This is a genomic window from Chryseobacterium vrystaatense, assembly GCF_000737765.1.
Classification (GTDB): domain Bacteria; phylum Bacteroidota; class Bacteroidia; order Flavobacteriales; family Weeksellaceae; genus Chryseobacterium; species Chryseobacterium vrystaatense.
This window is the reverse complement of record NZ_JPRI01000008.1, coordinates 115,343-230,685: the sequence shown is the minus strand read 5'-3', so window position 1 is coordinate 230,685 and position 115,343 is coordinate 115,343. Positions and strand designations below refer to the sequence as shown.

Sequence of the window (115,343 nt, the reverse complement as noted above, 5' to 3'; positions counted from 1 at the left end):
GTTCCGCCCTGCGAATATGCAAGAGAAACCATCGTAATTCCTAATATTGACAATATTTTTTTCATGGCAGTAAATTATTTGTCAGATTTAATATTTTTACGGATTTCATCACTTTTCTGCATATAGATCTGAGTTGCCCAGACAATGATTTGGCTCATATCACCTCCGGTCTTTCTTGTTATTTCAGTTTCTGTAACACCTGTAGAAAGAATCAGTTCTTTAGAAGCTGGAACCAGAAGCGCTTTTCTTCTGTCGCTCAGCTCAGATGTATTTCTTTTTCTTTCCTCTTCGGTAGGTCTGTTCTGAGGATCTCCCAGACTTTTGAAAGCTTTATCGAAATTTTCCATCTGAGGAGTTTTCATACTTTCTACAGTATTCACAGCACTGCCTTCATTGTTACATGAAGCGAGTGTTAAAGCGGCAAATACTGCCGATAAAATATATTTTTTCATAGTACAGTTAAAAATTTAGGGTGTAAATGTGTTGATTATTTGAGCAAAAATTAAAAAATTTGAAAATAGGTGATAGTCCCTGCTGGTGTTGAGATGGTAAACCAGTCTGCGCTTGAACCGGTATTAGGTCCCGATTGGCTTGCATGCAGGAAGCCTCCTGAAAGAGCAGGATCTCCCACCTCAAAGCTGTCATAGCTGTATCCTGTGCTGTCCGTCAGAACAAAAGCAAAGCCCATCCATTCGTCGACAGCAGTAACAGCTGTGATGATCGGGTGGTTGTAAGGGTAGCTTGCGGTGTTGGCACTGTTTAACGGATCAATATAATACCAACCTGGAATAGGGATAGGATTACTGCCTCCTGTATTGTCAAATTTATCGTATTTGGTATGTCCTCCCGCAGGAATAGTATATGTGGAGTACGGTGCATTCGGAAGGGCATACATATAAGGTTGGGTAGATCCCGGGCTTGCTGATCCCGTTGTCATAAATCTTCCGGCTGCATCATAGGCGCTGTGATTATTGATCACCAGGGTAGAGGATTGTGCAGAAATACCTATTCCTGCCATTAAACCTAAAATAATACTTAGTTTTTTCATAAGGTAATTTGTTTTAAGATTAGCGTTTATTTATCGGACTTAATATTCTTACGGATTTCGTCGCTTTTCTGCATATAGATCTGAGTAGCCCAAACAATGATCTGGCTCATATCATCACCTGTCTTTCTCGTCAGTGAAGCTTCTGTAACACCTGTAGAAAGGATCAGTTCTTTGGAAGCTGGAACCAGAAGAGCTTTTCTTCGGTCACTTAATTCAGAAGTATTTCTTTTTCTTTCCTCTTCAGTAGGTCTGTTCTGTGGATCTCCCAGACTTTTGAAAGCTTTATCGAAATTTTCCATCTGAGGAGTCTTCATGCTTTCCACCGTATTCAGAGTACTTGCTTCATTATTGCAGGAAAATAAAGTTAAAACGGCAAAAGCAGTTAATAGAAAATATTTTTTCATAGGTAAACAGAATATTAATAGTGCATAAAACAGACAGTGCTGATTAATACATTTGAACATAGGTGCTGATACCTCCACCCGTAGTTATCGTAAACCATTCTACAGTTCCTACAGGAGTCTGAACTACATTGGGAACCGGATCACACGTATATGAAATGTCACCTACACTACCTGAATATAAGGGCGTTCCAGACTGATAAAACTGAAATTGGGACATCACCCATTGGGTATGCAGGGAGATAGCACCTCCCAACATAAGGCTTGGATGACTTCCTGGTCTTGGATTTGCAGTCGTAGGTGATGTAGATACTTTCCACGTTGTACCCGGAATATTGTAGCTGTTATAACTTACAGAAGTTCCACTGGGAATAATAAGTTCCGGATTTTCTAATGTTACATAAAAATAGCATCCCGGTGTAAAAAGATTGGCAGCTGTAATTCTTGTATGAAAATCAGCAGAAGTATAATTGTTGATAACAAGCGGACCTCCCTGGGCATAGACAGAAGATAAGGAAAGCAGACCTAAGATAGTTAAAAGCTTTTTCATAGTTTTTATTTGTCAGATTTAATATTCTTACGGATTTCGTCGCTTTTCTGCATATAGATTTGAGTAGCCCAAACGATGATCTGGCTCATATCACCTCCTGTTTTTCTTGTCATTTCAGTTTCTGTAATGCCTGTGGAAAGAATCAGTTCTTTGGAAGCGGGAACAAGAAGGGCTTTTCTGCGGTCGCTCAGTTCCGAAGTATTTCTTTTTCTTTCCTCTTCGGTAGGTCTGTTTTGTGGATCACCAAGGCTTTTGAAAGCTTTGTCGAAGTTTTCCATTTGTGGAGTTTTCATACCTTCCACGGTATTCACAGCGGTTCCTTCATTATTACATGAAGCTAAAGTTAGAATGGCAAAGGCTGCCGATAAAAAAAGTTTTTTCATGATTAAATTATATTAGAATAAGTTTTAAAATGATATTAAATTTGGACATGCACCTTCCTCAGAGAGCAAAACAGATGCTTTCCGTATCAATGATTTTCAACAAAGTATGCAGCTGCAGCACAGCTGCGTTTTATTTAAAAAATCTGCAGGTAAGTGGTAGGGCCGCTTGGTGTTGTTATCGTAAACCAGTCAGCACTCGAATAGGTACCCGTTGCACTACTGGTAAACCAGGGGTCTACGGTAGGATCACCAATCTGATAAGTATCGGTTCCGTTTCCGGTTACAGGATCTTTAAGAAAGAAATGAAACCCTGCCCATACATTGGTAACATTCATCACACTTGAGATAAATGGATGGTTGTAAGCATAGGCTCCGTTGTTGGCCGGATTGGTAGGATCTGTCACATACCACGTTGTGATCGGAAGAAGGGCAGTACCTGATGTACTGAATGTATTGTATTGGGTACTGGCTCCTGCAGGCACAGTATAGGTGCCATAAGGAAGATTGGGTGCTGCATACATATAAGGTCCTGAAGCGCCACCCGGTAGTCCGGTACGCATTCTTCCCTCTGCATTATAAGCACTGTAATTCTGGATCACTAAAGGAGAAGTTTGAGCAAAAGAAAGAACTCCTGCCAAAGCAGATATAAGTAATGATATCTTTTTCATAGTAATATAAGGTAAATGGATTATTGAATGATGAGGTAAGTGTATACGTCTGTACCGGAAGTGACCGTAAACCATTTGGCATTACCCCAAGCGGTTGCTACATTATCTGGAGCAGTATTGCAGGGTAAAGCTGTCCCACCAATATCTCCGTTAAAATAAGTCTGTGGTACTGAAGTTCCGGCATGATACATCTGAAATTTACACATAGACCATTTTGTATTCGCAGAAATAACACCCCCTGGAATAAGACTTGCATGATTCCAAGGTCTTTGAGAAACGGAAGATCCCGGACCTAAACTAACGTTCCAGGTAGTTACAGGAGAAATGGATGAAGCGAACTGATGTCTGTAGTCTTCATATTTTGCGGTAGCACCTGCCGGTACTACAATAGCCTCAGGGTCTTTGGAGGAGATCATTGGATAACATCCTCCTGCTCCTGCTGAGTTGTTATTGGCATAAATAATTCCGTGGAAATCGTAATTGGTAGTGAAATTCTGAATAATCAGCATTCCTCCCTGAGCGTAGGCCGAAGAAACAGAACAGAGACCGAGCATGAATAAAAACTTTTTCATAATCTATTGATTTGATTTTATGTTTTTACGAATTTCGTCACTCTTCTGCATATAGATCTGCGTAGCCCATACGATGATCTGGCTCATATCATCCCCCGTCTTTCTTGTCATTTCAGCTTCTGTAATACCCGACGAAAGAATCAGTTCTTTAGAAGCGGGAACAAGAAGAGCTTTTCTTCGGTCACTCAATTCAGAAGTATTTCTTTTTCTTTCCTCCTCAGTAGGCCTGTTCTGCGGATCACCCAGACTCTTGAACGCTTTATCGAAGTTTTCCATTTGTGGAGTTTTCATACGCTCTACAGTGTTCAGAGCAGTCCCTTCATTGTTACAGGAAATAAGACTTATTACAGCGAGTGCTGATAATAATAAATGTTTTTTCATAGCTAAAGTTTAATGAATGGTGGTGAAAAATTAATTTTTGATAAATTTATAAAAAAAACTCACATGAACAATAAATTATTCACGTTTTGGTGTTTTTTCGGTTAAATTTATTTACCACTACTTAGCTATTAAGTAATAAATTACACTTGCGTATTATTCACTCTCAAGTGTTTTTTTAGCTTCATCGAGCTCTGATTTTTCCTTTTCACCCACCTGAGGGTACTCCAGATTCATTTTTTCCAGCGTATCAATAATGATCTGTACGGCAGCTACTCTTGCAAACCATTTATTGTCTGCAGGAAGTACATACCATGGAGCATAATCCTTTGACGTTTCATTGATCGCCGTTTCATAGGCATCCATATATTGTGGAAACAACGCTCTTTCAGGAAGATCAGCGGCAGAAAATTTCCAGTTTTTTTCTTGCTCTTCAATTCTGTCCAAAAGTCTTTTCTTTTGTTCATCCTTAGAGACATTCAAAAATATCTTGATAATGGTCGTCCCATTTTGAGCAAGATGTTTTTCGAAATTTCTGATGCTTTCATAACGGTTTTCCCAGAATTTGCCATCGAAATCTTTTACGGAAGACCATGTTTTCTCGCTGAGATTGTATTCAGGATGAACTTTACATACCAAAACGCTTTCATAATGCGACCTGTTGAAAATACCGATCATCCCTTTCTGCGGCAGAGCCAGATAGTGTCTCCATAGGAAATCGTGGCCGTATTCTTTTGAGCTGGGAGTTTTAAAACTGGTTACATTACACCCTTGAGGATTTACTCCGCCGAAAACATGTTCTATCAGACTGTCTTTTCCTGCAGCATCCATAGCCTGCAGGATTACAAGAAGAGATTGGCTGCCGTCTGCGTAAAGCTTTTCCTGAAGTTCACGAAGTTTTTCCTTTTCGTTGATTAATAACTGAACTCCTTCTTCTTTAGTCAGCTTGCCTTTATATGCTGTTGAAGATTTTTTGATTGAAAATTTTCCCTTTACCAGGAAGTCGTCCGAGAAATTGGTGTCCATATTTTATAATATTTAGTGATTGAAAATGTAAAGATTTAAAAATTGAGAGGTTAAGATGAAATCACACTTTTAACTAACTTCTACTCTCTAAAATCTTATTTAAATAAATGTAATAAAAAAACCGTCTCCAATGAAGACGGTTTTTTTATTTTTTAGTAGAGATTACTTTGCGGCTGCTTTTTTAGCAAGTTTAGCGGCTTTCTTTTCAGCTTTTTCGGCTGCTTTTTGCTCTTCAGCTGTTAACGGCTTTGGCTCAGGAGCATTAGCGTCTACATTACCTTTGATGTAGATAACGCTTCTGCTGTTCGCAGGGTCGTTAGAGAAAACTTCGATCATTTTGTTGAAAGGTCCGTTAAGAGTAGTATTGTATCCTACTTTGATCTTAGCAGATTTTCCAGGCATGATAGGGTCCTGGCTGAATTCAGGAGTTGTACATCCGCAAGAAGGCTTTACATTTGAAAGAATCAAAGGCTTGTCACCAGTGTTCGTTACTGTAAAGAATCTTGTTCCATCAGCACTTGGTTTGATAGTACCATAGTCAAAAGTGGTTTTATCAAATGTAATAGTCTGTGCAGATGCCAATGTAAATGTTCCAAATAATGCAATTCCTGCAATTAATTTTTTCATATTCTTGAATGTTAATATGTTTGTTAGATAAATTTTGAGAAACAAAGTTAAAAATTATTTTAATTCATACTTAAAATTTTTTTTCTTTAGACTATTTTTGCAAATTGTAAGCAAAAGAAATAGAATTTTATGCAGATTTCAGAAAAGTACAATCCACAGGAAACTGAACAGAAATGGTACAACTTCTGGATGGAAAACAAATATTTCCATTCAGAACCTAATGAGAAACCACCATATACTGTGGTAATTCCTCCGCCAAACGTAACGGGGATATTACACATGGGACATATGCTGAACAATACCATTCAAGATGTTCTCGTCCGCCGTGCAAGAATGCAGGGCTTCAATGCCTGCTGGATTCCGGGCACAGATCACGCTTCAATTGCCACTGAAGCCAAAGTTGTTGCTAAACTGAAGTCAGAAGGGGTCAGTAAATCAGATATTACCCGTGAAGAATTCTTAAAACATGCCTGGGACTGGACCGATAAATACGGCGGAACCATTCTTGAGCAGTTAAAAAAACTGGGTTGCTCTTGTGATTGGGACAGAACACGTTTCACTTTGGAAGATAAAATGTCTCAGCAGGTGATCAAAAGCTTTGTAGATCTATACAATAAAGGATTAATTTACAGAGGGTACAGAATGGTCAACTGGGATCCGGAAGCAAAAACCAATATCTCCGATGAAGAGGTAATATTTAAAGAACAAAACGGAAAATTATATTTCCTGAAATATAAAATAGAAGGGACAGAAGAATTTCTTTCTGTCGCTACTACACGTCCAGAGACCATTTTCGGGGATACTGCTGTATGTATCAATCCGAATGACGAAAGATACGCTCACCTGAAAGGTAAAAATGTAATTGTACCGATCGTAAACAGAGTGATCCCGATCATTGAGGACGAATATGTAGATATTGAATTTGGAACCGGAGCATTGAAAATTACACCTGCCCATGATATCAATGACTACGAAATCGGACAGAAACACCAATTGAAAATGATTGATGCTTTAGATGATGACGGAAATCTTAATGAGCATGGTTTACATTATGCCGGTAAAAACAGATTTGACGTAAGAAAGCAGATCGCAAAAGAATTAGAAGAAAAAGATCTTTTGTTAAAAGCAGAAGATTACGTTAATAAAGTAGGAACATCCGAAAGAACAGGAGCTGTTATCGAACCTAAAGTTTCCGTTCAGTGGTTCCTGAAAATGTCTGAAATTGCTAAGCCTGCTTTGGATGTGGTAATGGATGATGAGGTTAAATTCTATCCGGAGAAATTTAAGAATACCTACAAACACTGGATGGAAAACATCCGTGACTGGAATATTTCCCGTCAGCTTTGGTGGGGACAGCAGATTCCTGCATTCTACTATGGAGAAGGAGAAAATGATTTTGTCGTTGCAGAAAACATCGAAGATGCCATAGTCTTGGCTAAAGAAAAAACAGGAAACCCTAATCTCGAAATCTCTGACTTAAAACAGGATGAAGATGCTCTCGATACGTGGTTCTCATCATGGTTGTGGCCAATGTCGGTTTTCGACGGATTGCTTGATCCTGAAAATAAAGATATCAACTATTATTATCCGACTTCAGATCTGGTAACAGGTCCCGATATTATTTTCTTCTGGGTAGCCAGAATGATCATGGCCGGATTGGAATACAGAAAAGAAGTTCCATTCAAAAATGTTTATTTCACAGGTATTGTAAGAGATAAGCAAAGAAGAAAGATGTCCAAACAATTAGGAAATTCACCGGATCCTTTAGATCTGATTTCTAAATATGGTGCAGATGGTGTACGGGTAGGCAGCTTATTAAGTGCACCGGCAGGAAATGATTTATTGTTTGACGAAGACCTGATGGTTCAGGGAAGAAATTTCATGACCAAAATATGGAGTGCTTTCCGTTTGATCAATATGTGGAATCATGAAGACAAACCATTGAATGATTCAGATAAAAATGCAATTGAATGGTTTGAACATAAATTAAATAAAACAATCGGCGAGATCGATCAGCAATTCGAGAAATTCAGAATTTCTGATGCCCTGCATTTGATCTATAAACTGATCTGGGACGATTTCTGCGGATGGTATCTTGAAGCAATCAAGCCTAATTACGGAGAAGGAATTTCTAAAGAGGTTTATGACAGGACGATCATTTTCTTTGAAGAGTTGATGAAACTTCTGCATCCGTTTATGCCGTTCCAGTCAGAAGAGATTTGGCAGTTAATTTCTGAAAGAAATACAGACGAAGCTTTGGTTATTGCTCAGCAGAAAAAAGCAGAAGCATTTAACGAAGATATCATTAAAAACTTCGAAACTGCTGAAGACATCATTTCCGGAATCAGAAATTACCGTCAGACCAAAGGTATTTCTCCAAGAGAAGTGGCTGAAGTTTACACCAATGCTTCCCGTTTTGAAAATGAAGCTGTCATCAGAAAACTGGCTAATGTTTCTGAAATTCACTTTGGTGAAAAAACAGATAAGCCGAGCTTTACGTTCTTAGTGGGAGCGACTGAAGTATCTATTCCTTTAAGCGAAAATTTAGATTTAGGAGAAGAAAAAAAGAAAACAGAAGAAGAAGTGGCTTACTTAAAGGGATTCCTTATTTCTGTGGACAAGAAACTTTCCAATGAGAAATTTGTAGCTAATGCTAAACCTGAAATTGTTGAGGTAGAGCGTCAGAAACAAAAAGATGCACAGGACAAAATTGCTATTTTAGAAGAGAAGCTGAAGAGTTTGTAAATTTAAAAGACAGACATTAAGTTTGTCGGAATGTCGGGCTGAGTACATAGAGGAAATCTGTGCTCAGCCTGACACTTTAAATAATTAAGAATAAATGACACACCTAGAAAACATAAAAAAACTATTCTCAAAAAACTTCGTAGAGAATCCTTTATTGGAAAGTTTTGAAGTGGGGAAGATCTATCTTTCAAGTGGAAAGTTGGTGGCTTGTGATCCTGTGATCACCAATGATATGCAGCCTTTCACTACAGAATTTCCGAAAGGGAATTTTTCTGTTTTACTGCATAAAGAAAGAGAAAGCAACTGTGTCGCGTATGCAGAAATTATTTTCAGCAATACAGCGGTATCCGAATGGGAAATGGCAGTGACTGCAGGACAAAATGTGAAAGACCTTGCTGAAGAGGAAGTCTTCGGGTATCCTGTGGAAAGCGGGATGGGATGTCTGATGGATGCAGATACCCAAAACAGTCTTAATGAACTTGAAAAGAGACTGTATCACAGCAAAGGAGCCGACTTTATGGGGATTTATGAAGAATTTTTCCATGAGTATTTCTTTGATGAAAAAGGAGCAATAGATCAATATGCATTCCTGAAACCGGCAGATGAACATCCCGGAACTATTTTCGCTTTTGAAACAGGATATGGGGAAGGTTTTTATGCAAGTTATATTGCATATGATAAAGATCATCAGCCCGTTAAGATAATTACTGAATTTATTGAAATAAGTTAATTAAATTAGTTATTTTTGAAACCTAGTTTTCTAAAAATATTATATTAAGCTAACACAAAACACCAATGAATTTCTCATCAGAACAACCCAAAATTATTGTTGTAGGAAGCTCTTCAATTGATCTGGTTTTAGAAACCGAAAAAATTCCGCAAACGAATGAAACGGTTATGGCCGTAAATTCAGACAGCTATTTTGGAGGAAAAGGAGCCAATCAGGCCGTAGGAACTGCAAGACTGGGAGCCAGTGTATATTTTATCGGATGCGTAGGAATGGATCCTCTTGGTCAGCAGATCATGAGAAATCTGGTGGGTGAAAATGTCAATGTAGGCTTTGTTCATGAGACCGATACAGAATCTACAGGTACAGCCTATGTAACCACCAGCCATGGAAATGCAGCTATTGTAGTAGTCCCGGCAGCTAATAAATGTCTTAGTATACAACATATTGAAGAAGCAGACCGCTATTTTCATACAGTAGATCTGATTCTCGTTCAGCTTGAAGTCGCAATAGAAGTCGTGGAATATACCATAAGAAAAGCCAAGAAATACGGTAAAAAAGTAGGACTTTACGCTTCACCGGCTATGAAGGTAAGCGAAGGGATTATTGAAAACGTAGATTTTATTGTAGCAAAAAGCAGTGAGCTGCATACTGTTTTTGGAGAAGAGAAAAGAGAAGAAATTCTTAAAAAGTATTTTAATAAAGTTTTTGTACGGGATGATACCAATTCTACCATCTATTTTGACGGTACGGAAATGAAGTATTACAGAAATGATAGAGATGAAACCGTTTACAAAATGGGAATGGGAGATGCTTTTATGTCAGGATTTGCCGTAGCACTCTGTCATGGAAATACGATCGAGGATTGTGTGAAATTCGGAAATGAGGTCTCTTCAAGGGTTTCAGGTGGGAAGGGCTCACAGACAGGACTTCCAAGAATGTCCGACTTCCTTTCTTAAAACTATTTACCACATATCGAAAGTTAGAAACTTAACATAAAAATATAAGTAAAATCTCCACTTTTATAGTGGATTTTTTCTTTTACCCTATGGAAAAACTGGAACTCATTACAAACGACCGCATATCACTTTCTGTTCACCTTTTCAGACCTGATAAAAGCAATGGAAAACTGCTTCTGATCAATTCGGCAACAGGAGTGAAACAACAGGTCTATTTCTCATTTGCCCGTTTTTTTTCGGAACAGGGATTTACGGTGATTTCTTATGATTACAGGGGAATCGGACTTTCAAAACCTCAAAATATGAAAGGTTTTAAAGCCTCGATGAGGATCTGGGGATCGGAGGACTACAAAACGCTTACTCAGTATATTAAAAACGAATTTTCAGCGTATAAGAAGTACTGTCTGGGCCATTCGGTAGGCGCATTAATCCTCGGAATGAATGAGGATTCTACCATGTTTGATGAATTCATCTTTGTGGGGACCCAAAATGCATTCGTAGGAAACCTGAAACTCAAAACTAAGATCGAAGCCTATCTTGGGTTTGGAATTGTTCAGCCGTTAACTACCGGATTATTAGGCTATTTTCCTGCCAATTGGTTTGGACTGGGAGAAAGTCTTCCAAAAAATTGCGCATATGACTGGAGAACCTTAATTTTAAACAGGAAATCAACCAACAGACTGCTGGAGAAAATTGATGACTATTCTAAAAATTTAACACAAAAAGTATTTGTGATCCGGGCGGAAGATGATGTATGGCTTACTGAAAAAGGGGTGTTAAGCCTTTTAAATAATACCTATCCTAACCTTAAACCTTCCTACAGGCTGGTGAAAACCTCTGAATCTGATAAAAAAGAGATCGGACACATCAATTTTTTTAGAAGTTATAATAAAAAACTCTGGAATATTATTTTAAACGAATTGACAGATAAATGAAAAGTACGATCGAAAACACCGTAAAATTTGTAAAAGAAAAATTAGAAGGCGCTGAAGCAGGACATGACTGGTATCATATTGAAAGAGTATGGAAACTGTCAAAAAAAATAGCTGCTGCTGAAGACTGTAACCACGATGTTGTGGAATTATCTGCACTGCTGCATGATATCGCAGATCCAAAGTTTCACAACGGAGATGAAACCATAGCTCCCAAAGTAGCCAGAGGCTTTTTGGAAGAACAGCAGGTTTCAGAAGATGTGATAGAACAGGTTCTGTTTATTATCAAAAATATTTCGTTTAAAAACAGAGGTGAAGCTCCGGCCGAGCTGCCGGTTGAGCTTAAGATCGTACAGGATGCAGACCGTATTGATGCGATTGGTGCTATAGGAATCGGAAGAACTTTTAATTTTGGAGGTTTTAAAAATAATCCCATGTATGATCCGGAAATTCAGCCAAGTCTGAATATGTCTAAAGATCAGTATAAAAAGTCCAACGGAACTACGATTAATCATTTCTATGAAAAACTTCTGCTTCTGAAAGATCTAATGAATACCGAGAAAGGGAAGGAGATTGCTCAGGAAAGGCATGATTATATGCTGGGATTCCTTGATCAGTTTTATAAAGAGTGGAATGTGGATTAACATTCCTCTGAAAAATCTTAAATCAGTATCTTTGCAGCATGGTATTTATCATTTTTGTTATCTTTTGGGCTTGTGTACTTTCTTTGATTTTATTTAAAGTAAAATCAGGAAGGTTGGCAAAATGGGCAAAACTGTTCCGTATTCTTACTGTTGTATTTTCAATTTCAACTTTTACCTATTGGTTCATAAAAAAAAGCGCAGTAGGCTTCGTGGATAATTCGGTAGGGCTGCAGGTCGTTAATAAACTTCCGCAGACACTGGACTTTTATCTGATCAAAGTAGACAGTGCTAAAAACGGAAATCTGGAGCCTAAACACATAGGAAAAATACGTCCCGAATATTACAGGGTGGAATACCTAAAAATGGATAAATCCGATGAATATTGGATCATAGGGTATCTGGGAAAGAAAAATATGGTTTATTTTTCTCAGCATGCAGTTCCAAATAAGAATATTGACCAGATTGTAGAAGTACAAAACTATATCAATCAAAGTGTAAAACTCTCCGAAACTGCAAAAAAACAGGTGGACAGTTATAACTATGAAAATGCGAAACTTGGAATCTGGGTGTCGCTTGACTTTCTTCTGCTTTTCCTGAATCTTGTATTGTTGTTGAGAAAAAATAAGCATTAAACTATAAGCAATGGGTAATCTCAGACTAAGTCTGAAAGTTACTCATTGCTCATCTATTATGGGTAATCCAAAATATGCATGACCTGCTCCTTAAATTCTTCAGGGCAGCTTTTAACCAATTTATCCTTAATCTGTTTACTAATCTGATGGGGTTCCAGCCATTCTGTGCGGTTGGCGTTTAGGCTGTGGTTATCGTAGACTCTTTTTATTCTTCGTTCATCTTCATAAAAAGTATAGGCATCACCGAGCCAGGTGCTTGCAATGCTAATTGTGCAAATTTCTTTTTCCATGACATTTTGTATTTTAAACGTACATGTCCCTATGTGAACAGTACACTCTAAATTACTGTTTTTTTTCAATAAAAACAGCTTTTTAATCCGCTTTTTGCAATTATGCTTAAAAACAACTGTCACAGAATAACAGAATCTTGTTTTCAATTCAAAATACAAATTCAAGAGCCCGGAACGGTAGGATAAGAATTAAAAAGGAGTAATCTTTAGTAATTTTTAAAATGTAAAAACATTAAATCTGCTGGAGCTAAAAAAATTCAAAATCGTTGTGCATTAAAACATATGTAGGAAATACCTTCGTACCCCTTATATGTATCAAAAAATATCAAAGTAAGATTATGTTTAGCAAAAAACACTAACCAAAAGTAGATAGATATTGATTACCCCTAAAACAATGTTCCATTCTCTACAGCCATTTGCGGTATATGCAAGTCTGTCTTCCACTCCTCATTCATTTTTTTTATAAAATAGGAGGAAAGAAGCGGCGAAGCTTTTTCAATATTCTGATGAACAAAGAAATATACGTTTTGAAGCCCTTCTTTTTTCCATTTTGTCAGATGTTTCATCCAGTCATCCAGTCTTTCATAATCGCTTTCGGCATTGGCGCCTACATATCGGATAAATGCGTTGGGTGTAGTAAGGCGCATGTGAAGCATATCTCTTCTTCCGGCGGTATCTACGATGATATTAGTGATGTTATTCTTTTCAAAAAGCTCACAGGTTGTATTGAAAATTTCTTCATCGGTGAACCATTCTGTATTTCGGAGTTCTATAGCGAGGGGAACCTCTTTGGGCCAGTCTTTGACGAATTTTTCCAGCCTGTCATAATCTTTGGGTTTGAAATTATCATGAAGCTGGAGGAAAGCCATGCCCAGTTTTTCATCAAAATTCATGATTGCTGAGGCGAAATGGGTCACGGGTTCTGTTACGTCGATAAGTCTTCTGAAGTGAGATACGGTATTGGTGATCTTCGGAAAGAATTTAAAATCTGCCGGAGTTTTATCTTTCCATACAGATACCTGTTCAGGGGTTGGCATTCCGTAAAAGGTGGCATTCAGTTCAATAGAATTAAACTGAGTGGCATAATAGGTCAGTTCATCTTTCGTTCCTTTTGGATAGAATCCTTTAAGGTCAGTTTTATTCCATTTAGCACATCCTATGGAAATATTCTCCAGACCTTTTTTATTTTGACTTAAAATTTCTTTGGTTCTGGAATGATCTTTTGGTAACGTAAAATCTATTTTTGAAGGATCTTCTACCTGTCCGAATTTCATATGTAAGGTTTTTGTGAATTAAACTGTATAACAAATATAATACAAAACCAGATAAGTTTTGAGATTTTTACTCCGGATCGTACAGGCTGGGTGACCAGTAACCGGTCGTGAATTAGCTAACGTTGATCTTACTTATAAACACTGATTTCTTATAATGTGTATCACGTATTTTTTGTTTATCATGATTATTGTTTTTAGTTCTATAAAAAAGACTGGAAAAATATTCTTTTTAAATATCATTTTATATGCTAAAAAGGCTGTCATTATTCGCGAATAGTGACAGCCTTTTTCTTGTCTAACCCTCTGTTTCAGGATATATTTGCCGTTTGTGAAAAAACACACATACTTTTTTATGAATTCCGAAATAGCTATTTGATGCCATTTCTTTTTATCTGAAAAACATTTTAAAAAAATATTTAATGAAACGAAAAGTTATTCCAATTTTTTTCTTGTTATCTGGTCTGGCGTTTGCCCAGGTTGGTGTGAACACTACAAACCCACAGGCTACTCTGGATGTTACCCTGCCTGCGGGGTATACTTCTGGAACGAAGGCAGGGATTGCTTTCCCTCAACTGTCCGGAAATGATATAGAGTCTATAAATACTACTGGGCTGAGATCCGGAACCCTGGTCTACAGTACTTCGGCATCTACTGCTTCGGTTAAAGATATTACAGGAATAGGATACTGGTACTGGAAAGATGCCACCGATAAATGGGAACCTGTACTGGTGAATGCTCCCAAATTCTTTTATTCTCCTTCCATTCCCATCAATACAGCAGTTTCCTCAGGAACGATAGACTTGTATACGAACTACACCGGGCAGTTTTCGACACCAATGGCCAGTAGTACCGGTGCGTCAGGAAGTATTCCCATCTATGCATCTAATGCTTTGGAATATTATGTGACCTGGTATGACAGTACCATCTTTGAAAATGTAGCTATTGACGCAGGAGGAAAACTTTCCTATAGTGTTCTGAGTACAGCTGATAAGAGTAAGCCGACGTATATGAATGTTGTTTTTGTTGTGAAATAAGTATCTGTTAAATAATAGATTACATTAATTAATGGATTGAGAATTATGATAAAACAAAAACAAAATTTTAAATATTTTCTCTTCCTTTTTTTCTTTTTATGTTCGGTAAAAGGATTTGCTGCCAATTATTATTGGGTAGGAGGAAGTGGAAACTGGAGTGATATCAACCATTGGAGAACGTCTTCAGGGGGCTCCGGAATACCATTCGTAGTGCCTGGTCTTACAGATGATGTATATTTTGATGCCAATTCCGGATTTACAGCATCAAGCAAAACAGTTACGGTTAACGTTCCAGCCAATATGCGGAATATTACTTTTTCAGGAAGTGCAGTAGCCCCTGTTTTAAATAGTGCGAGTACTGCCAATCCGATTAATATTTACGGTTCATCCGAATGGCAGAGCGGAATGACGGTCAACAGTGTGTATCTGTATTATCGGAATGCCAATATTGCCAAAACTATCAAAAGTAATGGGGTTCCCATTACAGGAAATGATGACGTTTATTTTGAAGATGAAACATCGATCAGCCTGCTCGATGATTTTTCAGCTGCCGGAAGATTGAACCATATGGCGGGTACTTTCAATACAAATAATCACAAGGTATCTGTAAGAAGTTATGCCGGGAATACGGGAGGTAAACCCAGAACGGTTAAGAGCAATGGAGTTCCGGTAAATGGCAGCGTATTTTTTGAGGAAGAAACTTCGGTCAGTTTAATGGATGATCTATCTGTTTCCAGCACGATTACCCATTCAGCGGGTACTTTGGCAACCCTTAATCATAAAGTTTCTATGAAAAATTATTCGGGTGATACAGGAAGCAAACCCAGAACATTGAATCTTGGAAGTTCAGATTTCTATATTACAGGTACAATGTATGATGGAGATTTTTCCGCTGACTCTTCTTATTTAACATTGAATGCGGGGACGTCTCATATCCGCTTTACAGGTGTCCTTGGGTATCCTAAAGTCAAGCCTTATGCCGGTCAGCATTATTATAATATAAGTTTCGAAAAGGCGGAACTGGAAGGTAATCTGGGGTATGTTCAGAGTGGTAAGGTTTATTATAACCGTATAACGATGAACGGGAATGGAAAACTGATCAAGGATAATGAGATCAAAGAACTGATTCTGTCAGAAGGCAAGACGTACAGTTTAGCATCGAGTTCCACACAGACAATAACAGGTAAACTGTCAGCTCATATTCCTGACTGTGGGGAGAAGATCACGATCAGTTCTTCCACAGCAGGTACACCGGCGAATCTTGTGGCTGCATCAGGTTTTTTTGCAGGATATTAAAGCTTCGGGAGGAGCTGTATTTAAGGCCCTGGAATCTCTTGACAGTGGAAATAATGCAGGATGGGTATTTCCTGCCGTAACTGGTAAAACCTTATATTGGGTAGGTGGAAATGGAAACTGGAATGACAGGGCTCATTGGTCTTCAACGAGTGGTGGAACAGGAGGATACTGCGTCCCGGGACCTTTAGATGATGTTTATTTCAATGCGGATTCGGGTTTTACCTCATCAGGAAAAACCGTTACGGTAAATAGTTCTGCCTATATGCACAATATTACATTTTCCGGAAGTGGAACAGCTCCTTTTCTGAATAGTACAACCAATCCGATAAATATTTACGGATCTTCCGAATGGCAGACAGGAATGTCGGTTAGTGCAGTGTATATATATTATCGGAACAATAATGCTCCTAAGACAGTTAAGAGCAATGGAGTTCCGGTAAATGGCAGCGTATTTTTTGAGGAAGAAACTTCGGTCAGTTTAATGGATGATCTATCTGTTTCCAGCACGATTACCCATTCAGCGGGTACTTTGGCAACCCTTAATCATAAAGTTTCTATGAAAAATTATTCGGGTGATACAGGAAGTAAAGCAAGAGTCCTGAAATTGGGCAGTTCAGATGTTTATATTACAGGTCCTTTGAATGAAGGTGATTTTGAGGCTGCTTCTTCTAATATGACACTGGATGCAGGTACTTCGCATATTCATTTTACCGGTGTTACAGGATCTCCTAAACTGAAAGCATATTCAGGACAGCATTATTATAATATAAGTTTTGAAAAGCCTGGATTGGAAGGAACTCTTGAGGGAAGTCAGACGGGCAGCGTTTATTATAATAATGTAATATTCAAAGGAAATGGGAAACTAAACGGTGGTAATGAAATCAAGGAATTGGTTTTAACCGGTGCTAAAAAATATACTTTACAGGCTGGTAAAATTCAAAAAATAACCGATAAGCTATACGCCAACGGAAGCTCTTGCTACAAACTGGAGATGGTAAGTTCAGTACCAGGTGCTAAAGCATTGCTTAATGTGATGGCAGGAGCGACGAATTTTGATTTTGCGAATATAAAGGATATTAATTCGTCTGGAATCCCATTACATTTCGGTTCCAAATCAAGTGATCTGGGTAATAATGACAATATCAGTTTCTCAGCATATGATCCCGGAGTTTTTTCCGGTTTTGCGGGGCAGAACTGGAGTTGTACCCAATTCAATAATGCAGATCCTGCTTCATATACATTAAGTTCAGCAGGTTTTTTTGGAAATCCTACTGTAAAATATGAATGGACCAAACTGAATGATCCTGCACATACCGGTATTATTTCTACAGGAGAGTCACTGGATATGAGATCTTACGGATTGGGGACTTATCATCTTAAAGTAGTCTATTCTACAGCCGGACCGGACGAAAGTTGTACACTTGAAGAAAGTGTCATCGTCGGAAGCTGTATTCCGAGTATGATCAACCCAGGATTACCTATAAGAAATTATTAGGTAACCTCACAATAGGTATTCTGACAGAATTAGATTTTTAATAATGACTGCAAGTTTTTCTTGCAGTCATTATTGGTTTTACATTAATCTGCTACCTTCTTTCAAAGTCGTCTTAGGGATTTAAAAATGCACTTAACCCGTTCTAAGTACCTGCACCCATTTCTATAACCGCCTCGAGGGGTGTATAAGTTCCTGAAGACCGTTAACCCAGGGGTTAAAGATTCCTGAAGATGGTTAAGAGCTTGATGTATTGATTGTTAGTCTTTTTCTTCCCTATCTTTGATCTTGTCTGTTTTATCAAAAAACTATCTGTATTCCGAATAATGACAGCCTTTGCATTGGCAATTTACTCATTGTGAACTAGTTATGCCAATTGGAAAGACTTATGAAATGGTATTTAGCCAGAGAAGATGAATTTCTCTACCTGAGGCTGACTGAACGTCTGATTGATCTTGATTTTCATGATTTTCTTAGATTGATCAAGCAGCATGTTCAAATGAATGATATGTTATCTGCAGGATTCTGTTTTTTACATTACCGAAGAAATGATGCGAAAATTGAATGCTGATTCACTGATCTGGATTTTCTGAAAAGGGAAATATGTTAAGAAAACTATGAGAGAACAATATGAATAATTCTTCTTTTTTCTTTTGGAGTTATTTTATTTAATTATTTGTTTATCAATATTTTAAATGTAGCTTTAGGCTGTTAGTATTCGCGAATATTAACAGCCTTTGTCTTGTCTTATCAGTTATTTCAGAATAATTTTGTAGTCCCTTAAAAGCACGAGAGGTTATGTGAAAAATATACATCTAGATTATTGTATTTCTCTCTTTTTGTTCTATTAATACCCTATAATAATGAAAAAAATAATTACACCCCTTCTTCTTCTGATTTCCGGATTTTGTCTCGCACAAGTTGGACTCCACACCCCTGATCCGCAGGCAACATTGGATGTCGCTCTTCCTTCCGGATATGTTTCAGGATCAAAAGCAGGAATAGCTTTCCCTCAGCTTAGTGGAGATCAGATAGAAAAAATGAACACCACAGGACTCAAATCAGGAACACTGGTTTACAGTACTTCAGCTTCTACACAAGCAGTAAAAGACATTACAGGACCAGGATACTGGTATTGGAAAGATGCTGCCGACAAATGGGAACCGTTAATGATGAATGCACCAAAGTTTTTCTATTCTCCGTCGATACCTATTGATACAAGCGTTACCTCAGGAAGCATCGATTTATATACGAATTATAGCAGTCAGTTTTCAAGTCCAATGGCAAGCAGTACAGGAGCTCCCGTAAGTATTCCTGTCTATGCAGCCGGCGCACTCGAATATTATATAACCTGGTATGATCATACTGTTTTCAGTAATGTGACCATCGATGCCGATGGGAAGATGAGCTATGAAGTGCTGAGCACCGCAGATAAGGGAGCTCCTACCTACATGAATGTTGTTTTTGTAGTGAAGTAAAAACAACAGGTTTTCAATTGTATTTCACTCCATTAAAGTAAAGATAATTCTTATGACAACACAAAAACACAATTTTAAATATATTTTCTTTTTTTTAATGCTCTTTTTGTTTTCTGTAAAAGGACTCGCTGCCAATTATTACTGGGTCGGCGGAAGCGGAAACTGGAGTGATATCAACCATTGGCGGACCACATCGGGAGGAACCGGAGTTCCTTCTGTAGTGCCCGGGCCTGTGGATAATGTTTTTTTTGACGGTAATTCAGGATTTACCGGCACCAGTAAAACCATTACCATGAATGTTGATGCCAACTGCCGTAATATTACTTTTTCGGGAAGCGCAACAGCTCCTGTAATAAAAGGAAATAGCAAATCTCTTAATATTTATGGATCTTCCGAGTGGCAGAGCGGGATGATGCTCAGTATAACCTCTATATATTACCGGAATACCAATGCGCTTAAAACGATAAAAAGTAATGGAGTTTTAACAGAATCATCGGTCTATTTTGAGGAAGAAACCTCAATAGATTTGCTGGATGATTTTTCCAGTTCGAGTGTGAATCATACTGCAGGAACATTCAATACGCATAATTATACTGTCAAGATATTCGGCTATTATGGAAACTCCGGGACAAAACCAAGAGTAATCAATATGGGAAGCTCTGATTTTTATGTTCAGGGAAGTTTCAAAGCTAATTCGCTTTCATTAAGCATTAATGCAGGGACTTCACACCTGCATCTTTCAGGAAACTCACCTTCATTAAGTCCCTATACCGGACAGGTCTATTATAATGTAAGCTTTGAGGGAGATAATGCAGGAAGTTTGGGGGATCAACAGACAGGGACAGTGTATTACAATAGGGTAGAATTTAAAAATACTGGAAAGCTGGTTAAAGACAACCAGATCAAAGAACTGATTTTAGCAGCAGGTAAGGCTTATACCTTGGAATCCAGCAGAAATCAAATCATTACTTCTTCTCTGAAAGCTTCTGCGCCGGATTGTGGTGACTGGATTACCATTAATGCTTCAGGTATTGGAACCAAAGCAAAATTAGTGGCAGCACCCGGAGTAAGCATTGATGTATCAAGAGTTATTCTGAAAGATATTGAGGCATCGGGTGGTGCCGTTTTTACAGCAGTACAATCAACAGATGATGGAAATAATACAGGGTGGAACTTTCCTGCTTCTTCGAATCAGAATTTATATTGGGTCGGCGGAAGCGGAGACTGGAGCGATAAGACCCACTGGTCGCAGACCAGTGGAGGTTCAGGAGGGTATTGTATTCCCGGACCTTCAGATAATGTTTTTTTTAATGGTCATTCCGGATTTACAGCATCTGATAAAACCATTACCTTATCTTCTGTTGCGTACAGCCGTGACATTACTTTCTCGGGAAGTGTTGTTCCACCAGTTTTACAAGGGAACGGTACCGGAAAAATACTTAATATTTACGGATCTTCAGAATGGCAAGCAGGAATGATAATTTCTTTGAACTCCAGTTCTTTATATTACCGGAATACCAACACAGCCAAAACCATAAAAAGTAACGGAGTCTCCCTGCTTAAGGGTATGGAAATTATTTTAGAGGAAGAGACTTCCATAGATTTGCTGGATGATTTTTCTGGTGGTTCTATAATGCATAGTGCCGGGACCTTCACTACTCATAATTATACCGTAAAAATATCTTCTTATAGGGGGAATTTAGGATTAGAAGCAAGAGTAATCAATATGGGGAGTTCTGATTTTTATCTGACTTCAGGTTTTAGTGCTTCTTCATCTGCTTTAACTCTTAATTCAGGGACTTCGCACATTTATTTTTCGGGAACTTCCTCTCAGTTAAATTGTTATGACGGGCAGGTTTATTATAACGTAACCTTTGAGAGTACGCAGAGCAAACTGGGGAATTGGCATACGGGGACAGTGTATTATAACCAGGTAGAGTTTAAAAGTAATGGTGAGATATTAGGGCAGAACCAAATCAAAGAACTGATCTTAACAGCTGGAAAGACCTATACCCTGGAATCCGGTCAGAAACAAATTATTACTTCTTCCCTGAAAGCTTCTTCTCCTGATTGTGGAGACTGGATTACCATCAATGCTTCAGTCAGTGGAACGCAGGCGAAATTAATGGCAGCAATAGGGGTAAGTATTGACGTGTCAAGAGCTATTCTGAAAGATATTCAGGCATCGGGTGGAGCCATTTTTTCAGCTCTACAGTCTATAGATAACGGAAATAATACAGGCTGGAGTTTTCCTGCTTCTGCAGTTAGAAATCTCTATTGGGTTGGAGGAAGTGGAGACTGGAATGATAAGGTACACTGGTCCCAGACCAGCGGAGGTTCAGGAGGGTATTGCATTCCCGGTACTACAGATAATGTTTTTTTTGATGAAAATTCAGGATTTACAACATCTGACAAAACCATTATTCTGCCTGCTGTGGCTTACAGCCGTGATATTACATTTTCTGGAAGTGCTGTTCCCCCTGTTTTAAAGGGAAATGGTAATGGCAAAATACTTAATATTTACGGATCTTCAGAATGGCAGTCGGGGATGGTAATTTCTTTAAATTTCAGTTCTTTGTATTATCGCAACACCAACACCGCTAAAACCATAAAAAGTAATGGCGTTTCCTTTCTTAATAATCTGAATATCTATTTTGAAGAAGAAACTTCTGTAGATTTGCTGGATGATTTCTCCGGAGGAGGGGTATATCATACTGCAGGAACCCTTAATACTAATAATTATACTGTAAAAATATCTTCTTATAGGGGGAATTTAGGATTAGAAGCAAGAGTAATCAATATGGGGAGTTCTGATTTTTATTTGGATTACGATTTTAATGCTTCTTCCCCTTTATTAACTCTAAATTCAGAAACTTCACATATTCATTTTTCAGGAAATCAGCCTACATTAAAACCTTATGCCGGGCAGATTTACTACAATATAAGCTTTGAGGCTACTAAGGGAATTTTGGGTAATAATCAATCTGCTGCAGTATATTATAACCGGGTAGAGTTTAAGGGTAATGGAGATCTTGTTAAGGAAAATCAAATCAAAGAATTAATCTTGACTGCGGGTAAGACATATACACTGGATGCAGGAAGTACACAGACAGTTACAGACCAGTTATATGCTAGTGGAAACTCCTGCTTTATACTATTTTTGAAAAGCTCTGCAACAGGAACCAAAGCCAATCTTAATATAATGGCAGACTTCGTAAATTTTGATTTTGTAAATGCAAAAGATATCAATGCTTCCGGGAAAGTCTTGAACTTTGGAAGCAAATCTACCAACGCCGGAAACAATTCAAACATGACGTTTGAAACCTATAACCCCAGTGCCTTTTCAGGATTTGAAGGCCAGAACTGGAGTGCTGCAAAGTTTAAAGATAATGACCCCAGCTCTTATATGTTGAGTTCAGCAGGATTCTATGGAACTCCTTACACGACCTACCAATGGTCTAAAATGAATGATCCGGTTCATACCGGGACTATTGGAACAGGGCCTGCTTTAGATATGAGACCTTTCGGATATGGAACTTACCATGTCAAGGTGGAGTATTCTGCTCCGGGATCACCGGATTATTGTATGGTGGAAGAAAGTATTTTGGTGAAAAGCTTTGTTCCGAGTATGATCAATCCCGGTTTACCGGTCAGAAATTATTAGAACTTATTTTCTGGTCAAATGTGACTTTATCAAAAATAATAATAATGACTACAATGAACCGCAGGAAATCCTGCGGTTTTTTTTGGTCCAAATGGATAAGTACTGCAGTATTTATTTACCAATGGCTATCCTGTTTTTAAAGAAGTCATTTGTTGAAAGGATGTAAAAGATGGCTGGATTAATACTGAAATTATTCATTTTTATCCTTGTCAAATCAGGAAAAATCGTTCAGGTATTCACTCATTTATGATATGTTGATTAAGTTTTTTTTAAGGAAATGTTAAACATTCTGTTATATAATGTTAATTCTATGTTACCATACTTGATGTGGATGACGTCTAATTTTGCATCAGAATTGTAACAATAAAAAAATCATGAAGAATAAAATAATCTGTGCCTTTGCTTTATTATCGTTTGGTTTTGCATTTTCACAGGAAACCAGTTCAAAAATTTTTGGACGGCTAAAAGGAACTTCTTCCGAAGTTACGGTGAAGGTAGTGCACATTCCTACCAACAGTACTTTTGAAACAAAAAGCAACACCAAAGGACAGTTCAGTTTAGACAATCTTCAGCCTGGAGGACCGTATTCTATAGAAATATCAGACGGATCACGGGTTATCTATTCCAATCCCGGAATTCAGCTGTCACTCGGAAACAACGATCTTCCCGTCGTGGACGTGACAGGAAATGAAAAAACCATTGATGAAGTAAAGATTACTTCCAAAAAGACCAGTGTGAAATATGGTGTGGGCATCAGCCAGGCACAGATCTCAGGGCTGCCCAATATCAACAGAGGGATCCAGGATGTTACCAAACTGGTTCCACAAAGCGCCAATAATTCTTTTAACGGAACCAACTTCAGATACAATAACGTTACTATTGACGGATCCATCAATAACGATGCGATCGGTTTCAGTCCGTCTCTGGGAGGACAGACCGGAACATCTGGAATGCCCGGAAGCAGTACGCGTTCCAATTCCATAAGTCTGGATGCTATTCAGGATGTGCAGGTCTATATTGCCCCTTATGATGTTAAGCTTGGAAATTTCCTTGGAGGGAGTATCAATGCCGTAACCCGAAGCGGAAGTAATGATGTCACGGGATCTATCTATGCCTATGGAAGGAATGCCGCTATTACCGGAAACAACAGAATAGGAGACAACTCAAAAATGCCAAAAGCTTTTGAAGATGTTATTTACGGAGGGAGAATAGGGCTGCCTGTGGTAAAAGATAAAGTATTTCTATTTTCGAATCTGGAATACACCAAGAGAAGAGATCCCGTATTTTATAATGCCAATGATCCGAATGCTCTGGTGAATGATGCGGTAGCCGGGCAGATTTCTGATTTTGTACGGAATAAATACGGCTTCAATACAGGAAGCTTCGACGGATACAATAACTTCTCCGAAAGCGCCAAGCTCTTCAATAAACTGGACTGGAAAATCAATGACAAACACTCGCTGTCCATCAAAAACAACACCGTGTTTTCACAGGCTTCAAATCTGGAAAGGGATGGTGCCAATTTCAGGTTTGCCAGTATGGATTTCGTTCAGAAAAATACGGCGTCCACTACCACTCTGGAGCTTAAAAGCCGCTTTAATGACAGGTGGAATAACAATCTGGTGTTGGGATACTCTTCTATTCACGATTACAGAGATCCTACTTCCGGTAATGCTATGTTTCCACAGGTAGAAATAGCTTATAACGGAGGAACGATTCTTCTTGGAAATGATAGGGAAGCTACTGTTTTCAATATGAAACAGAAAACTTTTGAGATCACAGACAACCTTACCTATAAAAGAGGAAACCATACATTCCTTTTAGGAACCCACAATGAGTTGTACAATATCGATTACGGTTTTGTCAATGCTTTGAACGGAAGAATCTCTTATAAAAGTTTAAATGATTTCTATAATGGCAATCCTTCCAGAATAAGAGGGACCTATCCGTTTAAAGGAGAAGGCAGGGAAGCCCTTTTTGACAATCCGTATGCACAGTATAAAGTAAATCTTCTGTCTCTGTATTTTCAGGATGAAATCAATTGGGGAAGACTGAGACTTTCGCCTGGGGTAAGAGTAGATTATACTGATCTGCCCGACAAACCGCGTTTGAGTCCGTTGGTACAGAACTCCCCTCAGGATTCCAGCTACGGAAATACCTATACCTACACCCCTCTGAATCAGCTGACCAATAATTATCTGAATAAACCCACTATATCTCCGAGATTAGGATTTACATTCGATGTGACCGGAGACAGATCGGTAGTCCTTAGAGGAGGTTCAGGTATATTTGTAGGAAGAATTCCTTTTGCATGGTTAGGATATGCCTATTATAATGACGGAGTAGGTTTCGGAAGCTACGATTACAATGGTCCTGCGGCTGCGCAGCTGGCTGCCAACGGTGATCCTCTGGTGAGTGGTAACTTCCCGAAGTGGCAGAACTCTTCCAAAGTTCAGGTAGATCTTGTAGATAATAATTTTAAAATGCCAAGGGTATGGAGAAGTTCTCTGGCTCTGGATTATACATTTGCCGGATATAAGCTGACACTGGAAGGAATTTATACCAAAGTACTGTATGATCTTAAATTCCAGCAGGTCAATAAAACCGATAATGTGACCTATTATACTTATGATGTGAATCATGAAATGCCGGTTTACACTACCAATATCAACAGTAACTTTTCCAATGCCTATATGCTGTCCAATACCAAAGAAGGATACCGCTACAACCTGACTGCTCAGGTCTCGAAATCTTATCAGTTCGGGTTTAATTTCTTCGTGGCCTACACCTATGGAGATGCCAAAGATATTACCAACGGAATCAGAAATTCTATGGAAAGCAACTGGCAGATGAATCAGTCGCTTACCCCGAACGATCCTAAACTGACCACTTCTAATTTTGCCATCAAAAACAGGGTAGTGGCCAATCTGGGGTATGGCGTGGATATTTCCAAAACAAACAGGCTGTCTGCCAATGTATACTTTAATGCCCAGTCGGGGAATCCTTTCAGTTGGGGGTTTGTAAACAGTACCATTGCCAACACAGGACAGGCAGCAGGACTTTCTTACATCTTTAAAGATGCCGCCGAAGCGGCCAAATATATTGTTCCTATAAAAGATACTTCCGGAAATGTACTGGTTTCTGCCGAGAAGCAAATTGCAGACTATGAAAGTTTTGTAAGCGGGAATAAATATTTAAGCTCGAGAAGGGGCAGATTTACAGAAAGGAATGGTGACGTTACACCATGGAATATTCAGGCTGATTTCAAAATTATGGATGAGATCAGGCTCAGCGAAAAGTCTAAAAACAATATCCAGATTTCATTAAGCATCATCAATCTTACCAATATGCTGAATAAAAACTGGGGTAAAGTTTATTTTGTACCGAATACATTTAATTCTACAGCAAGTGTCGGACTTACAAAAGTAGGAAATGTGGCATCAAACCAAGCGGGAGCAGGAGATCCTACCTACAATTTTAAAACTCCGGGGCTTCCTTACACCATTGATCAGTTTGCATCAAGATTCCAGGCACAACTGGGTGTCCGGTATAATTTTTAATCATACGTCTTTCATTTTTTTACTTATAATTTTTTCAGCAGTCCGGATTTTTCTTCCGGGCTGTTTTTATATCATAGCCAGACATTGGTGTAATCATTTAACTTCTCAGACTACAAAACATATCAGATCAATACAACAAAAAACCATAGAAATGTCTATGGTTTTTGCTGCTTTTTTATAATAGAATTTGTGTTTTTTATTTCACCCCCTGTGTGACCATTCTGTTTGAGATTACAGAATAAATACATCCTGAAGTTTTTAAATTGACGGTTATGGTAGCCGGAACCGAGCGGTAAGCAGTATCACCATAGGGTTCAGTTATTTTTCCGCTTGAATCTTTTACCGTTTTTCCTTTTACGGTATAGGTCATCGTTGCAGTTCCTGTAAATCCACTTGAAGGAGTAAAGGTCACAATGCCTGTAGATTTGTTATAAGACCAGGTTCCCTGTGGCGTTACCTTTTTTCGGTACAGAACGAGATCCGTGTCACCACTTTTCGTAAAACTGAAGGTTTTGTAGTCAATATTCGTATTGCTTCCTACTGGTGGTGTGGTAATGCTGATAGGACCTTTATAGGCTATATCATTATTGAAAACCGGAATAGATACCGGCTGAAATTTGCAGGTAGTCGCCACGTCATCATTAGTTACAGCTGCATATGGAAGGGTCAGTTTCACATTTCGGATAATATGCTGTTGATAGGCCGCTCCTGTTGCAGCAGCAAAACCAAGTTTTAAAACAGCCGGAACGGTTGCGTCCAAAGTTTGGTTGGTAGCAGTTCCTTCCACATCTGAAGTATTGAAATCCGTTGTCTGTGGATTCGCATTTTCAGTATAAGGAACGGAAGTTTTGTAATGATAATAATTGATGATATTCACCGGTGTTCCGTTCTGTGTAGTCTGGATGTCCACTTTAATATCAAACCCATCTGTCGTAGTAAGACTTGTAAAGTGGGGAATCAGGTCCAGATATACTTTTCTGAATTCGCCTCCGCTGTTTCTCAGATCGAATACCGAAGCAAGAGAATTGGAAGTAGCCGCATAGCTTCTGTCTGTCTGCAGTACTCTGCCTACAACTCCTGTATTGCTTAAAGTAGAACGGGTAACCAAAACAGGATATCCGGAAAATCCCAATCCCAGACCTGTCGTATTAAGGGCTGCTCCTCTTGCCCCTCTTAAAGTGACATGGCTGGTCGGCTGGCCCCAGGTCACACCTGAAATACCATTGACTCTGGAATCCCCCTGAAAACGTTTAGATTTAAAATTTCCAAACTCATCCAGAGCAATACCCAGATAAGCCCCGGATAAGCCTGCCTTTCTTTGGGCCGAGTAGGTATTCTGAGTCCTGTTATAGGAATATCCAAGCCCGGCACCGGCAGCCCCGATCGTAGGGCTGGTTACCGCACCATCATAAAGGAAAAATGATAAACCGTCGCCATAGGTACCGCTTAGCGGAAGCCCGGTTTTCATGTCATATTCAAACTCAACATGAAGCCCGTTTACAGAGGTAAAAGATCTTCCGTTGATAAACAGTCCTCCAAACTGTCCTGAAGTCGCCGGAGTAAGCTGTACTCCGGTAGCTGTATGGGAGGCATTTCCCTGTATCGTAAGTTCGGATGCTGAAGAAGCATTCATCAGCGAACTTGAATAGGAATAAAACCCGTAAATACTAGCCACTTCAAGACTGTCCGTCTGCGCATACATGAAGTTTGTAAGCATCGTGAAAACAAGGCTCATCAGAGACAGCCCTTTAAAATTCTTTTTCATAGCTGCTTATTTTACAACAAATACGATGTTGATGAAAGATGCTGAAGTAGCATTAGATAAGACATCATAATTCAATACACCCGTGCTGCTGATGCTGTTTATCTTGAAAACAGAGCTATCATACCCTGTCACATAATAATACAGATCTCCTGCATTGGGAAAAAACGGAATTGATGCCGGTGCTGACGCACTTCTTGCATTCGTCGGGACATTAGAAAACTGGTTTTTGTACAGGGTATAAAGATCTTTTGTCTGTCCTGTTCCCGTAGTGGTCGTATCAAAGACTACGCTCGGCATATAGAAAAATTTTGCTACATACGGTGAAAGACATACCCAGTCCGGAGTGGCGGGAGTTCCTACATTCTGGCTGATACATTTTTTGGTAGTATCGAAAATAACCAGTCCAGTAGCGGGAGTTGTAATCGTTGAAACGTTGCTTATTCTGGGGAGAAGAACACCTTTAGAGGTACTTGTAACATCTAATACGGAGCTTTGGTCAGGTGTAGAAGTATTAATACCCACCTGCGCAGTAATGGAGCAAAAAGCCATTACCAAAATTAAAGTAATAATTTTGTTCATTTCGAAATAATTTTTTTTGTGTGTTTTGATCTATTAACAAACTTCTTGCCAATAGGAAATTAATTGTTTAATCTGATTATTTTGTTTATTTTATGTTTTAAATGATATTTGTTTATGATTATTTTTAATGTCAAAAGGAAGAGGAAATCCCGGCAGATCGCTTTGGGGTTTGTGTAAGACTGTTTGTTGGTGTATTTTTAGGTGTATGAGGGGTTTTCTATTCCTTAAGAGGATTGTGTTTTTCTAAATATTTGTATTTTTTTTAATCTTTAATCAAATGAATTATTTTAACTGAATAGGTGTTTTTGTTTGTAAATATTTAATTCAATGTTTTTTGCTGTTCATTCAATCAATTAATTTTTTGATCAGAAATTCAATTCGATTTTTAGATTGATTTAATGCTAAGGATTTTTCTAATTGTTAATTAATTTTTTTATCAAAGTGCTGTTTTGTTAGTATATTTTAAACAAATGTATATAAAATTGCTTCATAATAATAACTAAAAATGGTTACTGAAGGGACTTGATTCACTGCTTAGGGAGTGAAAGGGCTGTATGCTCAGTATTAGTGAATGATTACCGGAAAATAACTTTTTTTTAACACGGTGTTAAAATTTTGTTAAAATTATAATACAATGAAAAAGCACGCTGAAAAGCGTGCTTTTTACTATGCTGAAGTTGATTATTGACGAATACTAAGCCTCACAAGCTGAACAGCTAACAAAATTAACCATCATTTCTTTTGAGACAGAGGAACTTCTCTGATAATAAAGAGTTTTTACTCCTTTTTTCCAAGCCTCGATGTAAAGATAGTTAACATCTTTAACAGGCATGGTAGATGGGATCTGTAAGTTCAGGGACTGAGCCTGATCGATGTACTGCTGTCTTTGGGCAGCCTGAGAGATAATCTCCATCGGAGAGATTTCTTTGAATGTTTTAAATACTGCTTTCTCTTCGTCTGTAAGCTCTTTTAAATGCTGTACAGAACCGTGATTCAACATGATCGTTCTCCACGTTTCCTCATTATCAAGACCTTTTTCTTCTAATAATTTAGCTAAATATTTGTTCTTACGCATAAAGTTTCCTTTTGCAAGACCTGCTTTATAATAATTGGAAGCAAACGGCTCGATTCCCGGAGAAGTCTGTCCAAGGATCGCAGAGCTTGAAGTCGTAGGAGCAATAGCCATTGTTGTGGTATTTCTCAATCCGTAGCCTTTTAGTAATTCCGGCTCACCATAGATATTTGCCAACTCTCTTGAAGCTGTTTCCGCCTGTTCTTTGATATGTCTGAAAGCTCTTGCATTGAATTGGGTCGCCTCAAAACTTTCAAACGGAATCATATTTTTCTGTAAATAAGAGTGGTATCCTAAAACTCCCAATCCAAGCGCTCTGTGACGCAAAGCGAAGTTTCTGGCTCCCTGCAGATAATAGTTTCCTTCTGTTTTTTCGATAAATTCAGTTAAAACAGCATCCAGGAAGTATACGGCTAATTTTACAGCATCTGTATCTTTCCACTCGTCATACAATTCCAGGTTCATGGAAGATAAACAGCAGATGAAAGATTCTTCTCTCGTAGAAGGAAGCATGATCTCAGAGCAAAGGTTACTTGCATTGACAGTCATTCCCAGATCTTTATAAACCTGCGGCTTGTTTCTGTTAACGTTATCGGTAAAGAAAATATAAGGAAGACCTTTCTGCTGACGGCTTTCTAAAACTCTTGCCCATACTTTACGCTTATCCATATCTCCGTCAATCATATCCTGCATCCAGTAATCAGGAACGCAAATCCCTGTAAACAGATTTTGGATAGGACTTCCGATATCTTTGATTGATAGGAATTCTTCAATATCACCATGGTCAACATCCAGATAAGCAGCAAATGCCCCTCTTCTTACGCCTCCCTGAGAAACGACGTCCATTGCCGTATCAAATAATTTCATGAACGAAACCGCTCCAGAAGATTTTCCGTTATCTGTTACAGCAGTTCCTCTGTTTCTAAGTTCTCCGAAATATCCTGAAGTTCCACCTCCGATTTTCGTCTGCATGATCACTTCACCCATTTTGTGAGTAATGCCTTCAATGCTGTCCGGAATGTGTACGTTAAAACATGAAATTGGAAGACCTCTCTGTGTTCCCATATTGGCCCAAACCGGAGAAGAGAAGCTGATCCATCCTTTTACGATCATTTCCTTGAATGCCGCCTGAAGTTCCGGCTTGTATAATTTTTTTGCAGCTGCAGTGGTGATTCTGTCGATGGCTCCGTCCACAGTTTCCCCTTTTAGCAGATAGCCTCTGTTCAGCATCTGCTCAGACTCTTCATTGAGCCACCATATATTTGAATTTTGCTCTTCCATAGATGTTATATTTTCGAATTCCGGAGCAGTGTTTATACTCCGGAATTTTGTTGCTTTTTATATTGATTGTAATATTTCCACTTGGTGCGTGCCGTTTAGCCCGCTTTCATCTCTTAATCGTTGAAACTCCTTAAAAGAAGGTACATTTAAAACCTCATGTTGAACCGCTTCATTGATATAGTTTGAATAATGTAAAAAAGTAACGCCGTCTTCCTTTACAAAAACCTTATATTCAAATGTCTCCTGATCTAAATTGTTAAAATCATCCAAAAAATTTTGAATATGGGTTTTGTTCTCTGAAACGTATTCCGGTTTTACGGTGTAGGTTACGATTACATTGATCATTTCTTTGTGCTTTGCTTTATTGTTTACTCTGAGGGGGTAAGGAGTTTTAGTAGGACAAAATGCTTCATGACATTGTTCATACTACATGTTTTGACGCTCGCTTCGCTCGCGCTTTATCCTTAAAACAAATCGTTAGCTGTAATACTTTTATCGTGTTTCGTATAATCTACCGGTCTTTTGGCAAAGAAATCATCCATAGAATTGGCAAAAACTTCTTCTTCAAACCATTTCATTGGACGATACTGTTCAGGAGAAACATTGTAACGGGTTTCCATGTTGATTTTCTTTAAACTGTCGTCTACACGGTATTTCATAAAGTTCAGAAGATCTTCTTTTGAGAATACGCTTAATTCTCCCAGTTCAAAAATCCAGTCTAAGATTTCTCCTTCCAGCTCAATAGATTGATCCACCAATGTATAGATGTCCTCGATATCTGAATCTGTTAATAGATCTGGTTGTTCCTCACGGATTTTATTGATCAGATAGATTCCTGCATTAGCGTGGATTTGCTCATCAATGGAAGTCCATGCAATAATGTTGGAAACATTCTTCATATATCCTTTGAATCTTGTGAAAGAAAGGATGATCGCAAATTGTGAGAAAAGCGATACATTTTCAATCAGGATACTGAATAATAAGAGAGAGGATACATATTCTTTCGGTGTTGTCGAATTGGCATGTTTCAGAACATTTGAAAGGAAGTCAATTCTCTTTTTTACCGCAGGAATTTCTATAACATTTGTAAATTCTTCGTTGTACCCCAATACCTCTACCAATCGGGAATAGGCTTCGGAATGACGGAATTCACATTCTGCAAAAGTAGCTCCCAGGCCATTCAATTCAGGTTTTGGTAAGTGGTTGTATAGGTTTCCCCAGAATGTCTTTACAGACACCTCGATCTGTGCAATGGCCAAAAGCGCATTTCTCACAGCGTGTTTTTCGTGTGGCTCTAACTGCGAATGAAAATCCTGAACATCTGCAGTAAAATCCACTTCCGAATGCACCCAGAACGATTTGTTGATCGCCTCTACAAACTGAAGAACCTCAGGGTATTCAAATGGCTTGTAACTTACTCTCTTATCGAAAATTCCCATATTAAAATAGCTTTAAAATTAAATAATCAGCATTACTGTGGATAACATTGAAGTAATGCTTAACTTCTTGTATGTTTGGTATTTACATTTGAAACATATTCACATTCATAAGTGTCGGTTTCTTGTAAAGAACTAATGACAAAGTTCGAAAAAAAGAACTGATTTTGAAAGGGGTAAATACTAATTGGCTGAGTTTTAACTGTAAAAGTTTTCCACATTTACATGAAACCAGCGCGGATAATGGCTTAGACAGGGTTATGAGTAAAAAATAAATGAAAAATTAAAGTTACAGTTAAACAGTTTTGCGTAAAGTACTATAAACAAACAGTAAATTAATTAAACAATAAAATATTCGAATATATTATTGTTCTTGTAACAAATTGAAAATATCATCTACTTATATGGGTATAAAACAAGCATCACTTAATGTTAGTAATTCAGGATTTACATAAGTCATATGACACGGGGAAAAGCAAACTGCACGTTCTCAAGGGAATTAATCTAAATATTTCCGAGGGCGAGTTTGTTTCTATTATGGGAAGTTCCGGGTCCGGAAAGTCTACACTTCTTAATATCATTGGTATTCTGGATGAAAAAGATTCCGGGACTTATGAGTTGGACAACGTTCCTATTGAGCATTTATCTGAAGTAAAAGCAGCTGAATACAGAAGCAAATTCCTGGGCTTTATATTTCAGTCTTTCAACCTGATCGGCTATAAAACAGCGCTGGAAAACGTAGCGCTTCCTTTATATTACCAGAATGTTCCCAGAAAAGAGCGTAACAAGAAAGCGATGGAATATTTGGAGAAAGTAGGTCTTGCACAATGGGCAGATCATTTACCCAATGAGCTTTCCGGGGGACAGAAACAAAGGGTAGCTATTGCAAGAGCTCTGATCACTGACCCAAAAGTGGTTCTGGCAGATGAGCCAACCGGTGCATTGGATTCAAAAACAACACATGATATTATGAAGCTTCTTCAGGATATCAATAATGAAGGAAGAACCATTATCGTTGTAACTCATGAGCCTGATGTAGCCGCACAGACGAAAAGAAACGTAATACTGAAAGATGGGATCATCGAAAGTGATGAGTTTATCAAACAGATCGTTTTATAAGTGAGATGTGAATATTGTAAAAATAACTTTACCATTGACAATAGAGTTAATTGACTTCGAAGAAAATTTGCTAAGCAGTTAATTGACTTTTTACAAAGTAAAAAATAAAAAACTATGTTTGACCTAGATCGTTGGCAGGAAATATTCAGTTCTATTCGCAGTAATGTATTGCGGACGGTGCTTTCGGGGTTTACGGTAGCCTTGGGGCTGTTTATTTTTGTTGTTCTTTTCGGAATAGGAAAGGGATTGCAAAATGCTTTTACAGAAGGCTTTGCAAGAGATGCTCAGAATCTTATCACGATCTATACCGGTAAAACTACGATGGCTTATAAAGGGCTTCAGTCCGATAGGACCGTTACGATGAATAATGACGATTACGATTTTCTGATCAATACCGATAAAGAAAAAGTTGGTGATGCCAGTCCGAGATACAGTACAAGCTTAATGATAAAATACGGTAAAGAAAGCGGTACTTATCAGGTAAACGGTGCAGAACCGGGAGAACAGGTGATTGAGAACAGAAAGATGCTGGACGGACGTTATCTGACCTCTATGGACCTTGCCAGAAAACAGAACGTTGCGGTAATCGGAAGAATGGTTCAGCGTGACCTGATCAAGAACGGAAGTCCGGTGGGAAAGGATCTGAATATTAACGGGACCATGTTCAAAGTGGTAGGCGTTTTTTCTGATGACGGTGGAGACTGGGATGAAAGACATATTGTCGTTCCTATTACGACCCTTCAGCAAATGAAAAAAGGTTCAGATACTGTATCCACTGCCTATATTGCCTATAATCAGAAACTAACTCCTGAGGAAGCCATTAAATATGGGGACGAACTTAAGGACAGGCTAAAAGCCAGAAAAAATGTTGCTCCCGATGATGAAAACGGAATCCGTGTCTGGAACAATGCCAAGAACATGAATGAAACGTTCCAGTTTATGGCTGTGCTTACGATTATTGTAGGTTTTATTGGATTGGGAACTTTGCTGGCCGGAATTATAGGAATCAGTAATATCATGGTGTATATCGTAAAAGAAAGAACCAAAGAGATCGGTGTCCGTAAAGCAATCGGTGCCAAACCGAGAAGTATTGTAGCGCTGATTGTGCAGGAGAGTGTTGTGATCACGGTAGTTTCAGGTATTGTTGGAGTTGGAGTTGGAGTACTGGTGCTGAGTTTGATAGGAGACAGTCTCGAAGAATATTTCATAAAAAGTCCGAGTGTAGGCTGGGTGACTATTTTTATGGCATTTATCGCTCTGGTATTTTCAGGACTTATTGCAGGATTCGTTCCGGCATACAGAGCTTCGAGAATCAAGCCGATAGAGGCATTAAGAACCGAATAATAATATGATATCTGATGACCTGACAAAATGCTTTGAATCAAAAAAGTTAATTATTAATAGTCGTTCATCATTTAATAAATAGTATAAACTTATAACTCAAAGAAGTGAACATTTTATTTAAAAAAGATACTTGGCAGGAAATTTATTATTCTTTGAGGAATAATAAGCTTCGTACGTTCCTTACCATGATTGGTGTAGGCTGGGGAATGTTTTTGTATGTGAGTCTTCTGGGAGCGGCAAAGGGGGTGGAAAATGGATTTGATAAATTGTTTTCCGGATTTGCGACCAATTCTATTTTTCTTTGGGCTCAGAAAACCTCTATTCCATACGATGGATTTCCTAAGGGAAGGGAAGTGCATCTGAAATTATCCGATATGGATATGCTGAAAAGAAAAATAACGGCGATCGATTATATCTCACCACAAAATGCAAGAGGAAGCTTTACGGGAACACCCGGTGAATCCATGTCAAGAAATGGTAAAAACGGTACTTATTCTCTTACGGGAGATTATTCGATAGGAAATAAAATTTCTGAAAAGAAGCTTATTTTCGGACGGTATATCAATGATGCCGATGTGATGGGAAATAAGAATGTGGTAGTGATTGGAGAAGAAATTTACAAAAACTTCTTTGATGCCAAGAAAAAGGAAAACCCTGTTGGAAAACAGGTGAATATAAAAGGTATATTCTTTAATGTAATTGGTGTTTTCCGAGTTAAAAAAGGAGGCGGTTTTGAAAATGATCAGACAGCATTTATTCCGCTTTCAACATATACCAAAATGTATAATGCGGGGGAACAGATTGATATGTTTGCTATAGTAAGTAAACCCAATGCCAATGTGAATGGAGTAGAAGAAGGGGTAAAGCAGGTACTGAAAACGAAAAATAAAGTATCTCCTGAAGATACCAATGCCTTTGGAAGTTTCAATTTGGGAAAAGAATTTAAAAAACTGACAGGATTCCTTACGGGGATGCAGCTTTTAACCATTATTGTTGGAACACTGACCATTCTTGCGGGAGTGATCGCCATCTCGAATATCCTTTTGATCACTGTAAAAGAAAGAACAAAAGAAATCGGAATACGAAGGGCATTAGGAGCCAAGCCAGCCGAAGTAAGAAATCAGATTCTTCTCGAAAGTGTTGTAATTACACTGTCCTCGGGAATTCTCGGGTTTATGTGTGGGATTTTTGTGCTCATTATTTTGAATGCACTAACTCAGAATCAGGATGAATTTCCTTTCTATAATCCAACAGTTAATTATGGAAATGTATTTGGAGCCATGGCAGTAATGGTTGTTCTGGGACTGATTATAGGGATGATTCCGGCACAGCGTGCAGTAAAGATCAGACCAATTGAGGCCTTGAGATCAGAATAATGAAGTGTTAATTTGACAATAAAATAACTTGAAATTGATGACCGATTTAAAACATTTACATTCTTAGATATTTTAAATTCTTTCATTCATTTCTACCTTAACAGTAAAAAATAAACTAGATATATGAAAAAGAAATTCACTTGGAAAAAAGCCATTTATATTGTACTGGGGCTTTTATTTGCAGTGGCATTGTTCTCCGGGATCGGGTATCTCGTGAAATCAAATTCTAAAGAAAGTGAAGCTTTCCTGACCAGAAAACCAAGCTACCAGAACATGGAAGATAAGGTAATGGCCACCGGAAAAATCGTTCCGAAAGAAGAAATTGAGATCAAGCCGAACATTGCGGGAATTATTGATAAAATTTTGGTAGATGAAGGAGATAAGGTGACGGCAGGACAGTTGATCGCTACAGTAAGAATCATCCCTAATATTGCTGATGTTAACAATGCTCAGCAGGAAGTAGTGAATTCCCAACTGCAGATCAGTAATGCCAAGTTGAATGTTGATAATATGCAGAAGCAATATTCGATGCAGGAAAAACTGTACAAGCAGGGGGTTATTTCCAAGCAGGAGTATTTAAACTCACAGCAGCAGTTGTATACCCAACAGCAGACTCTTAGAAATGCCAATCAGCAGCTGGCTACGGCTCAAAAAAGATTGCAGATTGTAAAAACGGGGGCTACTCCTGAACTTCAGGGACTGGCAACGACACAGATCCGTTCCAAAGCATCAGGGACTGTTCTTGAAGTTCCTGTAAAAGTAGGAAGTCAGGTGATTGAAGCCAACTCGTTCAATGCAGGTACAACAATCTGTTCTATTGCAGATCTTAATTCTTTGATCTTCCAGGGGGAAATAGACGAAGCGCAGGCTGGAAAACTAAAACAGGGAATGGATATGAAGATCGTAATCGGTGCCCTTCAGAACAAAACGTTCCCGGGGAAACTGACGATGATTGCTCCTAAAGGAAAAGATAATTTGGGAACAATTAAATTTCCGGTGGAAGGAGATGTGACCAATCCAAACAACGAATACATCAGAGCTGGATTTTCTGCCAACGGGGAAATTGTTCTTAAATCTGAAAAGAATGCATTGTTATTGGATGAATCATTAGTTCAGTATGAAAAGAAAAATGGAAAAGATACTCCTTTTGTAGAAGTGAAACAGAAGGATGGAACGTTCAAGAAAGTATATGTGAAATTAGGTGCCAGCGATGGAATCAATGTACAGATCCTTTCAGGAATTACCAAAGACTCTGAAGTCAAAGTGTGGAACCCTTCAGATAAAGACAAAGAAGAACTTAAAGAAAAGAAAAAATAGTAAACAATCACTATATATTTAATTGTAAGATCCTGAGGAAATTTTCTCAGGATTTTTTTGTTAATAAGTTCTGGTTATCTCTAAAATGGAATTGGTAAATTTGACTAAAATAATGATATGTGCAGGTGTGTACGGCGAAAATTTAAATCCTATTACATCTGTTCAAAAATGTTTTTTTTTGGGGGGGTAGTGTCAGCGGATTGAAATCTGTAAATAATGAATGTTTTACTGGTAATAATGAATTATAATATTAATTTCAGGTTTTTTTGGGTATTTTTCCTATTGTTTTTCTCCTGCACTCAAAAAGAAAAAGACAAGAGCTTTGTAGAAGGTTTCGAAATTTTGATATTGAAAAATAGTAAGGTCAATGAAAATATTGAAATGAAACTGAATTCCTCAAAAGATAAAATTAAGGTGTATAGTTATACTTTTCTTGGAACTTTAGAAGTGAGACAGAAAAAATATTTACTTCTTTACAAGACGATTTTATCGGGGTACAAATCTCCGCAACTCAATAATTATTTAATTTTCTATGACACTGAATATAACAAGATAGGATATTATTATATGCAAGGGATAGACATGCCTGTTTTGAAAGGAAATGTTCTCATTTTCTCTAATATGTCTAGTGATTGCAAACAAATACAAACTGTAGATTTTACTGATGAAATACCTGAGCAAATATTTATTCCGTGTAATAATGATGAGGGTGATTATATAAACCTGATTAAATAAAGATAGTTTGCTGTAATGATTTTTCCATGTAGATCTATGTGCAAATAATTAAAAAGAAGAAATATGGATGCTAACACTCAATTAACTGTGTTTTATTACTTCACAGCATGAAATATTTTTTAATTTCAATATATATAAACAGTCTATATGAAAACACGTTCTAAAATTTTATATTTCTCCTCAGTGTTGTTTCTTTTAAGCTGCAGTCCACACAAAAAAGAGAAGGAATCTAAAGTAGTGTATAAAACGGATAACCTGTCTGTTATTCAGTTATCGGATAATATTTATGAGCATATATCATTTAAAGATACTGAATCTTTTGGAAGGGTTCCCTGCAACGGAATGATCGTAAAAGATGGAAATGAAACCGTAATTCTGGATACTCCGACCAATGATAAAAGCTCTGAAGAGTTAATTTCCTGGGTTGAAAATAACCTTCACTCAAAAGTCAATGCTTTAGTGGTTACTCATTTTCACGATGACAGTTTAGGAGGTCTGAAAGAATTTGATAAAAATAATATTCCCTCTTATGCTGATTATCTGACCATCGAGCTGGCAAAAAAACAAACGGGCTTTGGTGTTCCAGGTCACGGATTTAATGATACTATTACGGTAAAGGCAGGACGGTATAAGGTTTTAGTAAAATACTTTGGAGAAGGGCATACCAAAGACAATGTCGTTGCTTATGTTCCTGACGAAAAAGCGATGTTCGGAGGCTGTCTTATTAAAGAAATGGATGCCTCAAAAGGGTATCTTGGAGATGCCAATGTCCAAACCTGGTCTCAGACGGTTGAAAAAGTAAAAGCTGAATATCCTGACGTCAAAATTGTTATTCCTGGACATGGGGAGGTAGGAGGAGGAGAACTTCTGGACTATACAATCAAACTGTTTAAAAGTAACTGATGTCCTATAAATTCATTGATAGATAGCTGATTTTAAATTTTTACAGATTTGTAATCGACTGTTTTATTTTTAGTTCCTCTTCATCACTGATGATGATAGATAATATTAATGCAACATTGTTTCTTTAGTGATTTTTTGTTTTAACTTTGTCGTAACAAAAAACATTGAGTGTATGTGATAAGGTAGTAAGTAGAAAGAATATTTCTATACCAGTCATTAATCACCTAATTAACAAGCAACTATTAATCATCAATTAAAAATGAAAAGCTACGAAGTTATTATCATTGGAGGAAGCTATGCCGGATTATCGGCGGGAATGTCTTTAGGGAGGTCATTAAGGAATACTCTGATCATTGACAGCGGGAAACCTTGTAACAGACAGACTCCTCATTCCCATAATTTTATTACTCATGACGGAAAAACACCAAAAGAAATTTCTGAACTTGCAAGAGAGCAGGTCGAGGCTTATGATACCGTTAAATTTTATGAAGGCTCTGTTGTTAAATTGAGAAGAATAAATGCAGAGTTCGAGGCAGAAATTTCCACAGGTGAAAAATTTTATGCTAAAAAACTGATCTTGGCATCGGGACTGAAAGATATAATGCCTGATATTACTGGGTTTACAGAATGTTGGGGGATTTCTGTACTTCACTGCCCCTACTGTCATGGATATGAGGTAAGGAATGAGGTGACAGGGATTCTTTCAGATGGGGATATGGGCTTCGATTTTTCAAAATTGGTGTATAACTTAACAAAAGATCTTTTTTTATTGACCAATGGAAAGTCTGTTCTTTCAAGCGAGCAAAAGCTTAAGCTTGCAGAAAATAATATCAGCCTAGTGGAAGATGAAGTGGAAAAAATTGAACATAATAATGGAGATATTTCGAAAATTATTTTCAGAACCGGAAAGGAAATTTCTTTAAAGGCATTGTATGCCAAGGTACCCTTTCAGCAGAATATTGATGTTTCAGGAGATCTGGGATGTGAACTTACTGAACAGGGATTTATTAAGGTCGATTTTATGCAGAAGACCAATATCCCCGGTGTTTTTGCCTGTGGAGATAACGTGACTATGATGAGGTCTGTGGCCACTGCTGTTGCTCAGGGAAATTTTACCGGAGCGGTTGTCAATAAGGAACTTGTAGAAGAAGAATTTTAATTTTTTATGAAATTTCAGGTCTAAAATCATGCTTTCCAATGCAGAAATCTTACAGGAAATTCCGTACATTTGGGGTGAAAAATTTCAAAAACTAAAAGTAAAATGGACATTATTTTCGACCTGATTGAAAAAGAAAGACAAAGACAATCCCATGGATTAGAGCTTATTGCATCAGAAAACTTTGTTTCTGAGAACGTGATGAAAGCAATGGGAAGTGTACTGACCAACAAATATGCTGAAGGATATCCCGGAAAGAGATATTACGGAGGATGTGAAGTCGTAGATGAGGTTGAAACATTAGCCATCAACAGAGCAAAAGAACTTTTCGGTGTTGACTATGTCAATGTACAGCCGCATTCCGGATCTCAGGCTAATGCTGCCGTTTATCTTGCAGTTTTGAAAGCGGGAGATAAAATTATGGGGATGGATCTTTCAATGGGAGGACATCTTACTCATGGTTCAGGAGTGAACTTTTCAGGAATCCAATATCAGGTAGTGTCTTACGGTGTTCAAAAAGAAACCGGACTTATTGATTACGATCAGATGAGAGAAGTCGCTTTAAGAGAAAGACCGAAAATGCTGATTGCAGGATTCTCTGCCTATTCAAGAGATCTTGATTATGCTAAATTCAGAGAAGTTGCAGACGAAATCGGAGCTACACTTTGGGCAGATATCGCTCACCCGGCAGGTTTAGTGGCTAAAGGACTGCTAAATTCTCCATTCGAACATTGTCATGTAGTGACTACCACTACTCACAAAACTTTAAGAGGTCCGAGAGGAGGAATGATCATGATGGGCAAAGATTTCGAAAATACATACGGACACAAAACGCCAAAAGGGGAAACGAAAATGATGAGCCAGGTATTGGACGGAGCTGTATTCCCAGGAATCCAGGGAGGACCATTAGAGCACGTTATTGCTGGTAAGGCAGTTGCTTTTGCTGAGGCGATAGACGGTCAGTTTGAAACGTATGCCAAGCAGGTTAAGTCTAATGCACAGGCTTTGTCAAAAGCGATGATTGACAGAGGTTTTGATATTGTAAGCGGAGGAACAGACAATCACTTAATGCTTGTGGATCTTAGAAATAAGAATGTCAACGGAAAAGAAACAGAAAAGGCATTGGTGTTAGCAGATATTACCTGTAACAAAAATATGGTTCCTTTTGATGATAAGTCTCCATTCACAACTTCCGGTATCAGACTTGGTACGGCGGCGATCACGACAAGAGGTCTTAAAGAAAATGATATGGACACTATTGCAGGGTTTATTTCTGACGTGGTTGACAATATCAAGAATGAAGAGGTTATTGGTTCAGTAAGAAAGAAAGTAAATGAACTGATGGAAGGCAGAGCCTTATTCAACTATTAATTTGATTTAAACAGTATAATAAAAGAATGGGCACCTGTCCATTCTTTTTCATATCTATTATGGAGAAAAAATCTTTCACTTTTGACGAAATAAAATTGAAACTGGTGAACTATTGTGTTTATCAGGATCGTTGTCATGCAGAAGTTGAACAGAAGATGCGTGAATTTCTACTCATCGAGGAAGCAAAAGATGAGATCATCCTGTACCTGTTGAAAGAAAATTATCTCAACGAGGAAAGATTTACGCGGAGTTATATCAGAGGAAAATTCTATATTAAGCATTGGGGCAGAAATAAAATAAAAATGCATCTGAAGCAGAAACAGATCACTGAAAAACTCATTAACAGCTGTTGGGATGAAATAGACGAAGATGATTACGAAAAAATGATCAGCAAGATATTTGAAGATTATTATTCCAGACAAAAAGGATTACAGGAATATCAGAAAAAATCTAAAACCATCAAATATTTGATGAGCCGGGGTTTTGAATATGAGAAAATAAGTGAGAATTTTGAATAGCTATCAATAAGTTCAATTATTCGGGAATTAATTATTCTATAATTTTTTTGATTAAAGATAAGTACATAAAATAATTTAAATCAACATTTTTTACTTTAAGTAATGTGAATGATTTGTTTTATTGCAGATTTTTGTTTTTAATTGGATTTTTTGTGGTATGATTTTTGTCAAAGCTTTTTGCTTAGTAGAATAGAATTATTAGTTTCGCAGGTGGATAAGCATACATGGAAAGAATAAGTCAATTTATTTTGAATTTTAAATAGACAGATGAAATTTTATTCTATTTTTGCATGATTGTATCAATTATCTTTAGTATGGATAATTAGATTTATACCTTATTATAAAAATATGAACACAAATACAGACAATGTACGACTCTCTTAGGAAAAAAATTTTTGCAGGAGATAATGTTGTCAATCTCTCAGACGTAAGATATCTTCCCAGATGGATAATACTTGTAATAGATATTATTATTCTGGTGATGTCTTTATTTCTGTCTACTTACACCATAGAAAAAATTACACAGAAAGAGTTTATTTATCATGAAGAAAAAAGTGTTGTATTCGCTTTTATAATCTTGATCAATTCATTGTTTATGTATTTTTTTAAGACCTATGCCGGAATTATAAGACACTCTACGTTTATAGATCTTTTCAAATTGTTGATTTCGTGTTTTTGCACAATGACTGTGGTAGGACTTGTAAATCTTATCTATTTTTGGATGACGGGAGGCAAATTTATACTTACCCCATTTCTTATATTATATTTTATCATTTCTTTCATGGGATTATTTCTTTTCAGATTATATGTGAAAGAGTTCTTTCATGTAGTTAGAGAATATAGAAGAAGTTCTCTTAAGAAAAGAATTTTGGTATTAGGTATAGATGAGCAGTCCATTGCTATTGCACGTGCTATTTTAGATAACCCAAGTCTGCCGTATCAGGTTGTTGGTTTTCTAACCCAGCGAACAGATTCCAAAAGAGCTTCTTTGTTGGGAAAGAGAATTTATGAAAAAAGGTGGATAGAGGAAGGTACTAAGGAAGATCTTATCATTGATGGGGTTATTATTGTTAAAGAAATGATGTCCAAGGATGAAATGAACTCTTGGGTAAATTTATTTTTAGAAAAAGACTTAAATATATTTAAAGCTCCCTCTGTACAAAAATTAAGAGACAGTGACTTGGGAGTAGCTATCCGGAACCTCCAGATTGAAGATCTTCTGAACAGGAAACCCATAAAAATCGAAAGTGAAGAAGTAAAAAGCAGGCATTTCAATAAAAATATATTGGTAACAGGTGGTGCTGGTTCTATAGGTAGCGAAATTGTAAGACAAGTAGCACAGTTTAACCCTGCATTAATTGTTGTTTTGGATCAGGCTGAAACCCCCCTGTATGATGTAGAACTTGAAATGAAGGATAGATTCCCTCATATAAGGTTTAAATTTGTTTTGGCAGATGTTTCAAGTATACATAGAATTGAACCATTGTTTCAAACCTATAATTTTGCAATGGTGTATCATGCTGCAGCCTACAAACATGTACCGCTGGTAGAAGAAAATCCTAATGAAGCAATTCGGGTAAATGTTTTAGGATCAAAGAATATTGCAGTACTATCAAGCCGCTATAAAGTAAACCGGTTTGTAATGATTTCCACGGATAAAGCTGTGAATCCTACGAATGTAATGGGTGCATCTAAAAGAGCTGCTGAGCTATTCGTTCAGTCTTTACAGCACGTTGAAGGAAATACCACAAAGTTTATTACAACAAGGTTTGGTAATGTTTTAGGATCAAACGGATCGGTTATCCCTCATTTTAAAAAACAAATTGAAGCCGGGGGACCTGTGACGATTACACATCCGGATATCGTAAGATACTTCATGACAATTCCCGAAGCCTGCGAACTTGTTCTTCATGCAGGTACAATGGGGCGGGGAGGAGAGATCTTTGTATTCGATATGGGAGAACCTGTTAAGATTTTGGATCTTGCCCGAAGAATGATTAAATTATCAGGATTTGAACCCAATATTGATATAAAAATTATTTATACGGGATTGAGGCCAGGCGAAAAACTTTATGAAGAATTATTAAGTGATAATGCAAAGACACTTCCAACCCATAATGAAAAAATTATGATTTCTAAAGATCCTGCAATGGCATTCTTGGAAATAGAGAGCCTTATCAATCTGATTACTGATGCTTCAGTATTGAAAGATAAAGTTGAGGTGGTGAAGATTTTAAAGACGATTGTTCCTGAGTTTAAGAGTAACAATTCAGTCTATGAACTTTTAGATAAATAGAAAAATATAAATGTATATTTGTACAATTTGAATAAGATGAAAGGTAAAGTATTAGCTATATTATCGGTATTTTGGTTAGTTTCATGTAAAACTAATTCTAATGCTCATAATGATTTAAATTATATGCAGAATATCGAGAAAGTAGCTATCGAAGCATCTGCTAAAAATTCCAGTAATACAATACAGGCCGGAGATCAGCTTGTTATTCTTGTGACTGCAAAAGATATGGATGTGGTAAGGGTATTTAATCAAAATTATTCTTCATCAGAGCTTGTTCAAACCAATGCAAGTGCAGGAGGTAATACGCCTAACCAAGGAATGATAACAATTACAGGTCCAACATATATTGTAGATGCTGAAGGAAATATAGATTTTCCTGTATTAGGAAAATTAGCTACAACTGGCAAAACACTTGTGGAATTCAAAGATGAGCTGAGGAATAGGATGACAAAATATGTCATTAATCCTACTGTGAATTTGAGACTTGCCAATTTTAAGGTTACTGTATTGGGTGAAGTCAACAGACAAGGTGATTATACTATAGCAAACGGTCAGGCTACTATTTTGAATGTGCTGGGTATGGCTGGTGATCTTACTTCATATGGAAAAAGAGAAGATGTATTAGTGATCAGAAATGATAATGGTGTGATTACCCATGGACGTATTAATCTACAGGATGCCAATTTAATTAATTCACCCTATTTTAACCTTAAACAGGGAGATGCAATTATTGTTTCTTCTAATAATACAAAAGACATTTTAGCAAAACAAAACCCAAATACAGGACTTATCTTAACAGCTGTTTCTATCGGTGTCACCGCCATTGCTGTCGTAGTAAGTTTATTTAATAAGAAATAAAAAAAATTGATGGATAACCAGCAATCTTCGCAATTTTCAGAAGCAAATAATACAAGTGTTAATCTCAATGAAGTACTAAAACCATATCTTAAAAAGTGGCCATGGTTTATTGCTAGTGCTTTTATGGCCCTCATAATAGGCTATATTTCATTAAAGTTCATGGTGACTGTATATGATGTACAAACTACCGTTCTAATAAAAGATTCCAAAGGTTCTTCTTCTTCATTCAGCAGTGAAATGGGATCTCTTCCGGATTTTTCGGGGTTTGGAGGGCTTAAAACAAATAGTGTTGCTAATGAGATTGAGATTTTTAAATCAAAACGGTTAATGAGAGAAGTAGTCATTAACCAGAATCTTCAAACCAATATTATTGCAAAGGGACGTTTTTCAAGCGTTGAACTATATAAAGAAACTTCTCCGATAGAAGTTAGAATTATCAACGAGAAGCCTAACAGTAATGTAAGAGGAGTTTTGAATTTGAAAATTGAAGGAACCAAACTTACTTTAAGCTCAGATAAATTAAAAAAAGAAATTGTAACCACCTATGGAAAAACAATAGGGCTTCCTTTTGCTAATATTATAATTATTAAAAATAATAATTATAATGCAAATGCAGTCAAAGGTTTGGATATAGAGAACCTGGAGCTTAATATTGCGCCCCTAGATGCAAAAGTAAATAGTCTTCAAGGGCCTCTTAATGTTGCTTTGGTCAATAAAGATGCAACAGTTCTTAAACTTGGTTTAAGATATCCTCAGGTATCAAAAGCACAGGATATTCTAAATAATTTGGTGGTAGCATATAATAACGATGCTATTTCGGATAAAAATTCTGAATCAAAAAAAACATTGGATTTTATAGAAGAAAGAATTAAAAAACTTTCAATAGAACTTGGGCAAGTTGAAGACCAAAAAGAAAATTTTAAATCAAAGAATAATCTTACGGACCTTGAAACAGAAGCAAAAATTAACCTGGAAAGTTCTGCGGCTGCAAGAGCAAAGCAACTTGATTTGGATGCTCAGCTTGAACTTACTGATGCTTTAATCAACTTTGTTTCAAGACAAGGGCAATACCAAGTTCTTCCATCCAATGTGGGATTGAGTAACCCTGATGCTATTTCAGGAATTTCAACTTATAACCAGTTGATTCTTCAGAGAAACAGACTTTTAGAATCTGCGACTGTAGAAAACCCGGCAGTAATTGATGTTACTAAGCAGATTAACACAATGCGTAATTCTATCGCACAAAGTTTACAAAGAAATCGAGTTGGTCTTGAGTTAGCAAGAAATGAATATCAGGGAGAACAGAATAAAGTTTCAGGAAAAATTTCAAAGCTTCCATCTATTGAAAAAATATTCAGAGGAATCGAAAGACAACAGCAGATTAAAGAGAACTTGTATCTTCTGCTTCTTCAAAAGAGAGAAGAAACCGCTATTGCACAATCTATAAATGCACCTAAAGCTAAAGTAGTGGATACTGCTTACGCTTCACCATTCCCTGTTTCCCCAAAAAGAAATGTTATTCTTATTATTTCATTCATGCTAGGCCTATTGGTACCTTTCGTAATTATTTATTTTTCACAGTTATTTAACAATAAAGTGGTTAGTAAGCATGATCTTGAAAAATTAGTACATGCTCCTGTCATAGCAGAACTGCCTAGTCTTGAAAAAGGAGACTCAGATATTGTTCAGATGAATGATATTACTCCAATGGCTGAAGCATTCAGAATTCTTATTACCAATATGAATTTTATGTTGCCTAAAAATAAAGGCAGAGGAAATATTGTATTTGTAACCTCTACAGTAAAAGGAGAAGGGAAAACATTTGCGTCAGTTAATTTAGCTTTGACATTAGCCAATCCCAAGAAAAAAGCCATTATTATAGGTTCAGATATCAGAAATCCTCAACTTCAAAGATACAATCCGGCAAGGAAGGGCTTAATAGGTCTTACAGAATATCTTTATTCTGACGAAACAAAAATCGAAGATATTATTCATGTATCATCTTTTAATCCACATCTCGATGTGATTTATTCTGGAATGATTCCTCCAAATCCAACGGAATTACTTTCCGGTGGACGCTATGAAAACCTGTTGGAAGAATTAAGAGATAAATATGATTATATTATACTGGATACGGCACCACTTCTTCTTGTAACAGATACATTCCTAATAGCAGAGCTTGCAGATGTTACCATTTACGTTTCAAGATCCAGATATACTGAAAAGGCACTTATGGAATTTGCTAATAATAATATTGATGCAAATAAAATAAAGAATGTTGGATTTGTTCTTAATGATGTTAGCCGAGAGAATTTAGGATATAGCAACAAATATGGTTATGGATATAATAACCACACAGAACATAATTGGTTTGAAAAAATTAAAAATAAATTTAGCTAATGATGAAAACATATAAAATAGCTGTTATTGGTCAAGGGTACGTGGGGCTGCCTCTTTCTCTTGAATTTGCACCTCACTATCCTGTATTGGGATTTGATATTAATACACAGCGTGTAGATGAGCTTAATAATGGTGAAGATATTACATTGGAGGCAGATCTTGACAAACTTAATAATAGTTTGAAAAAATTCAAAGAATCAAATGGAACTTTGGGTTATAAAGCGACCAGTCAATTGCCTGAAATTGCTGATGCCAATGTTTTTATCGTGACAGTTCCGACGCCTATTGACAGATATAATGCTCCGGATTTAAATCCGCTTATCTCCGCATCCAAAATGCTTGGAGAGATCATTAAAAAAGGTGATATTGTTATTTATGAATCTACGGTTTTCCCTGGCTGTACAGAAGAAGAATGTGTACCTGTTCTGGAAAAGCATTCAGGACTTCAATTTAATAAAGACTTCTTTGTAGGATATTCTCCAGAAAGAATAAACCCTGGTGATAAAGTAAATACGCTTACTAGTGTGAAAAAAGTAACTTCAGGATCTACTGAAGAAATTGCTGAAGAAGTAGACCAGTTATATAAGAAAATCATTACTGCGGGAACACATAAAGCACCTAGCCTTAAAGTAGCAGAAGCATCAAAAGCAATTGAGAATGCTCAGCGTGACGTTAACATTTCTTTCGTGAATGAACTTGCTTTAATTTTTGACCGAATTGGTATTGATACTAACGATGTACTCGAAGCTGCAGGAACAAAATATAATTTTCTTAAATATAAGCCAGGTCTAGTAGGAGGACACTGTATTTCAGTAGACCCATATTATCTAGCCCATAAAGCGGAGCAGCTGGGTTATCATCCGGATGTTATTTTATCAGGAAGACGTGTCAATGATTCCATTGCAAAGTTTGTAGCTTCTAAAGTGGTTAAGCTTCTTATTGCTAAAGGAGGTGTAATCAAAGATTCAAATGCACTTATCTTGGGGGTTACATTTAAAGAAAACTGTCCTGATGTAAGAAATACAAAAGTGGTGGATATCTATAAAGAACTGAAGGATTATGGTGTAAATGTTGATATTTATGATCCTTGGGCAAGCAAAGAAGAGGTTAAGCATGAATATGGAATAGATATTCTGGACACTCTTCAGGTGGGGAAAAAATATGACTCTCTTGTCATTGCTGTTTCTCACAACGAATTCCTTGAAATGGATCTTAATACATTGAAGAAAGAAAATGCAGTGGTTTTTGATACCAAAGCATGTTTAGACAGAAATTTGGTAGATGCAAGATTATAATCAGATATGAACTATGACATCATCATCGTTGGTGCAGGCCTTGTAGGTCTTGCCACAGCGTATCAGGCTAAACTTAAGAATCCAGGTTCTAAGATTCTTGTTTTAGAAAAAGAAAAAGATGTTGCGCTGCACCAGTCCGGTCACAACAGCGGAGTGATTCATAGTGGAATATATTACAAGCCGGGAAGCCTTAAAGCAAAAAACTGCATCGAAGGTTATAATACTGTAATCAATTTTGCCGAAAAACACGGAATCAAATATGATCTGTGCGGTAAAATTATTGTGGCATCATCAAAGGAAGAACTTCCCCTGCTGGACAACATCTATAATAGAGGAGTTGAGAACGGACTTCAAAATCTTCAGTACCTTTCAAGAGATGAGTTTAGAGAAATAGAACCACACTGTGAAGGAATCAGAGCTATAAAAGTTCCGCAAACCGGAATTATAGATTATCCAGGAATTGCTAAAAAAATTAAAGAACTTTTTGAAGAACTTGGCGGAGAAGTTAAATTTAACGCTGAAGTTAAAAGCATTACCAACACAGGTTCAGAAATTATTGTGAATACCAGTACTTCTGAATTCAAAAGTAGAAAATTGGTTTCATGTGCAGGTTTGTACTCGGATAAACTTACAAAAATGACCAACAAAGAAAACGATGTGGTCATTATTCCTTTCAGAGGAGAATATTATAAGATTAAGGATGAGAAAAAACATTTGGTAAAGCATCTTATTTACCCGGTTCCAGATCCAAGTTTTCCATTCTTGGGCGTTCACTTTACCAGAATGATTGATGGTAATATTGAAGCCGGCCCAAATGCTGTTTTAGCGTTTAAAAAAGAAGGATACAACTTTTTTGATTTTAATTTTGAAGAGACTATGCAGACTTTGATGTGGCCTGGTTTCAGAAAGATTGTCGCCAAATACGGAAAAACAGGAATGGGAGAAATGCACCGCTCGCTCTCCAAATCTGCATTTACGAAAGCATTGCAGAAATTGATGCCGGAGATACAGGAAAGTGATCTTATCCCTGGTGGTTCCGGAGTAAGAGCTCAAGCATGTGACAGAAATGGTGGATTGATTGATGATTTTGATATTGTGAAAAACGGAAACATTATTCACGTTAGAAATGCTCCTTCCCCTGCTGCGACATCATGTCTTTCTATAGGAAACAAAATTAGCGAACTGATAGAAAATTAAACTCCGTCATCAGCAACGGAATTCAACACCTATACATTATATATGAAAATTCAGATGGTTGACCTTAAAGGTCAATATGAAAAAATAAAGACTGAGGTAGACGCCGGTATCCAGGATTGTATCAATAATACAGCATTTATCAATGGTCCCGCAGTGAAAGAATTTCAGCAGGATTTTGAAAAATACCTGAATGTAAAGCATGTTATTCCTTGTGCCAACGGAACAGATGCGCTGCAGATTGCCATGATGGCTCTTGGTCTGAAACAAGGCGACGAAATCATCTGTCCAGCATTTACTTACGTAGCCACAGCTGAAGTAATGGGACTTCTTGGACTGATACCTATCATGGTAGATGTCAATGAAGATACTTTTGATATTCAGCTTGAAGACTTGGAAAAATACCTTACACCTAATACCAAAGCCATTGTTCCTGTTCATTTATACGGACAGGGTGCAGATATGGAGAGAATTCTTGCATTTGCAGAGAAACACAGTCTTTTTGTGATAGAGGATAATGCTCAGGCTATCGGTTCCAACTATACTTTTTCCGATGGAACTGTAAAAAAAACCGGAACTGTAGGACATATCGGATGTACATCATTCTTTCCATCAAAAAATCTGGGTTGCTACGGAGACGGAGGCGCTCTGATGACAAATGATGATGAAATAGCTTTAAAAATAAGAATGATTGCCAACCACGGGCAGGAAAAGAAATACCACCATAAAATTTTAGGATGTAATTCCAGACTGGATACTATTCAGGCAGCTGTTTTAAAAGTTAAACTTGCGCATCTTGATGAATATTCTGCGGCCAGAAATAAAATGGCGGATTATTACGATGAGCATTTAGCCGGTATCTCCGAAATTTCTGTTCCTAAAAGATCTGAAAATTCAACCCACGTTTTCCATCAGTATACTCTTAAAGTAAAAAACGGGAAAAGAGACGGGCTGCAAAAATATCTTGCAGAAAAAAATATTCCGAGTATGGTTTATTATCCGTTACCGCTTTACAGGCAGGAAGCTTTTCAACAATATGTACATGAGGGATTTAGTCTTCCGATCACAGAGCAGCTATGCTCAGAGGTGATTTCACTTCCGGTTCATACAGAATTTGACCAGGAGGTTTTGGATTATATCATCTCAGAGATTAAAAATTATTTTAATTCATAAAAAAATAAATATGTCGGATTTTTTCGCACACGAAACAGCTGTTATTGATGAAGGATGTCAGATAGGAGCCGGAAGTAAAATTTGGCACTTTTCACACCTTATGCCTGGCTGTATTTTAGGAGAAAAATGCAATATAGGACAAAACGTAGTGATTTCCCCTAAAGTAGTTTTGGGAATGAACGTAAAAGTTCAGAATAATGTATCCATCTACGAAGGAGTAACTTGTGACGATGATGTTTTTCTTGGGCCTTCCATGGTTTTCACCAATGTGATCAATCCAAGAAGTGCTGTCAACAGAAAAAATGAATACCTTAAAACACACGTAGGAAAAGGAGCTTCTATAGGAGCCAATGCAACGATCGTATGCGGACACGATATAGGCCAGTATGCCTTCATTGGAGCAGGAGCTGTGGTGACAAAAGAAGTTCCCGATTATGCCCTGGTAGTGGGAAATCCTGCAAGGCATATGGGATGGATGAGCGAATTCGGTCAACGTCTTCATTTCGATGACAAGGGGATTGCCGTATGTGAAGAAAGTGGAGAACAATACAGATTAGAAGATAATAAAGTTTCGAAAATTTAAAAAAAATACAGATGTCTGAAAAAATAAAATTTGCAGTAGTAGGCTGCGGGCATATCGGGAAAAGACATGCCGAGATGATCTCAAGAAATCCGGAATGTGAACTGGTAGCCCTGATTGACGTAAAAGATAGATTGTTGCTAGGAATAGAAACGTATGACGTTCCTTTTTTTACGTCACTGGATGCATTTCTTAATTCAGGTATTGAAGCGGATATCATCAATATTGCTTCTCCGAATGGCTTCCACTTTGAGCAGGCTCACCAAGTGGTAGCTGCCGGAAAACATGTGGTCGTAGAAAAACCGATGACTCTTAATAAGCAGGATGCGGAACAGCTGATTTTTCAGGCACTTCACAAGCATAAGCAGGTATTTGCTGTAATGCAAAACCGTTATTCACCCCCTTCAGCTTGGATCAAAGAAATTGTGGAAAGCGGAAAGCTTGGAAAAATATTCATGGTACAGTTAAACTGTTACTGGAACCGTGACGACAGATATTACAAGCCTGAATCATGGCATGGAAAGAAAGATCTGGATGGCGGAACCTTGTTTACCCAGTTCTCTCACTTTATTGATATTATGTATTGGCTTTTTGGAGATATTACCAATATTCAGGGGAAATTTGCTGATTTTAACCATAACGATCTTACAGATTTTGAAGATTCAGGTTTTATAAGCTTTGACTTTGTCAATGGTGGTATGGGATCATTAAATTATTCAACGTCTGTCTGGAATCAAAATCTGGAAAGCTCTATGACCATCATTGCAGAAAATGGATCTGTGAAAATAGGAGGACAGTATATGGATAAAGTAGAGGTATGTAATGTTAAAGATTATGAAATGCCAGAATTGGCTCCTACTAATCCAGGGAATGATTATGGTGCTTATAAAGGTTCTGCCGCTAATCATCATTATATCATAGAAAATGTTGTAGATGTATTGAAAGGGCGTAACACCATTACTACAAATGCTCTTGAAGGTCTAAAAGTAGTGGATATTATTGAAAGAATTTATGCCAATAAGTAATTTTTTTTCTCAGCTGAAAGAAAAACTTAGCAGTGATTTTAGAAAGAACCTTGTCGTAATGATCGGAGGTTCTTTCTTTGCACAGGTAATCCCGATCCTTTTTTCATTTTTACTTACTAGGCTATATACTCCGGAAGACTTTGGAGTATTTTCCAATTTTTCTGCTGTTCTCTCTTTTCTTCTGGTTTTTATGCTGATGAAATATGAGATGGCTGTCATCCTTCCGAAAAAAGACTCTGTAGCTGCCAATCTATTGGCTCTTTGCCTTGGGATAGGTATATTTTTCTTTCTGTTGATGTCATTAATTATTTATCTGTTTGATGATTTCATTTATAAAGTATTTAAATTTGAAAATCATGATAATTTTCTGTTGTATATTCCTATAGCTGGACTTTTATTTTCAATATTTAATCTGTTGAATGAGTGGTTTGTAAGAAAAAAATATTTTCAGGCACTTGTTAAAAATAAAATTGTCAATAACTCTTTTATTGCAGGGATTTCTACAGTGTTGCCCAAATTGAATATGATGACGCTAGGACTTGTAAAAGGTCAGATTTTTGGTCAGATTATTTCAGTAACCGCTGGAACTTATGTGATGTTGAAAAAAGACAAACATCTTTTCAAAGCTATAGACATAAGAATTATTAAGAGATTATTTTTCAAATATATCAATTTTGCAAAATTTAATATTCCGGGACAGCTGATTAACACCTTGTCTGTTCAGATTGTGGTCTTTTATCTTACCTCACAATTTGGATTTAAGGTAGTAGGACTTTATGCCCTTACAGACCGCTTTTTAGGAGTACCCTTGTCATTTATCGGAAATGCAGTGAAAGATGTATTCAAGCAGAAGGCATCGGAAGATTTCAGAAATAATGGAGAATGTTTAGGAATATATAAAAAGACAACCCTCTTATTAATGGCGTGTTCGTTACCCCCATTTATCATTCTGTTCATTTTTGCTCCTGAGCTGTTTGCCTTCTTTTTTGGAAGCGAATGGAAAGACTCAGGAGTATATGCTCAAGTGCTATGTATTATGTATATGTTAAGTTTCATCACAATGCCTACAGGATGGCTGTTTGTGATCGCTGAAAAACAGAAGTTTGATTTTTTGTGGCAGACATTATTCCTTATTTTTACGCTTGGTTCATTGGCAATCAGCTATGTTTTTTTTAAGGACAATGTCGTTTACACATTACTACTATTATCTGTAGGAAGAAGCATAACCTACCTTATACAAATGGGCATGACATACAGGCTTGCAAGCGGTAAAGTTTAATTACAATGAAAAAGAAAATTTATGATTTGTTAAGAACGAAACTGAAAGTACGGTCTTTAACACATCTTAGAAACAAATACAAAAGAAAATCCGATAGAATGTTCTATCGGAAAAAATTTACATCCCGGGATTTTATTGAAAAATTTACATCTATGGGTGTAAAAAAAGGTGACGTTATTTTTATCCACAGCTCCTGGGATGAGTTCTATAATTATGATGGAACACCGGAATCTTTTATAGATCTTATTCTTAATATGATAGGTGAAGAAGGTACCCTTTTAATGCCATCTTACCCATTGATTAGAAAAAAAGGAGGAACCTTCAGCATAAAAACGACACCTACATTGGCAGGATTATTGCCGGAAGTGTTTCGTAATTATAAAAAAGTAGAACGAAGTTTGGATTATCATTCAGTTGCAGCTTACGGAAAGCTGGCTAAATATATCACTGAATCTCATATTTATTCGGAAAGTTCTTGGGATGAAAACTCTCCCTATTATAAGCTTGCAGAAGTAAAAGCAAAGGTATTCTCTTTAGGATTGGGTAAACATCATGTAGGGACTGTTATGCACTGTGCAGATAGTATTTTAAGGAGAGACTATGAATATTTTGATCTGTTCTTTAAAAAGCATGAACAGATTACTATAAAAAAGCAAAACGGAGAAATCATTGTGAAAGATTATCTGACCAAAGAAGATGATTTTTACTATGCTTTCACAGAAAGTTCACATTGGAGTGTTGTAAAAAAATATTTTGATAAGAATAAATATAAAATAGATAAGCTGTCAAACTTGCATATAACTATGTTTGATGCTGACTATGTAGTCCATAAAGCTATAGAACTCGGCAAAAAAGGAATTGTGGTGTACACCCAGCCGGACGCGAAAAAGTATACATTTAGTAAATAATATATTACTTATGAAAAAGAATTTGATCGAATATTTTATCAATACATGCAGTACATTTCCTGATAAAACGGCTGTAGTAGAAAACGAAAATAAAATCAGCTTTAAAAATTTATATGAAAGAACGGTACTTCTGGGGAAAATACTATTGGAAAAAAAAGATATTTTAAACAAACCAGTTGCTGTTTATCTTCCAAAATCCATTCACTGTGTGACTGCAGATTTAGGAATTATGTTTTCGGGTAATGCTTATCTTAATCTTGATGTTAAAAGTCCTTCGCAGAGGGTTTCAGCAATCCTTAATCTGGTAGAGCCTGAATTTATTGTGACGACCAATGCCTTTAAAAAAAATATAGAAGGGATTTACCAAGAAAGTAAATTAATATTGATTGACGAATTAGATTTCGGTCAGTCTCTTGATTACCATAAAGAAGGGGAAGTACTGTTCAATAGACTGGAAAACAGCTCTATCGATACAGATATGTCATGTATCATCAACACATCGGGATCTACAGGTGTTCCTAAAAGTGTAGCGCTGAATCATAGAAGCTTTATCGATTTTATAGAAATTTCAAAAGATATATTCAAATTCTCAGATGATGAAATTATAGGTTCCCTTTCACCTGTTATTTTTGATATTTACAGTTATGAGCTATGCATGCTGATGGCACACTCAAGTACATTAGTTGTATTGCCTGAGCATTTAGCTGCATTCCCTATAAAGATATTGGAAGTCCTTGAAAAAGAAAAAGTAAGCTTTATCTTCTGGGTTCCTACCATCATGGTGAATATTGCCAATATGGATCTTCTTAAAGCAATTGACCTGTCTTCTTTAAAGCTGGTATGGTTTGCAGGAGAGGTTTTCCCTACTAAACAGTTCAACTATTGGTATAAATCTCTTCCACAAACTAAATTTGCTAATTTATACGGACCGATAGAAATTACGTTAGACTGTACGTATTACATTATAGACAGAGAATTCAGAGATGATGAACCACTTCCGATAGGATTTCCATACAGAAATACAGACGTTCTCATCATCACTGAAGATAATAAAAAGGCAGAGCAGGGAGAAGAAGGAGAACTTTGTGTAAGAGGATCTTCCCTGGCTTTAGGCTATTACAATGCTCCCGAAAAAACGGCTGCAGCATTCGTTAACAATCCGTTAAACACTCATTATCCCGAAACCATATACAGAACAGGAGATGTGGTTTCAATGAATGAGAAAGGAGAAATTATATTCAAAGGACGGAAAGATACCCTTATCAAACACCAGGGATACCGAATTGAGCTGGGTGAGATAGAACATATTGTTGTAAATACACTTAAACTGGTGAGGAATGCATGTTGTGTCTATGACAGACAGAGCAAAGAAATTGTTCTGATTTATGAAAATGACACAGAAGTGGAACCCAATATTTTCAGAAAGGAAATACTGAATGTGTTGCCAAAATACATGATTCCTACTGTTTACAATTTCCTTAAAGAGATGCCTAGAAATCCCAATGGGAAAATAGACAGAGCATTCCTTAATCATCAAATCAACTCTTAAGATGAAAGAAGTAGAAGTTTTCAGCTTTGATGTAGTCAAAGAAGAATTAAGCAGACTCAGAAATAAAAATTTGAGGACTAATTTCTTTCTTTCCGAAGAAAAACTTGGCTTTTTGAAAGATGGACATCAAACCGTAGCCTACAGATCAGATAATGGATTCTACTTTTTGGTGGGACAGGAAGGCTTCTATAAATATTTTTTCATCTCCAATGATATGGAAGACCTTCAGGCTAATCTGAAGCTCGTAGAAGAAAAATACGGTAGTCATATCATCGTGTCTGAGGTTGTTGGTAATGAGGATTATCTTAAAGAGATTGACGACCAGTTTCAGGATAATGATTTTCATGAATATACCCGCTTGGTGCGTATGAGCAGAATGAGACCCGAGCCGGTACATTTTGAGCTTCCACCAAATATTCATCGGCTTTATGAGGATAAGCTGGACGAATTGCAAAATATTTATCTTAAATATTTTAATAAATTTGCAGAGCAGATTCCTACGCGTGAAGAATTGCAGAAAATGATCGAAAAAGAAGACGTGTATTACTATTCTGACGATTACAGAATCCAGGGATTTATCATATTTGAAAACGCAGGAATTACCTCTCATCTGAGATATTGGTTTGTAGATCCGGAATACAGAAGTAAAAAAATAGGATCAAAGCTCATGGACGTATTTTTTACTAAATTTGAGCAGGTGAAAAGAGAAATTTTCTGGGTAATTGACAGTAATGAGAATGCTATTAAAAGATATAAGCATTTTGGGTTTAATGAAGAGAAAATGTATAATATTGTACTTATAAACAAAAAACTTAAATATGAAGAACAAAATAATTGAGATATTAAACGGTGTAAGACCAGAGTTCGATTTTTCACAGGAAACAGATTTTATCAGCAGAGGCCTTTTGGATTCTTTTGATATGGTTTCACTGGTAACGAGCCTGGATGAGCAATTCTCAATATCAATAGACGGAACAGATATTCTTCCTGAAAACTTTGAAACATTGGATTCTATTGAAAATGTTTTGAAGAAAAATGGAGCTGCATAATTATGAAAATTCAAACTTCATATAAAAAAATATCAGGAATACTGACCGTTTTGCCTTCAAATGTTGTCAAGTTTGAAGATGAAATGCATCATTATTCATTTTCGGAAGCTAAATCCCTAAAGCTGAAAATGGCTATGGGATTCAATACAAAACGTATTGTAGAGTCTGAAGATATCACCAGCTATGATCTTGTTGTAAAAGGACTGGATTATCTTGTTGAAAACAATTTGTTAAATAAATCTGAAATTGATGCTGTCTTATTTGTATCGCAGTCGCCTGAATACATTATGCCGCCTACAAGTAACCTGCTGCACCAGTATTTAGATCTCCCGAATCATGTCTTATGCATGGATATCAATCAAGGATGTGCGGGCTTTATCATAGGTCTTCAGCAAGCATTTATGCTATTGGACAATCCTTCTATGAATAAAGTTTTGCTTTGTAATGCTGACGTTTTAAGCCCGAAAGTATCCAAGCTGGACAGAAACAGTAATCCTCTGATTGGAGATGCTGCAGCGATTACGATCGTCGAAAAAGATACTGATGACCGTCCTATTTACGGAGAAATCCTGATGGATGGAAAAGGAGCAATGGCTCTTAATATTCCTGCAGGAGGAGCAAGACTTCCTATTACTCAGGAAACCGGAGAACTCTATGAAGATTCTTTTGGTAATAAGAGAAGTAAAAACCATTTGGTAATGCAGGGTGATAATGTATTCAACTTTGTACAGACCAATGTGCCGGAACAGGTAGGTAGAATTTTAGCAGAAGCAGGTAAAACAGCTGACGAAATTGATTATTTTCTATTCCATCAGCCGAATAAGTTCATGCTTCAGAAGCTTGCAGACAAAATAGGAGTAAGCAGAGACAAACTTCCCAGCAATGTAGTTGAAAATCACGGAAACTCAAGTGGGGTTACCATACCGGTAGCTACTGCTTTTAACCTGGGAGAAAGACTGGAGAAAGAGCGTATGGATGTATGCTTTTCAGGATTTGGGGTAGGCCTTACATGGGGAACTATCGTTATGAATATCGGAAACATGAATTTTTGTAAACAAATAGAAGCTTAAAAAATATAATATGGAAAACTTTTTAGAACAGATGTCGGAAATTTTGGAAGTAGATCAAGTAAACTTAGGAGATAACCTTGAGGGGTTTGAAGCTTGGGATTCTTTAGCTACACTTTCAATTATCGCAATGGCAGATGAAGAATTTGGAGTTTCAATTGTTAATCAGGAAATTACTGATGCTAAGACTGTTGAAGGACTTTACAATTTAATTTTATCTAAACAGAATGCTTAACGTAAACGGTTTTCTGGATTTTTCTTCAAAAAATATACTGATAACTGGTGCCGGATCCGGCATTGGCAGAACTACGGCAGTGACTTTATCGGCACTGGGCGCAGAACTGGTATTACTGGATATAAATGAAGAAGCCTTAAAAGAAACACAGAAGCAATGTAAAAATGCTTCTGTTTTACTGGTTCATGATCTTTCAGATATTAATGGACTGAAAAAAGCTGTAGAAGAAAAAGTAGCGGAAACAAGTAAACTGGACGGTCTGATCAATGTGGCAGGAATTCCTTGCGTGCAACCGTTGAAAACTTTAAAAATGGAAACTGTAGAAAAAGTATTAAGAATCAATACTTTGGCTGCATTGGAGCTTTCCAAAATCTTCTGCAGTGTTAAAAATCATAAAGGAGACTATCCTTCTATTACTTACATTTCATCCGTATATGGTATTGTAGGTTCAGCAGCGAATGTGGCATATTCAATGTCAAAATCTGCACTGCACGGAATTACAAAATCATTATCTATTGAAATGGCATCTAAAAATATCAGAGTAAACTGTATAGCCCCGGGATTTATAAAAACAGAAATGCTGGAAGGGGTGTCAACGATCTTTGATGAGGAATACAACAAAAGACTGGAGGCTCTTCACCCGATGGGACTTGGAGAAGCGCAGGACATCGCCAATGCCGTTGTTTTTTTAGCATCAGACATGAGCCGATGGATTACCGGAGCCGTTTTATCAGTAGACGGAGGATTTACAGCAATATAAAAATATGAGACCAACAGTTTTATTAACAGGAGCTACGGCAGGAATCGGCGAAGATATCGCTGTGAAATTATCAGAAAAGTATAACCTTGTTCTTACAGGAAGAAATACAGAAAAATTAAGCGAACTGCAGCCTAAGCTTTCGGAAGGATGTACATCCTATCTTCTTCCGATGGATTTAAGCAATCTGGAAAATGTAGAGAAAACACTTCTCCAGTTTTTGCAGGAAAATAGTCTGAATATTCATAAGCTGGTACACTGTGCCGGATTTATGAAGATGATTCCTTTGAAATTGGTTAATAATGATTTCATGATGGAATGTTTCACAACCAATGTGTTTTCTGCCAATCTTCTGGTAAAACTGCTTGTCAATAAAAAAAATAATAATTCATTACTGGATTCTGTAGTATTCATTTCCAGTAATATCAGTAACCGTGGAGCCAAAGCAATGAGTACTTATGGGGCTTCAAAATCTGCGCTGGACGGTCTGATGAGGAATTTAGCAGTAGAACTTGCACCAAAGGTCAGATTCAATTCTGTATTACCGGGAGCAGTACTTACTAAAATGACTCAGAATATTTTTGATAATGAAGAGGTAATGTCCAGAATGCAGGCTCAGTATCCTTTGGGAATAGGCTATGCGAAAGATATTGCTGATGCTGTAAATTTTTTATTGTCCGAGGATGCGAGATGGATTACAGGACAACAGATGACTGTAGATGGAGGACGTTCTATTAATATATCATCTTAAAAATGAAACTATTCATTAAGAGATTTGAAAATAGACCAGTAGATTCAAACTGTTTTTTGATTTTTAATGAACAGCATAGGGCTATTGTTATTGATCCCGGAACTCAAAATCATACCGAATTGTATGAGTTTATCCGGGAAGAAAATCTTAAAGTTGAATACTGTATTATTACACATGGTCACTTCGACCACGTGTATGGGATAGAAGATATAGTTTCCCGATACAATCCGAAGTGTATTCTAAGCAATGAATCGCTGGCCTATATTGGGAATATTAAGAAAAACCTTTCCGTGTTTTATGGAAAACAATTTTCTTATCAAATTGAAAATTATATAGCTGTCTGTGAAGATGGCTATACAATTAATTGGGATGGGCATGAGTTGGAATTTTACCATACAAAAGGACATACAGACTCATGCATCAGCTGTAAAATAAATAATGATGTTTTTGTGGGAGATTTAATGATAAAAGGGGAGAAAACAGTGACTAAATTACCTTCCGGAAACAAGGGGATGGCAGAAAAGTCAATCAATAGGATGCTGAATCTTGCCGGAATAGAAATAATCTACGGCGGACATGGTGAACCTATGACAAAAATGGAGGCAAAGAAATTTTTTTTCAATGAGAACTGAAAATGCATTAAAATATACAATTGATACGATCCTGACTATTGCGCTGGGATATAAAATTGATTTTTCTGTATCTCATTATTCAGAGAAAAATATTGAAATTGTATGTAGAGATAAAAAGATTAATTTCCTGATTTGTAGGACTGATGGTTTTCAGGAACTACTTGAAGGAAAATTAAAACTGTCTTCTGTTTCAGCTTTTGATGAATACAGTCAGATTCCTGTTATTAAAATTAATGAGGAAGAAAACCTGTATAAACGTGATGAAGAAAAAATAATTGTCAATTTTGACTTACTTTCTTTACCGTTTATTTTACTTTCCAGTTTGGATGAGTATCTCTCGGAAGATAAAGATGAATATGACAGATTTCTGTACACAAACAGTATCTCTAAAAAATATGATCTTATTAAAACTGCATTGGTAGACGAATATGCAATGCTGATAAGAACAGTTATTCAAAAAGAATATCCAGATATTGAAATCAGGCCAAGGAAATTCTCTGTTACACCAACCCATGATATTGATGATATTTACCGTTTTACAGGACCTTTTAAAGCGATGAAGTCGATTATCGGACAATTGGTGAATACTTGGAATTTTAAAGAGGTTTTTTCTGCATTTATTTTTTTTCTGCAGAGTTTATCAGATAAACGTAGAGACCCTTATTTTAAAGGAACAGAAAAGCTTTTAAAAGACTCTGAAGTCAACGGCCTTAAGTCAGTCTTCTTTTTTATGGCAGCGAATCCATCTGCTTTTGATTCCGGGTATGATATTTATGATGAAAATCTGAAAGAAGTTTTCAAAAAAATTGATGCTTCAGGGATGACATCAGGCATTCACCCGGGCTTTTATACCTTTAGGGATGTTGATGTTTTAAACGAACAGGTTGGAAGAGTGGCCGGAGCTACGGAAAAAAAGATCACAAATTCGAGACAGCATTATTTAAGATTTGACAGAAGAAAAACTTTTGATAATCTTGAGAAGGCTGGAATCCATACAGACTATACGATGGGATTTGCAGAGGAAGAAGGATTTAAATGTGGAACTTCGCACGAATTTCATCCTTATGACCTGTCGAATGACAGGCCTTACAAGATCAAAGAAAAACCTCTGATTGCAATGGATGTAACAATGAGCATGTATAAAAAATATTCTGTTTCTGAGGCTAGACAGGTTTTGGAAACCTTATGTGAAAGGGTAAAAAGGACTGGAGGGGATTTTATTATATTGTGGCATAATGCCTATGTATACAGAGAAATGGAATTTTACAACAAAGTATATTTAGAATTTTTAAAGAAAAATACAGGATAGATGAAGGATTTTTTTAGCACCGTTTTTTCTTTTAATTTTTTTAAAATATTTATATATTTTTTATTCGTATTTTCGGGATCTATTAAGTGGATTCCTTTTCCTATTGACTTCACTTTATTTTTTGGCGTTTTATGCGTTGTGGTTTTGTTTTTTGAAATTAAAACAATTACTATTTTTAGAAAAGAGGTATATAATCAAATATCTATAATCTTTTTGTTAATGTTGCTTTTTGCATTTTCAAATTTTTATACAGTATCATATGTCTATTCTGATAAAAAAAATGAAGCCATGTTGCTTAATTTTTTTACAGTACTGTATCCGCTCTTGGCATTTAAAAATGTAATTTTCAAGGAACTTCAGAGGCTTATGTATGTGATCGGAATTTTCACGATCTGTATTTTGTTCTATGTTTATTTTACGATTACATTCATTATCTTTTTTGATAAAACCCAGTCTGTAGAAAATTTACCTACTTATCTTGCTGTGGGGATTATGCTGTCAGCATGTTTTGTTTTTTCCCTATCAAGTAAGCCTACCATATCAGTCATTGTATATCGACTGATTATCTTGTTTCTCTTAACTCAGCTAGGAGGAAGAGGTCCACTGTTTAATTTGATTTTAAGTCTGTGTATTTATTATGTTCTGAATTTAAAGAACCTTAAATTCAATTATAAAGTAGTTCTGTCTTTTACAGCAGCTATTCTTGTCATGGTTTTCTATCTGGATAATATTATTGAATTGGTTCTGGAAAACGTAAACGTTGACAGATTTAATATGGTAAAAGCTTCATCCGAAGACGGTAGCGTTTTGTATCGTGTGTTTGTGATGAAGAGAGGGCTCGAAACTTTTTACGAACATCCGTTTACTGGTTTGGGAATAGGTAGTTCAGGTATAGCTCTTACTGGGGAAGACCAAGTAGAATTCCCTCATAATCTGATTGTGGAGAGTTTGATGGAGCTTGGGATATTAGGTGGCCTGCTGTATCTTGGGATTTATATTTATTTTTTTGTATATCATTTGAAATATATAAGAAAAGATAAGAAATTACTTATTATGTATATTGTAAGCCTTTTATTTTTTCTTGAAGATATGAAAAGTGGTTCTTTTGATTCATGGAGAATTAGCTTAATGTGGATCAGCCTTTATGTAATACAATATAATTTCCAGATGAATTCTAAAGCTCTTCCGGAAAAAAACACTAAATAATAGAAATAAGATGAAAATATTAATGCTTTGTGAACTTTATGTGGAAAGTCTGGAATATCAGGAAAATTTATTGGTGAAATACTATCAAAAACATGGCCATGAAGTGACGGTGATCACTTCCACCTATGATAATGTATTTGACTATTACAATAACATTCATGATAATTCTAAGCCTGAAAGAATATTGTATGATCATGGAGCTAAAATCATAAAGCTTCCTTTTAAATTCAATTACCTGGGGAAAATTAAAAAATATACATCCATTACAAAAATTGTCGAAGAAGTTAAACCTGACCTCTTATACATTCACGATATTATGCCTAATATGTTCGAAATGCTGGACTACAAAAAAAGAAATCCTCATGTGAAGATGATTATGGACTATCATTGTGATTACAGTAACTCTGCTAATAACTGGCTTTCTTTAAATATTCTTCACAAGATATTGAGGAAATATTTATACATGAACCCGATCCGTAAACATATCTCAAAATTTTATCCAATAGTTCCGGGAAGTACTAAATTTCTTAAAGAGGTATATGGCATTCCGGTCAACGAAATGGAAGTTCTTCCTCTGGGAGCTGATACAGATATGGTGAAAGAATTGAAAACACAGGGAGTCGGAAAAGATATCAGAGAAAAAATGGGAATTACAGAAAAGGATGTTGTAATTTTTACAGGGGGAAAATTTACACCTGCAAAAAAAACCGATCTTCTTCTCAAAGCGTTTAACGAAATTAATGATGAAAGACTACATCTGATCATAGTTGGAGATGCAGATCAGTATAATCAGGAGTATAAAAAAGAATTATTAAGTTTGTCAGATAATAATCCGAATATTCATTATATTGGATGGTTGAATAATAAAGGAGTATATGAGCATCTTTCGGCCTCGGATATTGCTGTATTTCCAGCCAGCCAGTCTATAGTTTGGCAGCAAGCCATTGCTTCAGGACTTCCTTTGATTGTGGGAGATGTAGGAGAACAGTCTGTACAGTACCTTAATGAGTTCGGTGCAATTATTGAACTGAGTAAGGAAAATATAACTAAGGAAAATATAAAAAAGAGTATTGAAGAGATCTTATATGTTGAAAATGAGCTCAGTTTAAGAAAAGAATTGGCTTCAAAAACAGCAGCGAAATACCTCGACTGGAATCACCTTATTAATAAAACAATTTCACATGTCAAAACTACTTAGTAACAGTATTTTATGTCTTGTATTCTTTATTGGGGTAATACATACTATTTCTGCACAAAAGAAAATTTACAAAACACTTCCTGACGTATTGATTGCTTCCGGAAATAAAAGTGTTGAGTACAAAAAATTTGTCTCTGATAATAATATAAAGTTGGTAAGTTTTGTTAATGACAGACAGTTTCTGGACGAGAAAATAGAATTTGCCTTTAATCCTGAATATCTGCGTGAGCAGGTAAGATTGGCTTATCCTGATCCTAAGGCAAAAGGGATGGCTTATATAGATTTGGAATATCCTTACCTTGAGTATTTGATGAATGAAGATGTATCAAGTGATAATTTTAAAAAAAGTTTAAAACTTTTTTTGGGTGTTTTAAAATTTGTAAAAACAGAGCGCCCTGATGTCAAATGGGGGTATTATGCCATTCCTTTTACTTCATATTGGGAAAGAAAACCAGATTTTTTTGAAAGGCATAAAAAAGTTCAGGAAATTATTAACAATAGTGATGTACTGTTTCCTTCGATTTATATTTTCTATAATAATACAGATTTTGACGCAGAAAACATTGATTATTTAAAGGATAATACCAAAGAAATGATCAGAATCGGAAAAATCTACAATAAAAAAGTATATCCTTTTATAATGTCCCGTTACCACCCTTCAACTGCTAAAATTGGAAATGGAAGAATAAGTACAGAAAATTTTAGAACATATGTTTCTGAAATGATGAAAACAGATTATAAAGGGAAAAAAGTAGATGGAATTGTTTTATGGAATTTCGATGACTATTCCTATAGAATTAACGAACCAAAGATCCATGAAGAATTTAGTAAAAGTAAAATTAATTTTGATAAGTTTTACGATAGCTATATCATCAGCTTATTAAATATAATGATAAAAGAAAGATAACATAAAAAATGGGAAAAGAAAGTACTTATCAGATTTGCACAAAAACAATTATGGATACTACAGATCCTAATATTGTTTTTAACGAAAAAGGAGAAAGTGATTATTATATCAATTATAAAGAAAGTATTCTGCCCAACTGGCATACAGATGAAAGAGGGCTTAGAGAGCTTGAACAGGAAGCAGAGAAAATAAAAAAAGACGGTAAAAACAGAGACTTTGATTGTATTATCGGACTAAGTGGCGGACTGGACAGTTCCTATGCAGCCTATGTAGCCAAAGAGATAATGGGATTACGCCCACTTATTTTTCATGTAGATGCAGGATGGAATACAGACAGAGCAGTGAGCAATATTGAAAAACTTGTAAACGGGCTTAATTTAGATCTGTATACTGAAGTGATCAATTGGGAAGAAATGAAAGATCTTCAGGTTGCATTCCTGAAGTCACAGATTGCAGATCAGGATATGCCACAGGATATCGCATTCTTTTCAGGTCTTTATAAGTTTGCTAAAAAAAATAAAATAAAATATGTCCTAACAGGTGCAAACCTTTCTACCGAATGTTGTCGTGAGCCTGAAGAGTGGGGTGCATATCCAGGAATTGATAAAACCTTAATCTTGGATATTCACAAAAAATTCGGAAAAAGAGATCTTAAAACGTTTCCGATCGTAGATATCATGAGCTACAAACTGTATTACAAATATGTTTTGGGAATGCAGGTATATAAGCCTCTGAACTGTCTGCCATATATTAAAAAAGATGTTGAACAGTTATTGCTAGACAAATATGGATGGGAGAGTTTCCAGCATAAACACCACGAATCAAGATTTACCAGATTCTTCGAAGATTATTGGATGCCAAGAAAATTTGGATATCAGAAAAGAAAGGCCCATTTCTCAAGTTTGATTCTTACAGGACAGATGACCAGAGAAGAAGCTTTGGAAAGAGTATCTAAACCGGAACTTTCTGAAGAGTTTTTGCTGAAGGAATTCGAATATGTTGCTAACAAGCTGGACCTTACTACGGATGAACTTCAGAAATTATTTGAAGGAGAAAACAAAACATACCACGATTACAAGAATAAAAGACAACTTATTGGACTTGGTGCAAAATCGATGAAAGTATTGGGATTAGAAAAAAGATTATTTAGATGATAACACTTATTGATTACGGGGTAGGAAATATCAATGCCTTTGTAAACGTATATAAAAGGGTTGACGTTCCAGTTAAAATAGCTAAAACTAAAGAGGATCTGGAAGGCGCAGAAAAATTGATTCTTCCGGGAGTGGGGCATTTCGACCACGCAATGAATCAGTTGAATAACTCTGGTATGAGAGATAAGCTTGATGATCTTGTGTTGGGTCAGAACATTCCCGTTATCGGAATATGTGTGGGAATGCAGATGATGGCGAATAATAGTGATGAAGGAAGATTAGACGGGCTTAAATGGATTGACGCTTCCGTGAAGAAATTTGACGAAACAAAAATTCACCAGGTCACAAGACTTCCGCACATGGGATGGAATGATGTAAAACCAGTTAAAGATCTTCAGTTATTTAAAGGTCTTGAAAGAGATTCTATTTTTTACTTTCTTCATACTTATTATTTTCATTGTAACAATCAGGAAGATATAATGGCTATTACAGATTATGGCGGTGAATTTGCTTCAGCTGCACACCATGAAAATAAATATGGGATACAGTTTCATCCAGAAAAAAGTCATCATTATGGCGAAATCTTATTACACAACTTTGCAAAATTATAATAAAAAATGCTGAGGCCAAGAATTATACCGAGTCTTTTACTCCAGGATAATGGACTTGTAAAGACTGTCAATTTTAAAAACCCCAAATACGTCGGTGATCCCATCAATGCTGTAAGGATATTTAACGAAAAAGAAGTCGACGAACTTGCCATTTTTGATATCGATGCTACAGCAAAGGGTCTAGAGCCGAACTACAGCTTGATTGAGAGAATAGCTAACCAATCCAGAATGCCGCTTTGTTATGGTGGTGGTGTGAAAACGGTAGAGCAGGCTCAAAAGATTTTTGGTCTGGGAATCGAAAAAATAGCACTTTCTTCTGCTGTACTTCAAAATCCACAGCTCATTGGCCAGATTGCAGAACGTGTGGGTTCTCAAAGTGTAATCGTAGTTTTGGACGTAAAGAAAAAGCTTTTTGGAGGATATGAAGTGTATACGCACAATGGTAAAAAATCTACAGGAATTGATCCGTTTAAGTTTGTAGAAGAGGCACAAAAGCTTGGTGCAGGTGAGATAGTCATTAACTCAATAGATCAAGATGGTGTTATGAAGGGTTATGATATGGCCTTAATTAATAAAGTAAGAGAAAAAATATCACTTCCTCTTACGGTTCTGGGAGGGGCAGGTTCATTGAATGATGTCAAGCAGGTTATTGATAAACATGGAATAATAGGAGTAGCAGCAGGAAGTTTATTTGTATTTAAGGGAGTTTATAAAGCAGTTTTAATAAATTACCCTACTTTTGAAGAAAAAGAAAAATTAATACAAAACTAACTGAATGTGTGGGATAGCAGGAATAGTTTATAAAAATCATACGATGGTGAAAGAGGAGGCTCTCAGAATGATGACAGATAAAATGTCTCACAGAGGTCCTGATGCGGAAGGTTTTTTTATTAAAGAAAATTTAGGATTAGGACATAGAAGACTTTCCATTATTGATACAAGCGAATCTGCTAATCAACCGTTTTTCCTAGATGACAAACATGTCATGGTATTTAATGGAGCAATTTATAATTATATTGAATTAAGAAAAGAACTTGAAAATTATGGATACTTATTTAAAAGCGCATCCGATACCGAAGTTTTAATTGCTTCCTATGATTATTGGGGAGAAGAATGTATTAAAAAATTCAATGGAATGTGGTCTTTTGTTATTTTTGATTCAGTAAAAAATAAATTATTCTGCTCCCGAGACCGTTTCGGAATCAAACCCTTTTATTATTTTGTAGATGATAGCCAATTTATTTTTGCATCCGAAATTAAACCTATTCTAGAAATTCAAAAAGTAGAAGAGGTAAACACAAAAGTACTACTTGAGTATTTGATTGTCAATATGTCTGAACAGTCTGAACAGACATTTTTTAAAAATATATTAAAGCTTCCGGCATCCCACAACTTAATTTATGATTTAAAACAACACTCAATCAGTATTTATAAGTATTACGATATTGAGTTTAAAAAAGATATTAATGATTTGAATCTGGAAGAGGCCGGAGAAGTATTTGAAAAAGAGTTTGAAAAATCTATAAAATTAAGACTGCGTTCAGATGTGAAAATAGGAACAGCCTTAAGTGGAGGTCTGGATAGCGCTTACGTTGCAGCAATAGCCAATAAAATTCTTGCCGAAGAAGAAAATTATGAAAAACTTACTGCAATAACCGTAGGCTCAATAGATGAAGCTTCTGATGAAAGCAAACTTTCTGATATTACAGCTAGGGCTTTAGGAATAAAACATGATGTGGTAACGCCAAAATCCAAAGAATTTCATCATACCTTTGAAGAAGTGATTTTCAAACATGAAGAACCTTTCGGAGGTATTTCTGTTTATATGCAAAAATTTTTAATGAAAGAAGCAAATGGTCTAGGAATTAAGGTGCTTCTTGACGGGCAGGGTGCAGATGAGATTCTTTTAGGATATAAAAGCTATGCTGTAGCTTATATGAAGAACCAGAATCTGTATCAAAAAATAAAGCAGCTACACAAAATAAAAAAGCATTACAGTATATCCTTATTGGAAGCAGGGGGAATGTATCTTTATTTTTCGCTGTTCTTTATGCGTAAATTGAGGCTCAAAATGAGAGGTGATATTTTAAAGAAACAATACAGTGGCCTTATTGATTTTAAAAAAATAAAGGGAGTTACCAAATCATATAAAGATATTTTTGAACTCCAAAAAAGTGAAATATTCCGGGACCTCCTTCCTGAACTATTAAAATGGGAAGATAAAAACTCTATGAGCTATTCTATAGAGTCGAGGCTTCCGTTTTTAGATTATAATTTTGTTGAAGTTTGCCTTTCCATAAATAATAAGTTTAAAATAAAAAACGGGTGGTCCAAATACATTCTGAGAAAAAGGCTTGAAAAATATCTTCCTGATCAGATCACATACAGTACGAGAAAAATTGGCTTCGATGCACCTACCGAACATTGGTGGCCTAGATCACAAAATATTATTGAAACCATCAACAACTCCAAAATTATTCAGGAAATTTCAAAAAAGAAGTTTAATTTTATAAATGACAGAAGTTTAGAATGGAGGCTTTACAACATTGCAGTTTGGGAAAAGCTGTATAATATGACGATAGAAAAATAATAAAACGCATATGCAGATAAAAGATAAAATACTTCTTATTACAGGAGGAACAGGTTCATTTGGAACCGCTGTATTGAGAAAATTTATAAATACAGATCATTTCAAGGAAATACGTATTTTTTCACGTGATGAAAAAAAACAGGACGATATGAGGAATCAGTTTAAAAATGATAAACTGAAATTTTATATTGGAGACGTTAGAGATTATAAAAGTGTGGAACCCGCCATGAGAGGAGTGGATTATGTTTTCCACGCCGCTGCCTTAAAACAGGTTCCATCATGTGAATTTTTTCCTATGCAGGCCGTGAAGACAAATGTTGAAGGAACACAGAACGTTATCGACGCAGCTGCACAAAACAAAGTGAAAAAAGTAATCTGTCTCAGTACAGATAAAGCTGCTTACCCTATCAATGCCATGGGGATTTCCAAAGCAATGATGGAAAAAGTAGCTGTGGCAGCTTCACGTAATTTAGAAGATACTACAGTTTGCCTTACCCGGTACGGAAACGTTATGGCTTCAAGAGGATCCGTAATTCCATTGTTTATAAAACAAATTAAAAATGGCGACCCCATTACCATCACAGATCCCAATATGACTAGATTTTTGATGTCTTTGGAAGAAGCAGTTGATTTGGTACTGTTTGCATTTGAGCATGGAAATTCCGGTGATTTATTTGTGAATAAAGCTCCTGCAGGAACCATTGGTGATCTTGCACAGGCATTAAAGGAAATGTTTAAGGTAGATAATGAAATAAAAATTATAGGAACCAGACATGGAGAAAAGCTTTACGAGACATTATGTACACGTGAAGAAATGATCAAAGCTGAAGATATGGGTGATTTTTACAGAATCCCCGCAGACAACAGAGATCTGAATTATGCCCAATATTTTTCCGAGGGAATCGATGATATTTCAAAAATTGAAGACTATCATTCTCACAATACAGAGCAGCAGGATGTGGAAGGAATGAAAAAGCTTATGCTGAAACTTCCATTGATAAGAAAAGAGGTTCTTGGAGAGGATATTATGCAGTATCCCGACTAAAAATAGCAGATGGAAATACCTGAATTGATTGGTGGAGGAAAATATTCTGATGAAAGAGGAAGTCTGTTTTTCAACAACAGTTTTGATGCAGCCGCTATCAAAAGAATCTATTTTATAGAAAACGCAGATACGCAATTGATAAGGGGATGGGCCGGCCATAAAATTGAGCAGCGATGGTTTTCAGCAGTACGGGGAGGCTTTCTTATAAAATTAATAAAAATAGATAACTGGGAAACCCCATCAGCAGAATCTGAAATCCTGGAATTTGAAGTCAATGCAGAGACTCTAGATGTACTGCATATGCCTAAAGGATATGTAAGTGCAATACAGGCAAAAACAAAAGAAGCAAAACTGCTGGTGATGGTAGATCACGCTTTGGGAGAAGTTGATGATGACTATCGGTTTCCGGTGGATTATTTTAAAAAATTATCATGATGAAGAAAATAGGAATTACCGGGCAGAAAGGTTTTGTCGGTTCACATTTATACAATACATTAGGCCTAAGGCCGGAAGATTTTGAAAGGGTAAACTTTGAAAAAGAATACTTCGAAATTCCTGAAAAAATGGATGAATTTGTACAACAATGCGACGTAATTGTTCACCTTGCTGCCATGAATCGTCATCCCGATCATGAAGTCATTTATGCAAGCAATGTAGAACTGGTAAAAAAACTGACTGACTCTCTGGAAAGAACTTGCTCTAAAGCTCACGTACTCTTTTCATCTTCATCTCAGGAGGAAAAAGACAATCTTTACGGGAAATCTAAAAAAGAAGGCCGCGAAATACTCGCTTCCTGGGCTGGAAAATCAGGAGGAACATTTACAGGAATGATCGTTCCCAATGTCTTTGGACCCTTCGGGAAACCTAATTACAATTCATTTGTAGCTACTTTCTGTTACAAGCTTACCCATGGAGAAACCCCTGTGATTGATAACGACGGTGAAGTAAAACTGATTTATGTGGGAGAACTGGTTCAGGAAATTATCCGTCAGATAGAGAACGGAGAAACAAGCGATGCCTATGAAGTTTCCCATACATCCGTTAATAAAGTTTCGGAAGTACTGGCCAAACTGGAAAACTATAAAAAACTGTATTTTGATAATGGTGAAATTCCGGTATTGGAGTCTAAATTTGATTTAAACCTTTTCAATACGTTCCGCTGTTATTTTGATATGAAAGATCATTATCCAGTTCAATTTACACAACACACAGATCCAAGAGGTGCTTTTGTTGAGGTGATAAGACTGGGAATCGGAGGGCAATGTTCATTTTCCACTACAGTTCCGGGAATTACACGCGGAAACCATTTCCATACAAGAAAAATAGAAAGATTTGCGGTTATTAAAGGAAAAGCCTTGATTCAGCTTCGTAAAATAGATACCGACGAAGTTCTTGATTTTTATCTGGATGGTACAGACCCTGCTTATGTAGATATGCCGGTATGGTATACTCATAATATCAAAAATATAGGGGATGAAGAATTATATACCATCTTCTGGATCAACGAACCTTTTAACCCGGAAGACGCAGATACTTACTTTTTGGAAGTGTAAAGTATGATTTTGTTGAAAAAAAATAATCTGGAATTTGTATTTTTATTTCTGGTAACCTTTGGATATCTATTTATTTATTCATTAGCGTTACCGGTTAAAATTCCTAATGTATATTTTTCAATTCCTTTCAAAAGTATAGTATTTTTAACAAGCCTGTATCTTATTTTTCTAAATTTCGACAATATAAAGAAAAGGAAATGGACTATTGCCTTTATAAGTATGTTCTGGTTTTTTTATGCATTTAAATCTTACTACAGCTTTCAGAATTATACTTTTGTACCGGAAGCTAAAAGCATGCAGTACTGGACTTACTTCAAAATAATCTTCGTTAATTTGATTCCGTCAATAGCTATTCTAAGTATAACCATTACCAAAAAAATGGCAGAAAAGCTAGTACGTCTTAGCTTTCATTTTTTATTGATAATAATAGGAATCAGCTGCCTTTATACAATTCTCATTACTCAGAATTTCTCAAGATCCACAGGTATTTTCGACAGATATTATATTACTACGGGACACTATGGGCTTTGTCTGATGATACTGTCTGTTTTTTATTATTTTGTTAATAGGAAAAAAATTGTAAAACCCACACTAGGATTTTTGATGGGGCTATTTACAATCTGCATATCATCTGCACGTAGTCCCATTTTGGCTGCAGCTGTAATTATGTTAGTGATGCTTTTGTATATTAATAAGCTGAAATATTGGCTTGCCCTGGTGTTTTTTATACTTATTTTTGTAGCAGGTATTTACTTTATAAGACACAGCTCATATGCTACAGAGTACATTGTAAGGCTATATGATGCTATTTTTGAAGGAAATGCGTATGGAAGATCATATTATTTAGGAAAAGGATGGGAGATCTTTGAGAATAACATATTCTTTGGGGGGCGTACTTTGTTTGAAAACTGGATGTATCCCCATAATATTTTTGTGGAAGTTCCCATGGCCATGGGCGTAACCGGTGGAATTCTGCTGATTCTTTATTTTAAAGATCTTTGGAAATTCAAACTGGAATATATAAAACAGAATATTTTTTATCTGCCTTATTTTTTATTTTTTATTCAGTATTTGGTACTGATCCAAACCTCATACTGTATTTTTGATAATGTTGAATTCTGGTGCTTTGCAGCAGTAATTATATCTATAATATTATTTTGTTATGATGAAAAAATTAAAAGTAATGACAGTCGTGGGAACGCGACCGGAAATTATTAGACTATCGAGAGTATTATCGGCTTTGGATGCATCCGAAGCCGTTGAACATATCATTGTCCACACCGGACAGAATTATGATTATGAACTTAATCAGATTTTTTTTGAAGATCTGGGTTTAAGAAAACCGGACTTTTTTCTGGAAGCGGCCGGAAAGACAGCCACTGAGACTGTTGGGAATATCCTGATTAAAATCGATCCGCTTCTTGAGGAACAGCAGCCAGATGCATTTTTAGTGCTGGGAGATACCAATTCTTGTCTGTGTGCTATTCCTGCAAAGAAAAGACAGATTCCTATTTTCCATATGGAAGCAGGTAACAGATGTTTCGATCAGCGTGTGCCGGAAGAAACCAACCGAAAAATCGTAGACCATACTTCGGACGTTAATTTAACGTACTCAGATATCGCCCGTGAATATCTTTTAAGAGAAGGTCTTCCGGCGGACAGAATTATCAAGACAGGTTCTCCGATGTTTGAAGTTTTAAATCATTATCTTCCTGATATCAAAAGTTCTGGTGTTCTTTCAAGACTGGATCTGGAAGAAGGAAAATATTTCGTGGTTTCATCACATAGAGAAGAAAATATCAATTCGGAAAAGAACTTCAGAGGTTTAATAGACAGTCTGAATGCAATCGCTGAAAAATTCAATTATCCTATCATTGTTTCTACTCACCCGAGAACCAGAAATATGATTGATAAAATGAAACTGGAAGTAAGACCGGAAATACAGTTTTTAAAACCACTTGGTTTTCATGATTATAATGCCCTTCAGATGAGAAGTTATGCTGTTCTTTCTGATTCAGGAACAATCTCAGAAGAGTCTTCAATACTGAACTTCAGAGCACTCAATATCAGAGATGCCCATGAGAGACCGGAGGCTATGGAAGAAGCATCAGTAATGATGGTAGGGATGTCACCCGACAGAATTCTTCAGGGACTGGTACAGCTTGAGGAGCAGAAAATAGGAGCGGAAAGAAACTACAGACAGGTTGCCGATTATTCGATGCCTAATGTTTCCCAGAAAGTGGTAAGAATAATTTTAAGTTACACCGACTATATCAACAGAGTAGTTTGGAGAAAGAGCTAAGGAATGAATGTACTTTTTCTTACGTTAGCGAAAATAAATACATTACAGGAACGCGGTATTTATCATGATCTGATGCAGGAGTTTTCCGATCATCAGCATGACGTGTATATTGTATCTCCTGTAGAAAGGCGCGAAAACCAGAAAACAACATTAAAAAAGGAAGGTAACGCATCTTTTTTAAATGTAAAGACCTTAAATATCCAGAAAACTAATTTTATAGAAAAAGGAGTTTCCACTCTGACTATTGAAAAGTTGTTTTTAAGGGCTGTAAAAAAACACTTTTCTGAAGTGAAGTTTGATCTGGTTATTTATTCAACACCACCTATCACATTTACGGGGGTCATAAAATACATCAAAAAGAGAGATAATGCCAAAGCTTATCTGTTGCTGAAAGATATTTTCCCACAAAATGCAGTAGATATGAAACTGATGTCTGATAAAAGTTTTTTGTACAAATATTTCAGAAAAAAAGAAAAAGAACTGTATAGCGTTTCAGATAAAATAGGATGTATGTCTGAAGCCAATTTGCAGTTTGTGCTGAATCACAATTCAGATGTTTCAAAGGAAAAGGTAGAGATCAATGCGAATTCTATTCGCCTGCAGTCTTCCAAAATTCATTCTGATCAGGAGAAAACCGCGGTAAGAATAAAATACGGAATTCCGACAGACAGAAAAGTCTTTATATATGGTGGGAACCTTGGAAAGCCTCAGGGAATAGATTTTCTGATAGAAACATTAAAAGCAAAATCAGAAGATGATAAAGTATTTTTTGTTGTAGCCGGTTCAGGAACAGAGTACGATAAGATCAAAGACTGGTTTGATATTTTTAAACCTAAAAATGCTTTATTGCTTTCTGCTGTTCCCAAGGTAGATTATGATTTGCTGGTACAAGCTTGTGATGTAGGTTTGATCTTCTTACATAAAGATTTTACAATCCCAAATTATCCCTCAAGACTGCTCTCGTATCTTGAGTTCAGAATGCCGGTTCTTGCAGCTACAGACCCTAATACAGATATTGGAACTGATATTGTGAAAAATGGCTGCGGAATGTCCGTATATTCAGGAGATTTGCCTGCAATGATCGATGCAGTGGATATGCTGATCAACATGGATGGTATTAAATTTGAAGAAATGAGGCGGAATAGTCTCGAGTTTTTGAAAAGAGAATTTCAGGTAAGCAGATCATATGAGAAAATAATAGAATTATAATAATCATAGAAAAGGATTAATTTTTTTTAATTTTACACATAATAGGAACTCATGAGTTATCAGGAGAAAGAAGTTAAATATAGAATTTTAAACACATTTAAATGTTCATAAGCCGATGTATAAATCATTTGTAAAAAGATTTTTAGATATAATTTTGGCTTTATCAGTCATTCTGTTTCTGTTTCCTCTGTTTATAATCATTTATATCTTAGTGAAAATTGATAGTCCGGGAAAGTTTTTCTTCTTTCAGGAGAGGCTGGGGTATCAAGGAAAAGTATTCAAAATATATAAGGTGAGAACCATGTATGATAAAGAAAGGGTAGCAGACAGAGAAATAATGAAAAATGATGCAGAAGTTACCAAAATAGGTTCTTATTTAAGACGTTTTAAAATTGATGAACTTCCTCAGATCATTAATGTTTTTAATGGAGATATGTCTTTGGTAGGACCGCGTCCCTGTCTGCCAAGACAGCTTGCTGAATTTAATGAAGACGGCAAAAAAAGGATAGAAGTTGTACCGGGACTTACAGGGCTTTCTCAGGTAAACGGAAATATCCACCTTACATGGGAAGAAAGATGGAAATATGATAGAGAATATGTAGAGAACCAAAGCTTTATATTAGATACAAAAATTGTTCTTAAGACTTTTCTGATACTTCTTAACGGAGAAGATAAATATATAAAACATCCTAATGTATAAAATATTAGTAATAGGAGCTGTTAATTCCACAGTACAGATTATTCAGAAGCTGGTAGAGCATGATTTGGAAGTTGTTGGAGTTCTGGGGCACGAGCCAAAAGATAAAGACAGAGTTTCCGGTTGGGCGGATTTGTCTGTGCTTTCAAAAGATCTACATATTAGTTACAAAGGATTTAGCAAGATCAATGATGATGAAAATCTAAATTGGGCTAGAGAAAAGCAACCCGACATTATCTTTGCTGTAGGTTTTTCACAGCTGTTACATGACCAATGGTTCTCAGTTTCGAAACTGGGTTGCATAGGATTTCATCCTACAAGACTGCCGCTTGGAAGAGGGAGAGCACCTTTGGCTTGGGTAACACTGGAACAAACTTATGGGTCTGCAACTTTCTTTCTTATGGGGAAAGGAGCAGATGACGGTCCGGTTTTTACACAGTCTATTTTTGAAGTAGATGAGAATGATGATGCCTCTGATGTGGAAATCAAAATATTGAAGAATATTGATTTGGCGCTAGATCAATGGCTTCCGGAACTTAAAAAAGGATTTTGGAACCCGATACCACAATGTGATCATCTTGCTTCCTACTATGGAATAAGAAAGGAAGAAGACGGACTGATCAACTGGAATGATGGGGCACACTATATCAATCGTCTTGTGAAAGCAGCTTCAAGGCCGCATCCGGGTGCCTATACTTACTGTAAAGATGAAAAGATGAATGTATGGTCTTGTCGGAAGGAAAAAACGATTCAGTTCAAAGGAGTTATAGGACGAGTTTTACTTAAGAATGAGGACGGACACCTTCTTATACAGACAGGGGACGGGTTATTATGGATTGAAGAATATAACTTCAGAGATAATGCTCTTATTCCTATTAATGTAGGGGATAAACTGGGATATAATATTGAAGACGAAATCTATAAAATAAAATCAATTTTAAAAAAACTAAAAGATGAATAGAGTAGTAGTAATAGCCCCTCATGCGGATGATGAAATAATAGGATGTGGAGCTACCATTGCCAGACATATCCAGTCTGGAGATGAGGTTACTGTAATTATAGCAACAAATGCTTCATTAGGTGCTCCTGAATTGTTTTCACAGGAAATGATAGAAAGCACCAGATCTGAGGCAGTTGCGGCACATCAGTTTTTAGGGGTTAAGGAAACCATCTTCTTGGAATTTCCTGCTCCGGCATTGAATGCTTTCCCTGAGTTTAAAATTTCGGTGGAAATTTCAAAAGTATTTCAGAAAATCAAACCTACTCACTTATATCTGCCACATCCTGGAGATATTCATCAGGATCATAAAGCTGTCTACAGAGCTTCTTTGGTGGCAGCAAGACCTCAGGGTGAAGATAAAGTACTGAATATATATTGCTATGAAACTCTTTCTGAAACAGAATGGACACCAATGCAGGAAAAAGCCTTCGTACCAAATCATTTCGTGAATGTTACGGATGTTTTTGTAAAAAAGACAGAAGCAATGAAGTTTTTTGGATCTCAGATAAAAAAGTTCCCGCATTCCCGTTCTATAGAGGCTTTTGAAGCATTAGCAATGTATAGAGGAGCTACCGTTGGAGTAGAAAGAGCGGAAGCTTTTGTTGTGGAACGTCAGTTGATCCCTTAAGACATAAAATAAAAAGTTAATATAGTTTCTGTATCAGACGTAGATGTTTCAAACATTAGATTCTTAATTTTATAAAACAATGGCAGCCCGTTAAAAGAAATAATAAATATGAAAAAAATAGCAATTATTGGAGCAGGAGGATTTGGACGTGAAGTAAAAATGTTAATCGATCATATTAACCAAAAAGAAAAACAATTTGATTTGGTAGGTTTTTATGATGATAAACATTATGATTATCCTATCAATGGAATTCCTTATTTAGGAAAGCTGGAAAAAATTAATGAAGAAACTGAACCCCTCTGCATTGCTGTTGCCATAGGAGATCCTAAAACGAAGAAAAAAATTATAGAAAGTATCAGCAGCTCTAATATTGAATTTCCTAATTTAATTCATCCATCTGTTATTATCGGTCAGGATAATGTCAAATTAGGAAAAGGAAACATTATTTGTGCTGGTGTTATCATTACAATAGATATCGAAATTGAAGATTTTGTAATTCTTAATCTTTCCTGTACGGTGGGACATGATACAAAAATAAAAAAATACAGTTCATTTATGCCAACTGTAAATATTTCGGGAGAAGTTATTATACATGAAGCAGTATATGTTGGTACTGGTGCAAAAATTATCAATCTTCTTGAAATAGGAGAAAATACAATAGTTGGAGCTGGTGCCGTGGTATATAAAAGTCTTCCTGCCAACTGTACAGCAGTTGGAATTCCAGCAAAACCTATAAAATACAATAATTAATATGTCACAAAAAATCTGGCTTTCCTCTCCCCACATGGGCGGAAACGAATTAAAATATATCAATGAGGCTTTCGCAGAAAACTGGGTAGCACCTCTTGGACCCAATGTAAACGGATTTGAAAATGATCTGGAACAGTTTTTGGGAAATAATGTAAAAGCAGCCGCACTTTCAGCTGGAACAGCAGCTCTTCACCTGGCCCTTATAGAATGTGGAGTAAAACATGGTGATGAGGTGATCTGTCAGTCAATGACATTTTCAGCATCTGCCAATCCTATTGCATACTGCGGTGCACAGCCTGTATTCATAGACAGTGAATCCGACACATGGAATATGTGCCCTAAAGCCTTGAAAGAAGCAATCGAAGACAGAATAAAGAATGGGAAAAAGCCGAAAGCAATCATTGTAGTACATCTGTATGGAATGCCTGCAAAAATGGACGAGATTTTAGCAGTTGCAGATGAATACCAAATTCCGGTTATTGAAGATGCGGCTGAAGCCCTAGGATCTTCTTATAAAGGAAGAGCATGCGGAACATTCGGACGTTTCGGAATTTTAAGTTTTAACGGAAATAAAATTATTACTACTTCTGGTGGTGGTGCTTTAGTATGCCACACGCAGGAAGATAAAGATAAAATAGTATTTCTTTCCACTCAGGCTAGAGATAATGCTCCACATTATCAACATTCTCATATTGGATTCAATTATAGAATGAGCAATATTGTAGCAGGAATTGGACGTGGCCAGATGGAAGTTATCAAAAACAGAGTAGAAGCACGCAGGGCAATGCATGACTTCTATGTAGAGCTTTTCAAAGATATAGATGGAGTAACCGTATTTACTGAACCCGAATCTGACTATTATTCAAATCACTGGCTTTCGGCAATTATCATAGATCCTGTAATTACAGGAAAAGACAGAGAAAGTTTACGACTGACTTTTCTGGAAGATAATATAGAATCAAGACCTTTGTGGAAACCTATGCACATGCAGCCTGTTTTTGAAAGCGCTCCTTATTATGGAACAAATATTTCTGAAGAGTTATTTGATAACGGATTATGTCTTCCTTCGGGATCCAATTTGTCAGATGAAGAAAGAGAACGGATTGCTAATGTAATTAGATCTTATTTCAGATTTTAATATTTCAGGTCAGCCCATGAGTCAGTATACACTTTGGAAAAATATTTTTGATGGTACGCTAGCGTTAATCATGATTATTTTTTTAATGCCTCTGCTCATCATTTTATTTTTTATAGCAGGAATTGATACAGCTTCAAGTGGATTGTTTTTGCAAAAAAGAATCGGGCAATATGGAAGGCCATTCATGATTTATAAAATCAGAACTATTCATAAAAAGAAAAAAACTTGTTCTAAAATAGGACAGACATTGAGAAAATTTAAACTTGATGAGTTTCCACAACTTTTTAATATTCTAAAGGGCGATATGAGTTTTGTGGGGCCAAGACCGGATGTTGAAGGGTATTATGATAGATTGGAAGGTTCAGATAGAAAAGTATTGGATTTAAAACCTGGATTGACATGTGAAGCAAGTATAGAGTACAGAAATGAAGAAACCCTTTTAAAAGATCAGGTTGATCCATTGAAGTATAATGATGAAGTACTTTTCCCACATAAAGTAAAAATGAATTTGTTATATCTGAATAACAGGTCTTTTAAAAACGACATGAAAATTATGTGGAAAACATTAGTAGTAATTTTAAAATAAAAACTTAACCAAACCAAAGCTGTTCTAAACTATTAAAACATGAAAATAAAAGAAACACCTTTAAAGGATTGTTATATCATAGAACCCACTATATTCGAAGACGAGAGAGGCTATTTCTTTGAAAAATTTAATGAGAAAAAATTTGAAGAATTAACCGGAATGAATGGACATTTTGTTCAGGATAATATCTCCAAGTCTTCTTATGGTGTTCTCAGAGGACTTCACTTACAGAAAGGAGAACATGCGCAGGCAAAAATGGTTTCCTGTTTAGAAGGTAAAGTATGGGATGTCGCAGTTGACCTCAGAGAAGATTCTCCAACTTTTGGAAAATGGTTCGGAATTGAACTTACCGCAGAAAATAAAATACAGATGTATGTTCCCAGAGGATTCGGGCACGGATTTTCAGTAATGACTGAAACAGCCGTTTTTTCGTATAAATGCGACAATTTTTACAATAAAGAATCAGAAGGAAGCGTAAAATTTAACGATCCTGACCTAATGATAGATTGGAAGATTGTTGAAAAAGATATGATACTTTCAGAAAAAGATATCAACGCTCCAGGCTTCAAAGAGAAAAATTTCTAAATAAAACCTTGAAAACCACTTTTCTAAAGTGGTTTTCTTTTTTTGACAGCAACTCCTTTATTATTTTGTATCTTTGCACACTCAAAATCAAAACGATGCGTACAAAATCTGTAGGGAAGAAGAAAATCAATGTGGTTACACTTGGATGTTCCAAGAATGTATATGATTCGGAAGTCTTAATGAGCCAGCTGAAAGCCAATGGTAAAGAAGTGGTTCATGAAGGACGTGGGGATATCGTAGTGATCAATACCTGTGGCTTTATTGATAATGCTAAAGAAGAATCTATCAATACCATCCTTGATTATGTAGAAGCAAAAAACAGAGGTGAGGTTGAAAAAGTTTTTGTTACAGGATGTCTTTCAGAAAGATATAAACCTGATTTAGTTAAGGAAATTCCTGATGTAGATCAGTATTTTGGGACAAGAGATCTTCCGATTCTTTTGAAACACCTTGGCGCAGACTACAAACATGAGCTGGTAGGAGAAAGACTTACCACAACGCCTAAACATTACGCATATCTTAAAATTTCAGAAGGCTGTGACAGACCATGTTCTTTCTGTGCAATTCCTTTAATGAGAGGAGGACACGTTTCTACACCCATTGAAAAATTGGTTTTAGAAACTCAGAAATTAGCAAAAAAAGGAACCAAGGAGATTATCCTTATCGCACAGGATCTTACTTATTATGGACTTGATATTTATAAAAAACGTGCCCTTGGTGAACTATTAAAAGAGTTGGTGAAGATTGATGGTATCGAATGGATCCGTCTTCATTATGCCTTCCCAAGCGGATTCCCGGAGGATGTTCTGGATATTATTCGTGAAGAACCTAAAGTATGTAACTATATAGATATTCCTCTTCAGCACATCAATTCAGATTTGTTGAAATCTATGAAACGTGGAACAACGCACGAAAAAACCGATGCCTTACTGGCTAAGTTTAGAGAAAAAGTTCCTGATATGGCTATTAGAACTACTTTGATCGTAGGATATCCCGGAGAAACTGAGGAAAGATTTCAGGAACTTAAAGACTGGGTGAGAGAGCAGAAATTTGACAGATTGGGATGTTTTACCTATTCTCACGAAGAAAATACTGGCGCTTATGTCCTTGAAGATGATATTCCGCAGGAAGTGAAAGAAGCGAGAGTAGAAGAGATCATGGAACTCCAGTCACAGATTTCATGGGAGAAGAATCAGGAGAAGATCGGAAAAATATTTAAATGTGTATTTGACAGAAAAGAAGGGAATTACTTTATCGGAAGAACAGAATATGATTCACCTGATGTAGATAACACCGTTTTAGTTTCAGCAGATAATACCTATATCTCTATTGGAGAATTTGCAGACGTAAAAATTACATCCGCGGAAGAGTTTGACCTTTATGGTGAACTGATCTGATAGCTTGTATGTTATAAAACTGCAACCAAATATAATTTTAACAGATAATTAAAAATATTAATAAATTTTAACGGTATCTGTACGATTTCTAATTTATTGATAGTGTTGATTTTCAATAAGTTACTTTTTTGTAGAATAAAAGTCATTTATTTTTTTTATATAAAATGAATAAATTAGAAAATTATATCTTAACTTTGCGCAATAAACAATGTTTTAAAATCAAATGCTTCAAGCAGTTGCCTATTGAATACGGTTAAAAAAACACTTAGCCCTGATGAAAAGCACAAGTTGAGATGCATTTACCATTTGGAACTATTGATGAAGAATAATGTAAATTTAATCTTTAAAAACTTATGAAAAAATTTTTATTAACAGCGACAATGCTCGTTGGCCTTTCGGCAGTTTCCCAGGCTCAGCAAGGGCGTGTAGGTATTAACACGACTACACCTTCTGCTACCCTAGACGTAGTAGCCAATACTACAGACAACGCCAGACCTGATGCCTTACTAGTTCCTCGTATGACAGAAGATCAGTTAGCAGCTAAAAACAATGCTTATTTAGCTCTACAGAATGGTTCACTTGTATTTATTACGGCAGTAGATGGAGCTACTACACCTAAAACTGTAAATGTAACGACAACCGGTTTTTATTATTATGACGGTACAGTAGATAATGTGTGGAAAGCTGTTGGTGGAGGTAGTGCTCCTGTTCCCCCAACATTTAGAACCATTGCTGGTACTGCAATAACAACCATTAATGCTAGTGATGTAGGAAATGTAGTTGTTATTACCGGAAATGTTAACGGTGACATTCAATTACCAGCTCCTACAGCAAGTATGATTGGTAAGAAATTAACACTAATCTCAACGGGGAGTGGTAGCCAGTCATTAACTTCACTCAACTCTAACTACCTTACAAATACACTTTCTTTTCTTCAGCAGTTTTCAACCGAGTTAATTACTGATGGTACCAATTGGTATGGATTAGGTGGTCAATAAGCACAAATTTTAAAAAATTTATTAAATTAATTACAAATGAAAAAGTTACAATACATACTGATGACATTGGCTATTTCTTCTCTAGGAAGTATAGTGAATGCGCAACTTAAAGGGAACCAGGGATATAGTGGATCTGCTATACCTTCTTCTTCCGCTTTTTTAGATGCTTCAGTTACAAACGTTGTTAATAATGCCAATTACGGTAAAGGTATGATTTATCCTAGAGCAGATCTAAGTGTAATGGTTTTATCCAATCAAGGAGGTTTATACAATACATCAAATAATCCAAACAGATTTGATGGAATGATTGTATATAACACAGCTGCCTCAGGAACTGCAGCTTCGGGTTCGACTCAAGGAACTCTTTCAAAAGGATTTTGGTATTATGATAATACTTCAGCTACTCCTACCGGAGGTACATGGAGACCATTTACTCCTGCACCAAGTAAAGAAAACATCTTAACTACAGAAACTGTTACTAATAGAATGGTGAATAACGCTCAGATCTATGGTATAAAGGGTACTTTTACTACTACTGCAGGTTCTACTGCTGTTAATATCGCTCCTCCAGCAGGGATGACATCTATGTACGGTATCACTATTTATAAAACTACAGGTACAGGCAACAAAGTTGTATATGCTAGAGATTTATATTCTTATGATGCTACTACAGGTGCAGCTGTTACAGGATCACCAAGCATGTCAGTAGTTTATCCTGTTGATACATATGATTATGTATTAGAATATCTAAAATAAGAATAATACTTATTTATATAAATTAAAACCAATGAGCAATCATTGGTTTTTTATTTTTAGTATTAGATCGAAAAAATAAACTGTAATAGAAGTGGACAAAAATAGATCGTTCTCAAAATTATTGGATACTTGATGCGAAGTAATGTTAAATCGTCAGAATGGGTGGTTTCTTCACTTTAAATCTAAGCTACGATATATAGGTTAAGAATACGATTAATGAGAGTATAGTAGTATAAGAGTACTTGACCTTAAACATAGTTCACTTTTTCATTGTAGATAGTATAAAGTATTGTCTTTCATCTAAATTATGTGATTCAGTTCTTGTCAGAAAGTATGAGATAATAAATAAAATCTTTATTTCAGACCTTAAAAAAGACGAATTGGTATTCAATTTGATTAGATGAGTGAGAAACTTTCAGGAAAAAGAGCACTTCTCAATAAATTATTTCCAGCAGATTTATGGTATAATAGAAGTGCACTGTTAAAAAGGGGTGTTAAAATTAGGATTAGGAGATATAAGAGATAGAGCTAACTCGCTTCTATCAAAACGGTTCCGGTCATTTCGCCTCTTAAATTTTTTTAGTTTAAAACTATATTTTACGGTTTGAAGGTAATTTTTAATTTTATTTAAAGTATTGATTTTTAGTATATTAAATAATTTTTATTTTGCTTTTTTTCTTTAATAAGTTAATTATGTTAACTTTTAGCTTGTTTTTTTAACGTTTTTTAACAGTGTAGTCTAAAACCCCTGTCAATAGGAACTTACAAGGCTTGTTAACATATTATTTGGTTTTCATTAACGGTTTTTAACATATAGAGTAGGGACTTTACAACATTCCTTATACTTTTGCTCCGTCAAAACCAATAAAATTCAAGATGATGAAAAGATTCATTCTCGTAATCATAATGATGATTTCAACCTTAGGTGTTTATTCTTTTACAGGTAACACCTTAGATGCGAAGAAAACAAGTTATGCATCGTACTACCACGATAAGTTTAATGGTAGAAAAACAGCAAGCGGAGAGATCTTTAGTAATTCAAAGTTCACCGCTGCAAACAGAACGCTTCCGTTTGGAACTAATATTAGAGTTACCAATCTGAACAATGGAAAACAGGTGATAGTGAAGATTAATGACAGAGGACCTTTCCATGCATCAAGAGCATTAGATATTTCTAAAGCTGCGTTCGATGAAATCGGAGATATCAATCGTGGTACAATTCCGGTGGAATATGAAATTGTCGACTAAATTTATGATTTAAATTTATAAAGCCAGCTGTATCAGCTGGCTTTTTGTTTATTCGTATAAGCTTTTTTCTAGACATCTAATTCTACCATTGCAGGGCAATGATCGGAATGGACTGCCTCCCTTAAAATTACTGCCCTTGAGAGCTTATCTTTTAACGTATAAGTGGCAAAGTTATAATCCAGCCTCCAACCTTTGTTTTTAGCTCTTGAATTCTGACGGTAGCTCCACCATGTATAATGATCCGGCTCATTATTGAAAAAACGGAAACTGTCGATCAGTTCACATTCTTCTATAAAGCTGGTCATCCATTCCCTTTCCATCGGCAGAAAGCCGGAAACATTCTTTAAACGCACCGGATCATGAATGTCAATTGCCTGATGGCAAATATTGAAATCGCCTGAAATAATAAGGTTAGGAATCGTTTTTCTTAATTCCTTAATATAGGCTAAGAAATCGTGGCAAAACTGCATTTTAAATTCAAGCCTTTCTATATTGCTGGCTGAAGGAACATACACCGAAATGACAGAATAGCCATCGAAATCTGCACGGATGATTCTCCCTTCATTATCATAGCTTTCAATGCCACATCCGTACTCAATATGATTAGGTTTGATTTTTGACGCTATTCCGACACCGCTATAGCCTTTTCTGACTGCAGAATGCCAATAGCTGTGGTATCCGATTTTTTCAAGACTTTCAATATCTATCTGGTCGTTTCCTGCCTTGCTCTCCTGAATACAGACGATATCCGGATCAGCCGTCTTCAGCCACCCCAAAAAGTCCTTCGTAAAAGCAGCTCTGATTCCGTTAACGTTATAGGTGATTAATTTCATAAACAAAAATAAATTTTATCAAATGTAAGGAAATAAAAAAACCGGCTTTGAATTTCAAAACCGGCATTATTATTTTTTCAGTAGATTATTTTTTGAAAACTACCTTACCATCCTTAGAAAGTTCAACCTCTTCTCCTTTTCCTCTCAGTTCATAATGGTCATTTTTATACCAGATTCCTGAAGCAGGTCTTTGACCTTTTAATTCCACAGTCTCTCCATTGAAAACAACGGTAGCAATATCCTTAGTATTGTTAAAAGTCATATCCAGTACTTCTCCTTTACTGTTTTTTGATGTGCTTTTAACAATATCATCCTTAGATGTTACTGTTGATAATGAATCAGTAGGAGTTACAGAAATAGAATCTGCAGAAGCAGATGTAGAAGTCGTTTTCTTGTCTTTATTACAAGAACTTAGAAATAGTGTAGTGGTTGCAGCTAAAAGTAAAATGCTTTTTTTCATTATTGTATGTCTTTTTTAGATTATAACTATTTACAAAATCGATGCCAAAAAAAAGCCGGAAAAAATCAAATGATTTTTTCCGGCCTGAACCCAAAATTTAAATAAACTATGAAAAAAACTACTTGGGTTCTAATATGCTTATAGGAATAATACATTCTTCCAATGAGATTCCTCCATGTTGATATGTTTCTTTATAGTAATTCACAAAGTGATTGTAATTCTTCGGATAAGCCAGGAAAATATTATTTTTTGCAAAAATATATTTCGAGCTTAAATTACCTTTTGGAAGAAACAGTTTTTCAGGATTGGTAACAGCCCATACATCACTGTCGTCATACGTTAAACTCTTTCCTGTCTTATAGCGGATATTTGTGGATGTTTCACGGTCACCGACAACCTTACTTGGCTTCTTGACATATATGGTTCCATGGTCAGTAGTAATTACCAGTTTATAGCCACTCTCTGCTGCTGCCTTGATGATTTTCAATAGAGATGAATTCTCAAACCAGTTCAGAGTAAGTGATCTAAATGTTTTGTCATCCCGGATCAGCTGATCTACAATATGATTATCTGTCTTGGCATGAGAAAGGATATCAATAAAATTGTAAACAATAACAAGAAGGTCATTATTTTTATGCTGGTTAAAATCATCGTAAATCTTACGTTCAAAATCTGCATTCAGAACTTTAAGATACTTCATCGATTTAGATCCCAAACCAATTCTTTTCATTTGATCTTCCAGGAAATCGCGCTCAAATTCATTTTTATTTCCCTCCTCGTTATCATTAAACCATTTATCCGGGAAACGTTTCTCAATCTCAGATGGCATCAAACCTGCAAAGAAAGAGTTTCTGGCGTACTGTGTGGCTGTAGGAAGAATACTGTAATAGTAGTCTTCTGAAACCTTATTATAATATTTTGTAAATAATGGTTCTATGACTTTCCACTGATCATATCGAAGATTGTCAACCATAAGAAGCAGTACTTTTTCTTTTTCTACTTCAGTTTTTATTTTTTCTTTAAAAAGGGTGTGGCTCATTACCGGTTTGTCGGAATCCGTAAGCCAGCCTTTATAATTTTTCTCTATAAACTTGGCAAACTGAATGTTGGCCTCTTCTTTTTGTGATTGTAAAAGGTCTGCGAATTCATTATCCGCTACTTTATCAAACTTAAGTTCCCAGCTTACAATCTTCTTATAATATTCTGCCCACTCCTGGTAAGTTCTTAAATAAGAAAGCTCCATAGACAGGTTTCTGAATTCCTGTTGGTACTGGAGAATTGTTTTCTGTTCTACAAGGTTATCCTCCTGAAGATTCTTTTTTAATGATAAGAGGATCTGATTTGGATTTACAGGCTTAAGGATGTAGTCAGCAATCTGTGATCCGATAGCCTCTTCCATAATATGTTCCTCTTCACTTTTGGTGACCATAACAATCTTCAGAGAATTATCTTTCTCTTTGATCATGGGAATGGCTTCCAATCCCGAAATGCCGGGCATATTTTCGTCAATAAGCGTTAATGCAAATTTCTCTGAATCCATAAGTTCCAGAGCCTCATTCACGTTATTAACAGGGGTTACCTGGTAACCTTTTTTTTCTAAAAATACGATATGGGGTTTGAGTAAATCTATTTCATCATCTATCCATAATATCTTTTCCGACATAATTTAATTTTTTACATGGTTATAGTATCAAAATGTTGACCAATTCCTTTTAAATTCTCACAAATTAGAGAGAATAATAGTTAAATATTAGTTAAATGAAAATCCTGTTCATCAGCATCCATATTCAATTTCTTTAAAAACCGGTCTTTATATAATCTAAAGCTCTTTCCTGAACTTCGTCTTTTCTCTGTTGTATCCCCTTAACGGTGGGTTTTATTACAATGTCAGGGATGATTCCTATCCTCTGTGTCTCTCTTCCGTCAGGATAGTAAGCGCCAAGCCCTGTAAAGCAGGTATCAAGATCGGCAATCTTAAATCTTATAATATCGCCGTTGGCTCCCGAAGTATTGCTCCCAATCACTTTTGCTTTAGGATGCTGCTTAAACATCATGGTAGTGGTTTCTGCCTGACTCTGTGTGTTTTCGTCTACCAGAACGACTACATGACCTTTATAGTAATCCGGATTCTTTTTTCCGATACTGTTTTTTGCACTATAAAATTTACTCAAATAATCGGTCTCCGGGAAATTAAATTGATAATAAATTGATTTTTCCGGTAGAATCATTCTGCTTAAAGGAAAAATAGTCTGTTTGGGATAATTTCTTAGATCAAAAAGGATTGAAGTGGTGGATTTTAAATCTTTGTACATATCATCCAGATCACTTTTTTCAATAATACCCATATTCACATATCCGGTCTTGTGTTCTGTATCCAGAAACTTCCATTTCTTTGGTGTGGCTGGTTTTTCCGGAACGAGGTCTTTTAGTAGATAAGTTTTGACTTTGAACACCAGATTTTGACTATCCCTTTCAATCTTAACCGTAATCGAATCGTTATTGCTGAAAAGAAAGAAATTTTTCACTTTATTGATCTTTCCCCAGGAATTGGAGGCAGGGACGTATTTTCCTAAACTGTTCACCATCTGAGGGATAGTCCTGCTATTGACATCATAGATTACATCACCAGCTTTTAAAGGCATTTCTTCGTTAAATTTATTTTTAACAACATTTGTCACGACCAGCTTACCTTCTGCATAAGTATATTCTACAGGAATCTTTCTTCTTCCGTATTGGTTGATACTGATAAGGGGAGAATACAAAAAAGCATGAGAGTCGTCAACTTTTGTCACCAGTTCTGCAAGCGTAAGGTGATAGCTTTCATCATCATGGACACTGAGGAATTTTGGGATCATTTCTGTTAAAACATCATTCCAGTTCTCATCGGTCTGATATTTATAGGGGAAAAAATATTCTACCAGATTCCAATATCTGAAGAGTTCCAAAAGGCTTGTTTGTTTCGATGAAAATTTTGAACCATATGATTTTTCATTTCTGAAATAAACTTTTTTGCCCCCATTTCCAAAATAATGGCTGCTTCCAAGATTTCTGTTATCTTGAATAAAAACCAACTGATCTCTTACTTTTTTACTGAATAGCTCCTTACTATTGATCCAGTTCAGATCAAAATTCCTCAAAAAATAAATCTTATTCTTTGGTTCCTTTGAACAGGTTTTGCATTCATTTACTTTCCCTAGACTGGAGATCCAGTTAAAATATAATTCGTTAAGCTGATCTTTTCCCTGTATATTATCCAGCTCATCAATTTTCTGAAAAAGCTGTTGGTCCCAGTCAAAATCTCCTTTCGCCACATGAGGATGATAATACTTCAAAAAGCCCCAGACTTTGCATAGTGATTCAAGCTTTTGATTTTCAGATAAATATTGTGCGGAAAGAGTAGTACTTAAAAATGATACGATGAAAATAAATAATCTTCTCATGAAGCGTAACGACTATTAGTTTATTAATCGATCAAAGGTAAATGTAAAACCAGTACCATTCAAAACTTAAAGAACATAAGCATATTAAAATAAGGTCAAAAGCTTTACAATATGTAATTTATTTTAAGTACATTATTTTTCAAGTATTGTCATCAGTCTGGCAAAGGCCGTGATAGCAGTTATTTCTTTTTCAATAAGGGATGATTAGTTTCATTTCTCACCACTTCAAAATGAGGCAGATCATCAAATAATTTTGATAAAGTGGAATATCCATAGGTTCTCGAGTCAAAACTAGGGTCAATCTTTCTGATATTGGTACCTAATGTTGAAATAAAAGCCATGTCATTTTCATTGGCAGAAATTTCAAATGCTTTTGAGATAGTTTCTTCATCTTTAGGAGATAAAAAGCTTTGAAACTCATGAGTTTTAGGACTTATGGCTTCTTTTTTTATGATATCTTTAGTTTTATTTTCTTTTACCTTTTGGCCGTCAGACTTGTTTTCTTTTCTGGCTTTAGGAATAATATTTTCAGTATAGGTAAATATATCGCAAGATTTTACAAAAGCTTCGGGGGTCTTTTTCTCTCCGATACCCATAACGAAAAGGCCTTCCTCACGAATTCTTTTGGCTAAACCTGTATAATCGCTGTCACTGGAAACAATACAGAAACCTTCTACACTTTTCCCGTGCAAAATATCCATAGCATCGATAATCAGTGCTCCGTCAGTTGAGTTTTTTCCGCTGGTATATGAAAACTTTTGAATCGGATTGATAGAGTATAGATTGACAAGATCTTTCCAGGAGTTCATACTTTGCGAGGTCCAGTCCCCATAAATCCTTCTGATCGTCGCCTTGCCGTATTTTGAAACTTCTTCAATGGTCTCTTTTAATAATTTGGCCTGGGCATTATCACCATCAATAAGAATAGCGATATTAAATTTTTTGTCACTCATAGTTTTGTACTGTGTAGTAGGTAGTTAAGATTTGTATTCATCAAATGATGATGCTGATAATTTGTGGAAATTAATATACTTAAATTTCATGACATGAAAAGACTTATTTTGAAAAAATAATCTATTTGTAGTTGTTTTAAGATGATCATGAACAAGAATTAAAGAGTGCTAAAATTTAAAATCCCTAACTTTGTTTACTAATATCTACGTTTCAATGCAGAACAAGCTAAAAATCATCAACGACCCTGTTCATGGTTTCATCAGGATCCCACACGAAATTTTATTTGACGTTATAGAACATCCTTACTTTCAGAGATTACGAAGGATAGGACAAACCGGACTGCTTAATCTGATTTTTCCGGGTGCTACTCATACAAGATTTCATCACGCACTGGGAGCAATGCATCTGATGTTTACAGCATTGGAAACATTGAGGCAGAAAGGGGTTAAGATTACAGAAGAGGAAGAGAAAGGAGCGATGCTTGCAATCCTGATGCATGATATTGGACATGGGCCGTTTTCGCATGCCCTTGAAAATATGCTGATGGACGACTGGCATCATGAAAAACTGTCACTGCTGTTGATGAATAAATTAAATGAAGAATTTGATGGACAGCTTTCCTTAGCGATTGAAATGTTTCAGGGGAAATACCACAGAAAATTTTTCAACCAGCTTATTTCCTCCCAACTGGATGTAGACCGGCTTGATTATCTAAACAGAGACAGTTTCTTTACAGGTGTTTCCGAAGGAAATATAAATACACAGAGGATCATTTCTATGATGAATGTCTGCAGTGAAGGGGAGTTGGTCATTGATGCAAAAGGGGTTTATTCTATTGAAAATTTCCTGACGGCCAGAATGTTTATGTACTGGCAGGTGTATTATCATAAAACCTCGGCACTGGCGGAATTCCTTTTGGTTAAGATATTGGAAAGAGCAAAGTATCTGGTTTCCAAAGGAATGGATCTGCCTTCCGGTGAAAATCTGAACTATTTTCTGCACCGTTCAAAAAGTTCAGCAACCGATGAGGATATTTATCGGTTTACCCAGCTTGATGATAATGATATAATTCATGCGATGAAATCCTGGCAGGATTCAGAAGACTTTATTCTTTCGTATTGGTGCAAATGTGTGATCCAGAGAAATCTTCCGAAAACTGTTATTTCTACACACCCTTTTACTCCCGAATTTATTGAAGGAAAAATAAAAAACACCAATGAATTTTTCGGAATCGATAATGGAAAGGAACTTGTACATGAAATAAAAAGAAAATTACTGCCATACGACACCGAAAAGCAACCAATTTACCTGCTAATGAAAGACGGGAGAAAGATCAGGTTGGAGGAGTCACAGGACCAGCTGTTGTCAGGACTTATGGTGCATAAGACAGCCAGATATATTCTTACTTTTCCAAGAGATATTTCAAGATAATTTCTTAAATAATATTAAAATTCACGTTCCGAAAATCAAAAAATGTTTGCGAATTATAGAATTTCTTATCTTTGCAGAATATGGAATTTACAGCTTCGCAAATTGCAAGTTTTATTGACGGACAAATAATAGGCGACGAAAGTACGGTTATTACAGGGGTTTCACCAATTGAGAATGGTGAATCAGGGCATCTTTCTTTTATAGCACAGGATCGATTTTCCCATTTTTTAGATACCTCAAAATGCTCCGTTATTATTGTTTCGGAAAAACTTATAGACAAAGTTAACTATAATCCTACCTTAATTGTTGTAAAGGATGCATACCTTTCTTTTCAGATCCTTATGAATCTGTATCAGGAAATGCAGGGAAGAAAAGAGGGAATCGAAACCGGTTCTTCGATTCATGATACTGCTGTGATCGGTGAAAAAGCATACATCGGAGCATTTACATATGTCTCAGAGAAAGCCAAAATCGGAGAAGGTTCGCAGATTTATCCGCATGTGTATATCGGTAAAGGAGTAAAGATCGGTAAAAACTGTAAAATTGACAGCGGTGCCAGAATTTATGATTACTGTATTATCGGTGACAATTGTGTGATTCATTCCAACACGGTTGTAGGTGGTGACGGATTCGGTTTTCAACCTACGGCAGAAGGATTCAAAAAAATTCCTCAGCTGGGAAACGTGATTATCGAAGACGATGTAGAAATCGGCTCAAACTGTAGTATCGACAGAGCTACAATCGGATCTACCATCATCGGAAAGGGAACGAAGATCGATAATTTGATTCAGATTGCTCATAACGTAAAAATTGGGCAGAACAACGTTATTGCGGCTCAGGCTGGAATTGCCGGATCTACTACCATTGGAGACTGGAACCAGATTGGAGGACAGGTGGGAGTGGTAGGCCATATCAAAATTGGCAACCAGGTTAAAATTCAGGCTCAAAGTGGAGTGAATTCCAGCGTTAGCGATAAAGAAACGCTGTATGGATCTCCGGCTATAAGCTATAATGACTATCTTAGAAACTATGTTCATTTCAGAAATTTCACTGAAATTGTTCGAAGAATAAATAATCTTGAGGATACCTCAAAAGATAAAACTAATGAGTGATATGCAAAAAACACTCCAGGAAGAAGTAACACTTTCTGGAATTGGCCTTCATACAGGTAAAGAAGTAAAACTTACCATAAAGCCTGCAAAGGAAAATACAGGTTTCGTGTTCGTAAGAACGGATCTTGAGGGAAGTCCTCAGGTAGAAGCTGATGTTAATTATGTCGTAGCAACAGAAAGAGGAACAACATTAGAGAAGCTTGGTGTAAAAATTACAACATGTGAGCACCTTTTGGCTGCATTAGTAGGATGTGATGTTGATAACGCTATTCTGGAAATGGATGCTTCAGAGCCTCCAATTCTAGATGGATCTTCAAAATTCTTTGTTGAAGCTATTGAAAGCGTAGGTATCGTAGAGCAGAGCATCGCCAGAGAATATCTTGTGATCAAAGAAGTGTTGAGCTACGCAGATCCTGCCTCAGGATCGGAAATTACCATTATACCTTCAGATACTTACGAAGTGACTACTATGGTAGATTTTGGAACTAAAGTATTAGGAACCCAAAATGCCACTCTTAAAAATATTTCAGAATTTAAAGACGAAATTTCTTCTGCAAGAACATTCAGCTTTTTACATGAGCTGGAAATGTTATTGGATCACGGACTGATAAGAGGTGGAGATATTTCCAATGCTATTGTTTATGTAGACAAGGATCTCACACCTGAGACCACTGAGAAATTGAAGAAAGCCTTTGGAAAAGACAATGTTTCTATCAGACCAAACGGTATTCTGGACAACCTTACATTGAATTATCCGAACGAAGCAGCAAGACATAAATTACTTGATGTAATTGGTGATTTGGCTTTGGCTGGTGTAAAAATAAAAGGGAAAGTCATTGCAAATAAACCTGGTCATTATGTGAATACCCAGTTTGCGAAAAAACTGAACCGTCAGTGGAAACTGCAGAAAAAGAAAAACGTGCCTGATTTTGACCTTACCAAAGAACCTGTTTTTGATATCAACGGGATTATGCGTCTTATGCCGCACAGACCTCCGTTCTTATTGATCGATAAAATTCTTGAACTTTCGGATTCTCACGTGGTAGGTTTGAAAAATGTTACCATGAATGAGCCTTTCTTTGTAGGCCATTTCCCTAAAGAGCCTGTAATGCCTGGAGTTCTTCAGGTAGAAGCTTTGGCACAAACGGGAGGTATCCTTGTGTTGGCAAGTGTTCCGGATCCTGAAAATTATTCTACTTATTTTATCAAAATCGATAAAGTAAAATTCAAGAAAAAAGTCGTTCCCGGAGATACTATTATTTTCAAAATTGAATTGATAGAGCCTATCAGAAGAGGAATCGTACATATGCAGGGTTATGGATATGTAGGAGGTACCGTGGTTGTAGAAGCAGAGTTAATGGCTCAAGTTGCAAAAAATAAAGTTGATTAAATGATTCATCAATTAGCCGCCGTAGATAAACGCGCAAAAATCAGCAAAAATGTTATTGTAGAACCTTTTACTACAATAGCAGGGGACGTAGAAATAGGAGAAGGAACCTGGATCGGACCAAATGTCACCATCATGGATGGGGCAAGAATAGGAAAGGATTGTAAAATTTTTCCGGGAACTGTAATCTCTGCGATCCCTCAGGATCTTAAATTTGACGGTGAAGATACACAGACCATTATTGGAGATAGTACTACCTTAAGAGAATGTGTTACTGTTAACAGAGGAACCAAGGCGTTAGGATTTACCAAAGTCGGCAGCAACTGCCTTATTATGGCAACTTCTCACATCGCACATGACTGTATCATCGGAGATAATGTAATCATTGCTAACGGATGCGGTATTGCAGGGCACGTAGAAATAGGTGATTTTACCGTAATGGGAGGATTGTCTGCTGTACAGCAGTTTGGCAAGATCGGAAAACATACCATGATCTCTGGAGGTTCTCTGATCAGAAAAGATATTCCACCTTACGTAAAAGTAGCAAGAGATCCGATTTCTTATGCAGGAATCAATTCTGTAGGATTAAGAAGAAGAGGGTTTTCCAATGAGAAAATCTTTGAAATTCAGAAAATTTACAGAGCGATTTTCCAAATGAAGATGAACGTTTCCCAGGCTTTGGCATTTATTGAAAAAGAAATGCTTCCAACAGCTGAAAGAGATGAGATTCTTCAGTTTATCCAAAACTCTCCGAGAGGGATTGTCAAAGGATACGGAACAACTAAGGAAAGTAATTAGTATTTTATACAAATACATCAGTATGAAAAAATTATTTTTAATTCCACTCTTTCTCTGTTCATCAATAATATGGGGACAGCAAAAAGAAAGTGTGAAAACTGGAGATAAACTTTTCAAGCAAAGGATTGAAAGACATAAGATATATAATCAGAATGACAGTGTCGCAAAGAATATAAACTTGGACCTTAACCAAAGTTTGAATGTCATTTTTATTAGAAACAATGGTTTTAAAAAAGAAGTCAATTATTTTGAATCTGATGAGCATTTTTCTGAAAAAGGAATCGGACCGATACAGCTAAATGAAACTAAAAGTGACAGAATCGGATCCATTCTAAATGTAGTTCTTAACAAATAGTATTAAAAAGTAATATAAATAAATTAATGGCAACAAGTAACGATATAAGAAAAGGACTTTGCATCGAATTTAGCAATGACATTTTCAAAGTAGTTGAATTTATGCACGTAAAGCCAGGGAAAGGACCTGCTTTCGTAAGAACAAAACTAAAATCAGTAACCAACGGAAAAGTACTTGATAATACTTTTTCTGCAGGACATAAAATTGATGAAGTAAAAGTAATCACAAGAAAGTTCCAGTATCTTTACGATGATGAGAATGGTTTCCACTTCATGAATAACGATGATTTCTCTCAGTTGTATCTGGATAAAGAGATGATTGAAAATTCTCAATTCATGAAAGCAGGTGAAGAAGTAACGATCATTTTGAAAGAAGTTGACGAAACTCCACTTTCTGCCGAACTTCCTCAGTCAGTTTATCTGGAAGTAATTGAAGCTGATCCGGGTATAAAAGGAAATACAGCTACTAACGCTCTTAAAAACGCAATCGTTGAAACAGGAGCCAGAGTAAATGTACCTTTGTTCATCGAGCCAGGTGACAAAATCAAAGTAAATACTGAAGACGGTAGCTACTTAGAAAGAGTAAAATAATAATAAAATTTACATAAATTCGGTTTGCATGAGCAGTCCGAATTTTGTTTTTATAAGAAAATCAATTGTTATGAGATTCCATTCTCCACAAAAGCTCAAAACTATTGCCGATTTAATAGGCTCAGAATTTGTTGGTCCAGAAGACTTTGAAGTATTGGGGACTAACGAGATTCACATGGTAAAACCGGGTGATATTGTTTTTGTCAACCATCCTAAGTATTATGATAAGGCACTGAATTCTGCAGCAACGATCATCCTGATCGACAAAAAGGTAGAATGTCCGGAAGGAAAGGCTCTTTTGGTTTCTGAGGACCCTTTCAGGGATTTCAACAAAATCAATACGCACTTTACAAGAATATATAACTTCACCGAAGAACTTCACGATGCTGAAATAGGAGAGGGAACGAGGATTCACTCTTCTGCGGTCATTGGAAACAATGTGAAGATCGGAAAAAACAGTCTTATCTTTCCTAATGTTGTGATTGGTGACAGAACCGAAATTGGAGATAATGTGATCATCCAGTCCGGAACTGTACTGGGAGGAGATGCTTTCTATTACAGAAAACTGAATGGAAATTTTGACCGTCTGATCTCTGTCGGAAATGTCATTATTGAAAACAATGTAGAGATCGGAAATAACTGTACCATCGACAGAGGCGTAACAGATTCTACGGTAATTGGTGAGGGATCGGTTTTAGATAATCAGATTCAGATCGGCCATGACACGGTTATCGGAAAAAAATGTCTTATTGCATCACAGGTCGGCATTGCAGGATGCTGTGTGATAGGTGACGAAGTAACGCTTTGGGGGCAGGTAGGTATCGCTTCCGGGAATAAAATCGAAGGAGGATCTGTTCTTCTTGGTAAAACAGGAGTGAACAGGGATCTTAAAAAAGGTACCTATATCGGCATGTTCGCAGAAGATTTTAAAGGCTATCTGAAAAAAGAAGTAAAGCTGAGAAATCTCAAATAAACTATTCTCTTGGTATTGTCCAAAATCAAAGAAAATTAAGTAAATTTGTGAGCATTAATAAAATATTTAAATAAATTAAAACATCAATAAAATGTCAATTTTAGTAAACAAAGATTCTAAAGTAATTGTACAAGGATTTACAGGGAACGAAGGTACTTTCCACGCAGGTCAGATGATTGAATACGGAACCAACGTAGTAGGAGGTGTAACTCCGGGAAAAGGAGGATCTGAGCACTTAGGAAAACCTGTATTTAATACAGTAGCTGACGCAGTTGAAAAAGCCGGAGCTAACGTGAGTATCATTTTCGTACCGCCTGCATTTGCTGCTGATGCGATCATGGAAGCTGCTGAAGCAGGTATCAAAGTTATCGTATGTATTACTGAAGGTATTCCTGTAGCAGATATGGTGAAAGTAAAATCTTACATCGCTGACAGAGACTGCAGATTAATCGGTCCAAACTGTCCGGGAATTATTACTTCTGAAGAAGCTAAAATTGGTATCATGCCAGGATTCGTTTTCAAAAAAGGTAAAGTAGGTATCGTTTCAAAATCAGGTACTCTTACTTATGAAGCTGCTGATCAGGTGGTGAAAGCTGGTTACGGTGTTTCTACAGCAATCGGTATCGGTGGTGACCCGATCATCGGAACTACAACAAGAGAAGCTCTTGAATTATTTATCAATGATCCTGAAACTGAAGCAGTAGTAATGATCGGTGAAATCGGTGGTGGACTTGAGGCTGAAGCTGCAAGATGGTACAAAGCTAGTGGATCTACTAAGCCGGTTGTAGGATTTATCGCTGGACAGACTGCTCCTAAAGGTAGAACTATGGGACACGCTGGTGCTATCGTAGGTGGTGATGAAGATACTGCTCAGGCAAAAATGCAGATCATGAGAGAGAACGGAATCAACGTAGTAGATTCTCCTGCTGATATTGGAGTTACCGTTGCTAAAGTTCTTGGATAATAGCTATACAAAACAAAACATATGAAAAAACTTTTATTAACCTCAGCATTGACCCTCTCAACCCTGTCCTTCGCCCAGATCAACTTCAAAGATACAAGATTTGGTGTTACGGCAGGAGGTAACTACTCCAGAGTAAGAAACGCTCATAATCCTTCTGGTGCCCGATTTGCATTTCAGGGTGGAGCTTTGGCTCTTATCCCGATAGGGAAAGCTAACCAGTTTTATTTACAGCCGGAAGTGGTGTATTATGGTGCTGGAGAAACCGGAAAAGATAAAGATGCTAAAGGAAAAGATGGTTATGATGCCGTATATGGTAATAATTATCTGAGTGTACCTATTTATTTTAAAGGGTATTTTTCTGAAGCTGAATCAGAATTCTTTGGAATGATAGGTCCAAGATTTAACTTTCTGATGAGTCAGAATGTTAAAAACGCACCTGTTGGCAGACCTTATTATGATCCGGATGTTACTGACCCTTTATATCCTTCGGTAAGCGGTAAAGCAGCAAGCTTTAATTTCGCCCTTGGATTGGGAATAGGCTATAGCTACAAAAGACAGTTAGAATTAGCTCTTAAATATGATTTAGGTCTTTCAGATACTTATCCTGATCTTGCAAAAGAAAAAGGAGGTACCAATAAAGGCAAGTCTGAGCAGGTAATCAGCTTAAGCTTAAGCTATATCTTCAAATAGAATAACCCGTTATTCAGATATAAAAAAACCCGGAAATTAATTTCCGGGTTTTTTGTTTTTTATCATTAAAAATTGTTGGCGAACCTATCTATATTGGCCCGGTAAACTGTAGTTTTAATTTTAACGGAAGGCCTTGAATTTTTGGTTCATTTTGTTTGACTGCGTCTGATCTTTTCAAAACAAAAGAACTATTTTATTGAGTAACCTTATCCTCTGATCCACTTCCAGATCTCCTTTAGAGTCGCTTTATTACCATACATGAGAATCCCAACGCGGTAGATCTTTCCGGCTAAGAATATCATGAAAATAGTAGTTCCAAGCAATAAGGCTATAGACAATGCAATTTGCCACGCAGGAACCCCGAAAGGTATTCGTGCAATCATAGCAACTGGCGAAGTAAATGGAATAATAGACAGCCAGAAGCCCAACGGACCATCAGGATTGTTCATTAATGAAAAACTGCCGTACATCCCTAATGTAAGTGGTAAAATAGCAAATAAAGTGAATTGCTGAGTCTCTGTTTCATTATCTACAGCAGAACCGATAGCGGCATAAATTGAACTGTAGAAAATATATCCTAAAAGGAAAAATACAATGAATACAAAGATGATCAGTGGAATATTCAGCTCTAGTAAGCTGTGGGAAATTTGTGTTGCGATTTGTGCTATATCAAGTTTGCTGGCAAGTTCCTGATTTCCTCCGGGAATGTTCTTCTGAAAAGAGGCAAATCCTGTATTTAAAACCAATGCCCCAATAACAGACATCGAAATCCAAATCAGAAACTGAGTAAGAGCCACTAATGTTACCCCTAATATTTTACCCATCATCAGCTCAAAGGGCTTGACAGAAGAAATAATAATTTCTACAACACGGTTATTTTTCTCTTCAAGTACACTTCGCATAACCCTTACCCCATAAATGATGATAAACATAAAGGTTACATACATAAGAAGGATGCTTAAGCCACTTTTGACACCAAAAGCAAGATCAGAATCTTCTTTATTGTTATCAGCAACATTAATGGTTTTTAGAGTAAAGCTTTTATCCAGACTGTTTACCTGGGATTCTTCAATACCAAGCTGTTTGATCTTTTCTTTTTTGATGACATCAGTGATATCCGAAACGATCTTCTGTTTGGTATCCAGACCCATCTTTGAGTTTACAATAAGTCTTGTACTGTTTTCCAGTGCGTTATAATCATGATCTTTCAGTTCAGGAAGAATCAGAATACCATCAAGGGATTCATTATCTTTCAGATTATTGATTTTTGCTTTTTCATCAGCTGCAGATACAAAGACATAATTCAGTTTGTCATTAGATTTCAGCTGGTTTTTAAAAAGCCCGCTTTTATCCACCACTTCAATAATGCTGTGCGATTCGTTAGCTTTAAACATCAATCCGATCACTGCTCCAAATCCAACAAGTAAAAGAGGAGCAAGCAGCGTTAATATAATGAAGGATTTTTTCTTAACCTGAGTAAGAAATTCTCTTTTTGTAATTAAATAAATATTGTTCATAAAATTAAGAATGATTACTTACAGCATTAATAAACACTTCATTCATACTCGGAATTCTCTCGTCGAATGATCTCACTTTTCCCACGTTGACAAGTTCCAGAAGGATATCATTCTGCCCGCTTTCGTTTTTCAGGTCAAAAGAAATAAGATTATTTTCATTGGAGAAATTGAAAATATCATAACTGCTTTTAAAACTTTCAAATTTAGTTTGATCCACTTCAGAAAGGGTAACTCCGAAAATATTTTTCTTAAACTTTTCCCTTACGTCAAAAACCCTTCCGTCAATAATCTTCTTGGAGTTGTTGATAAGTGCCACATAATCACACATTTCTTCCACGCTTTCCATTCTGTGAGTAGAAAGGATAATTGTCGTTCCGTTGTTTTTAAGCTCGATGATCTGATCTTTAATCAAATTGGCATTGACCGGATCAAAACCTGAAAAAGGCTCATCAAGAATAAGAAGATGTGGACGGTGAAGCACAGTGACTACAAACTGGATCTTCTGAGCCATTCCTTTCGAAAGTTCCGAAAGCTTCTTTTTCCACCATTGGTCAATGTTTAATTTTTCAAACCATTTTTTGGCTTCCTGTAAGGCATCACTTTTGGTCATTCCTTTCAGTTCCCCAAAATAAAGGATCTGATCGCCCACGGTCATGTTTTTATACAACCCTCTTTCTTCAGGCATATAACCGATATCTCTGATGTGGTTTGGATTAAGTTTATCCCCGTTGATGTACACCTCTCCGGAGTCGGCCTGGGTAATTTGGTTGATGATACGGATAAAAGATGTTTTTCCGGCTCCGTTCGGGCCTAGAAGACCATAAATACTGCCTTGAGGTACATGGATGCTGAAATCATCCAATGCCACTTTATTCCCGGCGCTATAAGTCTTTCTGATATGTTCAGCTTTAAGCATTAAATTGTTTTTACAATGAGTCTACAAAAGTTCTGAAAGTTACGGAAATATTAAAATTAAAGGAGAACCGATTTAAAAGAAAAAATCCTGATGATTATCAGGATTAATTTTTATTGTTTTACAATTTGAGTAACCTTTTGGGTATTATCGCTTAATATATAGCGAATCAAATATTTTCCGGGTTTTAATTTTTCTATATTGATTTCTCCGGAATTCATGTTAACCGTGTAATTAGCTACCTGTGTTCCTAAAATAGAATAAAAAGTTACACTTTTGATCTTTAAAGCAGTATCCTTTGCTTTGATCAGAAGGAAATCTTTTGCGGGATTAGGATAGGCTACCAATACACCGTCATCAGACTTCTGTGTGATGGAACCCGGCTCTCTCAGCTGTGCCTGCATATTGTTGGAAAATCCAACGAAAGCGCCTGTAAATAGAAATAAAAGTAAAAGTTTTTTCATCAAATTATAATTTCTCGAATGTATTGAAACAAAAATAAACAATTCTACAATGCTATACAATAGTTTTTTATATAAGTTGTAGTAAATTTGCAGAAACTTATTCAAAAAGTATTCCAAAATGATACATTCAAGAAATAGAAGGCTTAGAGTTAATGAATCTGTCAGAAGTTTAGTAAGAGAAAATATCCTTACAACTGATGATTTTGTAATGCCTATCTTCGTAATGGAGGGCGAAAACCAGCAGGAAGCGATTCCATCGATGCCGGGGATTTTCAGGAGGAGCATAGATTTGACGGTGAAAGAATGTAAAGAATTATTTTCTTTAGGGGTAAAATCAGTCAATCTGTACATGAAAGTGTCAGAACATTTGAAAGATAATACCGGAAAAGAAGCCTGGAACAAAGACGGATTGATGCAGCAAACTATCAAAGCAATCAAAGATGCGGTTCCCCAAATGATTGTAATGCCGGATGTTGCTTTGGATCCTTATTCCATCTATGGCCATGATGGAATTATTGAAAATGGAAAAATCATGAATGATGCAACCAACGATGCACTGGCAAGAATGTCCGTGTCACATGCCGAGGCAGGAGCTGACATTGTGGCACCAAGTGATATGATGGATGGAAGGGTGCTGGCGATTCGTGAAGCTTTAGAAGAAAGCGGATTTACGGATGTGGGAATTTTGAGCTATTCCGCAAAATATGCTAGTTCTTTCTATGGACCTTTCAGAAGTGCTCTTGACAGCGCGCCGAAAGACAATATAGAAATTCCTAAAGACAAGAAAACGTATCAGATGGATTTCCATAATTCCCGTGAAGCGTTGAACGAAGTATTTAAAGATATTGATGAAGGTTCTGATATTATCATGATCAAACCGGGACTTCCATATCTGGATATTGTTTCTAAAGTACGTGAAGCCATTGATCTTCCAATTGCTGTTTATAACGTAAGTGGAGAATATGCAATGGTAAAAGCTGCAGCCCAGAACGGTTGGCTGGATAATGATAAAACCATCATTGAAAGTCTTACCTGTTTTAAGAGAGCCGGAGCAGATTTGATCTTTACCTATTTTGCTAAAGAGGCTGCAATGATCTTACACAATGCATAAATAATACACAGAAGTTACTGGCTGAGCATTTTTTTTCTGGATTAAAAAAGAATCAGAAGAATACTGCTCAGCTATTGATTGATAGTATAACCCTCCTCAGTTGTATTAAATATCGCTTGACTTCAAAAATTTAAAACACAAATGAATTTTTTACAAAAAAGAAATTATACAAAAATATTTACCACTGGACTGCTGTTTTTTTCAGCTTTATACTTTTGTTTTATTTGTACTTATACCGTAGATCAATGGGATCTTGGATTTATCCTTTCGATGATTGGACGATTACAGCAGGGACAGATTATTTATAAAGATTTTGATTACGTAAGACCTTTCTTTGGTTTGGCTTTTTGGGATTACCTGCTTAAGTTCATTCCTGTCACTTCGGAATATTTTATTTTAATCAGTAGATTCTTCGTTGTTATACAAACATTGATTATTTCTACTGTTATACAGAAACTCATGCTTGAAAAAGTCAGGTTCGATGTTACTGTTCTATTTTCTATTTTATTTCTTAATACATTCCCTATATTACCCTGGCATACTATTGACGGAATATTTTTTGGAGTCCTGTCCCTTTATTTTTATAAAAGAAAATGGTTATGGAGTACACTGATATTTTTGGTGTTTACCGGTCTTGTAAAACAGTCTTTTTTTATTTTTAGTGCGGGTGTTTTCCTTGTAATTCTCAAAGATTTTTATAAAAACTTTAAGGTTGAAAAAAAAGACCTTTTATTATTTATACTATCACTTTCATTTTTGCTCCTTATTATTTACCAATACCATATTATTGAAGATATTCAAATTTTCTGGAAACAGGTTTTTAATTTATCTGTGGCAGGAGGTTTTTATGAAAATGCCCTTGCTCCTTATTTATATGAAAGCAATCTGACCTTGCTGCTGGTTGTTTGTTTTCTGATATTTCTGTATTTTTTAAAAATAGACAAGAAGTATCTGGATGCTGCTTTATTGGTGGTGTTTTCTCTGTCTGTTATATATCCTTTCTTTAATAACGGACAATATATGGGAATAAGGTCTTTATTTTTAATATTATTTGTGCTGTTTCTAAAATATGATGCTCAGAATAGACTTGTTTTTTTTCTTTTACTGTTAGGATGGTCAGCTGCTATTTCATGGGCAGGAAATAACCCTATCTTCTTAGTTTTTATACTACTGTTCATATTTATCAATAGAACTAACCTGGTTCTGTATTTTATGGTGGTTTCATTGGTGTCATTCTCTCTATGTCGGTTAAAATATACTTATCAATCAGACAGTATTTTATATTCACCTTTCATATTTACTAAGCATACCCCTTCAGTTTCCGGACTGCTTATTTCAGAAAATGATTATGAATATATTTCAGAAGCGAATTCTATTTTATCAGAATATAAAAATGTCGTTTTTCTTCCGGGTTCACCTATTTTAGATGTCATCCATGGACGTTTTATCAACCGTGCATCCTGGGAATTAGATGTTGAATACCCAAGTTGGAAAAGTGATTTTTCTAAACTTGAGAAAAATATATTTGCTGTAGATAATAAACAGATTAAAATATTTAATGAAGGATTCTACAAAAGCTCATTCGCTGTTGAAATTGTAAGGACAAGAAAAGTGATAAAGAAAACAAAGTATTTTACGATTTATGGACCTTTAGACCAGAAATATGAGCCATCAATGCCATACGTTGATAAAACCAGCGGCGCACAATAGAATTCTTTATAACAATAAAATGATTGAAAGGGTAAAGTGTTTTAATATTTTTTTGTCAAAAAAAAGTAACGTTTTTAATAATAAGGAGCTGTTCTTGATTAAAAGTTAAAATTTGATAAAATTGAGCTTAATTGATTGTTCGATATATAAGTTTTAAATAAAAAAATTATATTTGACTAAGTTTTATTACCAAACAATAAATAATAAAAAATCAAAGACCATTTATTTATGAAAAAATTAAAAAAAATCAACAGAGATCAGTTGAAAGAAATTAAAGGGGGTGTGATTCTTCCGGATGATGATAATTGTGGAACATGGTGCTTAGGTATTTGGCATCCATGTACAATTAATCATTTTGCGTGTCCGCCACAATGATACTAAATATTCATCATTAATGATACAGAAAGAGGTTGTTCACTGAGCAACCTCTTTTTAATTGTAAAATAAAAACACCTTAATTTGAGGTGTTTTATTTTGTTATCCGAAGCAGGCTGTGTAGTAAGGGCTTGAAGGCGTTATAGGATTTTCGCCGCCTCTGTCATTGATACAGATGTTTTTTGGACAAAGATACCATCCTGCAGGGCAGTTACCATTGGCGTCAGGAAATCTCATGTTTCCTCCATTAATGTTCTTCAGATCATTTTTCGTTAATTTTTTCATGATAAATATGCTTATAGATTAGTTAAAAACTAAAATAATAAGATTTTATCACATGATGTTGAAATCTTTTCCTTTTGTAAATTTTGCCGCAAAAGGAGCCTGGTTTCCGGAATATTTTAAAACAAAATGTTTCTTCGTATCCGTATCTATTTTGGCTTCTACTTCTACATTCTGAGTCTGAAAACTTACATCCAGTCCTACGCCTGATTCTTTTTCCAGAAAAATCTCTACACTTTCCGCATAGAATAGGGAAGTACTCAGATAATTGAACTTAATATTCTTTCTGTATGTTTTGGATTTGCTTTGAGTAAAGAGAGAATAATTTTTCAGAATTTCAATTCCCGGAGAATCGATGTTGGTAACCCTTGATTTTGTAACGCCGTTTACCCGAACAGAAAAGCTTGTTGCGTTTTTGATGTTTCCATTCACTCCGATATTAAACAGAGAAGGCAGTGAAAGTCCATATTCGACCATGCTGTCTTTTGTAAATTCAAAGTCAGGGATCAAAGCCGGATGTTTGGGTGTATTGATCAGCTGCTCTTTTACGGTCCTCAGGATATCCCCGGAAAACAAAAATCCGATGAGGTTATTTTCTGTTGTTCTCCAGTTTCTTCCATTCCATTCAAATATCTCGCACAAAAGGGTATCTGCAGATGAGTGGGGGAGCAGGTCCATATCCTGCCATTTGAAAACTTCTTTTGCATAAGGTCTTCTGTTGACTATATTAATCCCCAGATCCAGTGCCAGCAGATCGGTCAGATCCTGATTATTTTCCATAATAACTTATTTCTTGATTTTTGGTGGTCTAAAATTATATAAATAAAGTGATAAATTATACAGAGTTTAAAGCCATCCTTTTTTTCCGTATACATAAGTGTCGTCAAACTGTTTGTCACTCATGAAAAGATATAAAATACCTTCAATAAAAGGAATAATAGAAGCTGCTCCACAAGTGATAATATTAAGACCAAGCTGGATAAGAGCCTCCTTTTTATAACCAAGATAAAATTTATTTAAAGCCAGCCAGCCCACAAGAATTCCTAACAAAGCTGCCGGAATCTTCTTTTCGGAATGATAGGAACCATTGTTTTGCTGATTCTGATTGTTTTCTGTCTTGGTATAACCGTAATTTTCCATTGCTAATGTATTGGTATTGATTAAAATGATTTTTCAATACGTCGAACAAAATTCTCAGGAGTTACAGGACTGCTGTTTAAAAATAAACCTATTCACTCAAAAAACCATGTATACCTTTTAGAATCTAAAATTTGAATTCAAAAAAACTTTATCTTTGCTCCTATGATTTTACGAGGAGAAAACTTAATCAAAGAATACGGTCCCAAAAAAGTAGTAAAAGGTGTTTCTGTACAGGTTGAACAGGGAGAAATAGTGGGTTTGCTGGGTCCTAACGGAGCAGGAAAGACCACTTCGTTTTATATGATCGTAGGACTGGTTAAGCCTACTTCAGGAAAAATCTTCCTCGACAAGCAGGAAATCACTACCGATGCGATGTACCGTCGTGCCCAAAAAGGAATCGGTTATCTGGCTCAGGAAGCGTCTATTTTCAGAAAACTCTCTGTTGAAGAAAATATTATGGGGGTTTTACAGCTTACCAAGCTTTCAAGACGTGAACAGCAGATCAAATGTGACGAACTGATCGAAGAATTTTCGTTGCAGCACGTGCGTAAAAACCGTGGTGACCTTCTTTCCGGAGGTGAAAGACGTAGAACGGAAATTGCACGATGCCTGGCAACAAGTCCGAACTTTATCCTTCTTGATGAACCTTTTGCAGGGGTAGACCCGATCGCAGTAGAAGATATCCAGAAAATTGTAAGAAGTTTAGTAGACAAGAATATTGGAATTCTGATCACCGACCATAATGTACAGCAGACCCTGGCAATTACCAATAAGACTTATATCATGTTTGAAGGGAATATCCTGAAAGAAGGACTTCCGGAAGACCTTGCCAATGATCCACAGGTAAGAGAAGCCTATCTTGGGGAAAACTTTGTGTATCAGAGTATTTTAGACAAACCGAAAAAGAAGAAATATATCTATAACATCTGGGCAGGGAATTTTGATTCAAAGGCTCAGCTGCAGGGATTTGTAGATGAAAATTTAGGGCAGTTTGATGATCTGAGGCTGATGTATGGTATTGAAGACGCTAGCTTTGCTTCACTGGGCAATTCTGAAATTCAGCATATCTTCAACGAAGTGATAGACAAGAATGCTAATAATTCTTTCGTGTTCCAGAGAAAGGAACTGACATCACAGTATTCCCTTGAACAGGCACAGGCAGAATCAAAAGAGGTAAGTCAACCAGAACTTCATTATCTTACCACTTATTTTTACGAAGGATAATGTTTTAGCACAGTAACCATGAAAAAATATTTGCTTTTTATTTTTCTTGCTTTTATAGTAAAGATTTATGCCCAGGAAGCAAAGTTCATTACCGTTAAAAATGCTAAGATTGATTCCACTCTAAAAGTAGGAGCCGATCCTTTCTTTGAATCTCCAATCTATCTTATAACAAAAGATCACCTGATCTTTCAGAAAGATACTCATACCCGGAAAATCCTTACTGCGGATATCCAATCTTTAAGACGTCCCAAATATGATGATTCCCGTCTTTTTATTCTCGATAAAAATGGTGTTTTTGTCAATGGAATAAAGGTGAAAACCGATACGACAGGTTTTGTGATTCTTGGAAAAACGCCGAAAAATGATATCCTTTGGAAAACCAATAAAGCCGTTTATAAAAACACATTGATTCTTAGCAATATTAAAGGCTCGGATTTTGTCCGCGTTCCTGATCATCAGGGAAATTTCTATGAAGGCTATTTTAAGGATAAAACGCACGTATACTATTATGATTTAAAACTTAAAGGCTTAAATGCTGCTGAAGCTCTAACGGGAGGTAGCGGTAGTATCTGCCACGATAAAAATATAATGTATATGGCAGACAGACAGCTGTTTTTTCAGAACCAGCCGCTTCAGTACGTCAACGAATATCTAAACAAAACAAAAGATTTTGCTGTTTATCAGGATAATATAGCTCCTGAAATAGATCCGGTTTCACTTAAGCCGCTATCCAGATCTTATTCAGTGGATCAAAATCATGCATATTATGGAAATGAAATTCTCCCCATTGAGAAAGCTGATTTTGCCAGTCTTAAAGTTTGGGATCACACCAATTCTTCATATCTGACAGACGGTAAAAAGTTGTTTTATAAAAATAGAGAGATTGTAGACCAGGATTTTGACCTCCCGAGTTTTGGAACGTTTGGCATTGCAGACTATTGCTACGATAAAAATGGAATTTACACAAGGTTCTGGGATAAGGACAAGAATAAAGTGATCTATAAGAAATTTCCCTTTAAATATTCTGATCCTGTGAACAGTACCAACACTTTTATAAGTGATGGCAGTAGTATGTATGTTTTTTATAAAGATCAGGCTTACAGCGAATCACGAAATGAGCTTTTTGAAAACCTGACTCAGGAACAGATTAATCTGGCGAAACCCTTAAAAATGTTACTCTTCAACGAAAATGGAATAACCAAACTCAGTAAAGGATACGATTATCTTATCCGAAAAGTGGATGACAAAATATATTGGGGTCAAAAGGATATCGGTGCAGACGGAGAAACATTTGACATGATAGGGGGATTTCACAATTTTTATAAAGACAGAAATAATGTTTATCAATACTCACCAGAAGAAGGTTTTATTCCTGTAAAAGGCATGGATGTTCCTTCCACTGAAGCATTTATGGGATTCTTGTCAGATAAGGACTATATCTACATCAATCATCAGAGGATTATGAAAAATCAGGATCCTGAATTGGTGGTTGTATTTCAGCAGTATAGCGAAGAATGTGGAACAGGCCGTTCATCCGTAAGAAGGTTTGCCGAATCTTATTTCTTATTTAAAAACAGAGAAGGATACTGGATGGTAAAAACGGGAGACACGGTGTACGTGAATAAAATTAATGAAAAAGATATCAACCTTAAAAAACTTTTGGAAGACAGAACTCCGAAGACAGTTTCAAAAGCTAAAAGAAAATAAATATAGTCTGAAAATAGATTAAACGTTCCCTTTCTCTAAACTTAGATCACACTTTACGCATTATTCCGGGTATTTTGACGACCCGCGAAGATACTTTCCCAATTATTAAAAACAATGTCAGAGAGCCTGTGCTGGTTCATGCTGTCTATAAATGCCTGATAAGCGGCATCCAGAAAGAATTTCAGCTGGCAGCTGAAAGGCATAAAAACACAAGGTTTGGAGTGGCAGTTGATAACAGGAGTATCATCCTGTTCCAGAAGGTGGATCAAGGTTCCCAGGCCTGTATTAAGAGCTTTGTCAGATATTATAATCCCTCCGTTTTTCCCTCTTTTGGTAATAACCAGTTCTTCTTTAGATAAAAACTGAACCACTTTAATCAGATGATTGCGCAATATATCCAGCTCTTCAGACAATTCGTCCAAAGAAGCTGAAGCCGTTTTGTTCTTCTTATTTAAATAGATCAGTACGCGCAGACTGTAATCGGTAAAATGGTTCAGTTTCATTGGTGTTTAATTAAAATGAAGTAATTGAGGACCAAACTCCTCATATAAAATATCCTCCTGTGCAATCCCAAGTTTGATCAGGGAATTGTACTGTACTTTTATAAAGACTTCCGGGCCACAAATATAATACTTTGCATGATCAATCAATACCTCATCTTTCAGTTCAGCCAAATCGATTCTTCCTTCTTTGACAGGATTATGCTCTTCTTTTGAAGCGGTTTCATAAAAAATATGAGTAGTAAGCCAATCGTTGTCCTCGTTCAGACGATCGATATGATCTTTAAAAGCATGAACTTTTTCATTTCTGCAGCTGTGCAGCCATACGGTTGTATTTTCCTGAAGTTTATTTTTATTGGTTTCAAGCATGCTCAGAAGTGGAGTGACGCCTATACCACCACTGATGAGGACCAAAGGCTGGGTACCGTCAATACCTGCATGAAATACTCCTGACGGAGCACTTACCCATATTTCGTCACCGATACTTTTTTGATGCAGGGCATTGGAGATAACACCTTGCGGAGCATTGGGCTGATGTTCTTTTTTTACAGATATTCTATAATATTCAGGATGATAAGCTGATGAAAGACTGTATTGTCTGGCTTGCTCATGACCCAGTTCCGGAACAAATAATTTTACAGAAAGATATTGTCCAGGAAGGTAATCTGCAATGGTATTTTGATCTTTTGGCTTTAAGTAGAAAGACTTAACTTCACTGCTTTCCTCAATAATATCTGCAAGTACAAATGTTCTCCAGCCTTTCCAGCCTCCGTCTTTTTTTAAAGCCGATTGGTAGAGATCTTCTTCAATAGAAATCATAATTTGAGCCAGTTCATTATAAGCCTGTGTCCAGGCTTCTATTAATTCATCAGTAGCACTTTCTCTCAGCACTTCTTTGATGGACGAAATTAAATGATGACCGACAATATCGTACTGTTCCGGACTGATGTTTAAGCTAACATGTTTATTGCCGATAGACTTTAAGACATTGATCAGGATCTCCGGATTCTCAATGTGTTCTGCATAAGCAAGAACAGCTCCGGCTAAAGCGTGCTGTTGTTTTCCGCTTGCCTGATTACTCATATTGAAAAGGTTTTTCAATTCCGGATGATGCGTAAACATTCTTGTATAAAAGTGTTTTGTGAGGTCTGTGCCATTAGTTTTTAAAACAGGTACAGTCGATTTTACTAATTTTTTTTGGTTCGAATTCATCTTGTTTTATTTAATAATGAGACAAATCTACAAAAAGATTTACAATTGTTGTATTTAAAATACAACAATATGATTTTATACATTTATTCGAAAAAACTTGCTGTTTTTCACAAAAAATGCCTAATTTTTGATTAACGAATTCTTATGGCAAAACCTTTTAACAGAACAGTAACATTATTTGGAATTTATAAACAGCTCGTTCCATTTATCAGGCCATACCGATTAATGATTTACGGGACGCTGTTTCTTACGTTTTTGGGAGCACTTGCCGCACAGGTCAACCCCATTGTATTAAAGTATACAGTAGATGAGGTGACGAACCTGACCCATCTTCCGCATCCCATGTCTGAAGGAATTCATATTCTGGTGGTAATCTCCATTATTTTACTCGGAAAAGAACTGCTTAACATTTTCATCAACTTCGGACAGAAATTTTATGGTGAAAAGATAAGAATCAACGTGAGTTCCGTTTTGGCTCAATCTGCCATCGACAAGATCCTGTCATATAGAGTAGCCTATTTCAATGATGAGAACCATGAATCCGGAAAGCTGCAGATCAGAATAGACCGCGGTATTGAAAGTCTGACCAAGCTGGTTCAGAACTTTTTTATCGATATACTACCCCTCTTTTCCAACGCTATTATAGCACTGATCATTATGTACATGCAGAATGTGTATGTTGGAATGGTTTCTACGATCATTGTTCCGATTTATTTTTACATAAGTTCGTTACAGGCTAAAAAGCTTGGTGGAGTGCGCCGTCAGCTCAGAAATCAAAGAGAGCGCAAAACTTCCGGACTGTTGAATTTAATCAATTCCATCATGGTTATCAAGAGCTTTGTCCGGGAAAAATTTGAAGGTAAAAAACAGTACGACCTTCAGATGGAACTTATGGAAAGCCAGATGTTTACAAGGAAAACCAACTTTATTTATGATGGTTTAAAAACTTTTATAGAGCAGTTTGGAGTGGTTTTGATCATTCTTTTAACCGTTTATCTCGTACTGGATCAGCAGATGACCATTGGCGCAATTATGCTTCATATTATGCTGTTCAATAATATTTCTGCTCCGATTCGTCAACTGCATAGAATCTACGATGATATGAATGATGCGATGATCTATGCAGAAGGTTATTTTGAAATCTTGAATGCGGATGACGAAAAAGAACAGAATGGAACGTTTATAGAAAAGCAGATCAAAGGTAATTTTGAACTTAAAAATGTAGACTTCACCTATCCAAACGGAACAAAAGCACTGCATGATGTTTCCATGAAAATCGAGAACGGAAAAACCACAGCTCTTGTAGGATTGAGTGGAGCAGGAAAATCAACCGTGATCAATCTTCTCTGTAAATTTTACCTTCCGGATTCCGGAGAGATTTTGCTGGATGATGTTAACTTAAATGATTTTGATAATACTTTTCTGAGAAACGACCTTGGCTTGGTTCTTCAGAGAAACCACATCTTTCAGGGAAGTATTGAAGATAATATACGCTATGGTGATATGAATGCCAGTTTTGAAGAAATTCAGGAGGCTTCAAGAAAAGCATATCTCCACGATCAGATAATGGATCTTCCAGATGCTTATCAGCATGATGCAACGCAACTTTCCGGAGGGCAGCAGCAGAGAATTGCTATTGCCAGATTATTCCTGAAAAACCCACCGATTATTTTCCTTGATGAACCTACTGCCAGTCTGGATGCCATTGCTACAGAACAGATCAAAAATTCCCTTGATGCCATAAAAGAGGGCCGAACTGTAGTGATCATTTCCCATTCACTGTCACAGATATTAGATTCTGACACCATTTATGTAATGAAAAAGGGAAGGGTAGTGGAAAGTGGAACCCATGACGAATTAGTCCAGATGAATGGTACCTACCGCGAGATTTTTGATGCTTCTGCCCGAAGTTTGAATCTGGATAAACTGGTGAATTCTTTTAAAGATAATTGATCCAATGATTATTCCTTTTGTAAGAGGTTTTAAGCGCAAGGTTTTAATGTATACTTTTTAGGATATAAAAATTCGAATATTTTAAGCAAAATGAAATTGATTTTTTTTTTAACTCTTACTATTAAGAAGCAGATACAATGGTATCGGAGTTAAATACAGTTTGTAGAAAATAAATACTATAAAAGCAACCGCTTTATATTTTCCAGACCAAAAAAGATTGATAGATTTGCCATAGCAATATGAACGATCACTATCTTAAAAAGCTGGACAGAGTAACTGCAATTCTTACCCAGCTGCAATCGAAACCAACAGTAAGGGCTCAGGACCTTGCTGCTAAATTTGATGTCAGTATCCGGACAATCTACCGTGATGTGAAAACCCTTGAAAACGCGGGGATTCCCATTATCGGTGAAGCAGGAAACGGGTATTCTCTGATGGATGGGTATAAACTCCCTCCCATTATGTTCACCAAGGAAGAGGTGCTTAGCTTTATTACCGCTGAAAAACTCATGCAGAAATTTTCCCACCAAAGTCTCGGAAATCATTACCAGACAGCAATGGAAAAAGTAAGGTCGGTACTTCGGCATTCAGACAAAAACCTGATTCAGAATATAGAAAAACAGATCGATGTTTTTAACTACCATATTCAGCCCGGCAGCGAACTCAAAAATGTGATCCCAACCATTCTTGAAAGTATTGCAGATAAAACGCAACTGATTATCGAATATAAAACCGTTCATTCGGAGGTCACCAACAGAACGGTGGAAGCAGTCGGTGTTTTCTTTGAGTTCAATTACTGGTACATTATGGCTTTTTGTACTTTAAGGAAAGATTTCAGACAATTTCGCGTTGACAGGATTTTGCAGATTTTCAAAACCCAAAACCCATTTTCCCAGGAGTACGGACAGATCAATGATTACAGAAGATATTCAAACGGAGAGAAAACTAGGGTCAGACTTTTGGTAGAGAAAAAAATTATTG

At 36.3% G+C, this 115,343-nt stretch carries 111 protein-coding genes and 1 pseudogene (2 of these 112 running past the window's edge); 81 read left to right on the top strand and 31 right to left on the bottom strand.

Features of this window, described 5'->3' with window-relative positions:
* The 11 genes from IW16_RS19200 to IW16_RS19150 all read right to left on the bottom strand — a co-directional run.
* Positions 1-65, bottom strand: partial view of a hypothetical protein gene (locus tag IW16_RS19200; protein WP_034748239.1) — the beginning only. The gene continues 493 nt to the left of window position 1, outside the view; only the first 65 of its 558 coding nucleotides appear in the window; the start codon lies at positions 63-65; its stop codon lies beyond the left edge, outside the window.
* A 9-nt stretch (positions 66-74) separates the two neighbouring features.
* Positions 75-452, bottom strand: coding sequence for a hypothetical protein (locus tag IW16_RS19195; protein ID WP_034748236.1), 378 nt, complete (start codon positions 450-452; stop codon positions 75-77).
* Between the two features lie 50 nt (positions 453-502).
* Positions 503-1,048, bottom strand: coding sequence for a hypothetical protein (locus tag IW16_RS19190; RefSeq protein ID WP_131327938.1), 546 nt, complete (start codon positions 1,046-1,048; stop codon positions 503-505).
* Between the two features lie 26 nt (positions 1,049-1,074).
* Positions 1,075-1,452, bottom strand: a complete 378-nt coding sequence (locus IW16_RS19185; RefSeq protein ID WP_073175773.1) for a hypothetical protein — start codon at positions 1,450-1,452, stop codon at positions 1,075-1,077.
* Positions 1,453-1,495: 43 nt separating this feature from the next.
* Entirely contained in the window at positions 1,496-1,999 is a 504-nt protein-coding gene (locus IW16_RS19180; RefSeq protein ID WP_034748224.1) for a hypothetical protein, read from the bottom strand.
* A 5-nt stretch (positions 2,000-2,004) separates the two neighbouring features.
* Entirely contained in the window at positions 2,005-2,382 is a 378-nt protein-coding gene (locus tag IW16_RS19175) for a hypothetical protein (RefSeq protein WP_034748222.1), read from the bottom strand.
* 134 nt (positions 2,383-2,516) lie between these two features.
* On the bottom strand, positions 2,517-3,050 hold the full coding sequence (locus tag IW16_RS19170; protein WP_034748219.1) for a hypothetical protein: 534 nt from the start codon (positions 3,048-3,050) through the stop codon (positions 2,517-2,519).
* 20 nt (positions 3,051-3,070) lie between these two features.
* Complete coding sequence (locus IW16_RS19165) at positions 3,071-3,622, bottom strand: hypothetical protein (protein ID WP_131327937.1); 552 nt, start codon at positions 3,620-3,622, stop codon at positions 3,071-3,073.
* A 3-nt stretch (positions 3,623-3,625) separates the two neighbouring features.
* Positions 3,626-4,003: a hypothetical protein gene (locus IW16_RS19160; RefSeq protein WP_034748214.1), complete on the bottom strand. Its 378-nt coding sequence runs from the start codon at positions 4,001-4,003 to the stop codon at positions 3,626-3,628.
* A 153-nt stretch (positions 4,004-4,156) separates the two neighbouring features.
* Entirely contained in the window at positions 4,157-5,026 is an 870-nt protein-coding gene (locus IW16_RS19155) for a polyphosphate kinase 2 family protein (RefSeq protein ID WP_034748211.1), read from the bottom strand.
* Between the two features lie 162 nt (positions 5,027-5,188).
* Positions 5,189-5,653, bottom strand: a complete 465-nt coding sequence (locus tag IW16_RS19150) for a DUF1573 domain-containing protein (RefSeq protein WP_034748209.1) — start codon at positions 5,651-5,653, stop codon at positions 5,189-5,191.
* 129 nt (positions 5,654-5,782) lie between these two features.
* Here IW16_RS19150 and IW16_RS19145 point away from each other — a divergent pair, with 129 nt between their 5' ends.
* The 6 genes from IW16_RS19145 (at position 5,783) to IW16_RS19120 (ending at position 12,292) form a co-directional block, all read left to right on the top strand.
* Complete coding sequence (locus tag IW16_RS19145; protein ID WP_034748207.1) at positions 5,783-8,398, top strand: valine--tRNA ligase; 2,616 nt, start codon at positions 5,783-5,785, stop codon at positions 8,396-8,398.
* A 94-nt stretch (positions 8,399-8,492) separates the two neighbouring features.
* Positions 8,493-9,128 carry a DUF4241 domain-containing protein gene (locus IW16_RS19140; protein ID WP_034748205.1) on the top strand — a complete coding sequence of 212 codons (636 nt, stop codon included), beginning with the start codon at positions 8,493-8,495 and terminating at the stop codon, positions 9,126-9,128.
* A gap of 65 nt (positions 9,129-9,193) precedes the next feature.
* Positions 9,194-10,084 carry a ribokinase gene (locus IW16_RS19135; protein WP_034748203.1) on the top strand — a complete coding sequence of 297 codons (891 nt, stop codon included), beginning with the start codon at positions 9,194-9,196 and terminating at the stop codon, positions 10,082-10,084.
* A gap of 89 nt (positions 10,085-10,173) precedes the next feature.
* Positions 10,174-11,019: an alpha/beta hydrolase family protein gene (locus IW16_RS19130; protein WP_034748200.1), complete on the top strand. Its 846-nt coding sequence runs from the start codon at positions 10,174-10,176 to the stop codon at positions 11,017-11,019.
* Positions 11,016-11,660, top strand: coding sequence for an HD domain-containing protein (locus IW16_RS19125; RefSeq protein WP_034748197.1), 645 nt, complete (start codon positions 11,016-11,018; stop codon positions 11,658-11,660). Before IW16_RS19130 ends, IW16_RS19125 begins: the two co-directional genes overlap by 4 nt.
* A gap of 38 nt (positions 11,661-11,698) precedes the next feature.
* Positions 11,699-12,292, top strand: coding sequence for a hypothetical protein (locus IW16_RS19120; protein WP_051890487.1), 594 nt, complete (start codon positions 11,699-11,701; stop codon positions 12,290-12,292).
* A gap of 56 nt (positions 12,293-12,348) precedes the next feature.
* Here IW16_RS19120 and IW16_RS19115 read toward each other — a convergent pair whose 3' ends face one another.
* Both IW16_RS19115 and IW16_RS19110 read right to left on the bottom strand, forming a co-directional pair.
* Complete coding sequence (locus tag IW16_RS19115) at positions 12,349-12,582, bottom strand: hypothetical protein (RefSeq protein WP_034748528.1); 234 nt, start codon at positions 12,580-12,582, stop codon at positions 12,349-12,351.
* A gap of 386 nt (positions 12,583-12,968) precedes the next feature.
* Positions 12,969-13,856, bottom strand: coding sequence for a DUF72 domain-containing protein (locus IW16_RS19110; protein ID WP_034748194.1), 888 nt, complete (start codon positions 13,854-13,856; stop codon positions 12,969-12,971).
* A gap of 419 nt (positions 13,857-14,275) precedes the next feature.
* Between IW16_RS19110 and IW16_RS25830 the strand changes: the two genes are divergently transcribed.
* The 7 genes from IW16_RS25830 (at position 14,276) to IW16_RS19075 (ending at position 26,380) form a co-directional block, all read left to right on the top strand.
* Positions 14,276-14,890, top strand: a complete 615-nt coding sequence (locus IW16_RS25830; RefSeq protein WP_051890486.1) for a hypothetical protein — start codon at positions 14,276-14,278, stop codon at positions 14,888-14,890.
* Positions 14,891-14,935: 45 nt separating this feature from the next.
* A complete protein-coding gene (locus IW16_RS19100; protein ID WP_034748190.1) occupies positions 14,936-16,186 on the top strand; it encodes a hypothetical protein in 1,251 nt (416 codons plus the stop codon).
* On the top strand, positions 16,173-17,681 hold the full coding sequence (locus IW16_RS19095; RefSeq protein WP_131327936.1) for a hypothetical protein: 1,509 nt from the start codon (positions 16,173-16,175) through the stop codon (positions 17,679-17,681). Before IW16_RS19100 ends, IW16_RS19095 begins: the two co-directional genes overlap by 14 nt.
* Positions 17,682-18,066: 385 nt before the next feature.
* The gene (locus tag IW16_RS19090) at positions 18,067-18,249 is read left to right on the top strand and encodes a hypothetical protein (RefSeq protein WP_034748184.1); all 183 of its coding nucleotides are present in this window, start codon (positions 18,067-18,069) and stop codon (positions 18,247-18,249) included.
* 292 nt (positions 18,250-18,541) lie between these two features.
* Complete coding sequence (locus IW16_RS25825; protein WP_051890484.1) at positions 18,542-19,156, top strand: hypothetical protein; 615 nt, start codon at positions 18,542-18,544, stop codon at positions 19,154-19,156.
* Between the two features lie 52 nt (positions 19,157-19,208).
* Entirely contained in the window at positions 19,209-22,820 is a 3,612-nt protein-coding gene (locus IW16_RS19080; protein WP_034748179.1) for a hypothetical protein, read from the top strand.
* 374 nt (positions 22,821-23,194) lie between these two features.
* Positions 23,195-26,380 (top strand): TonB-dependent receptor, encoded by a 3,186-nt coding sequence (locus IW16_RS19075; protein ID WP_034748176.1) that lies wholly within the window; start codon positions 23,195-23,197, stop codon positions 26,378-26,380.
* A gap of 196 nt (positions 26,381-26,576) precedes the next feature.
* Here the strand turns inward: IW16_RS19075 and IW16_RS19070 are convergent, their stop codons facing one another.
* The 5 genes from IW16_RS19070 to IW16_RS19050 all read right to left on the bottom strand — a co-directional run bounded on the left by IW16_RS19070 (position 26,577) and on the right by IW16_RS19050 (position 32,516).
* Positions 26,577-28,145, bottom strand: a complete 1,569-nt coding sequence (locus tag IW16_RS19070; RefSeq protein WP_034748173.1) for a hypothetical protein — start codon at positions 28,143-28,145, stop codon at positions 26,577-26,579.
* Positions 28,146-28,151: 6 nt separating this feature from the next.
* Positions 28,152-28,724, bottom strand: a complete 573-nt coding sequence (locus tag IW16_RS19065; protein WP_034748170.1) for a hypothetical protein — start codon at positions 28,722-28,724, stop codon at positions 28,152-28,154.
* Between the two features lie 694 nt (positions 28,725-29,418).
* The gene (locus tag IW16_RS19060; protein ID WP_262484384.1) at positions 29,419-31,086 is read right to left on the bottom strand and encodes a ribonucleoside-diphosphate reductase subunit alpha; all 1,668 of its coding nucleotides are present in this window, start codon (positions 31,084-31,086) and stop codon (positions 29,419-29,421) included.
* A 48-nt stretch (positions 31,087-31,134) separates the two neighbouring features.
* Positions 31,135-31,422, bottom strand: a complete 288-nt coding sequence (locus tag IW16_RS19055; RefSeq protein WP_034748165.1) for a hypothetical protein — start codon at positions 31,420-31,422, stop codon at positions 31,135-31,137.
* 119 nt (positions 31,423-31,541) lie between these two features.
* Positions 31,542-32,516 carry a ribonucleotide-diphosphate reductase subunit beta gene (locus IW16_RS19050; RefSeq protein WP_034748162.1) on the bottom strand — a complete coding sequence of 325 codons (975 nt, stop codon included), beginning with the start codon at positions 32,514-32,516 and terminating at the stop codon, positions 31,542-31,544.
* A gap of 426 nt (positions 32,517-32,942) precedes the next feature.
* On the opposite strand from IW16_RS19050, the gene IW16_RS19045 reads away from it, so the two are divergent.
* The 52 genes from IW16_RS19045 (at position 32,943) to IW16_RS18790 (ending at position 86,267) form a co-directional block, all read left to right on the top strand.
* Positions 32,943-33,632 carry an ABC transporter ATP-binding protein gene (locus tag IW16_RS19045; RefSeq protein WP_034748159.1) on the top strand — a complete coding sequence of 230 codons (690 nt, stop codon included), beginning with the start codon at positions 32,943-32,945 and terminating at the stop codon, positions 33,630-33,632.
* Positions 33,633-33,746: 114 nt separating this feature from the next.
* Entirely contained in the window at positions 33,747-34,976 is a 1,230-nt protein-coding gene (locus tag IW16_RS19040) for an ABC transporter permease (RefSeq protein WP_034748156.1), read from the top strand.
* A gap of 104 nt (positions 34,977-35,080) precedes the next feature.
* A complete protein-coding gene (locus IW16_RS19035) occupies positions 35,081-36,352 on the top strand; it encodes an ABC transporter permease (protein ID WP_034748153.1) in 1,272 nt (423 codons plus the stop codon).
* A gap of 123 nt (positions 36,353-36,475) precedes the next feature.
* Positions 36,476-37,669 carry an efflux RND transporter periplasmic adaptor subunit gene (locus IW16_RS19030; protein WP_034748150.1) on the top strand — a complete coding sequence of 398 codons (1,194 nt, stop codon included), beginning with the start codon at positions 36,476-36,478 and terminating at the stop codon, positions 37,667-37,669.
* A gap of 216 nt (positions 37,670-37,885) precedes the next feature.
* Entirely contained in the window at positions 37,886-38,404 is a 519-nt protein-coding gene (locus IW16_RS19025; protein WP_034748148.1) for a hypothetical protein, read from the top strand.
* 147 nt (positions 38,405-38,551) lie between these two features.
* Positions 38,552-39,307 carry a subclass B1 metallo-beta-lactamase gene (gene bla / locus IW16_RS19020; protein WP_034748145.1) on the top strand — a complete coding sequence of 252 codons (756 nt, stop codon included), beginning with the start codon at positions 38,552-38,554 and terminating at the stop codon, positions 39,305-39,307.
* Positions 39,308-39,566: 259 nt separating this feature from the next.
* The gene (locus IW16_RS19015; protein ID WP_034748142.1) at positions 39,567-40,466 is read left to right on the top strand and encodes an NAD(P)/FAD-dependent oxidoreductase; all 900 of its coding nucleotides are present in this window, start codon (positions 39,567-39,569) and stop codon (positions 40,464-40,466) included.
* 102 nt (positions 40,467-40,568) lie between these two features.
* Positions 40,569-41,834 (top strand): serine hydroxymethyltransferase, encoded by a 1,266-nt coding sequence (gene glyA / locus IW16_RS19010; protein WP_034748140.1) that lies wholly within the window; start codon positions 40,569-40,571, stop codon positions 41,832-41,834.
* 59 nt (positions 41,835-41,893) lie between these two features.
* Positions 41,894-42,352, top strand: a complete 459-nt coding sequence (locus IW16_RS19005; RefSeq protein ID WP_051890482.1) for a regulatory protein RecX — start codon at positions 41,894-41,896, stop codon at positions 42,350-42,352.
* 367 nt (positions 42,353-42,719) lie between these two features.
* Positions 42,720-44,648: a polysaccharide biosynthesis protein gene (locus tag IW16_RS19000; RefSeq protein ID WP_034748137.1), complete on the top strand. Its 1,929-nt coding sequence runs from the start codon at positions 42,720-42,722 to the stop codon at positions 44,646-44,648.
* 123 nt (positions 44,649-44,771) lie between these two features.
* The gene (locus tag IW16_RS18995) at positions 44,772-45,506 is read left to right on the top strand and encodes a polysaccharide biosynthesis/export family protein (RefSeq protein WP_223878236.1); all 735 of its coding nucleotides are present in this window, start codon (positions 44,772-44,774) and stop codon (positions 45,504-45,506) included.
* A gap of 9 nt (positions 45,507-45,515) precedes the next feature.
* Complete coding sequence (locus IW16_RS18990; RefSeq protein ID WP_034748130.1) at positions 45,516-47,906, top strand: GumC family protein; 2,391 nt, start codon at positions 45,516-45,518, stop codon at positions 47,904-47,906.
* Entirely contained in the window at positions 47,906-49,201 is a 1,296-nt protein-coding gene (locus tag IW16_RS18985) for a nucleotide sugar dehydrogenase (protein ID WP_034748127.1), read from the top strand. The genes IW16_RS18990 and IW16_RS18985 overlap by 1 nt, the downstream gene beginning before the upstream one ends.
* Before the next feature lie 6 nt (positions 49,202-49,207).
* Positions 49,208-50,398, top strand: coding sequence for an L-2-hydroxyglutarate oxidase (gene lhgO / locus IW16_RS18980; RefSeq protein WP_034748124.1), 1,191 nt, complete (start codon positions 49,208-49,210; stop codon positions 50,396-50,398).
* Between the two features lie 42 nt (positions 50,399-50,440).
* On the top strand, positions 50,441-51,568 hold the full coding sequence (locus tag IW16_RS18975) for a DegT/DnrJ/EryC1/StrS family aminotransferase (protein ID WP_034748121.1): 1,128 nt from the start codon (positions 50,441-50,443) through the stop codon (positions 51,566-51,568).
* Positions 51,569-51,578: 10 nt separating this feature from the next.
* Positions 51,579-52,151 carry an acyltransferase gene (locus IW16_RS18970; RefSeq protein ID WP_034748118.1) on the top strand — a complete coding sequence of 191 codons (573 nt, stop codon included), beginning with the start codon at positions 51,579-51,581 and terminating at the stop codon, positions 52,149-52,151.
* 11 nt (positions 52,152-52,162) lie between these two features.
* Positions 52,163-53,173: a Gfo/Idh/MocA family protein gene (locus IW16_RS18965; protein WP_034748115.1), complete on the top strand. Its 1,011-nt coding sequence runs from the start codon at positions 52,163-52,165 to the stop codon at positions 53,171-53,173.
* Positions 53,160-54,452 carry a lipopolysaccharide biosynthesis protein gene (locus IW16_RS18960; RefSeq protein ID WP_034748112.1) on the top strand — a complete coding sequence of 431 codons (1,293 nt, stop codon included), beginning with the start codon at positions 53,160-53,162 and terminating at the stop codon, positions 54,450-54,452. Before IW16_RS18965 ends, IW16_RS18960 begins: the two co-directional genes overlap by 14 nt.
* 5 nt (positions 54,453-54,457) lie before the next feature.
* A complete protein-coding gene (locus tag IW16_RS18955; protein WP_034748108.1) occupies positions 54,458-55,360 on the top strand; it encodes an AAC(3) family N-acetyltransferase in 903 nt (300 codons plus the stop codon).
* Positions 55,361-55,370: 10 nt separating this feature from the next.
* Positions 55,371-56,909: an AMP-binding protein gene (locus IW16_RS18950; protein ID WP_034748105.1), complete on the top strand. Its 1,539-nt coding sequence runs from the start codon at positions 55,371-55,373 to the stop codon at positions 56,907-56,909.
* Between the two features lies 1 nt (position 56,910).
* Positions 56,911-57,747, top strand: coding sequence for a GNAT family N-acetyltransferase (locus tag IW16_RS25820; RefSeq protein WP_051890480.1), 837 nt, complete (start codon positions 56,911-56,913; stop codon positions 57,745-57,747).
* Positions 57,728-57,958 (top strand): acyl carrier protein, encoded by a 231-nt coding sequence (locus IW16_RS18940; RefSeq protein ID WP_034748102.1) that lies wholly within the window; start codon positions 57,728-57,730, stop codon positions 57,956-57,958. Before IW16_RS25820 ends, IW16_RS18940 begins: the two co-directional genes overlap by 20 nt.
* A gap of 2 nt (positions 57,959-57,960) precedes the next feature.
* Positions 57,961-59,028, top strand: a complete 1,068-nt coding sequence (locus IW16_RS18935; RefSeq protein ID WP_034748099.1) for a 3-oxoacyl-ACP synthase III family protein — start codon at positions 57,961-57,963, stop codon at positions 59,026-59,028.
* A 10-nt stretch (positions 59,029-59,038) separates the two neighbouring features.
* Positions 59,039-59,260, top strand: a complete 222-nt coding sequence (locus tag IW16_RS18930; protein ID WP_034748097.1) for an acyl carrier protein — start codon at positions 59,039-59,041, stop codon at positions 59,258-59,260.
* The gene (locus IW16_RS18925) at positions 59,253-60,020 is read left to right on the top strand and encodes an SDR family NAD(P)-dependent oxidoreductase (RefSeq protein WP_051890477.1); all 768 of its coding nucleotides are present in this window, start codon (positions 59,253-59,255) and stop codon (positions 60,018-60,020) included. Before IW16_RS18930 ends, IW16_RS18925 begins: the two co-directional genes overlap by 8 nt.
* A 4-nt stretch (positions 60,021-60,024) precedes the next feature.
* Complete coding sequence (locus IW16_RS18920) at positions 60,025-60,768, top strand: SDR family NAD(P)-dependent oxidoreductase (protein WP_034748094.1); 744 nt, start codon at positions 60,025-60,027, stop codon at positions 60,766-60,768.
* Between the two features lie 2 nt (positions 60,769-60,770).
* Positions 60,771-61,400, top strand: coding sequence for an MBL fold metallo-hydrolase (locus IW16_RS18915; RefSeq protein WP_034748091.1), 630 nt, complete (start codon positions 60,771-60,773; stop codon positions 61,398-61,400).
* On the top strand, positions 61,390-62,709 hold the full coding sequence (locus IW16_RS18910; protein WP_034748088.1) for a polysaccharide deacetylase family protein: 1,320 nt from the start codon (positions 61,390-61,392) through the stop codon (positions 62,707-62,709). Before IW16_RS18915 ends, IW16_RS18910 begins: the two co-directional genes overlap by 11 nt.
* A 288-nt stretch (positions 62,710-62,997) precedes the next feature.
* Positions 62,998-63,915: an O-antigen ligase family protein gene (locus tag IW16_RS18905; protein ID WP_165572006.1), complete on the top strand. Its 918-nt coding sequence runs from the start codon at positions 62,998-63,000 to the stop codon at positions 63,913-63,915.
* 10 nt (positions 63,916-63,925) lie between these two features.
* Positions 63,926-65,113 (top strand): glycosyltransferase family 4 protein, encoded by a 1,188-nt coding sequence (locus IW16_RS18900; protein ID WP_034748082.1) that lies wholly within the window; start codon positions 63,926-63,928, stop codon positions 65,111-65,113.
* Positions 65,097-66,020 carry a hypothetical protein gene (locus IW16_RS18895; protein ID WP_034748079.1) on the top strand — a complete coding sequence of 308 codons (924 nt, stop codon included), beginning with the start codon at positions 65,097-65,099 and terminating at the stop codon, positions 66,018-66,020. Before IW16_RS18900 ends, IW16_RS18895 begins: the two co-directional genes overlap by 17 nt.
* An 8-nt stretch (positions 66,021-66,028) precedes the next feature.
* Positions 66,029-67,174: an N-acetyl sugar amidotransferase gene (locus IW16_RS18890; RefSeq protein WP_034748076.1), complete on the top strand. Its 1,146-nt coding sequence runs from the start codon at positions 66,029-66,031 to the stop codon at positions 67,172-67,174.
* Positions 67,171-67,785 carry an imidazole glycerol phosphate synthase subunit HisH gene (hisH, locus tag IW16_RS18885; protein ID WP_034748075.1) on the top strand — a complete coding sequence of 205 codons (615 nt, stop codon included), beginning with the start codon at positions 67,171-67,173 and terminating at the stop codon, positions 67,783-67,785. The genes IW16_RS18890 and hisH overlap by 4 nt, the downstream gene beginning before the upstream one ends.
* A 6-nt stretch (positions 67,786-67,791) precedes the next feature.
* Positions 67,792-68,556, top strand: coding sequence for an AglZ/HisF2 family acetamidino modification protein (locus IW16_RS18880; protein ID WP_034748072.1), 765 nt, complete (start codon positions 67,792-67,794; stop codon positions 68,554-68,556).
* 4 nt (positions 68,557-68,560) lie between these two features.
* The gene (asnB, locus tag IW16_RS18875) at positions 68,561-70,375 is read left to right on the top strand and encodes an asparagine synthase (glutamine-hydrolyzing) (RefSeq protein WP_034748069.1); all 1,815 of its coding nucleotides are present in this window, start codon (positions 68,561-68,563) and stop codon (positions 70,373-70,375) included.
* 10 nt (positions 70,376-70,385) lie between these two features.
* Positions 70,386-71,420, top strand: a complete 1,035-nt coding sequence (locus IW16_RS18870) for a polysaccharide biosynthesis protein (RefSeq protein WP_034748066.1) — start codon at positions 70,386-70,388, stop codon at positions 71,418-71,420.
* 9 nt (positions 71,421-71,429) lie between these two features.
* Entirely contained in the window at positions 71,430-71,855 is a 426-nt protein-coding gene (locus IW16_RS18865; RefSeq protein WP_034748063.1) for a WxcM-like domain-containing protein, read from the top strand.
* A complete protein-coding gene (locus IW16_RS18860) occupies positions 71,855-72,973 on the top strand; it encodes a polysaccharide biosynthesis C-terminal domain-containing protein (protein WP_034748060.1) in 1,119 nt (372 codons plus the stop codon). Before IW16_RS18865 ends, IW16_RS18860 begins: the two co-directional genes overlap by 1 nt.
* 3 nt (positions 72,974-72,976) lie before the next feature.
* A complete protein-coding gene (locus IW16_RS27155) occupies positions 72,977-74,191 on the top strand; it encodes an O-antigen ligase family protein (protein ID WP_034748057.1) in 1,215 nt (404 codons plus the stop codon).
* Positions 74,139-75,275, top strand: a complete 1,137-nt coding sequence (gene wecB / locus IW16_RS18850) for a non-hydrolyzing UDP-N-acetylglucosamine 2-epimerase (protein ID WP_034748511.1) — start codon at positions 74,139-74,141, stop codon at positions 75,273-75,275. The genes IW16_RS27155 and wecB overlap by 53 nt, the downstream gene beginning before the upstream one ends.
* Before the next feature lie 3 nt (positions 75,276-75,278).
* Positions 75,279-76,484, top strand: coding sequence for a glycosyltransferase family 4 protein (locus IW16_RS18845; protein ID WP_034748054.1), 1,206 nt, complete (start codon positions 75,279-75,281; stop codon positions 76,482-76,484).
* 115 nt (positions 76,485-76,599) lie between these two features.
* Positions 76,600-77,184, top strand: coding sequence for a sugar transferase (locus tag IW16_RS18840; protein WP_034748051.1), 585 nt, complete (start codon positions 76,600-76,602; stop codon positions 77,182-77,184).
* A complete protein-coding gene (locus IW16_RS18835; RefSeq protein ID WP_034748048.1) occupies positions 77,177-78,142 on the top strand; it encodes a methionyl-tRNA formyltransferase in 966 nt (321 codons plus the stop codon). Before IW16_RS18840 ends, IW16_RS18835 begins: the two co-directional genes overlap by 8 nt.
* Positions 78,135-78,809 carry a PIG-L deacetylase family protein gene (locus IW16_RS18830; RefSeq protein ID WP_034748044.1) on the top strand — a complete coding sequence of 225 codons (675 nt, stop codon included), beginning with the start codon at positions 78,135-78,137 and terminating at the stop codon, positions 78,807-78,809. The genes IW16_RS18835 and IW16_RS18830 overlap by 8 nt, the downstream gene beginning before the upstream one ends.
* Before the next feature lie 108 nt (positions 78,810-78,917).
* Positions 78,918-79,559: a NeuD/PglB/VioB family sugar acetyltransferase gene (locus IW16_RS18825; RefSeq protein ID WP_034748041.1), complete on the top strand. Its 642-nt coding sequence runs from the start codon at positions 78,918-78,920 to the stop codon at positions 79,557-79,559.
* 1 nt (position 79,560) lies between these two features.
* The gene (locus IW16_RS18820; protein WP_034748038.1) at positions 79,561-80,697 is read left to right on the top strand and encodes an aminotransferase class I/II-fold pyridoxal phosphate-dependent enzyme; all 1,137 of its coding nucleotides are present in this window, start codon (positions 79,561-79,563) and stop codon (positions 80,695-80,697) included.
* Between the two features lie 16 nt (positions 80,698-80,713).
* Complete coding sequence (locus tag IW16_RS18815) at positions 80,714-81,283, top strand: sugar transferase (protein WP_034748035.1); 570 nt, start codon at positions 80,714-80,716, stop codon at positions 81,281-81,283.
* Positions 81,284-81,322: 39 nt separating this feature from the next.
* Positions 81,323-81,868: a dTDP-4-dehydrorhamnose 3,5-epimerase gene (rfbC, locus tag IW16_RS18810; protein WP_034748031.1), complete on the top strand. Its 546-nt coding sequence runs from the start codon at positions 81,323-81,325 to the stop codon at positions 81,866-81,868.
* Between the two features lie 95 nt (positions 81,869-81,963).
* Positions 81,964-83,265, top strand: a complete 1,302-nt coding sequence (rimO, locus tag IW16_RS18805; protein WP_034748028.1) for a 30S ribosomal protein S12 methylthiotransferase RimO — start codon at positions 81,964-81,966, stop codon at positions 83,263-83,265.
* Positions 83,266-83,618: 353 nt separating this feature from the next.
* Entirely contained in the window at positions 83,619-84,263 is a 645-nt protein-coding gene (locus IW16_RS18800) for a hypothetical protein (RefSeq protein WP_034748026.1), read from the top strand.
* A gap of 36 nt (positions 84,264-84,299) precedes the next feature.
* Complete coding sequence (locus IW16_RS18795) at positions 84,300-85,019, top strand: hypothetical protein (protein ID WP_034748025.1); 720 nt, start codon at positions 84,300-84,302, stop codon at positions 85,017-85,019.
* Positions 85,020-85,895: 876 nt separating this feature from the next.
* On the top strand, positions 85,896-86,267 hold the full coding sequence (locus tag IW16_RS18790; RefSeq protein ID WP_034748023.1) for a septal ring lytic transglycosylase RlpA family protein: 372 nt from the start codon (positions 85,896-85,898) through the stop codon (positions 86,265-86,267).
* 68 nt (positions 86,268-86,335) lie between these two features.
* Here the strand turns inward: IW16_RS18790 and IW16_RS18785 are convergent, their stop codons facing one another.
* The 5 genes from IW16_RS18785 to IW16_RS18765 form a co-directional block, all read right to left on the bottom strand.
* Positions 86,336-87,100, bottom strand: a complete 765-nt coding sequence (locus IW16_RS18785) for an exodeoxyribonuclease III (RefSeq protein WP_034748020.1) — start codon at positions 87,098-87,100, stop codon at positions 86,336-86,338.
* Between the two features lie 85 nt (positions 87,101-87,185).
* Positions 87,186-87,560 (bottom strand): MliC family protein, encoded by a 375-nt coding sequence (locus IW16_RS18780; protein WP_034748509.1) that lies wholly within the window; start codon positions 87,558-87,560, stop codon positions 87,186-87,188.
* A 118-nt stretch (positions 87,561-87,678) separates the two neighbouring features.
* Positions 87,679-89,223, bottom strand: a complete 1,545-nt coding sequence (gene porX / locus IW16_RS18775; protein WP_034748019.1) for a T9SS response regulator signal transducer PorX — start codon at positions 89,221-89,223, stop codon at positions 87,679-87,681.
* A gap of 133 nt (positions 89,224-89,356) precedes the next feature.
* Positions 89,357-91,000, bottom strand: a complete 1,644-nt coding sequence (locus IW16_RS18770; protein WP_034748018.1) for a S41 family peptidase — start codon at positions 90,998-91,000, stop codon at positions 89,357-89,359.
* A gap of 179 nt (positions 91,001-91,179) precedes the next feature.
* Positions 91,180-91,953: an NYN domain-containing protein gene (locus IW16_RS18765; protein ID WP_034748017.1), complete on the bottom strand. Its 774-nt coding sequence runs from the start codon at positions 91,951-91,953 to the stop codon at positions 91,180-91,182.
* 214 nt (positions 91,954-92,167) lie between these two features.
* Here IW16_RS18765 and IW16_RS18760 point away from each other — a divergent pair, with 214 nt between their 5' ends.
* The 9 genes from IW16_RS18760 to IW16_RS18720 all read left to right on the top strand — a co-directional run bounded on the left by IW16_RS18760 (position 92,168) and on the right by IW16_RS18720 (position 100,254).
* Positions 92,168-93,385, top strand: a complete 1,218-nt coding sequence (locus tag IW16_RS18760) for an HD domain-containing protein (protein ID WP_034748016.1) — start codon at positions 92,168-92,170, stop codon at positions 93,383-93,385.
* Positions 93,386-93,465: 80 nt separating this feature from the next.
* A complete protein-coding gene (gene lpxD, locus IW16_RS18755) occupies positions 93,466-94,497 on the top strand; it encodes a UDP-3-O-(3-hydroxymyristoyl)glucosamine N-acyltransferase (protein WP_034748015.1) in 1,032 nt (343 codons plus the stop codon).
* Positions 94,490-95,887: a bifunctional UDP-3-O-[3-hydroxymyristoyl] N-acetylglucosamine deacetylase/3-hydroxyacyl-ACP dehydratase gene (locus tag IW16_RS18750; RefSeq protein WP_034748014.1), complete on the top strand. Its 1,398-nt coding sequence runs from the start codon at positions 94,490-94,492 to the stop codon at positions 95,885-95,887. Before lpxD ends, IW16_RS18750 begins: the two co-directional genes overlap by 8 nt.
* Positions 95,888-96,682 (top strand): acyl-ACP--UDP-N-acetylglucosamine O-acyltransferase, encoded by a 795-nt coding sequence (gene lpxA, locus IW16_RS18745; protein WP_034748013.1) that lies wholly within the window; start codon positions 95,888-95,890, stop codon positions 96,680-96,682.
* 22 nt (positions 96,683-96,704) lie between these two features.
* Complete coding sequence (locus IW16_RS18740; protein ID WP_034748011.1) at positions 96,705-97,037, top strand: hypothetical protein; 333 nt, start codon at positions 96,705-96,707, stop codon at positions 97,035-97,037.
* Positions 97,038-97,063: 26 nt separating this feature from the next.
* Positions 97,064-97,627 (top strand): elongation factor P, encoded by a 564-nt coding sequence (gene efp, locus IW16_RS18735; protein WP_034748009.1) that lies wholly within the window; start codon positions 97,064-97,066, stop codon positions 97,625-97,627.
* Between the two features lie 70 nt (positions 97,628-97,697).
* The gene (locus IW16_RS18730; protein WP_034748506.1) at positions 97,698-98,600 is read left to right on the top strand and encodes a UDP-3-O-(3-hydroxymyristoyl)glucosamine N-acyltransferase; all 903 of its coding nucleotides are present in this window, start codon (positions 97,698-97,700) and stop codon (positions 98,598-98,600) included.
* 91 nt (positions 98,601-98,691) lie between these two features.
* Positions 98,692-99,564 carry a succinate--CoA ligase subunit alpha gene (sucD, locus tag IW16_RS18725; RefSeq protein WP_034704619.1) on the top strand — a complete coding sequence of 291 codons (873 nt, stop codon included), beginning with the start codon at positions 98,692-98,694 and terminating at the stop codon, positions 99,562-99,564.
* Positions 99,565-99,585: 21 nt separating this feature from the next.
* Positions 99,586-100,254: a porin family protein gene (locus IW16_RS18720; RefSeq protein ID WP_034748007.1), complete on the top strand. Its 669-nt coding sequence runs from the start codon at positions 99,586-99,588 to the stop codon at positions 100,252-100,254.
* A 206-nt stretch (positions 100,255-100,460) separates the two neighbouring features.
* Here IW16_RS18720 and IW16_RS18715 read toward each other — a convergent pair whose 3' ends face one another.
* The 3 genes from IW16_RS18715 to IW16_RS18705 form a co-directional block, all read right to left on the bottom strand.
* Positions 100,461-101,771: an ABC transporter permease gene (locus IW16_RS18715; RefSeq protein WP_034748005.1), complete on the bottom strand. Its 1,311-nt coding sequence runs from the start codon at positions 101,769-101,771 to the stop codon at positions 100,461-100,463.
* A 4-nt stretch (positions 101,772-101,775) separates the two neighbouring features.
* The gene (locus IW16_RS18710; protein ID WP_034748003.1) at positions 101,776-102,687 is read right to left on the bottom strand and encodes an ABC transporter ATP-binding protein; all 912 of its coding nucleotides are present in this window, start codon (positions 102,685-102,687) and stop codon (positions 101,776-101,778) included.
* A 110-nt stretch (positions 102,688-102,797) separates the two neighbouring features.
* Positions 102,798-103,148 carry a T9SS type A sorting domain-containing protein gene (locus IW16_RS18705; protein ID WP_034748002.1) on the bottom strand — a complete coding sequence of 117 codons (351 nt, stop codon included), beginning with the start codon at positions 103,146-103,148 and terminating at the stop codon, positions 102,798-102,800.
* Positions 103,149-103,266: 118 nt separating this feature from the next.
* Here IW16_RS18705 and hemB point away from each other — a divergent pair, with 118 nt between their 5' ends.
* The 3 genes from hemB to IW16_RS27280 all read left to right on the top strand — a co-directional run bounded on the left by hemB (position 103,267) and on the right by IW16_RS27280 (position 106,344).
* The gene (hemB, locus tag IW16_RS18700) at positions 103,267-104,259 is read left to right on the top strand and encodes a porphobilinogen synthase (RefSeq protein WP_034747999.1); all 993 of its coding nucleotides are present in this window, start codon (positions 103,267-103,269) and stop codon (positions 104,257-104,259) included.
* Between the two features lie 141 nt (positions 104,260-104,400).
* Positions 104,401-105,969, top strand: coding sequence for a hypothetical protein (locus IW16_RS18695; RefSeq protein WP_034747997.1), 1,569 nt, complete (start codon positions 104,401-104,403; stop codon positions 105,967-105,969).
* Positions 105,970-106,197: 228 nt separating this feature from the next.
* Positions 106,198-106,344: a bacteriocin-like protein gene (locus IW16_RS27280; protein ID WP_449390380.1), complete on the top strand. Its 147-nt coding sequence runs from the start codon at positions 106,198-106,200 to the stop codon at positions 106,342-106,344.
* Between the two features lie 102 nt (positions 106,345-106,446).
* Here the strand turns inward: IW16_RS27280 and IW16_RS18690 are convergent, their stop codons facing one another.
* The 3 genes from IW16_RS18690 to IW16_RS18680 form a co-directional block, all read right to left on the bottom strand.
* The gene (locus IW16_RS18690; protein WP_034747995.1) at positions 106,447-106,629 is read right to left on the bottom strand and encodes a bacteriocin; all 183 of its coding nucleotides are present in this window, start codon (positions 106,627-106,629) and stop codon (positions 106,447-106,449) included.
* Between the two features lie 48 nt (positions 106,630-106,677).
* Positions 106,678-107,406 (bottom strand): hypothetical protein, encoded by a 729-nt coding sequence (locus IW16_RS18685; protein ID WP_034747993.1) that lies wholly within the window; start codon positions 107,404-107,406, stop codon positions 106,678-106,680.
* A gap of 66 nt (positions 107,407-107,472) precedes the next feature.
* Positions 107,473-107,766, bottom strand: coding sequence for a TM2 domain-containing protein (locus IW16_RS18680; RefSeq protein ID WP_034747990.1), 294 nt, complete (start codon positions 107,764-107,766; stop codon positions 107,473-107,475).
* 162 nt (positions 107,767-107,928) lie between these two features.
* Between IW16_RS18680 and lptB the strand changes: the two are divergent.
* Positions 107,929-108,654: pseudogene (gene lptB / locus IW16_RS18675) on the top strand (LPS export ABC transporter ATP-binding protein); the annotation flags it as partial.
* A 354-nt stretch (positions 108,655-109,008) separates the two neighbouring features.
* Positions 109,009-110,697, top strand: a complete 1,689-nt coding sequence (locus tag IW16_RS18670) for a DKNYY domain-containing protein (protein ID WP_034747988.1) — start codon at positions 109,009-109,011, stop codon at positions 110,695-110,697.
* A gap of 53 nt (positions 110,698-110,750) precedes the next feature.
* Here IW16_RS18670 and IW16_RS18665 read toward each other — a convergent pair whose 3' ends face one another.
* Positions 110,751-111,200, bottom strand: a complete 450-nt coding sequence (locus tag IW16_RS18665) for an Rrf2 family transcriptional regulator (protein WP_034747986.1) — start codon at positions 111,198-111,200, stop codon at positions 110,751-110,753.
* Positions 111,201-111,206: 6 nt separating this feature from the next.
* On the bottom strand, positions 111,207-112,409 hold the full coding sequence (gene hmpA, locus IW16_RS18660) for an NO-inducible flavohemoprotein (protein WP_034747984.1): 1,203 nt from the start codon (positions 112,407-112,409) through the stop codon (positions 111,207-111,209).
* Between the two features lie 225 nt (positions 112,410-112,634).
* Here hmpA and IW16_RS18655 point away from each other — a divergent pair, with 225 nt between their 5' ends.
* On the top strand, positions 112,635-114,362 hold the full coding sequence (locus tag IW16_RS18655) for an ABC transporter ATP-binding protein (protein ID WP_051890494.1): 1,728 nt from the start codon (positions 112,635-112,637) through the stop codon (positions 114,360-114,362).
* A 239-nt stretch (positions 114,363-114,601) separates the two neighbouring features.
* Positions 114,602-115,343, top strand: the 5' portion of a protein-coding gene (locus IW16_RS18650; RefSeq protein ID WP_034747980.1) for a helix-turn-helix transcriptional regulator. The gene runs 212 nt beyond the window's last position; only the first 742 of its 954 coding nucleotides appear in the window; its start codon is at positions 114,602-114,604; the stop codon falls past the right edge of the window.

Bases quoted from the DNA above. Each gene is read 5' to 3' on its own strand.
- IW16_RS19195 (WP_034748236.1), bottom strand. From the start codon at position 452: ATGAAAAAATATATTTTATCGGCAGTATTTGCCGCTTTAACACTCGCT.
- IW16_RS19190 (WP_131327938.1), bottom strand. From the start codon at position 1,048: ATGAAAAAACTAAGTATTATTTTAGGTTTAATGGCAGGAATAGGTATT.
- IW16_RS19185 (WP_073175773.1), bottom strand. From the start codon at position 1,452: ATGAAAAAATATTTTCTATTAACTGCTTTTGCCGTTTTAACTTTATTT.
- IW16_RS19180 (WP_034748224.1), bottom strand. From the start codon at position 1,999: ATGAAAAAGCTTTTAACTATCTTAGGTCTGCTTTCCTTATCTTCTGTC.
- IW16_RS19175 (WP_034748222.1), bottom strand. From the start codon at position 2,382: ATGAAAAAACTTTTTTTATCGGCAGCCTTTGCCATTCTAACTTTAGCT.
- IW16_RS19170 (WP_034748219.1), bottom strand. From the start codon at position 3,050: ATGAAAAAGATATCATTACTTATATCTGCTTTGGCAGGAGTTCTTTCT.
- IW16_RS19165 (WP_131327937.1), bottom strand. From the start codon at position 3,622: ATGAAAAAGTTTTTATTCATGCTCGGTCTCTGTTCTGTTTCTTCGGCC.
- IW16_RS19160 (WP_034748214.1), bottom strand. From the start codon at position 4,003: ATGAAAAAACATTTATTATTATCAGCACTCGCTGTAATAAGTCTTATT.
- IW16_RS19155 (WP_034748211.1), bottom strand. From the start codon at position 5,026: ATGGACACCAATTTCTCGGACGACTTCCTGGTAAAGGGAAAATTTTCA.
- IW16_RS19150 (WP_034748209.1), bottom strand. From the start codon at position 5,653: ATGAAAAAATTAATTGCAGGAATTGCATTATTTGGAACATTTACATTG.
- IW16_RS19145 (WP_034748207.1), top strand. From the start codon at position 5,783: ATGCAGATTTCAGAAAAGTACAATCCACAGGAAACTGAACAGAAATGG.
- IW16_RS19140 (WP_034748205.1), top strand. From the start codon at position 8,493: ATGACACACCTAGAAAACATAAAAAAACTATTCTCAAAAAACTTCGTA.
- IW16_RS19135 (WP_034748203.1), top strand. From the start codon at position 9,194: ATGAATTTCTCATCAGAACAACCCAAAATTATTGTTGTAGGAAGCTCT.
- IW16_RS19130 (WP_034748200.1), top strand. From the start codon at position 10,174: ATGGAAAAACTGGAACTCATTACAAACGACCGCATATCACTTTCTGTT.
- IW16_RS19125 (WP_034748197.1), top strand. From the start codon at position 11,016: ATGAAAAGTACGATCGAAAACACCGTAAAATTTGTAAAAGAAAAATTA.
- IW16_RS19120 (WP_051890487.1), top strand. From the start codon at position 11,699: ATGGTATTTATCATTTTTGTTATCTTTTGGGCTTGTGTACTTTCTTTG.
- IW16_RS19115 (WP_034748528.1), bottom strand. From the start codon at position 12,582: ATGGAAAAAGAAATTTGCACAATTAGCATTGCAAGCACCTGGCTCGGT.
- IW16_RS19110 (WP_034748194.1), bottom strand. From the start codon at position 13,856: ATGAAATTCGGACAGGTAGAAGATCCTTCAAAAATAGATTTTACGTTA.
- IW16_RS25830 (WP_051890486.1), top strand. From the start codon at position 14,276: ATGAAACGAAAAGTTATTCCAATTTTTTTCTTGTTATCTGGTCTGGCG.
- IW16_RS19100 (WP_034748190.1), top strand. From the start codon at position 14,936: ATGATAAAACAAAAACAAAATTTTAAATATTTTCTCTTCCTTTTTTTC.
- IW16_RS19090 (WP_034748184.1), top strand. From the start codon at position 18,067: ATGAAATGGTATTTAGCCAGAGAAGATGAATTTCTCTACCTGAGGCTG.
- IW16_RS25825 (WP_051890484.1), top strand. From the start codon at position 18,542: ATGAAAAAAATAATTACACCCCTTCTTCTTCTGATTTCCGGATTTTGT.
- IW16_RS19080 (WP_034748179.1), top strand. From the start codon at position 19,209: ATGACAACACAAAAACACAATTTTAAATATATTTTCTTTTTTTTAATG.
- IW16_RS19075 (WP_034748176.1), top strand. From the start codon at position 23,195: ATGAAGAATAAAATAATCTGTGCCTTTGCTTTATTATCGTTTGGTTTT.
- IW16_RS19070 (WP_034748173.1), bottom strand. From the start codon at position 28,145: ATGAAAAAGAATTTTAAAGGGCTGTCTCTGATGAGCCTTGTTTTCACG.
- IW16_RS19065 (WP_034748170.1), bottom strand. From the start codon at position 28,724: ATGAACAAAATTATTACTTTAATTTTGGTAATGGCTTTTTGCTCCATT.
- IW16_RS19055 (WP_034748165.1), bottom strand. From the start codon at position 31,422: ATGATCAATGTAATCGTAACCTACACCGTAAAACCGGAATACGTTTCA.
- IW16_RS19050 (WP_034748162.1), bottom strand. From the start codon at position 32,516: ATGGGAATTTTCGATAAGAGAGTAAGTTACAAGCCATTTGAATACCCT.
- IW16_RS19045 (WP_034748159.1), top strand. From the start codon at position 32,943: ATGTTAGTAATTCAGGATTTACATAAGTCATATGACACGGGGAAAAGC.
- IW16_RS19040 (WP_034748156.1), top strand. From the start codon at position 33,747: ATGTTTGACCTAGATCGTTGGCAGGAAATATTCAGTTCTATTCGCAGT.
- IW16_RS19030 (WP_034748150.1), top strand. From the start codon at position 36,476: ATGAAAAAGAAATTCACTTGGAAAAAAGCCATTTATATTGTACTGGGG.
- IW16_RS19025 (WP_034748148.1), top strand. From the start codon at position 37,886: ATGAATGTTTTACTGGTAATAATGAATTATAATATTAATTTCAGGTTT.
- bla (WP_034748145.1), top strand. From the start codon at position 38,552: ATGAAAACACGTTCTAAAATTTTATATTTCTCCTCAGTGTTGTTTCTT.
- IW16_RS19015 (WP_034748142.1), top strand. From the start codon at position 39,567: ATGAAAAGCTACGAAGTTATTATCATTGGAGGAAGCTATGCCGGATTA.
- glyA (WP_034748140.1), top strand. From the start codon at position 40,569: ATGGACATTATTTTCGACCTGATTGAAAAAGAAAGACAAAGACAATCC.
- IW16_RS19005 (WP_051890482.1), top strand. From the start codon at position 41,894: ATGGAGAAAAAATCTTTCACTTTTGACGAAATAAAATTGAAACTGGTG.
- IW16_RS19000 (WP_034748137.1), top strand. From the start codon at position 42,720: ATGTACGACTCTCTTAGGAAAAAAATTTTTGCAGGAGATAATGTTGTC.
- IW16_RS18995 (WP_223878236.1), top strand. From the start codon at position 44,772: ATGCAGAATATCGAGAAAGTAGCTATCGAAGCATCTGCTAAAAATTCC.
- IW16_RS18990 (WP_034748130.1), top strand. From the start codon at position 45,516: ATGGATAACCAGCAATCTTCGCAATTTTCAGAAGCAAATAATACAAGT.
- IW16_RS18985 (WP_034748127.1), top strand. From the start codon at position 47,906: ATGATGAAAACATATAAAATAGCTGTTATTGGTCAAGGGTACGTGGGG.
- lhgO (WP_034748124.1), top strand. From the start codon at position 49,208: ATGAACTATGACATCATCATCGTTGGTGCAGGCCTTGTAGGTCTTGCC.
- IW16_RS18975 (WP_034748121.1), top strand. From the start codon at position 50,441: ATGAAAATTCAGATGGTTGACCTTAAAGGTCAATATGAAAAAATAAAG.
- IW16_RS18970 (WP_034748118.1), top strand. From the start codon at position 51,579: ATGTCGGATTTTTTCGCACACGAAACAGCTGTTATTGATGAAGGATGT.
- IW16_RS18965 (WP_034748115.1), top strand. From the start codon at position 52,163: ATGTCTGAAAAAATAAAATTTGCAGTAGTAGGCTGCGGGCATATCGGG.
- IW16_RS18960 (WP_034748112.1), top strand. From the start codon at position 53,160: ATGCCAATAAGTAATTTTTTTTCTCAGCTGAAAGAAAAACTTAGCAGT.
- IW16_RS18955 (WP_034748108.1), top strand. From the start codon at position 54,458: ATGAAAAAGAAAATTTATGATTTGTTAAGAACGAAACTGAAAGTACGG.
- IW16_RS18950 (WP_034748105.1), top strand. From the start codon at position 55,371: ATGAAAAAGAATTTGATCGAATATTTTATCAATACATGCAGTACATTT.
- IW16_RS25820 (WP_051890480.1), top strand. From the start codon at position 56,911: ATGAAAGAAGTAGAAGTTTTCAGCTTTGATGTAGTCAAAGAAGAATTA.
- IW16_RS18940 (WP_034748102.1), top strand. From the start codon at position 57,728: ATGAAGAACAAAATAATTGAGATATTAAACGGTGTAAGACCAGAGTTC.
- IW16_RS18935 (WP_034748099.1), top strand. From the start codon at position 57,961: ATGAAAATTCAAACTTCATATAAAAAAATATCAGGAATACTGACCGTT.
- IW16_RS18930 (WP_034748097.1), top strand. From the start codon at position 59,039: ATGGAAAACTTTTTAGAACAGATGTCGGAAATTTTGGAAGTAGATCAA.
- IW16_RS18925 (WP_051890477.1), top strand. From the start codon at position 59,253: ATGCTTAACGTAAACGGTTTTCTGGATTTTTCTTCAAAAAATATACTG.
- IW16_RS18920 (WP_034748094.1), top strand. From the start codon at position 60,025: ATGAGACCAACAGTTTTATTAACAGGAGCTACGGCAGGAATCGGCGAA.
- IW16_RS18915 (WP_034748091.1), top strand. From the start codon at position 60,771: ATGAAACTATTCATTAAGAGATTTGAAAATAGACCAGTAGATTCAAAC.
- IW16_RS18910 (WP_034748088.1), top strand. From the start codon at position 61,390: ATGAGAACTGAAAATGCATTAAAATATACAATTGATACGATCCTGACT.
- IW16_RS18905 (WP_165572006.1), top strand. From the start codon at position 62,998: ATGTTGCTTAATTTTTTTACAGTACTGTATCCGCTCTTGGCATTTAAA.
- IW16_RS18900 (WP_034748082.1), top strand. From the start codon at position 63,926: ATGAAAATATTAATGCTTTGTGAACTTTATGTGGAAAGTCTGGAATAT.
- IW16_RS18895 (WP_034748079.1), top strand. From the start codon at position 65,097: ATGTCAAAACTACTTAGTAACAGTATTTTATGTCTTGTATTCTTTATT.
- IW16_RS18890 (WP_034748076.1), top strand. From the start codon at position 66,029: ATGGGAAAAGAAAGTACTTATCAGATTTGCACAAAAACAATTATGGAT.
- hisH (WP_034748075.1), top strand. From the start codon at position 67,171: ATGATAACACTTATTGATTACGGGGTAGGAAATATCAATGCCTTTGTA.
- IW16_RS18880 (WP_034748072.1), top strand. From the start codon at position 67,792: ATGCTGAGGCCAAGAATTATACCGAGTCTTTTACTCCAGGATAATGGA.
- asnB (WP_034748069.1), top strand. From the start codon at position 68,561: ATGTGTGGGATAGCAGGAATAGTTTATAAAAATCATACGATGGTGAAA.
- IW16_RS18870 (WP_034748066.1), top strand. From the start codon at position 70,386: ATGCAGATAAAAGATAAAATACTTCTTATTACAGGAGGAACAGGTTCA.
- IW16_RS18865 (WP_034748063.1), top strand. From the start codon at position 71,430: ATGGAAATACCTGAATTGATTGGTGGAGGAAAATATTCTGATGAAAGA.
- IW16_RS18860 (WP_034748060.1), top strand. From the start codon at position 71,855: ATGAAGAAAATAGGAATTACCGGGCAGAAAGGTTTTGTCGGTTCACAT.
- IW16_RS27155 (WP_034748057.1), top strand. From the start codon at position 72,977: ATGATTTTGTTGAAAAAAAATAATCTGGAATTTGTATTTTTATTTCTG.
- wecB (WP_034748511.1), top strand. From the start codon at position 74,139: ATGAAAAAATTAAAAGTAATGACAGTCGTGGGAACGCGACCGGAAATT.
- IW16_RS18845 (WP_034748054.1), top strand. From the start codon at position 75,279: ATGAATGTACTTTTTCTTACGTTAGCGAAAATAAATACATTACAGGAA.
- IW16_RS18840 (WP_034748051.1), top strand. From the start codon at position 76,600: ATGTATAAATCATTTGTAAAAAGATTTTTAGATATAATTTTGGCTTTA.
- IW16_RS18835 (WP_034748048.1), top strand. From the start codon at position 77,177: ATGTATAAAATATTAGTAATAGGAGCTGTTAATTCCACAGTACAGATT.
- IW16_RS18830 (WP_034748044.1), top strand. From the start codon at position 78,135: ATGAATAGAGTAGTAGTAATAGCCCCTCATGCGGATGATGAAATAATA.
- IW16_RS18825 (WP_034748041.1), top strand. From the start codon at position 78,918: ATGAAAAAAATAGCAATTATTGGAGCAGGAGGATTTGGACGTGAAGTA.
- IW16_RS18820 (WP_034748038.1), top strand. From the start codon at position 79,561: ATGTCACAAAAAATCTGGCTTTCCTCTCCCCACATGGGCGGAAACGAA.
- IW16_RS18815 (WP_034748035.1), top strand. From the start codon at position 80,714: ATGAGTCAGTATACACTTTGGAAAAATATTTTTGATGGTACGCTAGCG.
- rfbC (WP_034748031.1), top strand. From the start codon at position 81,323: ATGAAAATAAAAGAAACACCTTTAAAGGATTGTTATATCATAGAACCC.
- rimO (WP_034748028.1), top strand. From the start codon at position 81,964: ATGCGTACAAAATCTGTAGGGAAGAAGAAAATCAATGTGGTTACACTT.
- IW16_RS18800 (WP_034748026.1), top strand. From the start codon at position 83,619: ATGAAAAAATTTTTATTAACAGCGACAATGCTCGTTGGCCTTTCGGCA.
- IW16_RS18795 (WP_034748025.1), top strand. From the start codon at position 84,300: ATGAAAAAGTTACAATACATACTGATGACATTGGCTATTTCTTCTCTA.
- IW16_RS18790 (WP_034748023.1), top strand. From the start codon at position 85,896: ATGATGAAAAGATTCATTCTCGTAATCATAATGATGATTTCAACCTTA.
- IW16_RS18785 (WP_034748020.1), bottom strand. From the start codon at position 87,100: ATGAAATTAATCACCTATAACGTTAACGGAATCAGAGCTGCTTTTACG.
- IW16_RS18780 (WP_034748509.1), bottom strand. From the start codon at position 87,560: ATGAAAAAAAGCATTTTACTTTTAGCTGCAACCACTACACTATTTCTA.
- porX (WP_034748019.1), bottom strand. From the start codon at position 89,223: ATGTCGGAAAAGATATTATGGATAGATGATGAAATAGATTTACTCAAA.
- IW16_RS18770 (WP_034748018.1), bottom strand. From the start codon at position 91,000: ATGAGAAGATTATTTATTTTCATCGTATCATTTTTAAGTACTACTCTT.
- IW16_RS18765 (WP_034748017.1), bottom strand. From the start codon at position 91,953: ATGAGTGACAAAAAATTTAATATCGCTATTCTTATTGATGGTGATAAT.
- IW16_RS18760 (WP_034748016.1), top strand. From the start codon at position 92,168: ATGCAGAACAAGCTAAAAATCATCAACGACCCTGTTCATGGTTTCATC.
- lpxD (WP_034748015.1), top strand. From the start codon at position 93,466: ATGGAATTTACAGCTTCGCAAATTGCAAGTTTTATTGACGGACAAATA.
- IW16_RS18750 (WP_034748014.1), top strand. From the start codon at position 94,490: ATGAGTGATATGCAAAAAACACTCCAGGAAGAAGTAACACTTTCTGGA.
- lpxA (WP_034748013.1), top strand. From the start codon at position 95,888: ATGATTCATCAATTAGCCGCCGTAGATAAACGCGCAAAAATCAGCAAA.
- IW16_RS18740 (WP_034748011.1), top strand. From the start codon at position 96,705: ATGAAAAAATTATTTTTAATTCCACTCTTTCTCTGTTCATCAATAATA.
- efp (WP_034748009.1), top strand. From the start codon at position 97,064: ATGGCAACAAGTAACGATATAAGAAAAGGACTTTGCATCGAATTTAGC.
- IW16_RS18730 (WP_034748506.1), top strand. From the start codon at position 97,698: ATGAGATTCCATTCTCCACAAAAGCTCAAAACTATTGCCGATTTAATA.
- sucD (WP_034704619.1), top strand. From the start codon at position 98,692: ATGTCAATTTTAGTAAACAAAGATTCTAAAGTAATTGTACAAGGATTT.
- IW16_RS18720 (WP_034748007.1), top strand. From the start codon at position 99,586: ATGAAAAAACTTTTATTAACCTCAGCATTGACCCTCTCAACCCTGTCC.
- IW16_RS18715 (WP_034748005.1), bottom strand. From the start codon at position 101,771: ATGAACAATATTTATTTAATTACAAAAAGAGAATTTCTTACTCAGGTT.
- IW16_RS18710 (WP_034748003.1), bottom strand. From the start codon at position 102,687: ATGCTTAAAGCTGAACATATCAGAAAGACTTATAGCGCCGGGAATAAA.
- IW16_RS18705 (WP_034748002.1), bottom strand. From the start codon at position 103,148: ATGAAAAAACTTTTACTTTTATTTCTATTTACAGGCGCTTTCGTTGGA.
- hemB (WP_034747999.1), top strand. From the start codon at position 103,267: ATGATACATTCAAGAAATAGAAGGCTTAGAGTTAATGAATCTGTCAGA.
- IW16_RS18695 (WP_034747997.1), top strand. From the start codon at position 104,401: ATGAATTTTTTACAAAAAAGAAATTATACAAAAATATTTACCACTGGA.
- IW16_RS27280 (WP_449390380.1), top strand. From the start codon at position 106,198: ATGAAAAAATTAAAAAAAATCAACAGAGATCAGTTGAAAGAAATTAAA.
- IW16_RS18690 (WP_034747995.1), bottom strand. From the start codon at position 106,629: ATGAAAAAATTAACGAAAAATGATCTGAAGAACATTAATGGAGGAAAC.
- IW16_RS18685 (WP_034747993.1), bottom strand. From the start codon at position 107,406: ATGGAAAATAATCAGGATCTGACCGATCTGCTGGCACTGGATCTGGGG.
- IW16_RS18680 (WP_034747990.1), bottom strand. From the start codon at position 107,766: ATGGAAAATTACGGTTATACCAAGACAGAAAACAATCAGAATCAGCAA.
- IW16_RS18670 (WP_034747988.1), top strand. From the start codon at position 109,009: ATGAAAAAATATTTGCTTTTTATTTTTCTTGCTTTTATAGTAAAGATT.
- IW16_RS18665 (WP_034747986.1), bottom strand. From the start codon at position 111,200: ATGAAACTGAACCATTTTACCGATTACAGTCTGCGCGTACTGATCTAT.
- hmpA (WP_034747984.1), bottom strand. From the start codon at position 112,409: ATGAATTCGAACCAAAAAAAATTAGTAAAATCGACTGTACCTGTTTTA.
- IW16_RS18655 (WP_051890494.1), top strand. From the start codon at position 112,635: ATGATTTACGGGACGCTGTTTCTTACGTTTTTGGGAGCACTTGCCGCA.